The sequence below is a fragment of the Amycolatopsis sp. NPDC004169 genome, assembly GCF_040610315.1.
Classification (GTDB): domain Bacteria; phylum Actinomycetota; class Actinomycetes; order Mycobacteriales; family Pseudonocardiaceae; genus Amycolatopsis.
On the sequence record NZ_JBEXMD010000003.1, the window covers coordinates 279,897 to 377,407 of the forward strand.

The window sequence follows — 97,511 nt, forward strand, 5'->3', positions numbered from 1 at the left end:
ACCCGTGACCGGGCTGACCACCTTCTTGACGCAGCGACGCGCAGTCGACCTCTGCCGCGTCCGCAGCAGCCTGTGTCGCGTTCAGCCAGACCGGCGCTGAACCTTTCGATCCGGTCCCCACCAGCCCTGATGCCGCTGACGCGTGCCGTTCGCACGCACCCCTTGCTCCAGCTGGAGGCACCATGTCCGCCGGACCGGCCGTCGACCCGCGAGGCCCGCGGTTCGCCGCCATCCTGACCACGATCGTGCTCGCGGTCGTGCTGGTCACCCAGTGGTGGCCGCTGCTGGCGGTCCAGACCGTCGTCTTCGCCATCGGCGCCTTCGTCGGCCTCAAGCCGGCGCCGTACTCGATCCTCTACCGCGCGCTGGTCGCCCCGCGCCTCGGCCCGACCGACGAGCGCGAGGACGCGGCGCCGCTGCGGTTCGCCCAGGCCGTCGGGTTCGTGTTCGCACTGGCCGGCACGATCGGCTTCGCCGCCGGGATCACCCCGCTCGGCATCGTCGCGACGGCGTTCGCGCTGTTCGCCGCCTTCCTCAACGCGGCCTTCGACTTCTGCCTCGGCTGCGAAATGTTCTTGCTCATCAAACGCTTCACCCCCGCCCGCGCGTCCTAGAGAGTCAATCCCAGAAAGAGAGTTCTGTTCTCATGAGCCGTGAAGACGTCCTGGTCACCACCCAGTGGGCCGAGGAGAACCTGGACACCCCCGGCGTCGTGTTCGCCGAGGTCGACGAGGACACCACCGCCTACGACGCCGGCCACATCCGGGGCGCGGTGAAGTTCGACTGGCGGAAGGACCTGCAGGACGGGGTGCGCCGCGACTTCGTCTCCAAGGAGGGCTTCGAGAAGCTCCTCTCGGAGAAGGGCATCTCCAACGACGACCTGGTGATCCTCTACGGCGGCAACAACAACTGGTTCGCCGCGTACGCGTACTGGTACTTCAAGCTGTACGGCCACGACAAGGTCAAGCTGCTCGACGGCGGCCGCAAGAAGTGGGAGCTCGACGGCCGCGAGCTGAACTCCGACGAGGTCAAGCGGGACACGACGGAGTACAAGGCCCAGGACCAGGACCTCTCGCTGCGCGCGTTCCGCGACGAGGTCGTCCAGTCGATCGGGTCGAAGAACTTCGTGGACGTCCGCTCGCCGGACGAGTTCTCCGGCAAGCTGCTCGCCCCGGCGCACCTGCCGCAGGAGCAGTCCCAGGTCCCCGGCCACATCCCCGGCGCGCTCAACGTGCCGTGGGCGAAGGTCGCCAACGAGGACGGCACCTTCAAGACCGAGGACGAGATCCGGGAGCTCTACAAGGACGAGGGCATCGACGAGGGCAAGGGCACCATCGCCTACTGCCGCATCGGTGAGCGCTCCTCGATCGCCTGGTTCGCGCTGCACGAGCTGCTGGGCTACGAGGACGTCAAGAACTACGACGGTTCGTGGACGGAATACGGCTCGCTGGTCGGCGTGCCGGTCGAGTTGGGAGCCAAGTGATGGCGGTTGACGACAGCTGCGGCGCACCGGCCCAGGAGGCCACGCCTGCGGACTTCGACACGCGCGGCCAGGTCGTGCTCGCCGGCAAGGTGACCGGCGCGAACGGGCCGGTCGGCGGCGCGTTCGTCCGGCTGCTGGACGGCGGCGGCGACTTCACCGGCGAGGTCGTCTCCTCGGCCGACGGCGACTTCCGCTTCTACGCGGCGCCGGGCGAGTGGACGGTCCGCGCCCTGCACCGCACCGGCAACGGCGAAGCTTCCGTGACCGCGGAGGGCCCCGGCCTGCACCAGCTGGCCATCTCCGTCGGCTGAGTCCCCGCTGCACCGCGAAGGCCTTCCTGCTGCGGCAGGGAGGCCTTCGCGGCGTTTCCGGCCGGGTGACTGTGCTCACCGCGGCGACCCTGCGCAGGGCCGTTCCGCACGGGGGCGACTATTCTGCGGGGCGTGGAAGCCTTCTTTACGACTCTGCTGGTCCTCGCCGGCATCGCGATCACCTGGTTCGCCGTGTACGTCGTCTACCGGCTGTACGCGGACCAGCGCTGACCCATGACCGCCAGCGGCGACGAAGCCATCGTGGCAGCGGAGAAGCGCGCGGAGAGCACCCGTTCGCGCAACCTCCCGCTGTGGGACGACCTGCCCATCCCCAACGACACCGCGAACCTGCGCGAGGGGCCGAACCTCAACGACGCCTGCCTCGCGCTGCTGCCGCTCGTCGGTGTCTGGCGCGGTGAGGGCGAGGTCGACTACCCGACCATCGAGGGCCCGTACAAGTTCGCGCAGCAGCTGACGATCTCCCACGACGGGCGCCCGTTCCTGATCCACGAGTCCCGCGCGTGGCTGCTGGACGAGGACGGCAACGTCATCCGGCCCGCCGCCCGCGAGTCCGGGTTCTGGCGGCCGCAGGCGGACGACTCGATCGAGCTGCTGCTCACCCACAACACCGGCATCGTCGAGCTGTACTACGGCAAGCCGCGCAACCAGACGTCGTGGGAGCTCGGCACCGACGCGGTGATCCGCACGGCGACGGCCAAGGACGTCACCGCGGCCCAGCGCCTGTACGGCCTGATCGAAGGCTCCCTCGGCTACGTCGAGGAGCGGGCGATGGCGGGCCAGGAGATGCAGCCGCACACCTCGGCGCTGCTGCACCGCGTCGTCGGCTGAGGCCGGTGCGCTGGCGGCGGTGCGGCGAGGACGCGGCCCTGCTCGACTGCGACTCGCTGGAGCAGATGCGGGCCGCCCACGCCACCGTGCTGGCCGCGCGCCCGCCCGGGGTCGTCGACCTCGTGCCCGGCGCGCGCAGCCTGCTCGTCGTGGGCGGGGTCGCGGCCGTGCGGGCCCTGCTCGAAGCCGCCGATCTCACGCACCCGCCCGCGGACGAGCCCCGCGAAGTCACCCTCGACGTCCGCTACGACGGCGAGGACCTGGCCCTCATCGCCGCCGACGCCGGGATCTCGCCCGAAGCCGTCGTCGCGATGCACACCGAAGCCGGCTACACCGTGGCGTTCACCGGCTTCGCGCCCGGCTTCGGCTACCTGACCGGGCTTCCCGCGCCGCTCCGGCAGCCGCGCCTCGAGTCGCCGCGCACCCGCGTCCCGGCCGGCTCGGTCGGGATCGCCGGCGAGTTCACCGGCGTCTACCCGCGCGAGTCACCGGGCGGCTGGCGGCTGCTCGGGCACACGTCGGCGACGCTGTTCGACCCGCACGCCGACCCGCCCGCGTTGTTCGCACCGGGCGACCGCGTGCGCTTCCGGAGCGTCCGGTGAGGAGCGTGGAGGTGCTCGACCCCGGGCGGTACGCGCTGGTCGAGGACCTGGGCCGGCCCGGGTACGCCCACCTGGGTGTCGCGCCGTCGGGGGCGCTCGACCGGGCGTCGCTGCGGCTGGCGAACCGGCTCGCCGGCAACCCCGAAGACGCGGCCGGCGTCGAGGCCCTGCTCGGCGGGCTCTCCGTGCGTTTCACGGCCGCGGTGACGGCGGCGGTCACCGGCCCGGCGGTCGACGTCCGGATCGACGGGCGGCCGTCCGGCTCCCACGTGCCGCTGGCGGTGCGCGCCGGCCAGACGCTGACGCTGGGCACGCCTGCGACCGGCCTGCGCTGCTACCTGGCCGTCTCGGGCGGGATCGCGGTGGAGCCGGTGCTGGGCAGCCGGTCACGGGACGTCCTGTCCGGCATCGGCCCGCCGCCGCTGCGCGCCGGGGACGTCCTCCCGCTCGGTGAGCCGGGAATCCCCGCGGGTGCGGACGTCGTCGTGCCCGCCCGGGCACCCTCCGAGCTCGTCGTGCCCGTGACGCTCGGGCCGCGCGAGGACTGGTTCGCCGACCCGGCCGCCGGGCTCGCGGCGGGGTGGACGGTCACGGCCGAGTCGAACCGCGTCGGCCTGCGCCTCGACGGGACGCCGCTGCGGCGGGCCGTCGAAGGCGAGCTGCCCAGCGAGGGCGTCGTCACCGGGGCCGTCCAGGTGCCGCCCAGCGGGCTGCCGGTGGTGTTCCTCGCCGACCACCCGACCACCGGCGGCTACCCGGTCGCCGCCGTCGTGAAAACGGCCGCGCTGGGCGCCCTCGCGCAGGCTCGGCCGGGTACCCGCATCCGGTTCCGGCCGTCCTGAGCAAGACGTACCGCCGCGCGGGTGACACCGGGCTCACCCGGTGCACCCGTCCGGGTAGGGGTCGGAACCATGTCACGCCGTCGCCCGTCCTCATAAGCGTGGAACAGGTGACGATCAGCGGTGGCACGGGTTTCCTGGACGTGAACGCGCGGGCGCGGGCGGAGCTGCCGCAGTCCCTGCGGATCGCGCTGGCCACCGGACAGCTGCGCCGTCCGCTGGCCACCACGCTCGGCCCGGTCCTCGACCTGCTCGTCGACGGCGACTACCGGGTGAGCGGCCCGGAACGGCTGCCGGAGGACCAGCTGCTGACCCCGACCGACGCCTGGCCGCCGTCGGACGAGGCCCGCGTCGGCTACTACCGGACGGCCATCCGCAGCGGGCACCGGCCGGTCGCGGTGGTGCTGGCCGACGGCGAGCGCGAGCTGATCATCGACGGCCACCACAAGATCGCCGCCTACCGCGCCGAAGAGGTCGCCCCCGCCGTCGTCCGGATCACCCAGGGTCAGGCGTATTCGCCCTCGTAGGCCGCGACCAGCTCCGCGTACAGCGCAGTGGAGTCCGGCAGCCGCTCGCCGTCGAGCGTGTGCACCCGGGTCAGCTTCCGGACGCTGGAGGCCATGAACACGCCGTCGCCCTCGACGAGGTCACGCACGGTCAGCGGCTCCACCTTGACCGCCCAGCCCGCCTTCTCGGCCCCGCGGAACAGCGCGGCCTGGGTGGTGCCCGGCAGGATCCCGATGCTCGGCGGCGGTGTGTAGAGGGTCCGTCCCTTGGCGAGCACGACGGTCGACGTCGGCCCCTCGAAGACCGATCCGTCGGCCGCGGTGAAAATCACATCTTCGGCCCCACGACGGCCCGCCTCCCGCACGGCGGCCATGTTCATCGCGTACGACAACGGCTTCGCGCCGAGCAGCAGCCACGGCGCGCGCTCGGCGAGATCGGGCGGGAAACCGCGTTCGAGGGTGATCGCGGCGACGCCTTCGGCACGGGCCTTCAGGATCGACGGTGCGACCTCCGAGCCCAGTGCGAAGCCGGTCGGCACCGCGGCCGGATCGCCGTCGGATCCCCGCGTGTACACCAGTTTCAGCACCATTTCCGGCCCGCCTGCCCACCTTTCGAGCACCAGCGAAACGACCCGCTCCCAGGCCGCGAGGTCGGGCTCGGGGAGGTCGAGCATGGCCGCCGAGCGGGCCAGCCGCTCGAGGTGCGGACCCAGCTCCCGGGGCTTGCCGTCGACGACCAAGATCGTCTCGAAGACGCCGTCGCCGCGCATGAGCCCGAGGTCGTCGACCTTGATCTGGGCCACGTCGGGGTCGGCCGGGGTTCCGTCGAGGAAGACGAGCACGCGCATGCCGACACGGTACTCACCTAGGCTGGGAGGTATGCCGTACCGCTCGCCGCTGCTGGACGTGCCCGGATCGATCCCTCCGCCCGACAACCACCCCGAAGCCGGCGTCCCCTGGCATTGGGGAGACCCGTTCGCCGAGCAGCGCACGGCCTCGCGCAGCGTGGTCGTGATCGACCGCTCGCACCGCGAGTTCCTCGCCGTGACCGGCGAAGAGCGGCTGTCGTGGCTGCACCTGGTGATCTCGCAGCACGTGACCGGGCTGGCCGAGGGCTCCGGCACCGAGGCGCTGGTCCTCGACAGCCAGGGCCGCGTCGAGACGCACATGGTGGTCGCGCACCTCGACGGCACGGTGTACCTCGACACCGACCCGGGCCCCAGCGTCACCAGCGCGTTGCCCAAGGGCGGTCCCCAGACGCTGCGCGAGTACCTCGAAGCGATGAAGTTCTGGTCCAAGGTGGACATCCGGGACGCGACCGGCGAGCTCGCGCTGCTCACCGTGCTCGGCCCGGACGCCGAGCGCGTGCTGAGCGCGGTCGGCGCCGAGGTCGGCCCGGAGCCGTACGCGGTGACGGCCCTGCCGGGTGGCGGCTTCGCGCGGCGGATGCCGTGGCCGGGCCGCTCCAGCGTCGACCTCGCGGTGCCGCGCGCGGCCCTGCCGGACTGGTGGCAGCGGCTCACCGACGCGGGCGCGCGGGCGGCCGGCAGCTGGGTGTTCGACGCGCTGCGCGTCGAGTCGGTGCGGCCGCGGCTGGGCATCGACACCGACGACCGCACGATCCCACACGAGGTGGGCTGGGTCGGTTCGGCCGCGCACGTCGCGAAGGGCTGCTACCGCGGCCAGGAAACCGTCTCGAAGGTCCACAACGTGGGACGTCCGCCCCGGAACCTCCTCCTGCTGCACCTCGACGGTTCGCCGGAGATCACGCCGGAAACCGGTGACCCGGTGCTGCTCGACGGCCGCGCGGTCGGCCGGATCGGCAGTGTGATCCAGCACCACGAGCTGGGCCCGATCGCGTTGGCGCTGGTCAAGCGCTCGACACCGGTGAACGCGGAGCTGCTGGCGGGCTCGGAGGACAACCTCGTCCAGGCCGCCATCGACCCCGATTCGGTGCCCGCCGAACAGCCGGCGCCGGGCCGTGCGGCAGCCGCGCAACTCCGTGGCTGATCGAAAGGCCCTGACAGCGAGATCACGCTCAACCGGGATAAACTGCGCTGTGATCGAAGTGCGGCCCGGTGGCAGGCGGCGGATCGACCGCGTGCTCGGCCCGGGGTACCTCAGCGGCCTGGGTGAACTGCCGCTGAACGTGCTGCGCGAGCGGCGTGACGAAGCCGCGCAGGAAGAGACCGACCTGTCCTACCTGCGCCGGCTCCTGCACGCCCGGATCGACATCGTGCGCGCGGAGCAGGCCCGGCGCAGCTCGGGCGGCGAAGCGAGCATCGTCGACCAGCTGGCGACGATCCTCGCGGACAACGCACTCGGCCCGGCTGCCGGTTCGGGCCGGCACCAGCAGCTGGAGCCGTCCCGCGCGGGTGAGCACCGGCGTCACGCGGAGGCCCTGATCGGGGACACGGACCTGACCGACGTCGGGTCCCTCTCGGACGAGAAGCTCGCCTCCGCTTTGGACACGTACGCGCGCGAAGAGCTGTCGGTGTCGTCGTTCCGCCGTGAGGTCCAGGGCGTGATGGACACGTTGAACGCGGAGATCGCGCAGCGCTACCAGCAGGGATCGGCCACAGTGGACGAGCTGCTGGAGAACGAAGGCGGCCGCGGCGAGTGACCAACCCCGTGCTCGCCGAAGTGGTCCGGTCCGATTTCGTGGAAAGCGTCCACCGGGGAGCGCTGGTCATCACCGGCCCCGAAGGCGGCGTCCGGCTGGCGCTGGGCGACGTGGTCTCGCCGGTGTTCCCGAGGTCGTCGAACAAGCCGCTGCAGGCGGTCGGGATGCTGCGGGCGGGCCTGCGCTTCTCGGGCGAGGACCTGGCGCTGGCGTGTGCGTCCCATTCGGGCGAGCCCGGGCACGTCAAGCGGGTCCTGGAGCTGCTCTCGGCCGCCGGCCTGAGCGAAGACGACCTGGTGTGCCCCGAGGACTTCCCGCTGCACGTCCCGAGCATGCGCGACGCGGCCGAGCCCCGGCGCGTGATGATGAACTGCTCGGGCAAGCACGCGGCGATGCTGACGACGTGCGTCCGGGCGGACTGGCCGGTGGCGGAGTACGCCTCGCCGGACCACCCGCTGCAGCGGTCGCTCGCCGAGGCGGTGTCTTCGCTGACCGGAGAGCCGATCGCCCACACGGGCGTCGACGGGTGCGGGGCGCCGCTGTTCGCGTTCTCCCTGACCGGGCTGGCGCGGGCGTTCGGGCGGATCGCGGTGGCACCCGGCGGCCCCGAGGCCGAGGTGGCATCGGCGATGCGGGCGCACCCGTGGCTGGTGGCCGGGACGGGCCGCGAGGACACGGCGTTGATGTCCGCGGTGGAGGGTCTGGTCGCGAAGGGCGGGGCCGAGGGGGTCCAGGCGTTCGCGTTGCCGGACGGGTTCGCGGTCGCGATCAAGATGGACGACGGCGCGAAGCGGGCCTGCGCCCCGCTGGCGGTGGAGGCGTTGCGGTACCTGGGGGCGGACGTGTCGGGCCTCGAGGAGCTGCGACGGCCGGTGGTGCTCGGCGGCGGGCAGCCGGTGGGGGAAGTCCGGGTGCCGGAGCTGCGCTGAGCAGCCCCCGTTTCCACGCTAGCGGCAGGGACCGACAGTTTTGGCCGTTCAGCGGCGCCGGGGCACGGGGTTGTCCACTAGTTGGCGCGTTCCCTGGCGGCCACGTCACCCCAGAACTCGCGCAGGTCCGAGAACAGCTCGGCCAGCTCCTCGACGTTGCCCGAGCGCAGGGCGTCCAGGATGTCGTGGACCTCGTCGGCGGTGTTGTCGGCTTCCAGCACCGGGTCCGTGAACAGCTGGACCAGGCCGCCGTAGTCGAGTTCGACCACCGAATCCGCGTGGAAGTTGTCCAGCCAGCGCCGGGTCTCGTACAGCACCCGGCCCGGTCCGGAGTCGCCGAAGGTCTGCTCCAGCAGCTCGCCGGCTTCGCGGGCGCGGTGCTGCGCGTCGGCGAGGGTGGCGCGCCAGGACAGCTCGCGCGCGGGGTCCGTGCGGCCGTTGCCGAGCACCAGCTTGCGTTCCTCCGGCTCGATCAGCACGAACCACGGCAGCGGGACCGTCCAGGTCGTCGACAGCGTGTGCGCCGCCGACGTGCTCAGGTCCGCCATCGCGGCCTTCGTCCGGGAGCGGATCGTCTCCTGGGTGAAGCCGCCTTCGTCGAGGACGACGTTCTTCAGCGCCGGGTGCGCGTCGCCGAGGAACGTCACCAGCGCCGCCGCCGAGCGGGCGCGCAGCTCCAGCGGGCAGACCAGCGGGCCGTGCTCGGCCTTGCCGCCCGGGACTTCCGCGGGGTCGAGGACCAGGACGTCGGTCAGCAGGCTCGGCGCCGGACGGCCGTCGGCGAGCTCGGCCGGCAGCAGCCGCCGCGGGGCAGCCACCTGTGACTTGAGCCACATGGCCTGCTCGCGCGCACCCGCGTCCGTCCGCTGCAGCTTGGCCGCCGCGACGGCCGCGCGCAGCCGTTCGTCCGGCGGGTCGCCCAGGGCGAGCAGGGGTTCGTACACCCTCAGGTAAGCCACGAAGGGACGGAGCACGGGTAGATCGTGGCACGTCTACCTGCACCGATCGTCACCGACCGGCCGGTAACCGGTGTCCGGCTGACACTGTCGCGACCGGCACACCGTGCCACGTCGCATCCAACCCCCCGGACACGGTACGGTGTGAGCAGGAAAGAATTGTCGAGACGATGCGGGGCCGCCGATTCCCCCGGCCGCCCCGCCCCTGTGCGAGGGGGTCGAGCCATGGGGCGCGGCCGGGCTAAGGCCAAGCAGACGAAGGTGGCGCGTGAGCTCAAATACAGCTCGCACGAGACCGACTTCGATGCTTTGCAGCGCGAGCTGTCGAGTAACTCCTCCAGTGACAACCACCATGAGGACTCTGCCGACAGCCGGTATGAAGACCCGTACGACGACGGGTACGACGAGTACCGTCGTTGAGCACGCGTAGACGCGCGAGGGTGGAGCCGGGCGACATCCGGCAACCACCCTCGCGCGTCGTGTGCTGCCCAAATCGCGTCCACAGACGCGCCGGGCTGCGAACCGATGAAGGAGTGAGCCGGTGGTAAGTCGGGTTGGAGTCGTCGGGGCGGGCCTCATGGGGTCCGGCATCGCCGAGGTGCACGCACGGTCCGGGTTGGACGTCGTCGTCACCGAGGTGAACCAGCCGGCGCTCGACGCGGGCAGGGCACGCATCGAGAAGTCGCTGCAACGCGGCGTCAAGAGCGGCAAGCTGTCCGCCGAGGACGCCGAAGCAGCGCTCGCCAGGCTCCGGTTCACCACCGACATCGCCGAGTTCGCCGACCGCGAGCTGGTCATCGAGGCGATCCTCGAGCAGGAGCAGGCGAAGGTCGACGTCTTCCGCCAGCTGGACAAGATCGTCGAGGCCGAGGACGCGCTGTTCGCGTCCAACACGTCGTCGATCCCGATCATGAAGCTGGGCATGGCGACGAGCCGGCCGCAGCAGGTGGTCGGCATCCACTTCTTCAACCCGGTGCCGGTGCTGCCGCTGGTGGAGCTGGTGCCCTCGCTGCTGACCAGCGAGGAGACCGCCCGCCGCGCGGAGGAGCACGCGACGACGGCGCTGGGCAAGACCGTGATCCGCTCGCAGGACCGCGCCGGGTTCATCGTGAACTCGCTGCTGGTGCCGTACCTGCTCTCGGCGATCCGGATGATCGAGTCGGGCTTCGCCTCGGCCGAGGACATCGACCGCGGCATGGAGCTGGGCACCGCGCACCCGATGGGCCCGCTGCGCCTGTCCGACCTGATCGGGCTGGACACGATCAAGGCGATCGCGGACTCGATGTACGCGGAGTTCAAGGAGCCGCTGTACTCGTCCCCACCGCTGCTGCTGCGCATGGTGGACGCGGGCCTCCTCGGCAAGAAGACCGGCCGCGGCTTCTACTCCTACGGCTGACCTCGCTCGAAGGTCACGGGCGCATCGAAGGCGGCGCGCCTCGCGGCCCGCCGCAGCACGCCCAAAACGGCCGGCCCGAGCACGACGATCGCCACGGCGTTCGTGATCGCGCGCCCGGTGTCCCAGCCGAGCGTCGACGTCAGGACGGTGTAGACGGCGAACCGGTGCAGGTTTTCGGTCAGCGGCGCCCCGGGCACGTAGCTGAGCTGGGTGCCGGTACCGCCGAGGAACGGCCACGACCACAGGCTCATGAGCAGCCCGAAGAAGTAGGCCGCGAAGACGCCGTAGCCGACGAGCATGGCAATCTCGGCCTTGCCGCGCGGGGCGCGCGGAAGAAGCCCGGCCCCGAGCCCGATCAGCGACGACGCCAGCATCTGGAACGGCAGCCACGGCCCGACCCCGGCGGTCAGGAGCGCACTGGTGAACAGCGACGTCGACCCGAGCACGAACCCGAACCCGGGCCCGAAGACCCGCCCGGCGAGCACGAGCAGGAAGAAGACCAGCTCGATCCCCCCGGTCCCGGCCCCGAGCGGCCGCAGACCGGCATTGACGGCCGAGAGCACGCCGAGCAGGGCGAGGGCTTTGGCGTCGATGCCCCCGCGCGACAGCTCGCCGAGGACGACGAGGATGAGCACGGGCAGGGTCGCCATGAAGACGAAGGGCGCGTCGCCGGTGTGAGCGGCCGCGGTCGGTTGCGGGTGGGCGAAGAGGGGCCAGCAGAACATGGCCAGCCCGAGGAGGCTCGCGGTGGTGAGGACCAGCGCGGGCCGCGGGGTCAGGCGGACTGGGCGGGGTTGCGGGCCGAGGAAGTCGGTCATGCCGGGGTCACCGCCGGCTTGGCCCAACGGGCCGGCCGCTCGACGCGCGCGGGCGCCGGCGTGGCCGGCTTCAGGTGAGCGAACGGTTGGCAGTGCAGCATGGCCGGTCCGAGCAGGCTCGCCACGGCCAGGACCAACGCGGGACGGGGCCGCGCGCCGAAGAGGCTCGCGACGAGCCTGGCCAGCGCGGGCCGCGGACTCAGCCCGACCTGGCGGATTGGGCCGAGGCGACTCGCGACAGTGCGGCCCAGCGCAGGCGGCGGGGTCAGACGGAGGAGGCGGGGTTGTGGGCCGACGAAGTCGGTCATGCCGGGATCACCGCCCCCGGTCCGCGGCCGCAGTAGCCCGCCACCGTGGCCGGCCTCGCGCCAGCGGCAGGTTGCCGCTGGCGGGCGCCGGTGTGCGCGGCGACTTGCCGATCGAAGACCGGGACGCGCAAACCGCCACTGAAGCGATGCCGCAGCTCACCGGCCGAGACCCGCAGGTCGGCGCGGTTGCGGTGGGGGTCGGCCAGTGAGCTGCCTCCGGCGGCGATCTCTCCTGGCCCCCGCCCCCGCCCCCGCCCCCCTCCCACCCTCCCCGTCCTCACCCTCCCGCTCCTCACGCCAACGCCTCGGCGACCTCGTCCACCGTCAGCCACTGCTGCGGGGCCAGGATCTTCGCCACCTGGGGTGCGAACGCCGGTGAGGCGATGACCACCTCCTTCGTCGGGCCGTCCGCCACCACCTCGCCCTCGGCCATGACCACCACGCGGCTCGCCACCGTGGCCACGAACTCGACGTCGTGGGTGGCCAGCACTATCGCGTGGCCTTGCGAGGCCAGCTCTCGCAAGGCCGCCGCGAAGCGCCTCTTCGCGTGGTAATCCAGGCCGCGGGTCGGCTCGTCGAGCAGGATCAGCGGTGGGGCCGATGCCAGCTGGATCGCCAGCACCAACGCCAGTCGCTGCCCTTCCGAAAGGTCGCCGGGGTGCGCTTCACCGGCGATCTCCGGGGCGAGCCTGTCCAGCAGACCGCGGGCCGTTCCTGCTGGTACCTGCGATTCGGTGTCCGCCTGTGCGCACTCGGCCTCCACCGAATCGAGGTACAGCAGGTCCGCCGGGGTCTGCGGGACCAGGCCGACGCGCTGACGGGCCACTCGTGGCTTGAGCGATGCCGGGTCCACTCCACCGACGTCGACCTTCCCCGCCGACCTCGGGCCGCTGCCCTGCACCGCCCAGAGAAGCGACGACTTGCCGGAGCCGTTGCGTCCCATCAGCGCGACCACCTCTCCCGGTCCGACACGCAGGTCGACCCCGCGCACCGCCAGGACATCTCCGTATCGGACCACCACCCCTCTCACATCCAGTGCCGAACCGGTCACCGAGAGACTACGACCCACCACCGACAATTTCTGGAGCCGCGAGCGCAGGGGCCCCGCGACCCGCCGCGCGTCCCGGACCGACAGCGGCAGCGGTGACCAGCCCGCGAGCCGCCCGAGCTCGGCGATCGGGGGTGCGATCGAGGACGTCGCCAGGATCTCGGCCGGTGGTCCCGAGCGCACCGATCCGTCGCCCGGCAGGTACAGCAGCCGGTCGGCGTACTGGGCCACGCGCTCCATCCGGTGCTCCGCGACGATCACCGTCGTCCCCAGGTCGTGCACCAGTCGGGTGATCGCCGCCAGCACGTCCTCCGCGGCCGTCGGGTCGAGCGCCGACGTCGGCTCGTCCAGCACCACCACCGACGGGTGCGCCGTCAGCACCGAGCCGATCGCGACGCGCTGCTGCTGGCCACCCGACAGTGTCCGCAGTGGACGGTTGCGCAGCTCGGCGATCCCCAGCAGGTCCAGGGTTTCCTCGACGCGCTTGCGCATCACCTCCGGCGGCACCGCCAGCTGCTCCATCGCGTACGCGAGCTCCTCCTCGACGGTGTCCGTCACGAACCCGGAGAGCGGATCCTGCCCGACGACACCGACGACCGGCGCCAGCTCCCGCGGCGGGTGCCGCGACGTGTCCAACCCCCCGACCACGACCCGGCCGGCCAGCCGGCCGCCGGTGAAGTGCGGGACGAGCCCGTTGAGCGCGCCGAGCAACGTCGACTTCCCCGCCCCCGTCGGGCCCGCGACCAGGCACAACTCGCCCTCTTCGATCTGCAGGGACACGTCCGACAGCACCGGACGCGACGCGTCCGGGTAGGTCACCGTGACCCGCGAAAACTCGATCACCGAACGACCTCCGGAGCAGGGGGCGAGACGAACGCGGGCAGCACCGCGACCAGCAGGGACACCACGTGTACCCAGGAAACCTCCGGCCACCGCAGCGGGCTCAGCGACGGGAACAGCCGGCCCGCGTCGATCCGCGCGGTCGCGAACAGCAGCGCGCACGCCCCGACGCCGGCCGCGACGACCAGCGTCTCCGGCCACTGCCACGGGTCGGGCCGGTACGCCGTCCGCCGCACCCGGCGCCCGCCGAGGACGAAGCCCACCACGGCCACCGCCAGCCCGGCCGCCAGCAGCGGCAGGCCGAGCCAGGACGACGTCCCGTCGAGCACGCCGTAGACGCCGACGCACACGCCGACCAGCCCGGCCAGGACGCAGAACGCGATCAGCCCGCGCAGCCGCGTGCCGAGGTGGGCCCGGCGGCCGTAGCCGCGGGAGTCCATCGCGGCCGCCAGCCGCAGGGACCGGTCCATCGCGTCCGCCAGCACCGGCACCACGATGCCCTTGACCGCCCGCAGCCCGCGAGTCCGGCCCGCGCGCAGCCGCCGGGCCCGCCGCACGCGCTGGACGCTCTCGACGAGCTGCGGGGCGACCGTCAACGCCACCGTGACCGCCGTGCCCACCTCCGACAGCGCCCCCGGAACGGCCTTGAGCAGGCGTTTCGGGTTGGCCAGGGCGTTCGCCGCGCCGACGCAGACGACCATCGTCGCCAGCCGCAGGCCGTCGTAGAAGCCGCCGAGCAGCTCCTCCGCCGACGTCGGCCCGAACAGCGACAGCCCGGCGGCGAGCGGGATGCGCGGCAGCGTGAACAGCACGTGCCCGCCGTCGTCGCCGCCGATCAGCACCCGGAACAGCACGCGCGAGGCGACGATCAGCGCGCCGACGTAGACGTACAGCCGGAACGCCAGCGCCCAGGGCGCGTCACTGCGCCGGTTCGCGACCACGAACCCGGCGATGGCGATGATCAGGCCGAGCAGCAGCGGGTTCGTCGTCCGGCTGGCCGCGACGGCCAGCGCGAGCGCCCAGGCCCACCAGGCGCCGGGGTGCAGCGCCCTACTGCGCACGCCGGCGCCGGGCGACGACGATCCCGGCGCCGCCGACCAGCACGATCACGACCGCCCCGATCAACAGGCCCCACGGGAACGAGCCGTCGGCGGAGGCGGCGGGAGCGGGCGACGGCGAAGAAACCTGGCGCACCGGCGGCACCCGCGGCGGCGCCGGGAGGTCGTTCGCCGACTTCGGCCGCGCGAACGCCCAGCCCTCGAACCCGCCGGGAGCCGGCTTCGCGGTCTGCGCGCCTTCCTGGCTCGACGTCCAGCTGCCCCCGGCGGAGGCGTGCCAGTAGCTCCAGTACGCCGTCGCCGACGGCATGCCCGCGCAGGACTCGACGTCGGGGCCCGGCTTGCCGTTGATCCGGCAGGCGACGGCGAGGCCGTACTTCTGCGAGCCCGCCACCTCGATCCCGGCCTCCTGCAGGGCGGCGATGCCGTTCGCGGGGGTGCCCGCGGCGCAGCGGACCAGCGGCGCGGGGCCGAGATCGCCGAAGTCGACCACCACCGTCACGCCGCCGCCCTCCGGGCAGGACCCGTCGGTGCCCGCCGCCGAGGCGGGTGCGGCACCCACGAAGGCGGCGCCGAACAGGAGAGCGCAGACGACGGCGAAACGGGAGGCGATCATGCAGGCACCTTAACCACGGGGGCGCCCGCCGCAGGTGCGGTTCCGGAGCGACGCGGGACACACCTAGACTGCGGGCCGTGGGACAGCTCATCGCGGACGGACAGCTGCGCGTCGGCCTGATCGGCGCCGGCCCGTGGGCGACGACGATCCACGCACCCGGACTGGCGGATCACCCCGGCACCGCGCTGACCGCCGTCTGGGCCCGGCGGCCAGAGGCTGCGCAAACGCTTGCGGAGACGCACTGCGCGACCACCGCCGGCAGCGTCGAGGAGCTGTTCGAGCAGGTCGACGCGGTCGCGTTCGCCGTCCCGCCGTCGATCCAGGCCGAACTGGGGGTGCGCGCGGCCGAGGCCGGGAAGCACCTGATCCTGGAGAAGCCGATCGCCGCGGACCTGGCGGGGGCGCAGCGGCTGGTCGACGCCGTCGCCGCCGCGGACGTGGCCGCGCTCGTCATGCTGACCCTGCGCTACTCCGCGCAGACGCAGGAGTGGCTCGCCGACCTCGCCAAGGCGGGCGGCTGGGCCGGCGGCGGCGCGCGCTGGCTCTCCGGCGCGCTGCTCGGCGGCCAGTACGCCGCCTCGGAGTGGCGGCAGGACGACGGCGGTGCCCTGTTCGACATCGGCCCGCACGCGCTGGACCTGCTGGACGCCGCGCTCGGCCCGATCACCGAGGTCGTGGCGGCCCGGCAGAGCCCCGGCGACCTCTGGCACCTGATGCTGGCGCACGACGGCGGCGTGATCAGCACGGCCACGCTCTCGCTGCGGCTGCCGGTGCAGCCGACCGTCGTCGAGGTCGCCGTCTGGGGCGAGCACGGTTACCGGACGCTCGGGCGCAAGCCGGGCTCGGCGCAGGAGTCCTACACCGCCCTGCTGGACGACTTCGCGGCGATGATCGCGAGCGGCACCACGACGCACCCCTGCGACGTCCGGCGCGGTCTGCACCTCCAGGCCCTCCTCGAGCAGGCGCGCGAGCTCGCCGCGAAGTAGTGCACAGGGCGGCTCACCGCCCTTTCCCTGCACCACAACGCTTCCCGACTTGTCCCCAGAAATCATCCACAGGGTTGTCCACAATCTCCATTGTGGACAGTGTGCCCCCTGACCGAACCACGGCCGGACAACCGGCGCCACCGGAAAGATCACCGAATAGTGCGGTCCGCTCGGAATGCCGAGCCGATCTTGCGGTGCGAAGGTGATCTTGCACGGGGTCGATTGCAGTGCGCACCGAAGATCTTGAGGGGTTCGAGAAGGGAGGCGCATGGGAGCTCTGCTGCGCGCTTTCTGGGGGATGATTCCGATTTCGGCCATCGCGCTGCCGTACGCGCTGCTCGGCTGGCCACTGGTCGCGGCGAGGCGCCGCCGGAGAATGGCCGCCCGCCGCGCGAGCGCGACAGCTGCCGTCGACTGCGCTGTCCTCCTCGTCGCCTTCCTGGTGTTTTGCCTGGTCATCATGCCTGTCGGCGGGTCCGCTGACAGCACGCTGGACCTGGTGCCGGGTGCGGACATCACGGCCGCGCTCGCCAGCGACGGATCACTCTGGCAGGTGATCGGCAACGTCCTGCTGCTCTGCCCGCTCGGCACGCTGCTCCCGCTGCGGATCCGCCGCCTGCGTTCGCTGCCGCGGATCGCGCTGGCCGCGTTGATCGCGTCCGTGCTGGTGGAGGGTACGCAATATCTGATCCACACCGGCCGCGTGACGTCCGCCGACGACGTCCTGCTCAACACGGCGGGCGCGACGCTCGGGGCCGCCCTCAGCCGGCGCGGCTGGCGGGCGCTGGACGTGGCACCGCCGGTGCCGATCCCGCTGCCGCGCCGCACCATCTGCGAAGCCCCGACGCGCACCCTGCGGGTGCCGAGATCGGTGTGGGACACCCGCTACGCGGCCATCGCGCACCCGGAACGCCGGTAATCCGGTTGCCGCCCGTGCGACCATGGGCGGGAAGAGCCACTTCGACTTCGAGGAATGACCGCCTATGCCTGGCGCCGTCTCCGGCGTCGGCCCCCGCTAGGCCCGACGCCCAGCGACCTGCCCGCAGGCCCGGTCCGCGGGCCGCGGTTCCTCGACGTGCTCTTCGAAAGGCTCACATGATCCAGGCATACGTCCGCGCGACGGCACCGCGCGGCCGGGAGACCGAACGGGTCGGCCCGTTCCTCGCCACCTATTCGCCGGACGACCACCCGATGCTCAACTACGCGATCCCGGACGACGGCGCGCAGCCGACGCCGGCCGAGATCGACGCGCTGACCGCGGCCTACCGGCGGCGGGGCCGGCTCCCGCGGCTGGAGTACTTCACCGAAGTCGCTCCCGGCCTGGAGGAACTGCTGGTCGAGGCGGGGTACGCGCTCGAACGGCGGGTGCCGCTGATGACGTGCACGCCGGCCGGGTTCGCCGACCACCCCGCGCCGAGCGGTTACGCCATCCGCGAACCGGAGTCCGGCGAGGACTACCGGCGGATGCGCTCGGCGCAGAACCGCGCCTACGGCGAACCGGCCGACGTCACCGAAGAAGAAGCCGAACGGGCGGAAAAAAGCAAAGCGGCGGGGGTCACCTCGGCGCTCGCCGAGGACCTGGCCACCGGCGAGATCGTCGGCGGTGGCGTGGCTCTCGAAATCGTCGACGGCACGACGGAGATCGCCGGCATCGGCGTGCTCGACACCCACCGCCACCGCGGGCTCGCCACCGCGCTGACAGCGTTCCTGACCAGGGACGCGTACGCGAAGGGCGCGCACACCGCGTTCCTGACCCCGGGTGATGCCGGGATCGCGCGGCTGTACGCCCGCGTCGGCTACCGGCCGGCGGGCGAGTGCGTGCACCTCTCGCTGGGTTAATCGTCGAAGCGGCCGGAGCGGCCCTTCTTGACGTCGCTCCGGCGCTTCTTCGACGCCAGGCGGCGCTCCTTCGAACCGCGGGACGGCTTCGTGGGGCGCCGCTTGGCGGGCGGCGGGGCCGAGGCGTCGAGCAGGAGGTTCGCCAGCCGGCCGCGCGCGGCTTCCCGGTTCTGCAGCTGGGACCGGTGTTCGCTGGCGGCGATCGTCAGGACGCCGTCGACCAGCCGCGAGCCGAGCCCGGACAGGACCCGGTCGCGCAGGTGCTCGGGGATGGACGGCGACGCGGCGACGTCGAAGGACAGCTCCACCCGCGAATCCGTGGTGTTCACGCCCTGGCCGCCCGGGCCGGACGACCGCGAAAAGCGCTCGCTCAGCTCGGCTCCCGGGATCGTGAACCGGGAGCCGACCACCACGTCTTCGGCTGCCACGCCCTCAAGTGTGACAGCCGGGCCAACCGGATATCAGAACCGCGGGTGGTCACCCGAGAGCACGGCGCGCGGGCCGTCGACGTCGCCGGCCGGCTGGACGTCGCCCAGCACCCACGCCGGGACGTGCCGCGCGGTCAGCATGGCCAGCGCCCGGTCGACGTCGTCGGCGCCGACGATCGCGACCATGCCGACACCCATGTTGAACGTCTTCTCCAGCTCGGCCCGCTCGACCTTGCCGCGCTGGCCGATCAGCGCGAACACCGGCGCCGGGGTCCAGGTGCCGCGGTCGAGCCGGGCGACCAGGCCACGCGGCATGACCCGGGCGAGGTTGGCCTCGAGGCCGCCGCCGGTGATGTGCGCGAACGTCCGGACCTCGGTCTCGGCCGCGAGCGCCAGGCAGTCCTTCGCGTAAATCCGCGTCGGCTCCAGCATCTCCTCGCCGAGGGTGCGGCCGAACTCCTCGACGTGCCCGCCGAGCGGCATCCGCGCGATGTCCAGCAGCACGTGCCGGGCCAGCGAGTAGCCGTTGGAGTGCAGGCCGGACGAGCCGAGGGCCAGCACGACGTCACCCGGGCGGACCTTCTCCGGCGAGAGCAGCTGGGACGCCTCGACCACGCCGACGCCGGTGGCCGACATGTCGTAGTCGTGCTCGCCCATCAGGCCCGGGTGCTCGGCGGTCTCACCGCCCAGCAGCGCGCAACCGGCCTGGACGCAGCCCTCGGCGATGCCGCCGACCAGCGCGGCGATCTTCTCTGGGTGCACCTTGCCGACGGCGATGTAGTCCTGCAGGAACAGCGGCTCGGCGCCGGTCACGACCAGGTCGTCGACGACCATGGCGACCAGGTCGATGCCGACCGTGTCGTGTTTGTCCAGCGCCTGCGCGACCGCGATCTTGGTGCCGACGCCGTCGGTCGAGGACGCGAGCACCGGCTCCTTCCACTTGTCGAGCTTCAGGGAGAAGAGCCCCGCGAAGCCGCCGACGCCACCCAGGACCTCGGGGCGCGTGGCCCGCTGGGCGTGCGGCTTGAGCAGCTCGACGGCTTGGTCGCCGGCGTCGATGCTGACCCCGGCGGCGGCGTACGTGGCGCTCGTGGACTCGCTCACGGTGGACGGACTCCCTACTGGAAGGAACTCAGGGACGCCGGACGGCGTCCTCGGCACCGTACCCGGCGGGGCTGACGGGGGTCGCCGCGCCATTGACCGCGTCGAGGCTTTCAAGCAGGTGCTTTCCGATCAGCGCGTCCTCCGGCAGCGGGATCGGGTACTCGCCGGAGAAGCACGCAGTGCACAGCCGCGACTTCGGCTGCTCCGCCGCCGCGACCAGGCCGTCCAGGGAGATGTAGCCCAGCGAATCGGCCCCGATCGAGCGGCGGATGCCGTCGAGGTCGACGCCGTTCGCGACCAGCTCGGCCCGCGAGGCGAAGTCGATGCCGTAGAAGCACGGCCAGCGCACCGGCGGCGAAGCGATCCGGACGTGCACCTCGAGCGCGCCGGCCTCCCGCAGCATGCGGACGAGCGCGCGCTGGGTGTTGCCGCGGACGATCGAGTCGTCCACCACGACCAGGCGCTTGCCGCGGATGACGTCCCGCAGCGGGTTCAGCTTGAGCCGGATGCCCAGCTGGCGGATGGTCTGCGACGGCTGGATGAACGTGCGCCCGACGTAGGCGTTCTTCACCAGGCCGGTGCCGTACGGGATGCCCGAGCCCTGGGCGTACCCGATCGCGGCCGGGGTGCCCGACTCCGGCACCGGCATCACCAGGTCGGCTTCGACCGGCTGCTCGGCGGCGAGCCGGCGGCCGATCTCGACGCGGGTGGCGTGCACGCCGCGGCCGGCGATCGTGGTGTCCGGGCGGGCGAGGTAGACGTACTCGAAGACGCAGCCCTTGGGGTCCGGGTTCGCGAACCGCGAGGAGCGCAGGCCCGCGGCGTCGATCGCGATCAGCTCGCCGGGCTCGACCTCGCGGACGAAGGACGCGCCGACGATGTCGAGGCCGGCCGTCTCGCTGGAGACGACCCAGCCGCGCTCGAGCCGGCCGAGCACCAGCGGGTGCACGCCGTGCGGGTCACGCGCTGCGTACAGCGTGTTCTCGTCGGAGAACACCAGGCAGAAGGCACCCTTGAGGGTGGGCAGCAGCTCCATGGCCGCGGCCTCGATGCCCTTGTCGGCGGCGTTCGCGGCGAGCAGGCCGCAGATCAGGTCGGAGTCGCTGGACGAGCCGGTCAGGCCCGCGTGCGGCTTCAACCCCGCTTCGATGGTGCGTTCGCGCAGCTCGGCCGTGTTGACGAGGTTGCCGTTGTGCGCGAAGGAGAGGCCGCTGCCGGTCTCGGTGGTGCGGAAGATCGGCTGGGCGTTCTCCCAGATCGTCGCGCCGGTGGTCGAGTACCGGCAGTGCCCGACGGCGATGTGGCCCTGCAGCGACTGCAGGATCTGCTCGTCGAACACCTGGCTGACCAGGCCGAGGTCCTTGAAGACCACGATCTGCGAGCCGTCGGAGACGGAGATGCCGGCGGCCTCCTGGCCCCGGTGCTGCAGGGCGTAGAGGCCGTAGTAGGTCAGCTTCGCGACTTCTTCCCCGGGAGCCCAGACGCCGAAGACGCCACACTCCTCACGGGGTTCCGGTTCGGGCTGGTCGGACACGAGCTGCGGGTCGGAAACCACCGAGGAGCTCCTGGGAAGACGTGGTCAGGCCGATTTCAGTGTAAACGGTGCGGACATGCGTCAGGCCCCGGCCGACGTGGTTCTGACCACTTCGGACGGGGCCTGCAAGCCTGAACGTCTAGCACGCGTCCGGCAGCGAGAGGATCTCCGCCAGCACCTGCGCGCCTTCTCCGCGGCGGCGCCACAGCCACCGCTCCGGCTCGAAGATGTTCTCTTCGGAGCCGGGCATCCTGGTCGCCTCGACGTCGTCCTCGGCGTTGAGCCGGACCACGTCCACCACGTCGTCGTGCACCCGCACGCCGACGACGGCGAGGACCTCGCCGCGCTCGTCGGCGGGGTGGACGAACTGGTAGCCGCGGGCCACCAGTTCCTGGAGTCCGGTTTCGATGTCGAAGACGGGGGCGACGGCCTCAGCCGAGGACATCGTCGAATTCACCGTCCTTCGCGCCCGCCAGGAACGCCGCCATTTCGGCGCGCGTGTAGACGAGGGCGGGGCCGGTCGGGAACCGCGAGTTGCGCATCGCGATCTCCCCGCTGGTCAGCGGCGCGACCTCCACGCAGTTGCCGTACGCACCGCTGTAGCTCGCCTTGCGCCACTGGGCACCGGACAGCCGATCGGCCGGGATGCCGTTCTCGAATCGCTCAGCCATGTTCCCACCTCTCGATGCGGAAATCTCTGAGGGGCCAATGCAGATGCATGTGCATTTGCCCGCGTATCGGAGGCTAGCACGTGTGAGTGCAACGGTAAATGCACGTGCAGAATTTCTTGCAAAGTTCTCGGACGGTAAAGAACTGCACGGTCGCCGTTAACCTATTGGGTGACGGACAGGTCCTCGTTCGGCCTAACGACTACCGAACGTCACAGATCATCTGGTGCGTCGGCGCCCCGGTCCCGAGGTCAGAGGCGGGTTCTAGATCTCTTGGCGGCGCTTCCCGAGCATCGCCCGGCTGCGCTCGGGCGTCTCCGCGTCGACCGCCAGCATGTCCAGCGCGCGGCTGTACTTTTCGATCTCTTCGCGCTTTTCGATGTAGTGCGCGCCGGTCATGTACTCGACGTAGGCGATGTTCGGCAGTTCCGGTTCACCGAACCGCAGCAGCGAAAACGCGTGTTCCGCGGAAAGGCCGCTGCGGCTGAACGGCAGGATCTGGATCGACACGTGCGGCAGCGCGCTCATCTCGAGCAGGTATTCGATCTGCTGCTTGAGGACCTTCATCCCGCCGATCGGGCGGTGGAGCACCGACTCGTCGAGCACCATCCACACGCGCGGCGCGTCCGGCCTGCTGAACATCTTCTGCCGCCGCATCCGCAGCGCGACCAGCTGGTCGACCCGCTCGTCGGCCATTTCGGAGCGGCCGTGGCTGAAGATCGCCCGCGCGTACGGCTCGATCTGGAGCAGGCCCGACACGTAGAGCGGCTCCCAGATCTGGATTCGCGCGGCGGCTTCTTCGAGGCCGACGAGGTCGGTGAACCAGTTGGGCATCGTGTCGCCGAACCGCCGCCACCAGCCCGGCTCGTTCGACTGCTTGACCATGTCGAGGAACGCCTTGCGCTCCGTCGGGTCGTCGACGCCGTACATCGTGAGCAGGTCGGTGACGTCGCGTTCCTTGAACCCGACCCGGCCCAGTTCCAGCCGGCTGATCTTCGACTCGGACCCGCGGATGTTGTACCCGGCCTGCTGGCGGGTGATGCCGGCCTCTTCACGGAGGCGGCGCAGCTGCGAGCCGAGGATCATGCGGCGCGCCGTGGGACCGATGTTCTGTTCACCTGCGGACGCGTTCACCGCGTTCATTCCCGGCCCTTCCGCGCTCACGTCACCAGGGGGTCCTAGCCCGACTACCGAAAGTACACGTTGCGCCTTCTTGCGCAAAGGGGTGACCCGGTTTACCCCATGCGCGCGTCGTCCTACTGTACGTAGAGCACGAGACTTACAACACACAACTTGCGAGGTTCACCATGCCGGACGCCGCGACGACCGAACGAGTACCCGTCGGGGTCGATCCGACCCGGGCCAGCATCGCGCGCGTCTACGACGCCTTCCTGCTCGGGAAGGACAACTACGAGATCGACCGGCAAGTGCTGGCGCAGGTTCAGAAGGCCGCCCCGGAGGCGCAGGACCTCGCGTTCGAGAACCGCGGTTTCCTCATCCGCGTCTGCCGGTTCCTCGCCGGCCAGACCGGCATCACCCAGTTCCTCGACCTCGGCTCCGGCCTCCCGACGGCGGAGAACACCCACCAGGTCGTCCAGCGGATCAACCCCGAAACCAAGGTCGTCTACGTCGACAACGACCCGGTCGTCCTCGCGCACGGGCGGGCGCTGCTCGAAGAGAACGAGCACACGCACTTCGTCGCCGAAGACATCTTCGAGCCGCAGAAGATCCTCGAGAACGAGATCGTCCGCCAGCACATCGACTTCAGCCAGCCGCTGGTCCTCCTGCAGATGGGCACCCTGCACCACTACAACGGCGACCACGACCGGCCGGCCGAGATCATGCGGGAGTACGTCGACGCGCTGCCGTCCGGCTCGTTCGTCGGGCTCAGCCACTTCTTCGACCCGCAGGACGAGGACTCCGCCACCGCGCGCCGCATGGAGGACTTCTTCGTGCACAGCCCGATGGGTTCGGGCACGTTCCGGACGCAGAAGGAGATCGAAGACCTGTTCCCGGGCCTGGAAATGGTCCCGCCGGGCGTCGTCCGGTGCGCGGACTGGTGGCCGGACGGGCCGCGGCTCAAGGAGCTCAACGTCGCCCAGCGGACCATCGCCGGCGGCGTCGGCCGCAAGCCGTAGGGCAGTCGCCGGTCCCCACCGGCTGTCAGACGCGCAGCAGCGGCAACCAGTGCGAAAGATCGGCCCGGGTGCCCGAGGCGGACACCCGGCCGTCGGCCACCGCCGTGGTCCAGTCCAGTCGCCCGGTGGCCAGCTCGAGCCACGTCCGCGGGTCCGTTTCGATCACGTTCGGCGGCGTGCCGCGGGTGTGCCGCGGCCCCTCCACGCACTGCACCGCGGCGAAGGGCGGCACCCGGACCTCGACCGTCCGGCCCGGCGCGTCGGCCGCCAGCGCGCGCAGCGACAGCCGGACCGCCGCAGCCAGTTCCGGGCGTGCCGGATCGGGCGCATCCCCCTGCAGCCACGGCGAAATCGCCAGCACCGCGGCACGTAACTGTCCGGGGTCGACCGAACGCGAAGAGGCCATGGGCAAACAGTAGAGTGGCGCACCAAGACTTGGCAGGCACACCCGAGAACGTGGGGATGACGATGGCGCAGCGGGACGAGGCGGATCGGATGGTTTCGCAGCAGCCCACCGGAAGCGGAGCCGATCGCCCCGGCAGGCACGGCAAGCACAACCGGGCCGCGCGGCGCGAAGGGCAGCAGGCGCGGCGCACCGGCAAGCACGGCACGCCCGAGATCACCGCGGAGATGCGCGCGAACGCCCGCGCGAACCCCAACAGCTGGCTGTACGTCATCGACGAAGCCTTCGACCCGAACGGCCCGGTGCCGTCGTGGGCGGTCGTCGGCGCGTACCCGGTGAACGGCGCCGGTGACGTCGTCGCCGACTTCCACCCCAACGACCGCTACCGGCCCTCGCCGAAGGCGCTCGGCTTCCCGGACCCGGCCACCGACCTCGAGCACCTGCTGCAGCTGGTGCGCACCGAGCACCGGCCGCCGTCGGACCTGCCGAAGGCGGTCCTCGACGCGACGCTGTTCGTCTACGCGATGTCGCCGGTGCAGCGGACCGTCATCGGCTTCCACAACACCGACGGCCGGGTCATGGTGCCCGCCTACACCCGCAAGGCGCTGGTGCCGCGGGAGTGGCCGCACGCGCGGGCCGTGGTCGGCCGCGACATCGTCGACCTGCTCGGCGGGCACCCGGTCGCGATCAATCCGCACGACCTCGTCACCGCCGTCGTGCCGGCCGAGCACCTGCTGAAGGCCCTCGCCGACGAGCGGCGCTGACCTGCGGGTTCAACCCCATCGAGTGATCATCGACTCGCCGATTCGGCGACGCCGGTGCATCGTGAGGCTGAAGAAGTCTGACGAGATCGGTGGGGAGCAAGAGGGTGAAACGACGTTCGCTGCCCTTCGCCGCCGTCCTCGCGTCCGTCCTGCTCCTGGGCGGGCAGACGCCGGCGAAGGCCGCCGACCCCTACGCCGGCGCGGAGGACCACTACGCGGGTTCGCAGATCGCCGCGGTCGAGGGCGTCGGCGAGGTTCCCGACGTGCTGTACGGCGGGGACGACCAGCAGCTCGGGCACGACGTGAGCGGGCACCAGGGTCCGGTCGACTGGCCCGGCGCCGCCGGAGCGGGCGCGAAGTTCGTCTACGTCAAGGCGACCGAGGGCACCGGGTTCGTGAACCCGCAGTTCGCGCAGCAGTACAACGGCTCGTACCAGGTGGGCCTGATCCGCGGCGCCTACCACTTCGCGCGGCCCGACATCTCCGACGGCGCTTCGCAGGCCCGGTACTTCCTCGCCCACGGCGGCGGCTGGTCGGCCGACGGCAAGACCCTGCCCGGCGCACTCGACGCGGAGTACAACCCGTACGGCGAAACCTGTTACGGCAAGGACGCCGCCGGCATGGTCGCCTGGATCCGCGCGTTCTCCGACACCTACCGGGCGGCGACCGGCCGGTACCCGACGATCTACACGTCGACGAGCTGGTGGAAGCGCTGCACCGCGAACAACGGCGGTTTCGGCGCGAACCCGCTCTGGATCGCGCGCTACAACACCTTCATCGGCGAACTGCCCGCCGGCTGGAACAGCCACACGATCTGGCAGTTCGCCGACCGCGGCACGCTGCCCGGCGACCAGAACTGGTTCAACGGCCCGGCGGACCGGCTGCTGGCCCTGGCGCTGGGCTGAACGGCGCAACTGTCCAATAATAGGTGTTAACTCGTCACCCATTAACGATCTTCTTCCAGGGAAAATCACCCACACGTATACCCAATTTCACGGAAGTGAGTGACAAACGCCACTTCGTCCCTAACAATCGTGCTCGGGCGGCTACCTGCAAGTAAGCCGCCTGTCGCGAGGGTTTCCGTGAAGGGATTCAACGATGTCCACCTCCCGAAGAGGGCGGCTGTTCGCTGCCCTGGTCGTCCCGGCCACGCTGCTCCTGCTCGGCAGCACGGCGCAGGCGGCGACCATCTCCCCCGAAGTCGACCCCGTGGCCGCGATCAACGCGGACATCGCGCAGAACAACCACGAACTGGGGTCCCAGATCCGGCGCGTCGAAGGCGACAAGTCGACTCCGGACTCGCAGAAGGCGGCGCAGCAGCCGCAACCCGGCCAGGCCATCCCGGGCCAGGTGCTGGCCACCGTGGCCGGCATGGACGTCGCCAGCTACCAGGGCAACGTCGACTGGGCGAACTGGTGGAACCAGGGCAAGCGGTTCGTCTGGACCAAAGCCACGGAGAGCACCAGCTACACCAACCCGTACTTCGCCCAGCAGTACAACGGCTCCTACAACCAGGGCTTCATCCGCGGCGCCTACCACTTCGCCACGCCGAACACCGCGAGCGGCGCGGCGCAGGCCCGCTACTTCGTCGCCCACGGCGGTGGCTGGTCGAAGGACGGCAAGACCCTGCCCGGCGCGCTGGACATGGAGTACAACCCGTACGGCGCGACCTGCTACGGGCTGAGCAAGGCCGGGATGACGTCGTGGATCCTCGACTTCCACGACACCTACCACTCGCTGACCGGCCGCTACCCGGTGATCTACACGTCGCAGAGCTGGTGGAGCAGCTGCGTGAGCGGTGACTTCTCCAGCACCGCCCCGCTGTGGGTCGCCCGCTACGCGTCGTCGGTCGGCACGCTGCCCTACAACTGGGGCTACTACACCGTCTGGCAGTACACCTCGAGCCCGCTCGACCAGGACACCTTCAACGGTGCCTACGACCGGCTCCAGGCCCTCGCCAACGGCTGATCCACCCCCACGGCTCCCGGATCGTGACGGCTTCGCGTCATCACGATCCGGGAGCCGGTTTCATGCCGTACCGTCCGAGCTTGCAGAATGCTGCAGCAACGTCCTGGGGGAACCGCACGCCGCCACCGGACGTCGGAAGCGCACGAACAGCCAGCGCCCGGAAGGCATGAACAGATGACTTACCCGCCTCAGCCGGGCCAGCCCGGCCAGCCCGACCCCTACGGCCAGCCCAACCCGTACGGCCAGCCACCGTCCGGGGGCTTCCCGCAGCAGGGCGGGTGGGACCCGAACCAGCAGCAACAGCAGCAGCCGTACCCGACGCAGCAGTACCCGCAGGGCTGGGACCCGAGCCAGCAGCAGGGCTACCCGCCGCCGTCCGGTGGCTTCCCGGCCAACCCGCAGCCGGCCTGGGGCGACCCGTACGCCCAGCAGCAACAGCAGCAGTCGGCGTGGGCGGACCCGAACGCGCAGCAGTACGGCCAGCAGGCCTGGGACCCGAACGCGGGCGGCCAGGTGTCCGGCTGGGACCCGGCGACCGGCGGCTACTCGCAGGGCTTCGGCGGGCCGCCCGCGCCGCCGAAGAAGAGCAAGACCGGGATGTGGATCGCCATCGGCGCCGCCGTGGTGGTCGTGCTGGCCCTGGTGGGGGTCACCGGTTTCGTCGCACCCGGGTTCTTCCTCTCGAAGGACGACACGAACACGGCCGCGGCCCCGTCGTCGAGCACGTCGGCCAAGCCGTCCACGTCGAAGCCGACGTCCAAGAAGCCGACGACGTCGGCCTCGCAGCCGCCGTCCGACGGCGGGGGCGGCGCTTCGGACGCGAAGGCCGTGCTGCAGGGCTTCATCGACAAGCTGAACGCGGGCGACAACACCGGCGCCGTCGCGCTGGGCTGCGCCGACTCGAAGCAGCTGCTCAGCTCGTGGCTCGAGACGTTCCTCAAGCCGCCGCTGCAGTTGCAGCTCGGTGACGTGCCCGCCGACAAGTACCTGGTCGAGGGCGAGGTCACCGGGACGTCCGCCGGCAAGCCGGTCAAGGGCACGCTGAGCGCGACGAACTTCGACAAAAAGGGCTTCTGCGTCAGCACGATGCTGGTTTCGTGACGCGTTGAAGCTGTGGCGATCACCGCTGGCCTGGACGTTCCTGGCGTCGGTGGTGTTGCTGCTCGGGGTCGGCGGCTGGCTGCTGGCCGACCCCGCCACCAGCCGCAGTGAGGCGCTGAAGACGGGCGGCCTGGCGGGCGGCGCGGTCGTGGCGCTGTACGCGTTGTGGCTGAACGACCGCCGCCGCCGGGTCGAGGAGCGACGGCAGGACATCGAGCGGCGGCGGCACGAACTCGAGGCGCAGCGCGCGGAACAGGACCGCGAGCGGGTCGCCGACGAGCGGTTCGCCAAGTCGGTCGAGCTGCTCGGGCACGACGCCGACCAGGTGCGCGTGGGGGCGCTGCACGCGCTGGCGGGGCTGGCGAGGAGCAGGCCGGACTACACGCAGACGGTGCTGGACGTGCTGTGCTCGTACCTGCGGCGGCCGTTCGAGCATCCCGGATCCCCGTCGGACGATCCCGAACTGGACCGCGAACTGACGGTCCGGCTCACAGCGCAGCGGCTGGTGTCCGACCTGCTCCCGGCGCGCGACGCCGACGCCGTGGCCTACGACCTCGACCTGACCGGCGCCCACCTCGAGTACCTCAACCTGGCCGGCAAGCTGATCGGCGGCCTGCTGCTGCGGTACGCGTCGCTGCGCAGCACCACGAACCTCAGCGGCTGCCGCTTCACGGGCGGGGTCTACTTCACCGCCGCGGGCACCACAACCGGCCGCCAGGTGGGCTACTTCCGTTGCCGCGGCGCGGTTTTCGAGAGCCGCGCGTGGTTCAGCGGGACGAAGTTCGCCGAGAGCGTGGACTTCACCGGGACGACCTTCGCCGGCCCGGCGAACTTCAAGGACGCGAAGTTCGCCGAGGACGCCGATTTCACCGACGTGGTCGTCACCGAGTCGCTCGACCTGCGGCGCACGTCCTTCCTCGGGCACGCCGACCTGCGGTTCGCTTCGCTGCCGGAGTCGGTCTCGCTCTACAACACGCTGGTGCGGACGGAGAAGGACGTGCGGCTGCCGGAAGCGTGGGCGCAGGAAGTGCTGCCCGACGGGAAAGCGCGGGTCGTCGCCAAGGCGGGCTGAGCAGCCCCCGGTTTCCACGCTACCGGAGGGGACCGACGGTTCCCGGGGGTGCGGGCCGGGTGTCCGGCTTCTGACAGATGTCACGACGAAGCTGTGGACAACGTCGCTACCAGCGGAAACGCCGGTCGATCAGGATTCTGGGCATGACGAAGCAGACCAGCCCGACCGTGACCGTGACCGACTCCGATGCCCGCGAGAAGTTGCACATCGCCAAGACCCTGCTCGGCGGTTACGCGGCCGTGAGCCTCCTGACCTTCCTGGCGATCGTGGTGTTCAGCGGCAATCCCGACGTCGTCACCGACGCCGTGTGGATCCGCGGCTCGATCCTCGCCGTCGCCGCGCCGGTCACCTTCGCGCTCGGCGTCTCCATGGCCAGGGGTTCGCGGGGCAACTACCGCCGGGTGCGGATCATCACGACGGCCCAGGTGGTGGCCATCCTCGTCATCGAGGCCATCCCCGGCTCCTTCCCGGTCTGGTTCAAGATCGCGAACGGGGTGTGCCTGGCGCTGCTGATCATCGTCGTCCTGCTGACCTTCGCGCGGGCCGTGCGCGCCACCTTCGCGGCCCAGTGAGCGGTACCGTCACCGGCGTGGACGACCTGCGGGGCCTGGACGAACGGCGCCGGCTGCTGCTCTCCCTCGGCATGCTCTGCTACCCGTTCCTGGCGGCGGCGGGCCTCACCCAGTACGCGCGCGGCGCCGGCCTCGTCGCCGGGTACCTGCTGCTGGCCGCCGTCTCCGGCTGCTACCTGGCCATCGTGGTCGCCTCGATGCGCTCCGCGTGGCGGGTCTACTGGGGACTGCTGGCGGCGATGACGGTGCTGGCCGTGCTGGTCGCGCCCCTGGCCCACGAGTACGTGCTGATCCTGGTCGCGGTGATCGTGCCGTCGGCAGCGACGCGCGTCGGCGTCCGGGCGGCGGTGGCGCTCGTGGCGCTGGGCGCCGCGGCTTGCGTGCTGGTGCCGCTGGCGGTGCCCGGCTGGAGCACCGGCCCGAGCTGGTACTACGCCGTGGCCGTCGTGTTCACGACGCTGCTGGTGCACGCCTTCAGCCGCACCGCGACGGCCAACCAGGAGCTGCGCGAAGCCAGGGCCGAGGTGGCCCGGCTGGCCTCCGAAGCCGAGCGCAACCGGATCGCCCGCGACCTGCACGACCTGCTCGGCCACTCGCTCACCGCGATCACCGTGAAGAGCACCCTGGCCCGTCGGCTCGCCGTCGGCGCCCCGCCCGCGGCACTGGCCGAAATGGAATCCGTGGAGCAGCTGTCCCGGCAGGCGCTGGCCGACGTGCGGGCGGCGGTGTCCGGGTACCGCGAGGTCACGCTGGCCGGCGAGCTCGCGCGCGGCCGGGAGCTGCTGCGCGCGGCGGGGGTGGTCGCCGACCTGCCCACCGCCCACGACGGCGTGCCGCAGGAGCGGCAGGAACTGTTCGGCTGGGTGGTCCGGGAAGGGTTGACGAACGTGGTGCGACACGCACGCGCCGGCCGGTGCACGGTGGAGCTGACCGCGTCCTCGGTGGAGGTGCGCGACGACGGGACCGGCGGTCCGGCCGGCCCGGGGTCCGGGCTGGACGGCCTGCGCGCCCGGGTGGCCGCGGCCGGTGGCGTGCTGACCGCCGGGCCCACGCAGCCGCACGGCTGGTCCCTGCGGGTGGAGGCGCCGGCATGACGATCAGGCTGCTGCTCGCCGACGACCAGGAGCTGATCCGGCAGGCCCTGCGCGCTTTGCTCGACCTCGAACCGGACTTCGAGGTGGTGGCCTCGGTCGGCCGCGGCGACGAGGTGACGGCCGCGGCGCTGGCGCACCGCCCGGACGTGGCGCTGCTGGACATCGACATGCCCGGGTTGGACGGTCTCGCGGCCGCCGCCGTGCTCACCGCCCAGGTGCCCGGGTGCCGGGTGGTCATCCTGACCACCTTCGGCCGCACCGGTTACCTGCGCCGGGCCATGGAGGCGGGTGCCGTCGGGTTCGTCGTGAAGGACGCCCCGGCCGACACGCTCGCCGACGCCATCCGGCGGGTGGCGGCCGGCGACCGGGTGGTGGACCCGGCTCTCGCCGCCGCGACGCTGGCGGCGGGCGAGTCGCCGCTCACCGCCCGCGAACGCGACGTGCTCATCGCGGCCCGCTCCGGCGCGACCGTGGCCGAGATCGCGGCCCGGCTGTACCTCGCCGAGGGCACCGTGCGGAACTACCTGTCCGGGGCGACGACGAAGACCGGCACCCGCAACCGGATGGAGGCGCTGCGGGTGGCCGACGAGCGCGGCTGGCTGTGACCCCGGCCCGGTCGTGGCCCGGGCCGGGATCCGCCGTCAGTCGAACAGGGCCGGGAGGGTGCTCTCCCAGGCTCCGCGCAGCTCGTCGAGGGTGAACTCGGTGATGCCCTGCAGCTCCAGCGTGCCGGACTCCGGGTCGACCACGCCGGTCTTGCGCCACGGGAGGCCGCGCGCGGTGCACATCTCGGTGAAGCGGAGCTCTTCGGTGCGCGGGACGGCCACCAGCACGCGGCCCGCGGACTCGGAGAACAGCTGCACGAACGGGTCCTGGCCGTCGTCGAGGAACACCCGGGCGCCGCACTGTCCGATGAGGACAGTCTCGACCAGTGTCTGGATCAGGCCGCCGTCCGACAGGTCGTGCGCCGCCGAGATCATGCCGTCGCGGGAGCCCGCCACCATGATCTCGCCCAGCAGCTTCTCGCGGGCCAGGTCGACCTTCGGCGGGACGCCGCCGAGGTGGCCGTGCAGCTCGCGGGCCCACGCCGAGCCGTCCAGCTCGTCGTGCGTTTCGCCCAGCAGCAGCAGGGTTTCGCCGGCCTCCGCGCCGATGCCGGTCGGGATGCGGCGGGTGACGTCGTCGATCACGCCGAGGACGCCGATCACCGGCGTCGGCAGGATCGCCGTGTCACCGGTCTGGTTGAAGAAGCTGACGTTGCCGCCGGTGACCGGGATGCCGAGCTCGACGCAGCCGTCCGCGAGGCCGTGCACGGCCTGCTCGAACTGCCACATCACGCCCGGGTCGGTGGGGGCGCCGAAGTTCAGGCAGTCCGACACCGCGACCGGCGTCGCGCCGCCGGTGGCCACGTTGCGGTACGCCTCCGCCAGCGCGAGCTGCGCGCCGCGGTACGGGTCGAGGTAGACGAACTTGCTGTTGCAGTCGGTCGCCACCGAGACGCCGCGGCCGGTCGACTCGTCGATCCGGATCATGCCCGAGTCCGACGGCTGCGCCAGCACGGAGTTCCCGCGCACGTACCGGTCGTACTGCGACGTCACCCATTCCTTCGACGCCTGGTTCGGCGCGGAGATGAGCTTGAGGACGTCGGCGCGCAGTTCGTCCGGAGTGGACGGACGCGGCAGCTTCGCCGAGGTGTCCGCGATCAGCGCGTCCTGAGTGGACGGTCGTTCGATCGGCCGGTCGTACACCGGGCCCTGGTGGGCGACCGTGTGCGCCGGGACGTCGACGACGACCTCGTCGTGCCAGGTGATGACCAGGTGCTCGCCGTCGGTGACCTCGCCGATGTCGGTGGCGATGACGTCCCACTTGCGGCAGACGGCCATGAACGCCTCGACGTTCTCCGGCGAGACGACCGCGCACATGCGCTCCTGCGACTCGCTGGAGAGCACCTCGGCGGGCGTCATCCCCGTGGCGCGCAAGGGAACGCGGTCGAGGTAGATGTGCATGCCGCCGTCGCCGGCCGCGGCCAGCTCCGACGTCGCGCAGGACAGCCCGGCGCCGCCGAGGTCCTGGATGCCGACGACGAGCTTCTGGGCGAACAGTTCGAGGCAGCACTCGATGAGCACCTTCTCGGTGAACGGGTCGCCGACCTGCACGCTCGGCAGCTTCTTGCGGCCGGACGCCGACTCGTCACCCGAAAAGGTGTCACTCGCCAGGACGGAAACACCGCCGATGCCGTCGAGGCCGGTGCGCGCGCCGAACAGGATGATCTTGTTGCCGGTGCCGGACGCGAAGGCGAGGTGCAGGTCCTCGACGCGCATCGCGCCGACGCAGAGGGCGTTGACCAGCGGGTTGCCCGAGTAGGACGGGTCGAAGACCAGCTCGCCGCCGATGTTCGGCAGGCCGAGGCAGTTGCCGTACCCGCCGACGCCGGCGACCACACCGGGCAGCACGCGCTTGGTGTCGGGCGCGTCGGCCGGGCCGAAGCGCAGCGCGTCGGCGACCGCGAGCGGCCGGGCACCCATGGCCATGATGTCCCGCACGATGCCGCCGACCCCGGTCGCGGCGCCCTGGTACGGCTCCACATAGGACGGGTGGTTGTGGCTCTCGACCTTGAAGGTGACGGCCCAGCCCTCGCCGATGTCGACGACGCCGGCGTTCTCCCCGATGCCGGCCAGCATCTTGGCCTTCATCTCGTCGGTGGCGGTCTCCCCGAAGTAGCGGAGGTGCTTCTTGGAGGACTTGTACGAGCAGTGCTCGCTCCACATGACCGAGTACATGGCCAGCTCCGCATCGGTGGGCCGGCGGCCGAGGATCGCCCGGATCCGGGCGTACTCGTCGTCGGCGAGGCCCAGTTCGCGGTAGGGCTGGCTGTGGTCCGGGGTCGCCCCGGCGCGCTCGGTGGTGTCAACGGTGCTGGTCACGGTGTCCGTGTCAGGGTTCGCCACGGCCGCCAGGATACGTGCCGCCCGGTGGTGCCCCGGACGGTGGGCCGCCCGAACCGGGCTGCCCCGTCGACGGTGTGACCGAGGCGACATCCGGGCCGCCGGAGCGACTCCGGAAGGTGGGGACAACTCCGGTGCGGCTTGGGTGCGCGGGCCGGAATTGTCGGTGGCCGCGAGTAACGTTGAAATCGGGGGTCCCCCGAGGGCCTGAGGCGTTCCGGCGCACACTCGCGGGTGGCCCGGGAAATCCTCCCGGCCCCACACCTCCGCGCGGGCGGAAGGTCGCCCGACCGGCGCGGTCGCCGGAAAATCGGTCGCCTTCCTCCCGGGCTCGGCTTACCGTCGGAAATCGTGCTTTCCGCCACGTATCCCTTTCCGCCGCTGCGGCTGCCCTCGCGGCCGACCGCGAGCCGGTTCCTGCTCGCCGTGTTCCGGGCTCGGCTCGGCACGGTGCTCGGTGCCGCCGCGATCGGTGTCGTCTGGGCGCTGCCCGGTGCGCTGCTGCCGCTGGTCGTCGGCCAGGGCATCGGCGCCATCGGCGCGCACGACGGTGCCGCCGTCGTGCGGTGGGCGCTGGTCGCGGCCGGGCTGGGGCTCGTGCAAACCGTCTTCGGGACCTGGCTGCACTTCCTCAACTACGGCCTGTGGCTGCACGGCGCGGGCTCGACCCAGCGGCTCGTCTCGGCCCACACCACGCGCGTCGGCGCCGGCCTGCGCGAGCAGACCACCACCGGCAACCTCGTCGCGATCTCCACGACCGACATCAACCACATCGGCAACACCGTCGAGATGACCGGCCGCGCGTTCGGCTCGCTGCTGGCGTTCGTCGTGGTGGCCGTGTGGCTGATCTCGACGTCGCCGCTGCTCGGCGTGGTCGCGCTGGTCGGCGTGCCGGTTGCGGTGCTCGGCATCGGGCCGCTGCTCGCCCCGCTGCAGAAGCGCAAGGCCAAGCAGCGCGAGAAGCGCGGCGACGTCAACGCGCTCGGCGCCGACATCGTGTCCGGCCTGCGGATCCTGCGCGGCATCGGCGGCGAGCGGCGGTTCTTCGCCCGCTTCCGCGAAACGAGCCAGCGGGTGCGGCGGGCCGGCGTCGAGGTCGGCAAGGCCGAGGCGTGGCTGGCCGCGGCGGAGATCGCGCTGCCCGGCCTGGTCACCGTGGTGATCACCTGGCTCGGCGCGCGGCTGGCCGTGGCCGGCTCGATCGACGTCGGGCAGCTGGTGGCCTTCTACGGCGTTTCGGCCTTCCTGATCTGGCCGGTGAACGCAGCGACGGAGGCCGTCGGGTCCATCACGTCCGGACTGGTCGCGTCGCGGAAGGTGGTGGCGCTGCTGGCGATCCGCCCGAAGCTGGCGGATCCGGAGACGCCGGTGCCGCTGCCCGGCGGCCCCCTGGAGCTGGTCGACACCGAGTCCGGCGTGCGCGTCGCGCCCGGCCGCCTGACGGTCGTCGACTTCGGGGCGGCCGGCGAGGCGGTGGCCGACCGGCTGGCGCGGTTCGCCGATCCGGCCGATGGCGAAGAGGTGCTGGTCGGCGGCGTCCGGGCGGACCACGTCGCGCTCGCGGAGCTGCGGCGGCGGATCGTCTACGCGCACAACCAGGACATCTGGTTCTCGGGTGTGCTGCGCGAGCAGCTCGCGCCGGCGCGGCCGGGCGGCGTCAGCATCGCCGAAGCGCTGTCCGCGGCCGACGCCGAAGACATCGTCGAGGCGCTGCCCGACGGCGTCGACGAGGTGATCGGCGAGCGCGGCCGCGAGGTGTCCGGCGGCCAGCGGCAGCGGCTGAACCTGGCCCGCGCGCTGGCGACCGACGCCGACGTCCTGGTGCTCGACGAGCCGACGTCGGCGGTGGACGCGCACACGGAGGCCCGCATCACCGAGCGCGTCGCCGAACTGCGGCGCGGCAAGACGACGGTGGTGTTCAGCCAGAGTCCTTTGTGGACGCATGTAGCGGACGAGGTTTTCACGGCGAAGGGGGTGACAGTGTGAAACGGCTTCCCACGGCGGACCGGCGGGACGTCCGGCGCTGGACCCTGACGACGGCGCGGACCCACAAGCGCGAGTTCGGCCTCTTGCTGGGCTCGCTGGCGGTGGCCACGCTGATCGGACTGGCCGGGCCGCAGCTGCTCGGCTCGCTCGTCGACGACGTCGCGGCCGGCACCACGACCGCGCACGTCGACGTGCTGGCGGCGGCGTTCGTCGGCATCCTGCTGCTGCAGGCGGTCGCGCGGAAGATCGCGCGGATGCGCGGCGCGGTGTTCGGCGAGCTGGTGCTGGCCGAGACGCGCGAGGAGTTCGTCGGGACGGCGCTGCAGCTGCCGCTCGGCACGGTCGAGGCGGCGGGCACCGGCGACCTGCTCAGCCGGGCCACCACCGACCTCGGCCGGATCGACCACGCGGCGCGGTTCGCGGCGCCGGAGATCCTGGTCGCGGCGGTGACCGTGGTGTTCACGATCGTGGCGATGGTGGTGACGTCGCCGCTGCTGTCGCTGGGCCTGCTGGTCGCGCTGCCGCTGCTGGTGCCGGTGAACGTGTGGTACCAGCGGCGGATCCCGTCGATCATGCAGTGGATGCTCGACCGCTGGGCCGACCTGACCACCAGCGTCCACGAGACCGCGGAGGGCGCGCGCACGACCGAGGCGCTCGGGCTGACCGAGCGGCGGATCGGCGCCGCGTACGACGCGCTGGACCAGAGCATCTACGGCGAACGCCGGATGCGGGAGCTGCAGCTGCGGTGGCTGCCGTCGCTGGAGATCAGCTACGTGCTGCCGCTGGCGGTGATGCTGCTGCTCGGCCTGCTCGCGTACGCGCAGGGCTGGGCCGGGCTCGGCGAGATCACCACCGTGCTGCTGTACGTGCAGGGGATGGCGGCGCCGCTGAACGAGGCGCTGTTCTGGCTGGAGGACCTGCAGGTGGCGGCGGCCGCGGCGCGCCGGATCCTCGGGGTCCGCTCGGTCGCGGTCGAGGACGGCGAGAAGGTGGCGGAGGTGCCGCGCGGGCGTGACATCGACGTCCACGGCGTCCGGTTCAGCTACACGGCCGACCGCGAGGTGCTGCACGGCATCGACCTGCGGGTCCCGCGCGGCGAGCGGCTGGCGATCGTCGGGCCGTCGGGCGCGGGCAAGTCGACGCTCGGCCGGCTGCTGGCGGGCATCGCGGCGCCGTCGTCGGGTTCGGTGCGCATCGGCGGCCAGGACGTCTCGTCGCTGGCCGACGACGTGCTGCGCGGCGAGGTACTGCTGCTGACCCAGGAGCACCACGTGTTCTCCGGGACGCTCCGCGAGAACCTGGCCCTGCCGGCCCGCCGCGCGGGCGGCGACTGGACGGACGAGGAGCTGACGGCGGCCCTCGCGTCGGCGGGCGCGTCGGACTGGGTGGCGACCCTGCCATCCGGGCTGGACACGAAGCTGGGGCCGGGCGAGCACCCGGTCCCGGCGGCGATCGCGCAGCAGCTGGCGCTGGCCCGGGTGGTGCTGGCGGACCCGCACACGCTGGTGCTGGACGAGGCGACGTCGCTGCTGGACACGGGCTCGGCCCGCGACCTGGAGCGATCGCTGAACAGCGTGCTGGAGGGCCGGACGGTGATCGCCATCGCCCACCGCCTGCACACGGCCGCGGCGGCGGACCGGGTCGCGGTGGTCGAGGGCGGCCGCATCACGGAGCTGGGCCCGCACGAGGAGCTGCTGTCGGCGGGCGGTTCGTACGCCCGCCTGGTGGCGGCGGCGAGCTAAGCCTGGCGCAGGCAGGTCCGGTCGGCGGGACTGCGGCCGACCGGGCAGCGGCGCCCGGCATCTTTCGGCGATGCGGCTCGCCGCGGCCGAACCGCGGCAGCGAGCCGGGCGCCGGGGGTCTGCTACGGGCGCGGCTCGGTCGGCCGAGACCGGGCCGGCGGGGCCTGCTTCCTCGGCGACGCGGCTCGCCGCAGCCGAACCGCGGCGGCAAGCGGCCGCGGCCGGCTTCGAGCCCTGCCACTAACCCGGCCGCGGGCGTCAGTTGGTCCGGAATGTCCGGAGCGAGCGGCGTGTTGCTCCCCGGTGGATGACCATCTACCTGGGGAGTGACATGTCGTCGTTCGTGATGAGCGCTGCCGAGCGGGAAGAGTTCCTGAGCGGGGTGCACGTGGGCGTGCTCGCGGTGGAGCGCGCCGGCCGGGCGCCGCTGGCCGTGCCGGTCTGGTACGACTACGAACCCGGCGGTGAGCTGCTGATCTGGATGGAACGCGACACCGTCAAGGACCGCTCGATCCGCGCGGCCGGCCGGCTGAGCCTGGTGGCCCAGGACGAGAACCCGCCGTACAAGTACGTCACGGCCGAGGGCCCGGTGGTGGCCAACGACGAGCCGCCGACGCGCGAGCAGGCCCTCCGGATCGCGAAGCGGTACTGGCCCGAAGACCAGGCGACGGCCTACGTCGACTCGGCGCTCGGAGAGCGGTCGATCCTCGTCCGGGTGCGCCCGGAGAAGTGGCTCTCGAACGACCAGAGCAAGAGCTGAAACGAGGTCCGGGGCTGTGGACAACTCACGTCCGCAGCCCCGGAACTGTCGGTGTCCCCCGGTAGCATGGTTACCGGGGGGCGCGGCCCGCCCTCAGGCCTTGACCAGCGCGTCCACCGCGCTGAAGAACATCCCCAGCCCGTCGTCCGACGGCCCGGTCAGCGCGTCGATCGCGTGCTCCGGGTGCGGCATCAGCCCGACGACCCGGCCGTTCTCGCTGCGGATCCCGGCGATGTCGTTGCGCGACCCGTTCGGGTTGCCGCCGACGTACCGGAACACCACGCGGCCCTCGCCCTCCAGTTCGTCCAAAGTGGACTGCTCGGCCATGTAGCAGCCGTCGATGTTCTTCATCGGGATGAGGATTTCCGCGCCCTCGTCGTACCGCGTGGTCCACGCGGTGGACGTGTTCTCCACCCGCAGCCACTGGTCGCGGCAGATGAAGTGCAGGCCCTGGTTGCGGATCATCGCGCCGGGCAGCAGGCCGGCCTCGCACAGGATCTGGAACCCGTTGCAGATGCCGAGCACCGGCATGCCCGCGCGCGCCGCCTCGATCACCGGGGTCATGACCGGCGCGAACCGGGCGATCACGCCCGCGCGCAGGTAGTCGCCGTAGGAAAAGCCGCCCGGGACGATGACCGCGTCGACGTCGTGCAGGTCCTCGTCCGCGTGCCACAGCGACACCGCCTCGCCGCCGGCGTAGCGGACCGCGCGGGCCGCGTCGCCGTCGTCCAGCGTGCCCGGGAAGGTGATGACGCCGATGCGCGCGCTCACGCGTCCACCCGCTTGATCGTCCACTGCTCGATGACCGGGTTCGCGAGGAAGCCCTCGGCGATCTTCTCGAGCGTCGCGTCGTCGACCGTGTCGTCGACCTCGATCTCGAAGTGCTTGCCCTGGCGGATCTCCTTGATCCCGGTGAACCCCAGGCGGCCGGCGGCGCCGAGCGCGGCCTGTCCCTGCGGGTCGAGGATTTCGGGCTTCGGCATGACGTCGACGACGACTCGGGCCACGGCAGGCTGCTCCTTATTTCTGCAGGTCGTGGGTACCTCGTCAGCATAGTTCACCCGCTCGCCCACCCTGCGGGGCCCGTCGGGAAACCTAGACTGGCCGACGGCGCCGGGCTGCGCCATGATGAGTCGTTGACATCTCGCCAACAGGAGGCACCGTGGCCGTCCAGGAGTCCTACGACTACGTCATCGTCGGTGCCGGCAGCGCGGGGTGCGTCCTCGCCAACCGCCTGACCGAGGACCCGTCCGCCCAGGTCCTGCTCCTCGAAGCGGGCGCGGAGGACACCGCGGACGAGATCCACATCCCGGCCGCGTTCGCGTCGCTGTTCAAGACCAGGTGGGACTGGAACTACGAGACCGTCGAGCAGAAGCACACGGGCAAGACGTCGTACTGGCCGCGCGGGAAGATGCTCGGCGGCTGCTCGTCGATCAACGCGATGATCTACATCCGTGGCAACCGCGTCGACTACGACGGTTGGCGCGATTCCCACGGCGCCACGGGGTGGGGTTGGGACGACGTCCTGCCCTACTTCAAGCGCGCCGAGGGCAACCAGCGGCTCGGCGGGCCGCTGCACGGCACCGACGGCCCGCTGCACGTCGAGGACCGCCGGTTCACCCACGAGCTGTCGCACGCCTGGGTCGACTCGGCCGTCGCGTGGGGCCTCAAGCGCACCGACGACTTCAACGGCGAGAGCCAGGAAGGCGCCGGCGTCTACCAGGTGACGTGCAAGAAGGGCCGCCGGTGGTCCACGGCCGACGCCTACCTGCGCCCGGCGCTCTCGCGGCCGAACCTCACGGTGAAGACGAGCACGCCGGCCACCCGGATCGTCTTCGAGGGCACGCGCGCGGTCGGCGTGTCCTATTTGGACAACGGAGTCGAGCAGACGGCGCGCGCTTCGACGGAAGTCATTCTTTCGGGTGGCGCGGTGAACTCGCCGCAGCTACTGATGGTGTCGGGAGTGGGTCCGGCCGAGCACCTGCGCGAGCACGGCGTCAACGTCGTCGCCGCGCTGCCCGGCGTCGGCGAAAACCTGCACGACCACCCGGCGTGCGGAATCATCTGGTCCACTCGGGACACCACCGATCTGGCCGATGCGGCGTCGCTTTTCGGTTTGGCCCGGTACCAGCTGACGCGACGCGGGCCGTTGACGTCGAACATCGGCGAGGCTGGCGCGTTCTACCCGACCACGGACGGGTTGCCGGCGCCGGACATGCAGATCCACGTGGTGCCGTCGTTGTTCTACGACAACGGGTTGCACGAGCCGACGATGCCCGGCTTCACCTCGGCGGCGACACTGGTGGACGTCGCGAGCCGCGGACGGCTGCGGCTGAAGTCGGCGAATCCGTTGTGGAAACCGGAAATCGACCCGGCATATTACGCTGAGCCGCGCGATATGGAGACGATGATCGCGGGATTGCGGGCGTTGATCGAAATCGGGCAGACGGGGCCGTTGCGACGGTTCCTGGACAAGCCGTTCCTGCCACTGCGGCACGATTTGAGTGATTCGGAAATGGCTGATCACATTCGGGAGAACACGCAGACGCTCTATCACCCGGTCGGGACTTGCTCGATCGGGTCGGTGGTTGACCCGGAGTTGCGGGTTCAGGGGGTGGAGGGGCTGCGGGTGGTGGACGCGTCCGTGATGCCGGTGGTGCCGCGGGGGAACACGAACGCGCCGACGATCATGGTGGCGGAAAAGGCGGCGGATTTGATCCGGGGGCGGTCGGCGTAGTCGCGGTTCGGCTGTGGACAACTCGGGTCCGCGGCCGCGGAATTGTCGGTGTCAGCCGGTAAACTGGATACCGGGGGGCGGGGCCCGACCTCTCGTTGTTGCCGCGCGAGCCCGGGTTGATCCTTCCCGCTGCTTCGAGGTCGACAGGCGAGGCTTGTCACGCCTACCCGAGGCCGTAGATGCAGATCGCGGTAACACCAAGTGCTGGGCTGGGTTTCGTCGACCGCAGCACGCCGAGGTCTTCGCGGTCGAGAGAGCTTGCGGCCGCGCCGTCGACCGCCGGGCATGCCGCTGCGCCGGGTCTGAGTTGCGGCAAGCGGCCGCAAAGCTGTTGCGCCGCCGCGAAAGGGCGGGCCTCGGCCCCCCGGTATCCAGTTTACCGGCGAGCACCGACAATTTCGGGGGCTGTCCGGGGTTGCGGACCCGAGTTGTCCACAACCCCGGAGTAGCTCAACGCTTGCCGTGGAGAATCGTCACCAGCTTGGCGACCAGCGCGTCCGTTGATTCCTTGCGGTTGAACGATGTCAACGTCAGCGGGGCCGTGAACCGCTGTCGTGCGATGGCCTTCGTGCGGGCGAACTCGCGCAGGCCCTCCGGGCCGTGGATGCGGCCGAAGCCCGAGTCGCCCACGCCGCCGAACGGCAAGGATGCTATTCCCGCGAACGACAGCGGTGCGTTGATCGCCGTCATGCCCGTGCGCAGCTTCTCCGCCAGCTCCACTCCTCGTGACTTCGAGAACACGGTCGAGCCCAGGCCGTACTTCGTGTTGTTCGCGCGCTCGACCGCTTCGTCCATGTCGCGGACCTTCGCGATCGTCACCGTCGGGCCGAACGTCTCCTCCTTCACCGCCTCGGAATCCTCCGGGACGTCGACCAGGACCGTCGGCTGGGCGTAGCGGTCGCCCACCGCGTCCTCTCCTCCGAGGACCGCCTTGCCTCCGCGGGCCAGCGCGTCGTGGATGTGCCTCTTGATCACGCCCAGCTGGGACGGCATCGTCACCGGGCCGTACTGGGCGGCCTCGTCCGAACCCGCGCGGACGTCCTTCGACTTCTCGACCACCTTGGCCACGAACTCGTCGTGGACCTTCTCGTGCACGTACACCCGCTCGACGCCGATGCACGTCTGGCCCGAGTTCGAGAACGCGCCCCAGACCGTCGCGTCGGCTGCCGCGTCCAGGTCCGCGTCCGCGTCGACCAGGACCGGGTCCTTGCCGCCCGCCTCGATCACCACCGGGGTCAGCGTCTCGGCCGCCGCCGCCATGATGCGCTTGCCCGTTGCCGTCGAGCCGGTGAAGGCGATCTTGTCGACACCCGCGCCGACCAGCGCCGCGCCCGTCTCGCCGAAGCCGGTGACCAGCTGCAGCACCGGCTGCTCCGGGACGATCTCGGCGAACGCGTCGACCAGCCACTTGCCGACGCCCGGCGTGTACTCGCTCGGCTTGAACACCACCGCGTTGCCCGCCGCGAGCGCGTAAGCGATCGAGCCCAGCGGGGTGAACACCGGGTAGTTCCACGGGCCGATCACGCCGACCACGCCCAGCGGCTGGTACTCGACCGTCGCCGCCTGGTTCGACATCAGCAACCCCGCGGACCGCTTCTGCTTGCCGAGCACCTTCTTCGCGTGCTTGCCCGCCCACGCGATGTGCTCGATGGCCAGGACGCTCTCCAGCTGCGCGTCGGCGATCGGCTTGCCGGTCTCGTCGCGGACCACCTGGCACAGCTGCGGCAGCCGCCGCGTCAGCACGCCCTTCCAGCCCCGGAGCCGCTCGGCGCGCCCGGCGAACCCGAGACCCGCCCACCACTCCGCCGCGACGCGCGCCCGCTCGACGGCCGCCTTGACGTCCTCCGCGGTGTGGATCGGGTGGGTTCCGACCACCTCGTCGGTCGCCGGGCTGAGCGAGTCGAAGGTCTCGCCGACCGTCGTCGGCTTCGGCTGGACGGCAGTCATCGGCGTCTCCCGTGGGTCGAGGGTCAGCCCAGGTTACGAGGTTACTGACACGTGCCAATAGCTCGCGCGGGCTTCCGCACCAGCATTCCACCGGCGATCGCCGCGGCAAAGACACCGAACAACGGCGTCACCCACAGCGGCAGGACGCCCACCGCGAGCGACCCGAGCCCGAAGCCGGCGGCCTGCACGGTGAAACTCAGCGAGAACCCCGCTGACCTGTGGTTCTTCGGCAGCACGCGCTGCAGGTTGACGGAGGTGGTGGCCACCAGCGGCCCGGTGCAGGCGCCGATCACGGCCACCGACGCGAGCAATCCCGGCCAGCCGAAATCCGCCGCGAGGGTGAGCCCGCCGGCGACGAACCCGGCGAGGAACAGCCGTGGGTCACCGGTCTTGCCCCGCCACGCGTAGAGCGCGCTGCCTGCGATGCTCGCTCCGCTCAGCACGGCGATCACCACGGGCGCGGTGGCCGCGGGCGCCCCGAGCCGCTGGACCAGCGGCAGCGGCGCCACTTCGATGGTCGAAAGCAGCAGCCCGACGGTGAACGCGCAGCACAGCCACGGCAGGTAGGTGCGCAGGCGGGGTGCCGGGACGTCGTCGCCGGATTCCGCCCGACCGGGCTCACCCGGGCGGCGCGGGACGAGCAACGCCGCCGCCAGGCACGCGGCGGCCATGACGGCGAGCGGGACGAGCGTGCCGGCCAGGTCGAGCAGCGCGACCAGCGCCGGACCGCCGATGAGCACCCCTTCCATGAGCATCGCGTCCACCGAGATCGCGCGCGGCAGGAGCTCGTCGTCGACCGTGTCGGCCAGGAGCGTCCGGAAGCCGCCCGACAACGCCCCGCCCGCGATGCCGGGCAGCAGGACGAGCGCGACGAGGACAGGGGCGGGAGCGTCGGCGGCCAGCGCCAGCACGGCGTACCCGACGGCGGTCAGGAGCAGCAGCGCGGTCAAGCCCCGTGCAGGGCCGACGCGGTCGAGCAGCCGCCCGACCGGCACCGCGCACACCATCTCGGTGGCGACGTAGACCGACATCAGCACGCCGCCCAGCCGGTACGAACCGGTCGTGGCGGTGGTCAGCAGGGTGAACGCGAGCGGCGCCATGGTCCCCGGGAGCCGGGCCGCCTGGACGCCGGCCGACCAGCGCCAGTACGCGCGATGGGTGAACAACGACATGCCGTCACGCTCTCCCGGAGCGCGTCCGCGGCATACTGATTCGGGTGAGAGCGAATCAGTCGTGATCGAGCTGGCCCTGACCGCGGCCGGGAGCCAGCGCGTCCGCTTCGCGATTTCGCCGTTGGAGGAGGTACTGGGCGCGGTCCAGACGCTGCTCGGCATCCGGCGGCACCCGGCGCCCCCGCCGTGGCTCGCCGGCCTGCCCGACGTGCCCGAGCTGACGGCGGTGCTGAGCGCGCGGCACTACATCACCGAGTTCCTGAGCCCGCCGCCCGACGGCCCCGAGACGACCGCCGAGGCGCAGCTCGAGGTGGTCCGCGCGACGCCGCCGGCGCAGGTGGCGCTGGAGCTGGGGATGGTCGACGCGGACCTGTCCGGCCTGCCGGCCGACCCGGCGGCGGCGCGCGACCTGCTCGCCGGGCAGCTCGCGACGGTGTGGGAGACGTTGCTGGCCCCGGAGTGGCCGCGCCTGCGCGAGCTGCTCGCGGCGGACATCGCGCACCGGGCGCGCCGGCTGGGCTCGGGCGGGCTGGCGGCGATGCTGGCCGAACTGCACCCCCGCGTCCGCCTCTCGGGGACGTCGGTGCTGGTCGACGTCCGGGCTCGCGAGCGGCTTTCGATCGACTCGCGCGGGCTGCTGCTGATCCCGGCGGTGTTCGCGTGGCCGAACGTCGGGGTCGTGACGGTGCCGCCGTGGCAGGTTTCGCTGCTCTACCCGGCTCGCGGGGTGGCTTCGCTGTGGGCCTCGCCGGCCACGCCGCCGGAGCCGCTGGCCGAGGTGCTCGGCCGGACGCGGGCGTTGCTGCTGACAACCCTCGACCGCCCGGCGGCGACGACCGAACTGGCCCGGCGCCACGGCCTGGCGGCGGCGACGGTTTCGGCGCACCTCACGGCGTTGCGCGGGGCGGGGTTGCTGGCTTCGGAGCGGCGTGGGCACCGGGTGCTCTACCGCCGCACGGAACTCGGTGACGCGCTCCTCGCCGGAAAACCGTGAACGGGACTAGGCTGGAAAACGACCACCCGTGAAGGAGAACCACCGATGCGTATCGTCCATTTCGGACACGCCTGCCTGTTGCTGGAGACCGGTTCCGAGCGGATCCTGATCGATCCCGGCACCTTCTCCACCGGCTTCGAGGGTGAGCGGGAGCTGTCCGCCGTGCTGGTCACGCACCAGCACTTCGACCACCTCGACGTCGAACGGCTGCCGAAGGTCCTCGAGGCCAACCCCGGCGCGAAGCTGATCGTCGATCCCGGGTCCGCCCCCGAAGTGCAGAAGCTCGGGCTGGAGTTCGACATCGCCGACGTCGGGGACGCCTTCGCCGTCGGGGACACCTCGATCAAGGCCGTCGGCGGGGAGCACGCCGTCATCCACTCCGACATCCCCGTCATCCCGAACATCGGGTACGTCTTCGACGACGGCGCCTTCTTCCACCCCGGCGACTCGTTCTTCGTGCCCGAGCAGCAGATCGACGTCCTCGGGCTGCCCACCGGCGCCCCGTGGCTGAAGGCCGGGGAGGCCGTCGACTACCTGCGGGCCGTGGCGCCGCGGGTGGCCGTGCCGATCCACGAAGCCGTGCTCGCCAACCCCGCCATGCACTACGGCCTGTTCGGGAACCTCGCTCCCGAAGGCACCGAGGTCAAGGTGCTCGACCGGGGCGAGCCGGCGAAGTTCTAGCCGGGTCAGGCCGGGACCGCGCGCAGCGAACCGTAGGTGGCGCCGAACGCCCGGTTCTCCAGTGCGACGTCCACCGCGTCGAGCAGCGCCTGGCGGAGGCCGGGGCGGGTCAGGTCCGGGGCTTCCACCCCCAGCCGGACCAGGCCGCCCCGGCGGGCCGAACGCGCCGCCGCCAGCACCAGTGCGAAGCAGCGCACCGTCTCCGTGCGGTGCGACTGGCTGGTGAATTCTTGGACCCGCGCGCGGCGCACCTCGCCGGTCACCAGGTCGCGGACCGCGCCGAGGTCCGCGCACAGCCGGAAACCGTGCTCGGCCAGCGCCTGCAGCGTGCCCTGTGACGCGATCCAGCGCGGCGGCGCGAAGCCGTCGACCGTCAGCCCGGCACTGTCCAGCGCGGCCCGCGCGGCGATCAGCCGCAGGCGTGCCTCGTGGGCCGGCAACGTCGCGAACTCCGCGCGCTTGCCCAGGTACACCGTGCGGTGCGTGGGCGTGACGGTGTGGTCGTAACCGTGCAGCAGCACGGAATCACCGCGGCGGGCGCGGGTGCGCACCCACTCCGTCACCGGGCCTTCGCCGGTGCGGGCGGCGTACAGCAGGGACAGGGGCACCTTGCGGCGGTCGAGCTCGGCCGCGAGGTCGGCGCAGCGGTGCAGCGTGCGCGGGGTGATTCCCGACAGCGAAACCAGCAAGCGAGCGTCCACGACCACCATTGGCCCGCACGCGTCTGAAACTCCCGTGAACTGCGCAGAACGGGCGGGCGACCGTTGCCGGAAGGGTCAGACACCCTCACGCAGGCGCTGCACGGCCACCGCGATCCGGCCCCGCAGATCGGGGTCGGCGACCTGGCCGTCGGCGACGTCGGCCCGCGACACCGGGATCCGCGCGCAGGCCTCGTCGACGATCTTCGCGCCCGCGTACGTCAGGACCTTCCGCAGCGAGTCGTGGGCGTCCCGGCCGCCGGTCGGCGCCGCGATCGAGGACGCGTTGATCCACGCCACCGGCTTGCCGTACAGCTCGCCGCCGCCGACCGTCCAGTCGAGGAGGTTCTTGAACGAGCCCGGCAGCCCGCCGGCGTACTCCGGCGTGCAGATCAGGACCGCGTCAGCCTCCTCGATCGCCGCCCGCAGCGCCGCGACCTCGGGGTGCAGCGGGTCCCGGTCGTCATCGGGGTTGAAGTGCGGCAGGTCGGCGAGGCCGGTGTACGTCCGGCTCGCGGTGAGGGTCGCGGCGGTCCCCAGGACCGCCGCATTGCCCGAGCCGGCTCGCAGGCTGCCGCAGATCAGCAGGATCACGAGGCCAGTCTGCCAGCGAAAGCCCGGTGATGCGGTGGTACGCCTCGACGTAGCGGTCGCGCGTGGCCGTCACCACCTCGGGCGGCAACGGCGGCAGCGGGGACACGCAGTCCCAGCCGGAGGCCGGGTCGACCAGCCAGTCGCGCACGTGCTGCTTGTCGAACGACGGCTGCGGGACGCCGGGCTGGTGCCCGTCGGCGAGCCAGTAGCGCGCCGAATCCGGCGTCAGCAGCTCGTCCGCGAGCACTAGGCGGCCGTCACGGCCGATGCCGAACTCGAACTTCGTGTCGGCCAGCAGCAGGCCCTGATCCGCGGCGCGGGCCGCGCCCCGGCGGTACAGCTCCAGCGACGCCTCCCGGACCTCCTCGGCGAGCGCGCGGCCGAGCGTCGCGACGCACGTGTCGAAGTCGATATTTTCGTCCTTCTCCCCGCGACGCGCCTTGGTCGACGGCGTGAAGATCGGCTCGGGCAGCCGCGCCGACTCGGCGAGACCGGGCGGCAGCGTCAGCCCGCACACCCGTCCTGACCTGCGGTAATCGGAGTACCCACGGCCGGTGAGGTAACCGCGGACGACCGCCTCCACCGGCAGCATGTCGAGCTTCTCGACCAGCAGCGCGCGGCCGCGGACGGCCTCGGGGATGCGGGGGTCTTCGCAGGCCACGAGGTGGTTCGGGAGGACGTCAGCGAGCTCGCGGAACCAGAACACGCTCATCGCGGTGAGCACACGGCCCTTGCCGGGGACCGAGGTGGGGAAGACGTGTTCGAAGGCGGAGATGCGGTCGGAGGCGACGACCAGCAGGTGGTCGTCGCCCACGGCGTAGAGGTCACGGACCTTGCCCGTGGCGAGCCGTGGCAGGGTGGGGAGGGGTGTCACGCGCTGAACCCTAACGGGCACCCTCCGCCACCATGGATGATGCTCGCATGGCGTACGACTGGATCTCGGTGACCACCGATTACGGCCTGCGCGACGGCTTCGTGGCGGCCTGCCACGGCGTGATCGCGCGGCTGGCGCCCGCGGTGCGGGTGATCGACGTGACCCACGAAGTACCACCTCAGGACATCCGCCACGGGGCGATGGCCCTCGCCCAGACCGTCCCCTACCTGCCGCAATCGGTGCACGTCGCGGTGGTCGACCCCGGCGTCGGCACCGATCGGCTCGGCGTGGTCGTGGTCGCGGAGGACGGCCTGCTGGTCGGGCCGGACAACGGCCTGCTGCTGCCGGCCGCGCAGGCGCTGGGCGGGGTCCGGGCGGCCTACGAGCTCGCCGAGCCGTCGCTGCGGCTACCGGCGACGTCAGCGACCTTCCACGGCCGGGACGTCTTCGCGCCCGCGGCCGCGCACCTCGCCCTCGGCGTCGCCCCGGCGGACTTCGGCGACCCGGTGGCGGACCTGGTCGCGATGCCGGAGCCGTTCGTGGCCGCGTTCCCCGGCAAGCTGGTCTCGGAGGTGCTGACGGTCGACCACTTCGGCAACGTCCAGCTGGCCGCGACCCCGGCGGACCTGGAGCTCTCGGGCCTCTCGGGCGCGGTTTCCGTGCACAGCGAGCGCGTGGCGGTGACGACGGTGCTCGGGCGGACCTTCGCCGACGTGCCCGCCGGCGCTTCGGTGCTCTACACGGACTCGGCGGGCCGGCTCGCCGTCGCCGTGAACGGCGGCTCGGCGGCGGCCGTGCTCGGGCTCGGGCCGGCCCAGGAGTGCACGATCACCTCGTCACCGACGGCGACCTGACCCGGCCGCAGCACCGCGGCTTTCATGCCGAAGACGACGCCGCCCTGCGGGTCACGCCGGTAGGTCGCGAGGGTGCGGATCGGCTCGGGACCGTCCTTCACGCCGGTTTCCTGGTCGACCATGGGGACCGCGCACCGGACGCACCTCTCGGCGTAACCGATCCGCGCGGTGCCGGCGGTCAGTTCACGGGCCTCGTCTTCGCGGTGGGGTTCGGTCCAGCCGGCGAGCACGATGTTGGGCCGGAAGCGGTCCATCGGCACCGGTTCGCCCTGCCCGGCGGCGATCCGCTCGTTGAGGTTGTCCAAAGAGGACTCCGAGGCGAGCAGCAGGGCGTGCGCGTCGCCGAAGGCGGCCAGGCCGGGGAACACCCCGCCGCTGACCCGGTGGTGGTCCGGCGTCACGCCGATCAGCTCGGCCGGGCGGCCGAGCAGGTCCGACAACCACTCGGCGGCCCGGGGATCCTGCCGGACGCCTTCGCCGTGCCAGCTGAGCATCGACACGGGGCGCCGCGGGCCGTCGCGCCGGATGTCGAAGACGATCTCTTCGCGGCCGGGCGCCGACAGCGCCAGCCGGTCACCGAGCACCCGCGGCCGGACGACCGCCATGACCGGGTGCGGCCGCTGGGTGAGGACGTCCCCGTCCGGGGAGATGACCTGGAAGACCCGGTCGCCCGCGAGCCCGGTGCCGGTCACCTCGGCGGACGGCACGTCGATGCCCGCGCAGGACTTGACCGGGTAGTACGTCAGCCGAGCGATTCTCGCCATCTCCGCAGGCTACCCGGGCGGCCGCCGCCGAAGCGTCTCCTTTCAGAGGACCTGGGAGAGGAACCGCTGCAGGCGCGGGCTCTGCGGCTCGTCGAAGATCTCCGCCGGCGGGCCCTGCTCGACGATGCGGCCCGCGTCCATGAACGCCACCTCGTCGGCGACACTGCGGGCGAACCCCATCTCGTGCGTCACCACGATCAAGGTCAGCCCGCGGGAGGCGAGCCCCGCCATCAGGTTCAGCACGCCCTTGACCAGCTCCGGGTCCAGTGCGCTCGTCGCCTCGTCGAAGAGCATCACCTCGGGGTCCATCGCCAGGGCCCTGGCGATCGCCACGCGCTGCTGCTGGCCGCCCGACAACGCGCTCGGGCGGTACGGTGCCTTGTCCGCCAGGCCGACGTCCGCCAAGCGAGCCCGGGCGATCGCCGAGGCCTCCTCCTTGCTCAGCTTCTTCACGCTGCGTAGCGGCAGCACGATGTTGTCCAGCACGCTCCGGTGGCCGAAGAGGTTGAAGTGCTGGAACACCATGCCGACGCGCTGGCGCAGCACGTCCGGGTCGGCCTTGATCACCGATTCGCCGTCGAGCAGCAGATCGCCGGAATCGGGCTCCTGCAAGCGGTTCACGCAGCGCAGGAGCGTCGACTTGCCGGAGCCGGACGGCCCGATGATGCACGTCGTCTTGCCGCTCTCCACGCGGAGGTCGACCCCGCGCAGGACTTCGAGCGTGCCGAAGCTGACGTGGATGTCCTTCAGTTCCACACTGGACGAACGCACCGCCGTCGTCACGAGGGGACCTTTCCGCTGGCGACCAGGTCCAGCTCGTCGCCGTCGCCCGGCTCGTCGACGCGCACCTTGCGGCCGGTCCGGAGCTTCTTGTCGATGTAGTTGACCAGGTGCGTCAGCGGCACGGTGATCACCAGGAAGAACACGCCCGCGGCGACCAGCGGCGACAGGTTCCCCGTGTTCGCCGCGAGGTCCTGGCCGATCCGGAACAGCTCGCGCTGCCCGGACAGCAGGCCGAGCACGTAGACCAGGCTGGAGTCCTTGACCAGCGCGATGAACTGGTTCACCAGCGCCGGCAGCACCCGCCGGACGCCCTGCGGGATGATCACCAGCAGCATCGACTTGGTGTAGCTCATCCCGAGCGCCCGGCTGGCCTCCATCTGCCCCTTGTCGACGCTCTGGATGCCGGACCGGAAGATCTCGCCGATGTAGGCGGCGGCGATCAGCGACAGCGCGAGGATGCCCATCGGGTACGGGTTCGTGCCGACGACGTCCCGCGCGAGCGTGCCGAGACCCTGGCCGATCAGCAGGATCGTCAGGATCGCCGGCAGCCCGCGGAAGATGTCGGTGTACACCCGCGCCGGCCAGCGCAGCCACCACTTGGTGGACAGCCCCATCACGGCCAGGACCATGCCGACCACGGTGCCGATCAGCGCCGACGACACCGACAGGATCAGCGTGTTCAGCAGACCGGTCTTCAGCAGGTCCGGCAGGACCTGCGAAATGTAGTCCCAGTTCAGGAAAGTATTGACAAAGTCGTCCATTGTGGACTACTGCCCCGCCTTGAACTCGGCGGGCACCGGCGCGGTGGGCTCGAACTGGTCGTGCACCTTGACCCAGGTGCCGTCGGCGATGACCTTCTTCAGGCCGTCGTTGATCTTGTTGATCAGGTCGGTGTTGCCCTTCTTGAAGGCGAACCCGTGCGGGATAGTCGTGGTGATCGCCTTGGTCACCTTGAGCTTCGCGTCCGGGTTGTTCTTCGCGTAGTCCTCGGCGGTCGCCTGGTCGAACACCGCGCCGTCGATCGCGCCGGTCTTGAGCGCGTTGAGGGCGGCGGCGTCGTTCGGGAACCGGACGGCCTGCGCGGTCGGGGCGTTCGTGCCGAGCCAGGTGTCCGACACCGTGCCCTGGACGACGCCGACCCGCTTGCCCGCCAGGGAGTTCTCGTCGGTGATGCCGGCGGTCTCCTTGGCCTCGATGCCGAGGGCCTGGTAGTTGTACGGCGCCGAGAAGTCGACGGTCTTCTTGCGGGCGTCGGTCTGGGAAATCGCCGAGCTGCCGATGTCGAACGTGCCGTTCGCGACCTGGCCGAGCAGCGCCGAGAACTCGGTCGCGGCGAACTCCAGCTTCAGCCCTTCCTTGGCCGCGATGGCCTTGAGCAGCTCGTTGTCGAAGCCGGTGTAGTTGCCGTTCTCCTGGTAGGCGTTCGGCTTCGAGTCGCTCAACGTGCCGACGCGCAGCGTCTTCTCGCCGCCGCTGTCCGAGCCGCCGCCGCACGCCGTGAGCGCGGCCAGCAGGGTCGCGGTCAGCGCCGTGACCAGTGTCTTCCTCATGCTTCTCCTAACCCTGGAACCCGGCCGGCACCGGAGCGGTCGGCAGGAACTGCTGGTGCAGCTTAAGCCAGGTCCCGTCGGAGATCACCTGCTTGAGCCCGTCGTTGATCTTGCCGAGCAGCTCGGCGTTGCCCTTCTTCACCGCGAACCCGTGCGGGACGTCCGTGACGAAGCTCTTGACGACGACCAGCTTGGCGTCCGGGTTGTCGGTGACGTTCTTCTCGGCAATGGACTGGTCCAGGATGTAGGCATCCACCGCGCCGCTCTTCAGCGCGGTCAGCGCGGCGGCGTAGTCGGGGAAGCGCACGGCCTGGGCGTCCGGCACCGTGCTGCCCAGCCAGTGGTCGCCGACGGTCGCCTGGATGACGGCGACGCGCTTGCCGGCCAGGCCCTTCTCGTCGGTGACCGGCGTGCCCTGCTTGGCCTGGATGCTCATCGTCTCGAAGTCGTAGGCCGCGGAGAAGTCGACCGTCTTCTTGCGCTCGTCGGTCTGCGCGATCGCCGAGCTGGCGATGTCGTAGCGGCCCGACGCGACCTGCCCGAGCAGCGCGGAGAAGTCGGTCGCGGCGAACTCCAGCTTCAGGTTCTGCTTGGCCGCGATGGCCTTGAGCAGCTCGTTGTCGAAGCCGGTGTAGTTGCCGCCGGAGAGGTAGATGTTCGGCGGCGCGTCGCTGAGCGTGCCCACGCGCAGCGTCGAGGAAGCGCTGTCCGAGCCGCCGCACGCGGTCAGCGTGAGAGCCGCGGCCAGCACGGTGACGATCAGCTTCTTCATGTCACGCCCCCAGGTTCTTGACGGGCAGGCCGGGGCCGCCCTGCTGCAGTTCCTTCGACAACGGGGTGTTCTTGTAGAACTGCCCGTAGATCCGCGCGACCGTGCCGTCCGCGACCGCCTTCGCCAGGCCGTCGTTCAGCTTGTTCAGCAGGTCGGTGTTCTTCTTGGCCACCGCGAACGCCGACGGGGTGTCCTTGTCCTCGACGGTGTACCCCAGTTCCAGCGGGACACCCGGGTTCTGGTCCAGGTACTTCTGCCCGATGTCCTGCGGGACGACCCAGCCGTCCAGCGTGCCGTTCTTCAGCTGCGCGAAGCCGGCGTTGTAGTCCGGGAAGCGGACGACCTGGGCGCCGGCGACCTTGCCCGCGAACTCGTCCTGCACCGAGCCCTGGACCACGCCGAGCCGCTTGCCGCCCAGTGCGGCGACCTCCTTGAGGTTCGCTCCCTTGGCCGTGACGATCGTGGTGAAGCCGGTGTTGTAGCCGTTGGAGAAGGCGACCGTCTTCTTGCGGGCCTCGGTGCTGGAGATCGTCGAGCTGCCGATGTCGAACTTGCCGCCCGCGACCCCGGCGAGCAGGCTGGAGAACTCGGTGCCGACGAACTCCACCTCGAAGCCCTCACGCTTCGCGATGTCCCGCAGCAGCTCGTTGTCGTAGCCGGTGAACCGGCCGTTTTCCAGGTAGATCGACGGCGGGGCGTCGCTCAGCGTCCCGACGCGCAGGGTGGTCGCCCCCGCGTCGGAACCTCCGCAGGCGGCCAAGGTCAACGTCAGCGCGCCCGCGGACACGGCCGCGGCGATCTTCGACAGCGTGGATCTCATCGCTTCTTCCAGAGGTTGGCGCGCCCAGGGCGCGAGGAAAGCACGTCAGGTCACTGGGTAAACGTCCTGACGCTCCGGTTTCGTGCGATCGAGATTAGGGATTTCGCCCGTTCGTGTGGATTCGTTCCAGTCCGTGGACTCGTGCGTCAGCTCACAGGATCGGCTGCGGCACGTACCCCGCGGCCTCGGGGAACCGCTCGAGGACCTCGGCGACGCGCTCGGCCACCTGCGTGACCTGCCGCCCGGCCGTTCCGGTGAACGAGATCCGGTCGGCGAGGAGTTTGTCCAGCTCACCGCGGTCGAGCGGGATGCGCTCGTCGGCGGCGAACCGGTCGAGGAGGTCGTTGTCGGCGCGGCCTTCGCGCATCTCGAGCGCGACGGCGACGGCGTGCTCCTTGATCGCTTCGTGCGCCGTCTCACGTCCGACGCCGGCGCGGACGGAGGCCATGAGCACCTTCGTCGTGGTCAGGAACGGCAGATAGCGGTCCAGCTCACGCTCGATCACCGCCGGGAAGGCGCCGAACTCGGCGAGCACCGTGAGGAAGGTCTCCAGCAGGCCGTCGAGCGCGAAGAAGGCGTCCGGCAGCGCGACCCGGCGGACGACGGAGTCGGAGACGTCACCCTCGTTCCACTGGTCGCCGGCCAGCTCGCCGATCATCGACAGGTAGCCGCGCAGCACGACGGCGAGGCCGTTGACGCGCTCGCACGAGCGGGTGTTCATCTTGTGCGGCATGGCGGACGAGCCGACCTGGCCGGGCTTGAAGCCCTCGGTGACCAGCTCGTGGCCCGCCATCAGCCGGATCGTCTTGGCCAGGCTGGACGGCGCCGCGGCGAGCTGGACCACAGTGGACAGCACGTCGAAGTCGAGCGAGCGCGGGTACACCTGGCCGACGCTGACGAACCGCCGGTTGAAGCCGAGGTGCTGCGTCACGCGGTCTTCCAGCTGGTCCAAAGTGGACTCGTCGCCGAGCAGGTCGAGCATGTCCTGCGCGGTGCCGACCGGGCCCTTGATGCCGCGCAGCGGGTAGCGCTCGATGAGGTTGTCGAGCCGCTCGAAGGCGACCAGCAGCTCGTCGGCCGCCGTGGCGAACCGCTTGCCGAGGGTGGTGGCCTGCGCGGCGACGTTGTGCGAGCGCCCGGCCATGACGGTGTCGGCGTGCTCGACGGCGAGGGCGGCCAGCCGGGCGAGCACGGTGGCGACGCGCGTGCGGACCAGCTCCAGCGACCGGAGCAGCTGCAGCTGCTCGACGTTCTCCGTGAGGTCGCGCGAGGTCATGCCCTTGTGGATGTGTTCGTGGCCGGCGAGGTCGCTGAACTCCTCGATCCGCGCCTTCACGTCGTGGCGGGTGACGCGCTCGCGGGCCGCGATCGAGTCCAGCCGCACGTCTTCCAGCACGCGCTCGTACGCCTCGACGACGCCGTCCGGCACCTCGACGCCGAGGTCCTTCTGCGCCTTGAGCACGGCGAGCCACAGCTGCCGTTCCAGGACGACCTTCTGCTCCGGCGACCAGAGCGAGACCAGCTCCGCCGAGGCGTAGCGGGCGGCGAGCACGTTCGGAATGCGGGGCTTGTCCGTCACGCCTTCACCCTACCTGCGCAGGTCAGCGCGGTAGTGGTCCGGGGTTTCACCACTCGGCGAAGCTCCCGTCGTCGTGCCGCCACACCGGTGAGCGCCAGGTGTGCCCGAGCTCGTCGGCGCGGCGCACGGCGGCTTCGTCGACCTCGATGCCGAGGCCGGGCCCGAGCGGGCGGGCCGCGTAGCCGTCCCGGAAGGCGAAGACCGACGGGTCGGCGAGGTACTCGTGCTCGCGACCCTCGTGGTAGTGCATGCCCAGGCTTTGTTCCTGGATCAGGAAGTTCGGCGTCGCGAAGGCGACCTGCAGCGACGCCGCCAGCGAAATCGGGCCGAGCGGGCAGTGCGGCGCCAGCGAAGCGCCGTAGACCTCGGCCAGCGCCCCGATCCGCCGCAGCTCCGAGATGCCACCGGCGTGCGACGGGTCGGGCTGGACCACCGCGACGCCGGCGTCGAGCACCGGCTTGAACTCCCAGCGCGAGTAGAGCCGCTCGCCGAGCGCGATCGGCACAGTGGACGCTTCGACGACCGAGCGCAGCGCGTCACCCTGGAGCTCCGGCAGCACCGGCTCCTCGACGAACATCGGCTGCACGTCCTCCAGCAGCCGCACGAGCCGGCGCGCCATCGCGGGCGAGACGCGGCCGTGGAAGTCGATGGCGAGGTCGCGGTGCGGGCCCAGCGCCTCCCGCGCTTCCCACGCACGGGCCACCGCCGCGTCGGCCTCGGCCGGGGACGCGATCGCCGTCAGCGGCCCGGCGACGTTCATCTTCACCGCGGTGAACCCGGCCTCGACCTGCGCGGCCACCGCTTCGCGGATGCCGGCCGGGCGGTCGCCGCCGACCCAGCTGTAGACCCGGACGCGGTCGCGGACCGGCCCGCCGAGCAGCTCGTGCACGGGCGCGTCGCGGACCTTGCCCGCGATGTCCCACAGCGCCTGGTCGTAGCCGGCGAGCGCGCTGGAGAGCACCGGGCCACCGCGGTAGAAACCGCCGCGCCGCAACACCTGCCAGTGGTCCTCGATGCGCAGCGGGTCCTGGCCGACGAGCAGCTCGGAGAGCTCGTGCACGGCCGCGCGGACGGTCTCCGCGCGGCCCTCGACCACCGGCTCGCCCCAGCCGCTGATCCCCTCGTCCGTGCTGACCTTGACGAACAGCCAGCGCGGGGCGACCAGGAACGTCTCGACGGCGGTGATCTTCACGCGGGTGCCCCGTTTCTACGCGGAATCCTTGGCGGCGGACCAGCCGCCGTCGACGGTCAGCTCGGCCCCGGTGACGAACGACGCGGCGGCCGAGAGCAGGAACGCGATCACGTCCGCGACCTCCTCCGGCCGGCCGAGCCGGCCGGCAGGCGTCGCCCGCGCGCTGCGTTCGCGGTCTTCGGGCGGGATGCGGTCCCATGCCTGGGTGAGCACGGGCCCCGGCAGCACGGAGTTCACCCGCACCTCGGGGGCGTACTCGACGGCCAGCTGCCGGGCGAGCGCGACGAGCGCGCCCTTGCTGGCTGCGTAGGCCGGGTGACCCGGCAGGCCGAAGTGCGCGTGCACCGAAGAGACGAGGACGATCGCGCCCCGCCGTTCCCGCAGCGACGGCAGGCACGCCTTCACCGCGAGGTAGGTGCCGGTCAGGTTGACGTCGAGCTGGCGCTGCCACTCGGCGAGGCCGAGCTCGTGCAGCGGCCCGGTGCTGGGGGTGTAGGCGTTGCTGACCAGGGCGTCCACTTCGCCGATGCCGGCCCAGGTCGCTTCGTCGCTCACCGAACCGCGGATCGGCGTGACCCCTTCGGGCAGTTCGGCGACATCGACGCCCAGCACGCGGTAGCCGTCGTCGACGAGCTTCCGCGCGGTCGCCGCCCCGATCCCGGACGCCGCTCCGGTCACCACCGCTGTCGGCATCGCCGCTCCCTTCCCGAAGCCAGAATAAATCCTAATTTAAGAACTGCCAAGGTAACCTGGGGTTATGAGCTACCGGTGGGAGATCATGGCCGAGGCGGTGCGCCAGGGAGTCGTCGGAATCGTGCGCACGCACGACGCGGAGTCCGCGGTGGAGGCCGCCCGCGCGGCCCTCGAAGCCGGGTTGCGCTCGATCGAGCTACCGCTGACGAACCCCGGTGCGCTCGACGCGATCTCCGGGCTCGCGGCCGCGTACCCGGAGGCGACGATCGGGGCGGGCACGGTGCTCGACGAGACGTCCGCGGTGCTGGCGATCCGCGCGGGCGCCCGGTTCCTGGTGTCGCCTTCGGTGGACGCCGCGGTGATCCGGACCGCGCACCGGTACGGCGCGGCGGCCCTGCCGGGCGCCGGTTCGGTGACCGAAATCGTGCGCGCGCTGGAGGAAGGCGCCGACGCGGTGAAGGTGTTCCCGGCGGCGGCGCTGGGCCCGTCGTGGGTGGCGGACGTGCGGGCCGCGCTGCCGCAGGCGCCCTTGGTACCCACCGGCGGCATCGGCCCCGAGGACGTGCCAGGCTGGCTCTCGGCGGGTGCGGTCGCCTGCGGGATCGGCTCGGCGCTGACCCGCGGCACCGCCGCGGAGATCGCCGCCCGGGTCGAGACGCTGTTGAGGAGCGCGCATGGCTGAGCTGGTCTTCGTCGGGTGCTACACCGGCGACGCGGGGAACGGCACCGGGATCACCACGCTCTCGCGGTCCCCGTCCGGCTCACTGCGCGAAGTGGCTTCGCTGCCGCTGGAATCGCCGTCGTGGCTGGTGCGCCACCCGGCGTTGCCGGTGCTGTACGCGGCCAACGAGACCGCGGACGGCGGCGTGACGGCGCTGGCCATCGAGCCGTCGGGCCGGCTTTCGGTGCTGGGCACGGCGGAGACGGGCGGCGCGCACCCGTGCCACCTGGCGGTGACGCCGGACGGCCGGTTCCTGTTGTGCGCCAACTACACCGGCGGCAGCGTGGCGGTGTTCTCGCTGTCCGAGTCCGGCGCGCTGGTGTCGCGGACGGCGCTGGTGCAGCACAGCGGCAGCGGCCCGGTCACCGACCGCCAGGAGGCCGCGCACGTCCACATGGCCGTCCCCTCCGAGGACGGATCCGTGGTGAGCGCGGTCGACCTCGGCACCGACGAAATCCGCAGCTACACGCTGACGCCGTCGGGTTCCCTCGAACCGCTCGCGGTGTCGTCGCTGCCGCCGGGGACGGGACCGCGCCAGCTGGTGCGCCGTCCGGGCACGGACCTGGCGTACGTGGTCGGCGAGCTGGCCGGGACGCTGGTGACGGTCCGCGAGAAGGCCCCGGGCGCGTTCGAGGTGGTCGCGTCGACGCCGTCGACGCTGTCGCCGGTGCAGCCGAACCTGGTGGCCCACCTGGAACTGGCCGACTCGCGGATGTACGTGTCGAACCGGGGCCCGGACTGCGTCACGGAGTTCGCCCTGGACGAGGCGGCGGCGGTGGCGGACCAGCCGTGCGGCAAGAACCCGCGGCACTTCGCGCTGGTGGACGGGACCTGTTACGTGGCGGCGCAGTCCGAGGACGCGATCACCGCGTTCACCCTGACCGCGTCCGGCGAGGCGGAACTGCGGTACTACCCGACGGGGTCGCCGACGTTCGTGCTGCCGGTTTCCCTGCCGTGATCCGGCATCCATAATGCGGTCAACACCCGCCGGCTGAGAGGGCCCTCCATTGACCGAACACCGGCCACGCGGGTTGCACGGCCAGACCGTCGAGGCGCTGGCCAGCCGGATCCTCTCCGACGAGTGGGGCGAGGGCACCGTCTTGGACCTGCCCGCGCTGCGCGAAGAGCTCGACATCAGCCTCACCGCGCTGCGCGAAGCCCTGAAGGTCCTGGCCGCCAAGGGCATGATCGACGCCCGGCAGAAGCGGGGCACCTTCGTCCAGCCGCGCGAGAAGTGGAACATGCTCGACGCCGACGTCATGCGCTGGCAGACCGCGGCCGCCGACGATCCCGGGTTGCTCGACGAGCTCACCGAGGTGCGGGCGGTCGTCGAGCCCGCCGCCGCCCGGATCGCGGCCGGGCGGGCGACCGAGGAAGACGTCGAGGCGCTGCGGGAGGCGCTCGACGACATGGCCGTCGCCGGGGCCGATCCGGAGGCCAGCGTCCAGGCCGACCTCGCCTTCCACCGGCGGCTGATGGCGGCCACGCACAACAACTTCCTGGTGCGGATGGAACGGATCATCGCGATCGGGCTCGCCGAGCGCGACAAGGTCGTGCACGGCGCCTCGACCGCGGAGGACCCGGTGCCGAGTCACCGGAAGGTGGTCGACGCGATCGTCGCGGGCGACCCGGCCGCCGCCGAGCAGGCCATGCTCGCCCTGGTCACCAAGGCCCAGGACGACCTGGAGAAGGCTCAGCGCACGCGGTCCTGACCGGCCGGCTCCAGCGCCGCCTGCAGCATCCGGGCCGCCGCCGCGCGGGGCTCCGGGTCGATCGCGATCAGCGCGTTGACGACCGCGCCGTCGACCAGCGCGACCAGCCGCTCCAGCTCGGTCGCGGAGACCGGCGTGCCCGAGCGGGCGAAGATCTCCGTCAGCAGCTCGTTGAGCTGGGCCGACAGCGTCCGCATCAACGGCCGCAGGTACGGGCGGCGGCCGGTCGCGACCAGCCGCTCGTACCGCAGGAGGACGGCTTCGGCGTCGGCCGCCGGGTCACCGCTCTCCGGGCCGAGCAGCATGTCCAGCACCAGGTCGACGGTCGCCTGCACGCCGCGGTTGCGGGTGGCGAGCTCCTCCAGCCGGGCACGGCCGGTGGCCAGCTCGGCGTTCGAGTGGTGCTCGACGGCCGCCGTGACCAGGTCTTCCAGCGAGTCGAAGTAGTACGTCGTCGACGCGAGCGGCAGGCCGGCCCGCTCGGCGACGGCCCGGTGCCGCACGGCGTCGAACCCGCCCTCGACGAGCAGTTTCGCGGCGGCCTCGACGAGCGCGGCGCGCCGTCGCTCCCCCTTCGGGGTGGTCGCAGCGGTCATGGCCGGTCATTCTGCCAACCGGGCGGCCCGGGGCTCAGAAGCGGGGCGCGAGAGCGCGCGCGAACCGGTCCACCTCGCCCGCGTAGGGTGCCGCCGTTCCCGCCGAAGGCACGCTGACCAGCACCAGCACCCCGCCGGACGCGGTGGCGGCCCGGGCCGTGACCGCACCGGCCGGCTGGGACTTGAAGACCTCCGGGATGCCCTTCGGGTACACCGCCGCGGCGACTTCGCCGCCCGGGACCGGGAACCCGGCGGACCGGGCCACCGTCGAACAGGCGCCGCCCGGGACGGCCTGGGTGTCGGAGACGTGGCCAGGGAGCTCGCCAGCGAGGGCGATGGCGAGCTCCCTGTCCACCTGTTCGCACCCGGAGGCGCCTTCGGCCAGCTGGCCGGTCTTCCCGTCCCCGGCACCCCCCTGCTGAGGTGGCTGGGACGAGAAGTTCGGTGACTCCCCACCGACTTCAGGACGCATCGGGCCGTCCCCTGGTTGCACGACGCCGGGCCCGGAGTGCACGGGCACGGCGTTGTCGGCCGCGGTCAGCGACTTCGGCAGGCTCCCGGACAGCTGGCCGTACACGCCGAACCCGGCGACGACCAGCACCGCGGCACTCACCCCGCCCGCGATCCGGTTGCGGCGCCGGGCGGTCTGGCGGCGGGATTCGCGGACGACGTCACCCTGGCTGAACGACGGTTCGGGGGTGTCCCCGGGCGCGGCGGAGAACAACGAGCGCAGCTCCTGCTCATCCATTGGTCTCCACCTCCCGTTCGAGGACCTGCCTCAGGTTCGCCAGCCCGCGGGCGGTCTGGCTCTTGACGTTGCCTTCGCTGCAGCCCAGCGCCTGCGCCGCGCCGGTCACGTCGAGCCCTTCGAAGAACCGCATGACCAGCACCGCCCGCTGCTTGGGCGGCACTTCCTTCAGCGCCGCGAGCAGGTCTTCCCTGGTCGCGACCAGGTCGTCGAGACCCGGTGTGTCGTCGGCGGGCTCCGGCAGCGTCTCGGTCTGCCACTCGCGCCGCCACGGGCGCCGTGACTCGTCGATCGACGCCCGGACGAGCGTCTTGCGGACGTACGCGTCGGTCGCCGCGCGATCCCTGATCTTCTTCCACCTCCGGTGCAGTGCCACGAACGCCGTCTGCGCGAGGTCGTCCGCGCGGTGCCAGTCGCCGCAGAGCATGTACGCGGTCCGGCGCACGGCGTCCCGCCTGGCGGCGAAGTACTCCGCGAACTCCTGCTCGTCGCGCTGGTCCACGCGCAGTCGTGCTCCGCTCTGTCGTCGTCCGGCCGGTAGGACGGAATCAGGGGCGTCCACGGTTGCACGGACCGGGTGGGTTCGACCACTCAAGGGCGCATTGATCCCCTTCCGGTCGGTGTGATGTGATCGCAACGTGACCTTCGCCCCGCCTGTCCTGGACTTCCGTTCCGACACCGTCACCCGGCCGGATGACACGATGCGGGCGGCGATGGCCTCCGCCGAGGTCGGGGACAACGTCCTCGAACGCGACCCGACGGTCGCCGTGCTGGAGGAGCGGGCCGCGCACGTCCTGGGCATGCAGGCCGCGCTCTGGGTGCCGAGCGGAACGATGGCCAACCTGATCGCGCTGAGCCTGCACCTGCAGCGCGGCGACCGGTTCCTCGCCACCCGCGGCGCGCACGTGCTGGCCAACGAGCTGGGCTCGGCCGCGTGGCTGGCCGGCGGCATGCCGGACATCCTCGAGCACGACGGCGGCCCGGGCCGTCCCTCGCCCGACGCCCTCGCAGCCGCGATCGGACAACCCGGGCCGTACTTCACATTACGGACATCGCTGCTCTGCCTGGAGAACACCCACAACGCGGCCGGCGGCGCGGTGACGCCGCCCGACGAGCACGCCCAGCTGCTGTCGGTCGCCAAGGAAGCGGGCCTGACCGTGCACCTCGACGGCGCCCGGCTGTGGCAGGCCGCGGTCGCGCTCGAAGTGCCGCCCGCCGCGCTGACCGTCGGCGTCGACACCGTGTCGGCCTGCTTCAGCAAGGGCCTCGGCGCGCCGGTGGGTTCGGTCGTCGCGGGCAGCGCGGCGTTCGTCGAGCGGGCCCGCCGGATGCGGCAGATGCTCGGCGGCGGCGTCCGGCAGGGCGGCGTACTGGCCGCGGCCTGCCTGGTCGCCCTCGACCGCGTCCCCGAGCTGGCCGAGTCGCACGAGAACGCCCAGCGGCTCGCCGACGGCCTGCGCGAATACGGCTGGCCCACCAACGCGCCGGACACCAACATCGTGCTCGCCCAGGTCCCCGACATCCCGACCGCACTGGCCTGGCTGGACTCGCTCGGCGTCCGCGCGGTGCCGATGGCGGGCAAGGTCCGGTTCGTCACCCACCGGGACCTGAGCGCGACCGACGTCGAAGAAGCCCTGCGCCGGATCAAGACCGGCGCCTGAGAACCCGGGGGACCGATGAACTGGATCGTGTTCGACTACGGCGACGTGCTGAGCAAGCCGAGCGCCGCCCTGCCCGACCTGGCCGCGGCGATGGGCGCGCCGCTGCCGGAGTTCCTCGAGGCGTACTGGGAGTACCGCATCCCGTACGACGCCGGCAGCACTCCGCTCGAGTACTGGCAGGCGGTCGGGAACGCCGTCGGCGCACCGGTCGACGAAGCGCTGTCGGCCGAGCTGACCCGCATCGACGTCGAGGGCTGGGGCCACCTGGAGCCGTCGTCGGCCGCGCTGCTCGAAGCCCTCTCCGAGGCGGGCGCGAACCTGGCGCTGCTCTCGAACGCGCCGGTCGCCTTCGGCGAGTGGGTCCGCGCGCAGGACTGGGCGCGGCACTTCCGCGTCACGCTGTTCTCGGGCGACGTCCGCTGCGTCAAGCCGGACGCGAAGATCTTCCGCCTGCTGCTGGACGAACTCGGCGCCGAGCCCGCCGACTGCCTGTTCTTCGACGACCGCGAGTCCAATGTGGACGGCGCGCGGGCGGTCGGCATCCGTGCCCACGTGTGGAACGGCGCCGACGCGGCCCGTGCGTGGCTCGACTGACACTCACCCGCACCGCACGGTCGCCTACCGGCCGTGATCCCGATGACCTAGGCTGGGCGTCCCCACACTCCCCGGTAGGTGTCCATGGCGCTGAGCGAACGACCGTCGGCCAACGTCGACTTCGAGCGGCCGAGCCTCGCGCGGGTCACCGACGCGCTGCTGGGCGGGCAGAACCACTACGAGCCCGACCGGGCCGTCCTGCGGCAGCTGCTGGCGATCGCGCCGGAAGCCCCGGCCATGGCGCGGGAAGTGCGGCAGTGGCAGGTGCGCGCCGTCCGCTACCTGACCGAGCGGCTGGGCGTCGACCAGTTCCTCGACCTCGGCTCCGGCTTCCCGGCCGCGGAGAACACCCACCAGGTCGCGCAGAAGTACAACCCGGAGGCGCACGTCGTCTACGTCGGCGACGACCCGGTGGTCGAGGCGCACAGCCGCGCCTTGCTCGTCGACAACGACTTCACGCACGTCTGCGGCACCGACCCGCTGAACCCCGGCGAGACGATCGCCGGGGTCACGCGGTTCATCGACTTCGACCGGCCCGCCGGGCTCGTGCTCAGCGGGGTCGTCGACCACATCGCCGACCTCCAGCAGGCGCAGCAGGTCGTCAAGTCCTACGTCGGCGCATTGGCGCCGGGCTCGTACCTGCTCCTGCTGCACCAGCACAACCCGGGCGACGGCTCCGACGCGGCCGACGTCGCGAACGCCATGCAGGACCGCTTCGGCCGCATCGGGCTCGACACGCTCTACCGGCCGCGCGAGGAGATCACGTCGTTCTTCGACGGCCTCGACCTGCTCGAGCCCGGGCTGACCGCACCGCACCTGTGGTGGCCGGACGGGCCGCGCCTCGCGCCGCTGACGCCGGTCAACTGGACGGCGCTGGGCGGCGTGGCGCGGATCCCCTAGCGCCTCAGTAGCGGTTGATCCGCCGCGGGTCCTTCTTGCCACCGGTGATCGCCTTGTAGCCGGCCGCGCCGAGGAAGGCGATGCCGCCGATGATGGCGATCCACAGGACTGCCTTGAACACGAAGCCGATCACGGCGCCCAGCACCATGAACGCCACCCAGGCGACGATCAGGCCGCCGACGATCTTCCAGAACATGGCTCCTCCGACTCTTCCCCGTGGCCCCACCGGCCCGATGACTCCACAGTGCCACCTGACGCGGTGAAACTCCCCTCGGCGAGCCAACGTTCGGGGTTTATTCAGGGTTCCCCCTGGCCAGCCAGTCCCCGAGGCGCCGGACCCCTTCGTCGATGTCCTCGGCGCTGCCGGCGAAGGAGAACCGCACGTACTTCCCGCCGTCGACCGGGTCGAAGTCGACGCCGGGGGTGATGGCGAGCCCGGTGTCGGCGAGCAGCCGCTGGCACCAGCTCAGGCTGTCGTGCGTGTACGCGCTGACGTCGGCGTACGCGTAGAAGGCCCCGTCGGCCGGGGCGAGCTTGCCGAGCCCGATCCGCTGCAGGCCGGCGAAGAGGCGATCGCGGTTGGCGCGGTACCGCTCGACGTGCGCGTCGGCTTCCGCGTACGCCTCGGGCGTGAACGCGGCGAGGGCGGCGTACTGCGAGACCGCGGGCGGGCAGATGGTGAAGTTGCCGGTCAGGACGTCGATCGCGCGGTGCAGCCGCTGCGGGGCGAGCATCCAGCCGAGCCGCCAGCCGGTCATCGCGAAGTACTTCGAGAAGCTGCCCAGCACGATCGGCTCGCGGCCGTACTGCCACGCGCAGTCGAGCTCGGCACCGTAGGAGATGCCGTGGTAGATCTCGTCGCTGATCAGCTGGACGCCGTGGGAGGAGCACCAGCCGGTGATGGCGGCGAGCTCACCCGGCGGCAGCACGGTCCCGGTGGGGTTGCTCGGGCTGGCGACGATCAGGCCGTCGATCGGGCCGAGCTCGTCGAGCAGCTTTGTGGTCGGCTGGAAGTTGGTTTCCGCGGTGGTGGCGAACTCGACGACCTCGCAGCCGAGGACGGAGAGCAGGTTGCGGTAGGCCGGGTAGCCGGGCCGCGCCATGGCGACCTTGGCACCGGGGTCGAAGGCGCTGAGGAAGGCGAGCAGGAACCCGCCGGACGACCCGGTGGTCAGGACGACGTCGTGCGCTTGGACATCGACGTCGTACCGCTTCCGGTAGTGCCCGGCGACGGCCTCGCGCAGCTCGGGGATGCCGAGCTGTTCGGTGTACCCGAGGGTGCTCTTCTGCAGCGCTTCCTGGGCGGCGTCGAGCACGGGCTGCGGCGCCGGAGCGGACGGCTGCCCGGCCGCGAGCGACACGAGATCACCGTGACTGCGCTGCCGGGCACCGGCCGCGGAGAGGACGTCCATGACGTGGAAGGGCGGCACGCCGGCCCGCAGCGCGGGACCGGCGAAAGCTCCGAGGTCGGCCATGGGGCCAGGCTAGTAGCCGCGGTAGGCACCACCGTGGGCCATGGCCTTGATGCCGGGCACGTTGTCGAGGCTGCCGTACCGGTCGAAGGAGTACCGGACCCCGGCGATGATGTTGTCGACCGGGTTGTAGATGTTGTCGTGGCCGGGCAGCTTGTGGGCGTTGAACGTGGAGTCGATGCACTGCATGAGCCCCTTGGACGGGTGCCCGGCGGCCGCATTGGAGTTGCCGGTCAGGAAGAGGTGATCACCTTCCTGGGCCGTCCACGTGCCCAGCTCCGTGGTCACGCACCAGACGTCACCCCGCCCGGCGGCTTCCTTATTCAGGAAGGCGCCGGTGACGATCGGGTTGTTCAGGTGCACGGCGAATTCCGGCTGCCAGGTCTCCGGCTGGTCCTTCCGCGCCACGGGAAGCACCCGGGGCCGGGCTCCGGACAGGTAACCGGCCAGCGCGATGGCGTCGAGGACGGCACCGGGTGCCTGGTAGATGACGACCTGCGGCTGCGAATAACCCGGCCGCAGGTACCGCGTGCCCTCGGCGTCGGTGATGGCTTCGAGCCACGCCTCGCGCTGTTCGCCGGACATGGCCAGCACCTGAGCGACCGCGTCGGAGCGGGGATGCCCGGCGCGCGCCAGCAGGTCCTGGGCGTAGTCGTGGTCCAGCCGGAACTGGTGCCGGGGCCCGCAGCCTCCCCGGTCGTCGACGTACAGCGCGTGCGGCACGCCGTCGAGGAGCTTCCGGAGCTTCGCCACCATCTCGGGCTTCGACTGCGCGATGGACATGGTCGGGCGGTGCCGGCGCGAATCGACGTCACCGTCCCCGGCGATCCACCCGAGGATGGCCGCTTCGGCAACGCTGATGTCCAGCGACGATTCGGTCGCGGCCGGCGCGGCGAGGAGGATCCGATCGCGCGACCGGACCTCCTCGGTGGTGACGAAACGGGCCTCGGTCGCGTAGTGGTGCTCCTGCTTCGGCGAAGTGAAGCCGTGCTTCTTGCGCCGGTGCACCGCGACGCCGTTGGCCGGCTGCCGCGCCGCCCGCGGCTCCCACCCGCACTCCGGGCAGACCACCGGCAGATCGGTGCGGCCGGCACTGACCCGCGGGAGGTTGAGCCAGCGGTGGTTGGGGGTGGTGGTCGCCTGCCACCGCGAGTTGCGCATCCGGACCAGCTCGGCGTCTTCGTGGTGGACGACCCGCGTGATCCGCGTCCACTCGCTGCACCCGGTCGCCGGGTTGTAGCCGATCGTCTCGTCGCCGACCTCGACCGCGTCGTGCTTCAGCAGGCCGCGCCTGGTCAGGATCTGCGTGTCCAGCGGCACGCAGTCCCAGTTGTTGATGGCGTTCGGATTTCCGCCCGACTCGTGCTGGATGATCGCCCAGATCTTCGGGATGTCCGCGTCCGTCACCGGGATTCCCGCGGCCTGCAGGGCCTTCATCGCCTCCTGGATCCACTGCTGGACGTTCCCCGGCGGCGGTGAAGAAGGCGGGCCGCCGCTCGGGCCGAGGCCGCCGCCACCGCCACCGCCTCCGCCGCCGCCCCCACCGCCGCCTCCGCCGCCGTGGTGGGAGGCGCCGTTGCTGTGGATGCCGCCCGTGCTCCTCGGGACCGCTGCCGAGCTGCTCGGCAGCGGGACCTGGTCGTAGCCGCCCTCGATCTGCTGGGACATCAGCTTCTGGGAGGCCTTGATCGCCGTGTCCGCCTGGGTTTGCAGGCCCGTCACGTCGCCGTCGAAACCCGCCGTGATGTTGTGGATGTCCGTCTTCGCCGTGGCCAGGATCTGCTCGGCGCTCGGGCTCGGGCCCGGCTTTCCTTCGTCGTGGGCCTTCTTCGCCGCGGCCAGCGCGTTGTTGATCTGGGTCTCGGCCGTCGCGTTGCGCTCGTTGACCGCCTTTTCCGCGGCCAGCTGCTTGTCCCCGACGTTCTTCTTGATCTGTTCGAGGGACTTCGCGAGATCGTCGAGGTCCTTGGCGACGTCTTCGAGGTGGGTCTGCACCTTGGTGCCGGCGTCGCGGACCTGGCGGACGTACTGGAAGAACTGGTCCGCCGCCGGGCCGGCCCACACCTGCGCGTCCAGGGCGTCGGTGGAGCTTTTCAGGGAAGCGTTGTGGTCACCGGCGTTCTTGCCCGCCTCGCGGAACTGCGCGGCCGCCGCGGTGATTTTGCCCAGATCGACCTTTTCGACCTGGTCGACCTTCTTCATGAAGGCTTCCCAGTTGTCCGGCGTTCCGGCGCCGCCCCCGTTCAAACCCACTGTGGTGCCCCCTGCTCACTTACTTGTCGACGTGCAGTTGCAGATCGCTGGCGCCGACCTGGTCGGTTTCCGCGATGAGGCCGGCGGCCCTGCGCATGGCGAACCCCAGCGCCTCCATGTGCTTGCCCGCGGCGTCGAACTGGTTGTGCACGCCGTCCTTGAACTTGCCGACCGCGCCGTGCGCGTCGCCCGTTTCGTCCATTCCGCCGAAGGGGCTTTCCTTCTCGTGGTCCAGGCCGGTGACCTTCTGCTTGGACTTTTCGAACTCGTCCTTCAGCTTCTCCACCTGGCGGGCCGCGATGGCCATCGACTCCGGGTCGTAGACAGGCACGGTTCGTCATCCCCTTCGGAAAACTCGTCTCCGTCCGATCGGACGTCGTCACGACCGGGACGGTTCCCGCGCATACTTTATGACTTCGCCGGAGACGCGGGTACGGATCTCCGCCAACTTCCACCCCAGCGGGGTTCAGGCCTCCGCCGCCAGCTCGCGGATCCGGGTGGCCAGCAGCGCGTTGTCGGCCGGGGTGACGGTGGCCCACTCGCGACCGTCGCCGTCGCGGGCCACCTGGAACAGGTAGCGGCCCGCGTCCGTGTCGAAGAACGCCACCACCCGGCCCGCCCGGTGCACGACGCCGTCGCGCGAGGTGCGTTCCACGCCGAACTGGCCGCGGGCCTCCTGGCCCAGCAGCATGCCGGAGAGCTCCTGGGCCTGGAACAGCGGCACCTTGCGATCCTCCAGCGCCGTGACCAGCGCTTTCGCGTCGCCCTTCGCCGCCGCGTCGGCGGACTTCACGACGTCGTAGGGCAGGCTGACCGTCTGGCCGATGCCCGGGCCGAGGTCGCCGGCCACCGAGACCGCCGCCTCGGCGAGGCCGTCCTCGGTGGCCGGGATCAGCCAGACCTCGCCGTGGTCCACGACCGCCAGCACCGCCTGGCCGCGCAGGCTGACCGCGCGGCCGCGGATCTCGCGTTCGGCCCACACCCACACGTCGATGCCGAACTGCGGGCGCGCCAGCAGGTGCAGCAGGTCGGCCAGCTCGCCGGACGGCCGCCGGTTGCGGGCCAGGCGCCGCTCGGCCAGCGACGCCCACGCCGACTCGATCAGCTCGAGCCGCTCGGCGCGGGTGGTTCCTTCGCTCGGCACGTCCAGCGCGACGTGCCGCCGGGGCAGGTCGAACGATTCCCAGAGCACGTCGAACTCCAGGGCCGACAGGACAAGCGACACGTCAGCGCCCGTCCCGGCCGTGGTCGCCGAGCACGTCGGGGGAAACCATCCGCTGGTCGGCGAACAGGTCCTGGTCGTCGACGCCGTAGCGGCGGACGTGTTCGGCGTCCTCCTCCTGCGGGGCCGCCTCGGACAGGAACCGCGGCTCGCCGGGCTTCTGCTTCGGGCTGATCTGCTCGGACTTGCGCAGCGCGACGGCTTCTTCCTCGGGCAGCTCGCCGACCGGCAACGGCCGCACCGGGCCGGTCGGACCGCTCTTCTCCCGCCGCAGGCGCTCCTTGTCACCGCTCAGGGCGCCGCCGGCCACGCCCGCGCCGATCGCCGCCGCCCCGGCGCCGACGTCGCCCGGGGTCGCACCGGGCTTGACCGGCAGGCTGCGTTCGCCGGTGTACTGGCCGGGCTGGAGCGGGGCCTGCGGCATCGCGCCGACCGTGCGGCCCTTGCCGAGCAGGCCGTCCGGGCTGCGGCCGGTGGAGCCTTCGATGCCGGTCCAGCCACCGGACGTGCCGCCACCACCACCGCCACCACCACCGCCGCTGCCGCCGAGCGACTTGATCGGCGTGGTGGCCGGGGCCGAGCCGGGCGGCTGGGCGCCGGGCGCGCCCGGCGGGACGAACGGGTCGCCCTGGCCGCCGGCGCCCGGACCGGGGGTGAAGTGGCCGCCGGGGTCGCTGCCGGACGTGCCGCGGCCGGGGACGTGGCTCCAGCCCGGGCCGGGCTGGGTGACCGGGGGTTTCGCGCCAGACGGCGTCGTCGACGAGCTCGGCGTGGTGTGCTGGGCGGGCGGCGCGCCGGCGGAACCGGCTGAGCCGGCCGAGCCGGTCTGGCGCGGCGGCTGCGGCGCGGACCGGGCCGGCTGCTGGGCGGCGACGCCGTAGGCCGGGGTCGGCGGGTCGGCGTGCACGGTGTGGGACACCGGCTGCACCACCGGCGGGTCGACGTGCACCGACCGGACCCGGTCCGAAGCGGGCCGCACGCCGCCGTCCGGCGTCACCGCGACCGCGGCGCCGGCGACGTCCAGCACGCCCGGCGCGATGCCCGGGGCGGCCAGCTTCAGCGACTCGGGGTCGGACAGCGCCTGCGTCGAGAGCAGGTTCGTGCCGCTCTGCTGCGCGTACTCGTTCAGCGCCTGCTGCGCCTGCGCTTTGGCGTCGTTCGCGGCTTGGACCTGCTGGGCGTGGTCGGTCTCGAAGCCGATGAGGCTCAGCAGGCCGTCGGTGAGGGTGAAGCCGCCCGCGCCCTTCCGGACCGTCTCGGCGTCCGGCAGCTTGTACTTGGTCCGGTTGAAGGCCTCGCCCTGCTCGAACACCATTTCCGCGGCGTGCGCGACCTTCGTGGTGGCGTCCTGGGAGAACCCGGCTTGCTCGGTGAACACCTGGCTGGCCGCGCCACCGGCCTGGCTCTGCCATTCGACGCCGAGCTCGAGCAGCTGCGCGCGCAGCGTCTGGTCGGTGTGGGCGAGCGCGGTCGCGACGGCCTTCAGCGCGTCGACGGCGGTGCCGATGCTGCCGGTGCCGTCGCCGTTGATCATCCGGGTGATCTGGTCGGCGATCGCGGTGTTGGTCCAGCCGTCGAACCGGTGGTTCTGGATCCCGGCCGCGAGCTCGGAGAATTCCACGCGCCCTCCCTAGTTGCGTGCTTTCAGGGTCTGCAACGCCAGGTCGGCGGCGTGCGCCGACATGTCGCACAGCTGCGGCTGGGTGAGCTTGCCGCGGGTGATGGCGAAGGTCTGGACGGCCAGCGTCTGGCCCTTCGCGACGCCGACGAGCGTCTCGCAGTCGGCCGGGTCGCCGTCCGCGCGGTAGTTCGTCAGCGCCGGGTAGCCACCGATGGTCTTCGGCTCGGTGGTCATGCTGTTCTTCTTGCGGGTGCCGGTGATCCACTGGTCGAGGTCCGCCGGGACCGCCCGCACGTGGTAGGAGTGCATCGGCTCGGCGCCGTCGGCGTCGAACACGCAGGTCGGACCGTCCTGGCCGGCGGTGGAGCGCGGCACGCTGTTGATCTTCAGCGCGTCGAGCTGCACCTGGGGGAAGATCTCGCACAGGGCGACGCCCTGCAGCGGAAGGTCGGCCGGCCGCTGCGGCAGCTGGGCGGCCTTGGCGCTCTGCGACGCGGCCGTGGCGGCCGTCTCGACCGGGTACGGCGTGCCTTCGGTGCCCGCGGAGCAGCCGGCGAGCGCCGCTGTCGCGAGTACGCCTCCGGCGATCCGGTTACGCACCGTGCTTGCCGCGATCACCGAACGCCGCCGCCTTCTCCTCTTCGCCCGCCTTGTAGTCCTTCGCGGCTTCGCGCAGCTGCGAGACCAGGCGTTTGAGGCCGGCGACGTACTCGCGCACCTGCCCGGCGTAGGAGCGGTCGCCGTCGGCGATCAGGGTGTTCCAGGCCTGGACCGACTGCGTGCTGATGACGTCGGCCGAGGGCGCGTCGATCCGCAGCTGGCCGAGCTTGGTCAGCAGCTGGTCTTCGAGGGCGTTCGCCTGCTCTTCGACGATCCGGGCGACGTCGAGGAGCTTGTCCGGGTGGACCAGGACGTCCGCGGCCGCCGGCGCCACCGGGACCGCCGAGCTGAGGTCGTACGAGGGTCCTGACATGCTCTCCCCTGACGTCATACGGACAGTGACCGGCCGGCTCCCCGTCGAGGCTACCAACGCGGGTGTGGCGGCAGCCTGAGTTTGGACGAAGAGTGGGCCCGGCCGGTTCCCCCGATCCGTGTAATCAGGCGCGCTGTTTCGCGGGCGGGGCGCCGACCTCGCCGTTCGCCGCCTTCAGCGCGATGTCCGTGCGGTGGTGGGAGCCCGCGAGGTGGACCTTCTCGACGGTCTCGTAGGCGTGCTTGCGCGCCGACTTGAGGGTCTTGCCGGTGCCGACGACCGACAGCACGCGGCCGCCGGAGGAGACGACGGCGCCGTCGTCGCGCCGGCGGGTGCCGGCGTGCAGGACGCCTTCCAGCTCGGCCCCGGTGATGACGTCACCGGTGCGCGGCTTGCCCGGGTAGCCGTCGGCGGCGATCACGACGGTGACCGCGGCGCCGCCGGACCACTCCAGCGGCGGGTGCTCGGCGAGCTTGCCGGTGGCGGTGGCGTGCATCAGCCCGGCGATCGGGGTGCGCAGCAGGGCCAGCACGACCTGCGTCTCCGGGTCGCCGAAGCGGCAGTTGAACTCGATGACCTGCGGGCCTTCCGAGGTCAGCGCGAGGCCGGCGTAGAGCAGGCCGGAGAAGGGGGCACCGCGGTCGACCAGCTCGTCGGCGACCGGCTGGACGACCCGCTCGACCAGCTCGTCGACCAGGTTTTCCGGGGCCCACGGCAGCGGGGCGTATGCGCCCATGCCGCCGGTGTTCGGGCCGGCGTCGCCGTCGCCGACGCGCTTGAAGTCCTGCGCGGGCAGCAGCGGGACGACGGTGCTGCCGTCGACGAAGCAGAACAGCGAGGCCTCCGGTCCGTCCAAAAAGGACTCCAGGAGGACCGGGTGGCCGCCGTCGAGCAGCATGATGGCGTGCTTGCGCGCGACGTCGATGTCCGGCGTGACGACGACGCCCTTGCCGGCGGCCAGCCCGTCGTCCTTGACGACCCAGGTGGGGCCGAACCGGGCGAGCGCGGCATCGAGCCGGGCGGGGTTGTCGACGACCTCGCTGCGCGCGGTGGGCACGTTCGCGGCGGCCATGACGTCCTTCGCGAAGGCCTTCGAGCCCTCGATGCGGGCGGCCGCGGCCGACGGGCCGAAGCAGGCGATGCCGGCCTTGCGAACGGCATCGGCAACCCCGGCGACGAGCGGCACCTCGGGCCCGACGACGACGAGATCGGCCTGCCAGCTCTTCGCGAGCCCGGCAACGGCATCGGGATCGGCGGCATCAACACCGAGCTGTTCGGCAACGGCGGCCGTCCCGGCATTGCCGGGCGCACAGGCCAGGGCGGTGACGGCGGGGTCGCCGGACGCCGCGAGGACGAGTGCATGCTCCCGGGCGCCGGAGCCGATTACCAGTACGCGCACGCCGCACAGCGTATCCGGCCGGGTTGGCGGGGGACATCGCGCCGTCGGTGGGGGGTGGGGGTGAGGTGGGGTGGGCGGTGAGGGTTCAGGTGGTCGGTGAGGTCATTCGCCGGTTTTCGGGCGGGGCGGTGGGCTGGTGGCGCGCGGGCCGGGTCGCGCGATGCGGGTTCCCGACGCGCGGTCGAATCGCTGCCTGGCGATGGCTCCGGTCGCCGCGATCCGGAGGCCTCCGGAGGCGGCGATCCACAAGTCGCCGGGGGTGTGGACAGCTCGGCCTTCGGGGTTGGCGAGCCGGAGTTTTTGTCCGCCCTCGCCGATACGCTGGAAGCGGGGGCAACCCCCAGGGAGGGCGGGTCGCGCGCGCGGCGGGTTCGCAGGCAGCCCCGGCCCACCCGCCTTCTGTCTGGACCACCAGGTTCGGCCCACTGCCCGCCATGGCCTGCCACCAGTTGGGTCGCCGCCCTGGCCTCTACCGGCCTTGGGGCGCCACCGCGCCGGGAGCCTGGTGTGCCGCAGGTCGCGACCCGGCGAACAGGAGTCCATGCGGCGTTTACCGGCCCGACCGTTCAGGTACGTACTTCGGATGCTTGCGGCATCGAGGGTGGCGCGAGTAGTCAGGGCACACCCTGTGTGAAAAGAGGTCACCAGATGAAGCGCAAACGTGTCGGTCTGCTCGCTCTGGCCGGGTTGGTGTTGCTGAGCGTCACCGGTGTTGCGGCCGGCTCCGCGACCGCCGCGGCGGTGTCCGGTACCAGCGGGGGGTCCGCCGATGCCGCCGCGCGGGGGCGGGGCCACCATGACCCCGTGATCATCGGACACCGCGGCGCGCCCGGGTATCGGCCGGAGCACACGCTTGCCTCCTATGAGCTCGCCTTCCGGATGGGCGTCGACTGGGTCGATGTCGATCTCGTGCCCACCAAGGACGGCCAGCTCGTCGCGCGGCACGAACCCGAGATCGGCGGCACCACCGATGTTGCGAAGCACCCCGAGTTCGCCAATCGGAAGAAGACCGTCGTGCTCGATGGGGTCTCCACCACCGGTTGGTTCACGCAGGACTTCACGCTCGCCGAGCTGAAGACGCTGCGTGCGGTCGAACGCATTCCGCAGAACCGGCCGCACAACACGCTGTACAACGGCCGCTACCAGATCGCCTCCTACCAGGAGGTGCTCGACCTGACCCGGCGGCTCGGCCGCGAGCTGCACCGGACGCTCGGCACCTACCCCGAGGTCAAGCACTCGACCTTCTTCCAGTCCATCGGCAACCCGACCGAGCCGAAGCTGGTGGCGATCCTCAAGCGCAACGGCCTCGACCGGCCGGACGCGCCCGCGATCATCCAGTCGTTCGAGGTGTCGAACCTGATCGCGCTGCACAAGCAGCTCCGGACGCCGCTGCTGCAGCTGACCTCGGCCTCCGGTGCCCCGGCGGACTTCGTCGCGAACGGCGACAAGCGGACCTACGCCGACCTCGTCACGCCGCAGGGGCTGCGCGAAGTCGCGAAGTACGCGAAGTACCTCGGGCCGGACAAGGCGCAGATCATCCCGCGGGACAAGAACGACAACCTCGGCACGCCGACCGCTCTCGTCGCGGACGCGCACAAGGCGGGCCTGAAGGTGCAGCCGTACACCTTCCGGAACGAGAACCCGTTCCTGCCCGCGAACCTGCGGTCGTCGGCCGCGCCGGACGCCTTCGGTGACGTCTTCACCGAGGAGGCCGCGTTCCTCAACGCCGGTGTCGACGGCTTCTTCGCCGACCAGCCGGACACCGCACTGGAGTCGCTGCACGCGTTCCTGGGCCGTTAATCGCTGGCCGCCGGGGGCGCTTCCGGGGACGCTGAGTCCGTGGAAGCGCCCTTTTCCGGTGTCGTGCTGGTCACCCGCGGCGACGAGACGCTGCTCGCCGAGGCGGCCGGGTACGCGCACCGCGCCCACCGCATCGAGAACACGGTCGACACGCGGTTCGCGATCGCCAGCGGTACCAAGGGTTTCACCGCGCTGGTCGTCATCGGCCTGATCGCCGAGGGACGCCTCGAGCTGTCGACGAGAGCGCGGGACTTCCTGGGCCAGGACCTGCCGCTGATCGACGACCGCGTGACGGTCGAGCACCTGCTGACGCACACCTCCGGCATCGGCGACTACTGCGACGACGACAACCCGCCCGCGCACCCGCCGTGGCTGGTCACGTCGGCGGACTACCTCGCCGCGCTCGGCGGGTTCCCGCAGCGGTTCCCGCCCGGGGAACGCTTCCACTACAACAACGGTGCCTTCGTCGTCCTCGGCTTGATCGCCGAACGGATCGCGGGCATACCTTTCGCCGACCTCGTGCGGACCCGCGTCACCGAGCCGGCCGGGATGACCGACACGGAGTTCCTCCGCTCGGACGCCCTGCCCGCCCGGACGGCGACCGGGTACCTCGAAGACGGCCGCACCAACGTGTTCGGCCTGCCGGTGGTCGGCCACGGCGACGGCGGCATCTACAGCACCGCGCCGGACTTCCGGAAGTTCTGGGCCGCCCTGTTCGACGGCCGGATCGTGCCCCGGAGGTGGGTCGAACGGCTGCAGCGCGGGGAGCGCTACGGCCTCGGCTTCTGGCTGCCCCGGCCCGGCGTGGTCCGGCTGGCGGGCGGTGACCACGGCGTCTCGTTCCGGAGCACGCATGAGCCGTCATCGGGCGTCACCGCAACCTTGATCTCGAACGATCACCGAGGTGGCGGGCCCCTGCTGCGACGGCTGGACGAGTTCTTGACGAAGGCTTGACACCCTCCGGCACCGGGGCTACCTTCGGCGAATTCAATGGTCTGGCCGCATACCTTTCAAGAGGTGCCCGATGGATGTTTCCGACCAGCAGACCACTCCCGACCACGCCGACGAAGACAGCGCCCGCCTGCACCAGCTCGGGTACGCGCAAGAGCTCAAACGGACGATGTCGGCGTTCTCGAACTTCGCCGTCTCCTTCACGATCATCTCGATCCTCTCCGGCTGCCTCACGCTCTACGGCTTCGGCATGAAGACCGGCGGCCCGGCCGCGATGATCTGGGGCTGGCCGCTGGTCGGGGTGTTCGTCATCCTGGTCGGGCTCGGCATGGCCGAGGTCTGCTCCAGCTACCCGACCGCCGGCGGGCTGTACTACTGGGCCGCCAAGCTCGCGCCCGGGCGGTCCGGGCCCGCGTGGTCGTGGTTCACCGGCTGGTTCAACCTGATCGGGCAGATCGCGGTCACCGCGGGCATCGACTTCGGCGCGGCCCTGTTCCTCAACGCGTTCCTCGACCTGCAGTGGGGTTACGCCGCGACGCCGGGGCACACGATCCTGCTGCTCGCGATCATCCTCGTGGTGCACGGCCTGCTGAACACCTTCGGCGTCCGGATCGTGGCGATCCTCAACAACGTCAGCGTGTGGTGGCACCTGATCGGCGTGCTGGTGATCGTCGGCGTGCTGGTCTTCGTGCCGGCCAAGCACCAGGACGCGTCGTTCGTCTTCGGCAGCTTCGTCAACCAGACCGGCTGGGGCTCGGCGTTCTACGTCTTCGCGCTCGGACTGCTGGTCGCGCAGTACACCTTGACCGGTTACGACGCTTCCGCGCACATGACCGAGGAGACGAAGAGCGCGGCGACGGCCGGACCGCGCGGCATCGTCATGTCGATCGTCGTCTCGCTCGTCGCAGGCTGGATCCTGCTGATCGGCCTGACGTTCGCGATCCAGGACTACGACGGCGCGGTCGGCTCGGCGACCGGCGTCCCGCCCGCGCAGATCTTCATCGACGCGACCGGCGCGGTGACCGGCAAGTTCCTCCTGCTGATCTGCATCGGCGCCCAGCTGTTCTGCGGCATGGCGTCGGTGACGGCGAACTCCCGGATGATCTACGCCTTCGCCCGCGACGGCGCGATCCCGGGCTCGGGCTTCTGGCACCGGATCAACAAGCGCACGCAGACGCCGACCAACGCCGTGTGGCTCGCCGCGGGCGGCGCGCTGGTGCTGGCCCTGCCGTACCTGTGGAGCGCCACGGCCTACGCCGCGGTGACGTCGATCGCCGTGGTCGGGCTGTACGTGGCGTACGTGATCCCGGTGTTCCTGCGGGTCCGCCGCGGCGACTCGTTCGAGCCCGGCCCGTGGTCGCTCGGCAAGTGGGGCAAGCCGGTCGGCATCGTCGCGACGATCTGGGTGGTGCTGATCTTCTTCCTGTTCATGCTGCCGCAGGTCTCGCCGGTGACGGTGGATTCGTTCAACTACACGCCGATCGCCTTCCTCGTGGTGCTGGGCGGGGCCGCCCTGTGGTGGGTGGCTTCGGCCCGGAAGTGGTTCACCGGGCCGAAGGTCCAGGGGTCCGCGGAGGAACTGGCCGCGGTGGAGCAGGAACTGAAGGAACTCGGCTGACGCCGGGGGTGGGAGCCTTCCCCGCGCGGAAGACTCCCACTCCGGCGCTCAAGTGGTCGCGGGCCGGGATTCGACGGCCGGCGAAGGCGTTTCCGCTGGGCTGCGGTGGCCGGGGCGGACCACCGTCACGGCCGCCGCTCCCAGTGCGCCCACCGCCGCGAACGCGTAGAAGCCCCACGGGTACGCGATGCCCGCCGTCAGGAGCGCGCCGCCGAGGATCGGGCCGGAGATCGCGCCGATGCGGCCGATGCCCGCCGACCAGCCGAGGCCGGTTGCGCGGATCGCGTCCGGGTAGATGCGGCCGATGTACGCGTACACCAGCACCTGGGCGCTGAACACGAAACAGCCGGTCAGGAACACCGCCGCGTACAGCCCGACCGCCGGCAGCTTCACGCTCAGCAGGGCGAGGAACACCGCGCCCGCGCAGAACCACACGATCGCCGACGGGCGGATGCCGACGCGGTCGGCGACCCGGCCCGCGACCAGCAGGCCCACGATGCCCCCGACGTTCAGCGTCAGCAGCAGGCTGAGCGCCGCACCCAGCGGGTACCCGGCCTGGCGCATGATCTCCGGCAGCCACGTGTTCAGGCCGTAGACCAGCAGCAGGCCCATGAACGAGGTGACCCAGAAGGCGATCGTCGCGCGCAGCAGGCCGCCGCGGAACAGGCCGGCCACCGCGTGCCCCGCCGACCGCTCCGTCTCGCGAACCCGCTGGAACGTCTCGGATTCCGGCAGGTACTTCAGCATCAGCGGGACCAGCACCAGCGCGGGCAGCGCGCCGGCGACGAACATCGCGCGCCAGCCCAGCGGGGTGATCAGCACGATGCCCAGCAGCGCGGTCAGCACCGCGCCGACGTGGTAGCCGGTCATCACCGTGGTGGTCGCGCTGCCCGACTTCCCCCGCCGCGCGTACTCGGTGACCAGTGTGATCGCCGTCGGCAGGCAGCCGCCGAGGCCCAGGCCGGCGACGAACCGCAGCAGCCCGAAGACGAACGTCGACGGCGCGAACGCGCACAGCAGCGTGCACAGCGAGAACAGCGTCACCGAGATGATCAGGGACTTGCGGCGGCCGATGACGTCGGTGACCGTGCCGATCGCCAGCCCGCCCAGCATCATCCCGGCGAGCCCGACGGTCGACACGACCGACGCCGTCGCCGGGGTCAGGCCCCAGACGTGGCCGCGGAGCAGCACCGGCAGCACGGTGCCGAGGACGACCAGGTCGAACCCGTCGAGCAGGACGGCCGTCCAGGCCAGGGGCACGACCCAGGAGCGGGTGCCAGTGGACATCGGAAACCTCCGGAGGTGCGTCGGTGCACGTCCTCCGCACACGTGTGCGGATTGCGAACGAGTATGCACAGCACCCCCGACAGTTTCCATCGCACTTCCACTCCCCGGAAGCCGAGCAGGGCCGCACGACCTGCGGAAAGATCCCCAGCGTGGAAATCCTGACGCTGATGGGCGTGCTCGCGGGCTCGCTGGCGCTGACCGCGGTCGCCCGGCGCTACAACCTGTCCGCGCCGTTGCTGGTCGTGGTCGTCGCGCTCGGCGTCGCGCTGATCCCCGGCGTGCCGCGGTTCGAGCTGGAGCCCGAGCTGGTGCTCACCGTCGTGCTGCCGCCGCTGCTCTACTCGACGTCGCTCGAAAGCTCGCTGACGCACTTCAAGCGGGCCCTGCGGCCGATCGTCGCGCTCGGCGTGGTGCTGGTCGCGGTGACCGCCGTGGTCGTCGCCCTGCTCGTGCACCTCTTGCTGCCGGACGTGCCGTTCGCGTCGGCGCTGGTCCTCGGCGCGGTCGTGGCGCCACCGGACGCGGTGACGGCGGTGGCGATCGGCCGCAAGCTCGGCCTGCCCCGGCGGGTGATGACCGTGCTGACCGGGGAAAGCCTGGTCAACGACGCCGCGGCGCTGACGCTGTACAAGGTCGCGCTGGCCGCCGTGGCGGGCACCGCGGGCTCGGCAGGCCACGGCTTCGCGGTGTTCGGCGTCGCGACCGTGCTCGGCATCGGCGTCGGCCTGGCCATCGGCGCGCTCGTGGTGCTGATCCGGCGGCAGCTCGACGACCCGCTGGTGGAGTCGGCGTTCGGGATCATCGTGCCGTTCGCCGCGTACGTCACCGCCGAGCACCTGCACCCCTTCAGCGACGACTTCAGCGGCTCCGGCGTGCTCGCCGTCGTCGCGGCGGGCCTGCTGCTGGGCCACCGCGCGCTGTACGCGTCCCCGGCGACCCGCATGCAGGACAGATCGGTGTGGGCGTCGATCGACGTCCTGCTGGAGGCGCTGGTGTTCGCGCTGATGGGGCTGCAGCTGCCGTTCGTGCTCGAAGGGGCGCAGCACGCGGCCCGCGACAACGGCACGCTGGTCCTGGTCGCCGTGGCTGTGCTGGCGGTGACGATGCTGGTCCGGATCCCGGCGGTGTTCGTCTCCGCCTACCTGCCGCAGACGGTCCGGCTGTTCGGCCGCGACCGCGAAGCACCGTCGTGGCGGACGCTGGCGGTGGTGTCGTGGACCGGCATGCGCGGGGTGGTGACCCTCGCCGCCGCGGCCGGCGTCCCGGCGGGCACCCCGGGCCGCGAGGAGATCCAGCTCTTCGCCTTCACCGTGGCCATCGGCACGGTCCTCGTCCAGGGGCTGACGCTGCCCCTGCTGATCCGGGCGCTCAAGGTGGAAGACCCCGAGGAAGCCTCGCGGGACGAAGCGGAAGAGCTCGCCGCGCGCGAAGTCGCGAAGAAGGCGGCGCAGGAACGGCTGCGCGAGATCGGCCACGAGCGGCTGGCTTCGCTGGACCTGCCGCAGGAGAAGGTGGACCGGCTCAAGGAGCGGCTCCAGCGGCTGATCGACACGCGTTACCGCTTCGCCAAGGCCGCGATCACGCTGTCCGGTGAAGACCGCGCCGGCAGCCCGCAGACCCAGTTCGCGAAGGCCCGCCGGGAACTGCTGATCACCCAGCGCAAGGCGATGATCGAGGAGAACCGCGCGGGCCGGCTCGACGACGAGGTGCTGCGGAAGGTGCTGCGCGAGCTGGACCTGGAGGAGATGTCGGTGACCGCGATGCTCACGAACCGGATGAGCTGAGCGCCGCCCAGGTCCGGAGCCGCTCTTCGGAGGAGCGGATCCCGGTCTGGGTCAGCACGACGTCGGTGGCGCCGGCGTCGTAGTAACGCCGGATCCCCTGCGCCACGGTCTTTTCGTCGCCGATCAGGGCAAGCTCCACGGGGTGGTCGGCGCCTTCCGCGTCCAGGATCTTCCGGTACGACGGGATCTGCCCGTAGAAGGCCATCTGCTCGGCGGCGAGCGCGCGGACGGCGTCGGGATCGTCGGTGACGACGGCGGGAACCGCGGCGATGATCCGCTTGCCGGCGGGCAGGGCCGGGACGATCCGCTCGGAAAGCGCTCTCGGGCCGGCGAGGTACGGGAGGGTGCCGTCGGCCAGTTCCCCGGTGACGGCCAGCGCCTGCGGCCCCATCGCGGCGACGACGACCGGGACGTCGTTCCCACCGGCCACTGTGGACGGTCCGGGCGAGTGGGCCCGCACGGTCTCCCCGTCGAAGTCGACGGCTTCCCCGGCGAAGGCCTGCCGGAGCACGGCCAGGTACTCGCGCAGGTGGCGGATCGGCGGCGGGTAGTCGAGCCCGTAGACCGGGCCGAGGAAGCCCTGGGAGCCCAGGCCGATCCCGAGCGTGAACCGGCCACCGGTGGCGGCCTGGGCGGTCAGCGCGGCGCTCGCGACCAGCAGCGGGTGGCGCGGGTAGGTGGGCACGACGGAGGTGCCGACCTCGATCCCCGGCACTTCCCGCCCGGCCAGCGCGGCGATCGCGATGGCGTCCTGGCCCAGCGGCAGCTGGGAGAACCAGACCGACTTCAGCCCGGCCTCGGCGGCCTGGCGGGTCTGGGCGACGAGCTCGTCGACGAGGTTCGGCGCCGAGTCCGTGTCCCCGGCAGGCAGCGCGGCTCCGATGGTCATGATCCCAAGCTAGCGAGGGCCGCCACCGGTTTCCGGCTTCCCAGTGGCTGGGACCGGCGGCGCGCACGGCGACCCCCTCGCCCCGCCGTACGCGCCTCCCGGCCCTACCGACAGTCGCAGGGACGCTGTACAGGATCGGCACATCCGGCGAACATCGGAGGGAGACGCCGCGCTCACGGGAGGGATGCCGTGGAGTTCCTGCTCCTCGGCCCGGTCGAGGTCCGGTCGGGCACCGGGTACCTGCAGCTGGCCTCGCAACGGCAGCGCGCGCTGCTCGCCGCCCTCCTGCTCGCGCCCGGCGTGGTGGTGGCCCCGCACCGGCTGGTCGAGGTGATCTGGGGGGGAAACGGCTCCGCCGTCGGCGGCCGCGAACTTGCGTACCCACGTCGCCCAGCTGCGCCGGCAGCTCGCCACGCTGGACGGCGGTGCCCGGCGCATCCACGCCAGGGCCGGTGGCTACCTGCTCGAAGTCCGGCCGGGCGAACTCGACGCCGAGCGGTTCGAGCGCCTCGCCGCGGCCGGGCACCGGGCGCTGCTGGCCGGCGACGACGAGGCCGCCGCGGAGACGCTCGGGCGCGCACTGGCGCTGTGGCGGGGACATCCGCTGGGCAACCTCGCTCCGACCACCGCGGTCGAGGCCGAGGCGCAGCGGCTGCTCGAAGCCCGGCTCGCCGCCGTCGAACACCACTGCCGCGCGCGGCTCAACCTGGGTGCGTGCGCGGTCGTGGCCGCCGAACTGCGCGTGCTCGTGGCCGGCCACCCGCTGCACGAACGGCTCTGGGCCCTGCTGGTGCTCGCGCTGGCCGCCGCCGGCCAGCCCGCCGCCGCGCTCGACGCCTACGACACGATCACCAGCAGGCTGGCAGGCGAACTGGGGGCCGAACCGGGTCCTGACCTGCGCGAGGCCCAGCTGGCCGTGTTGCGGCACCAGGCCGTCTCCGCCCCTTCGCCGCTGCGTCCCGCACAGCTTCCCCGCGCCGCAGCGGGTTTTCGCGGGCGGCGCACCGAACTGCTGGCCCTCGACCGGCTGCTGCCCGGGGGCGACGGCCCGCGCCTCGGTGTCGTCACGGGTACCGCCGGGGTCGGCAAATCGGACCTCGCGACGCAGTGGGCGCACCGCGTCCGCGACCGCTTCCCCGACGGGCAGCTGTACGCCGACCTCCGCCGCTCGGCCTCGCCGGGCCCGGTGCTCGGGCGGTTCCTGCGGGCTCTGGGCGTCCCGGCGCGGCAGATCCCCGACGACGTCGACGAAGCCGCGGCGCTGTACCGGTCCGTGCTGGCGGACCGGGTGGTGCTCTGCGTGCTCGACGACGCGCTCGATCCCGCCCAGGTCCGGCCGCTGCTGCCCGCGGCACCGCACTGCGTGGTCCTGGTGACCAGCCGCAACCGGCTCGACGGCCTGGTCGCCCTCGACGGCGCCTGGCGCGTCACGCTGGACGTCCTCGACGCGGCCGACGCGGTGGCCGTGCTCGCGGCCGCGATCGGCCCCGGCCGCGCGGACGGCGAACCGGCGGCCACCGCCGAACTGGCCGAGACGTGCGCGCGGCTGCCCATCGCCCTGCGCATCACCGGCGCCCAGCTCCGGCACCGGGCCGGCCGCCGGGTGGCCGACCACCTCGCCGACTTGCGCGCCCAAGGGGTGCTCGACGGCCTGACGACCGACGGCGAGACCAGCGCGGTCCGGGGCGCCTACGACCTCTCCTACGCCGCGCTCGACCCCGCCGCGCGCCGGACGTTCCGGCTGCTCGGCCTGGTGCCCGGTCCGGACGCGACCCCGGCCGCGGTCACCGCGCTGACCGGCGACCCGGACGCGACGGCGGGCCGCCACCTCGAACGGCTCGCGCTGGCCCACCTCGTCCAGGAGCACGCGCCGGGCCGCTACCGCCTGCACGAGCTCCTCCGCCGGTACGCCGCCGAACGCGCGGACGTCGAGTGCTCCGGCGAAGAGCGCGACACGGCGATGCGCGCCCTGCTCGGCCACTACCTCGCCCACACCGGCGCGGCCGCCGAACTGCTGTACCCGGACGTCCTGCGGCAGTCCGCACCGCAGCCGGGGTGCGGGTTCGACAGCGAGGAAGCCGCGCGGACGTGGCTCGACGACGAAGTCCCCAACCTCGTCGCCGCGATCCGGCACGCCCACGCGCACGGCTTCCACAGCCAGGCCTGGCAGCTCGTCGACACGCTGCGCGGGCACTGCATGACGACGTGGCTCGTGGAAGGCCCGGAACTGGCCCGGATCGGCCTCGCCGCGGCGGACGCCACCGGCGAAGCCGACGTGCGGGCGGCCGCGCACAACAACCTCGCCGTCACCTGCGCACTGCGCTACGACTTCGAGCCCGCCGTCACCCACTTCCGCGCCGCTCTGGCCCGTTACCGCGAATTCGGGTTCCGGCAGGGCGTGGTCAGCGTGCTGGAGAACCTGGCCACCCTCCACCTCTTCACCGGCGACCTCGACCGGGCGAGCCTGCTGTTCGCCGAGGCGGCCGCGTTCGGTCCGACGCGGAACGCGGTCTGCCGCCGGAACATCGCGGTGCTCCACGAACACCGCGGCAGGCTGGCCGAGGCGACCGCGGTCCACACCTCGCTCGCCGCCGACGCGCGGTGCGCGGACGACCTGGTCCTGCTCGCCGGCGTGCGGGCCCGCGCCGCCGACTACGAAACGGCGTTGCCCGTCGCCGAAGAAGCCGCGGAACTGGCCGGGCGCGCGAACGACCGGTGGACCGAGGCCTGCGCGTTCGCGGTGCTCAGCAGGATCCACGCCGGCACCGGCGACGCGGAGCGGGCCGCCCGCTTCGCGGAGGAAGCCCTCGAGACCGGGCGCGGCCTCGGCGACCCCGGTGTCGAGATCGCCGGGCACGCCGCACTCGCGCTGAGCAGGCTCGCCGGCGGGCACCATGAGCGCGCCCTGCTCAGCGGCCACCACGCCCTGCGCCTGGCTCGCCGGACGGGCCTCCGGTTCGACGAGTGCGAAGCGCTCATCACCATCGGGCGCGCCCACCGGGCGGCCGGTGCGCACGAGCAGGCGGGCCACTACCTCGGAGCCGCCCTGCAGCTGGCGAAAGCCCACGGCTACCACGGACTTGCCGCCGTCGCCGCGGAAGCGTGACCCGGCTATCGCCTGCCGCGCCGCCGGGCAAGCGCTTCCGCATCGCGGGACAGCGGTGCTCCCAGGACCTGGGAACCCGAGCGGACGGCGGGAAAATCCCCCACCCTGAAACGAAAATCGCGATCTTCAGGAGAGCCCCATGTCGCTGACCGAAGTCATCGAAGGCACCCGCAAGGCCGTCGACGCCGATCCGCACAACGCCGCCGTCTCCTTCAGCGTGGCCAACACCCTCAAGCCGGGCACCCGGACCGAAGTCGAAGTCAAGGTGCGCGACCACGCCTTCACCGTCGACGAGCCGGCCGCGCTCGGCGGGACCGACCAGGCCGCCAACCCCGTCGAGTACGCGCTGGCCGCCCTCGGGTCGTGCCAGGTGATCACGTACCAGTTCTGGGCGGCGAAGCGCGGGATCCCGATCGACTCGATCAAGGTCACCGTCGACGGCGACCTCGATCTGCACGGCTTCTTCGGCTTTTCCTTCAACACCCGCCCCGGCTTCGGGGACGTGCGCGTGTCCGTGGAACTCGAGGGCCCGGCGAGCCGGGAGCGCTACGAAGACCTCAAGCGCGAGGTCGACGAGCACTGCCCGGTGCTCGACCTGTTCCGGAACGAAACGCCCGTCAGCACCAAGCTGACTTAGACGAACTGATGGCGGACGATCGTCTGCTCGCGGCCCGGGCCCACGCCGATCGCCGAGATCCGGGCGCCTGACAGCTCTTCCAGGCGCTCGACGTACGCGCGGGCGTTCGCCGGGAGCTCCTCGAACGTGCGGCACGCCGAGATGTCCTCGAACCAGCCCGGGTGCTCTTCGTAGATCGGGATCGCGTGGTGCACGTCGGTCTGCGTCATCGGCATGTCCGGCGTGCGGAATCCGTCGACTTCGTAGCCGACGCACACGGGAACCTTCTCCAGGCCGGACAGCACGTCCAGCTTCGTGAGGAAGTAGTCGGTGATGCCGTTGACGCGCACCGCGTACCGCGCGATCACCGCGTCGAACCAGCCGGTGCGCCGCGAGCGGCCGGTCGTCACTCCGAACTCGCCGCCCTGCTTGCGCAGGTACTCGCCGGACTCGTCGTGCAGCTCGGTCGGGAACGGGCCGGAGCCGACGCGCGTGGTGTAGGCCTTGAGGATGCCGAGCACCGTCGTGATGCGGCCCGGCCCGATGCCCGAGCCGGCGCTCGCGCCACCGGACGTCGGGTTCGAGGACGTCACGAACGGGTAGGTGCCGTGGTCGACGTCGAGCAGGGTGCCCTGCGACCCCTCCAGCAGCACGGTTTCGCCGCGCTCGAGGGCCTGGTTCAGCTGCAGCCGCGTGTCGGCGATGCGGTGCGCGAACTTCTCGCCCGCGGCCAGCACCTCGTCGGCGACCTGGTCGGCTTCGAGCGCCTTGCGGTTGTAGACCTTCACCAGCACCTGGTTCTTGAACTCCAGCGCGGCTTCGACCTTCTGGCGGAAGATCTTCTCGTCGAGCAGGTCCTGCACGCGGACGCCGACGCGGGCGATCTTGTCCTGGTAGCACGGTCCGATGCCGCGGCCGGTGGTGCCGATCTTGCGGCTGCCGAGGTACCGCTCGGTGACTTTGTCGATGGCCACGTGGTACGGCATGATCAGGTGCGCGTCGGCCGAGATCAGCAGCTTGGACGTGTCGACGTCCCGCGCTTCGAGGCCGGACAGCTCTTCCAGCAGCACACCCGGGTCGACCACGACGCCGTTGCCGATGACGTTCGTCACGCCCGGCGTCAGGATGCCCGAAGGGATGAGGTGCAGGGCGAAGTTCTCGCCGTTCGGCAGGACGACCGTGTGACCGGCGTTGTTGCCACCCTGGTAGCGGACGACCCACTGGACGCGGTCACCCATCAGGTCGGTGGCCTTGCCCTTGCCTTCGTCTCCCCATTGGGCACCGATGAGCACGATGGCCGGCATGTGACACTCCAGGTGTTCGACGACTGAGGTTTAGTGTCCCGGACGGACACCGGTGGCGCTGAGGAAATGCCGGTGCATGACTGTAACGGAGGACGTGCGGGTGCGCGGAATCGTGGTGGCTTGTGGCGAGGACGCCGCCGGCTTCGAAGAGGTCGACGACGTCGAGTCGATCCGCGTGCCGAGCCGTCCCGGCAAGGCGGAAATCGACCCCTTGCTGGGCGAACACGATCACCTGGTGGTGTCGGGGACGGACGCCGACCTCGCCGCGGTGGTGCTGCGGCTGCTCCGGAAGGACGCGATCTCCGGCGTGTCGGTCGGGTTCGTGCCGTCGTCGCCGGACTCGGTGGTCGGCGCCCTGTGGGACCTGCCGAAAACGCCGCTGCGGGCGCTCGCGCTGGCCCTGCGCGGCGAGGTCGACCCGGTGCCGCTGATCCGCGACGACGTCGGCGGCGTGCTCGTCGGGCGCGGGCAGCTGCGGATGGTCCGCGGAGTGGCCTACGCCGACGAGCAGGTGGCGTTGCGCGGGCCGGCCACCTCGATCGAGGTGACGCCGGACCCAGGCGGGCCCGGCCTGGCCGTCCGCGTGGTGAAGGGCACGATCTTCAAGCGGCCGTCGACGCTGTACTCGCGGGCGTTCCAGATCGGCTGCATCCCGACCCGGCCGGTGCGCGACGACGTCGTCTTCGAGCGCGCGGTGAACAAGTGGACCTGGTACCGGCACACCGAGGACCTGCGGCTGGTCCGGGGCGCCGTCTGACGGACAGCAACACGTCACCTATACGTGTTGTACCCGCTACTCCCGTGTCGCAGGGTGAGCTGTCCCCACTCCTGACGCGGAGGCCAGCAAGATGCCAACCAGGCGTGCTGTTCGTCACTCGTTCACCATCCTCGCGGTCACCGCGGTGCTGTCCGGCACCCTGGCCGGCGTCGCGGACGCGACGCCGCCGGGCATCCCGTCGGCCACCACGGCCAAGTCGGAGCTCGCGGCACTGACCGTCAAGGCCGACGGCTCGCAGACCGGCTACAGCCGCGACAAGTTCCCGCACTGGATCGACCAGGGCAACAGCTGCAACACGCGTGAAGTGGTGCTCAAGCGCGACGGCACGAACGTGGTGACCGACTCCAGCTGCGCCGCGACCTCCGGCAAGTGGTTCAGCCCGTACGACGGCGCGACCTGGACCGCGGCGTCCGATGTGGACATCGACCACGTCGTGCCGCTGGCGGACGCGTGGCGCACCGGCGCGTCGTCGTGGACGACCGCGCAGCGCCAGGCGTACGCGAACGACCTCACCGACCCGCAGCTGATCGCCGTGACGGACAACGTGAACCAGGAGAAGGGCGACAAGTCGCCCGACGCGTGGAAGCCGCCGCTGGTCAGCTACTGGTGCACCTACGCGAAGATGTGGGTCGCGGTGAAGTACAAGTTCAAGCTGACGATCAACTCCGCCGAGAAGTCCGCCCTCACGGACATGCTCAACCGCTGCTGACACCGGTACGCTCGGGCGGTGCGGATCCTCTTCACGTGCCGCCCGGCGTACGGCCACCTCTTTCCCCTGCTCCCACTGGCGAACGCGGCCCGCGCGGCGGGGCACGAGGTCGTCTTCGGCACCGGCGAGGCATTTGTGCCGAAGGTGCGCGAGCTCGGTTTCGAAGTCCACCGCGTCGGCATCTCCATCCGCGACGCGGAGGCCGAGGCCCAGCGGCGTCACGGCGCGGACGCCGGTTTCCTCGACGTCGGCATCACGATGTTCGCCGAACTGCTGCCGCGGGCGACGATCGCAGACCTGCGCCCGCTGCTGCCCGGACTGCGGCCGGATCTGGTGGTCTACGAGCAGAGTGACGTCGGCACCGGTGCACTGGCGCAGCAGGCGGGCATCCCGGCGGTCTCGCAGGTGATCGGCCGGTCGGTGTCGCCGGAGGTCCTGTCCGTCGCGGCCGAGCGGCTGGCCCCGCTTTGGGACACGCTGCCCGCCGACGCGATGCTCGGCGACGCCTGCGTCGACGTCTGGCCCGACAGCGTCCGCGACCCGGGAACGGCGGCCGTGCCGAAGGTCTTCCGGATGCGCCCGACGCAATACAACGCTGCGGTCCCGCTGCCCCCGCTCCCGGAAGACGGCTTCGCGTACCTGACCCTGGGCACGGTCGTCTTCGGCGCGACCCAGGTGCTGCGCGGAGCGATCGCCGCCCTGTCGCGGCTGCCGGTGGACGTGCTGGTGGCGGTCGGCCCGGGCGATCCCGCGGCGCTGGGCCCGGTGCCGGAGAACGTGCGGGTCGCCGGGTTCGTGCCGCAGGCGTCGGTGCTGGAACACGCGGGACTGGTGGTGCACCACGGCGGCACCGGGACGGTGCTCGGCGCGCTCGCCGCCGGCCTGCCGCAGCTCATCCTGCCCCAGGGCGCGGACCAGTTCGCCAACGCGGACACGCTGTCGGCGCTCGGCGCGGCGAAGGCACTGGCCGGCGACGCCGTCCGGATCCCCGCGATCGAGGCGGCGGCCCGCGAGCTGCTCGACGACCCGGCCGCGCGGCAGATCGCCCGGGGCATCGCGGCCGAGATCGCCGGCCTGCCCGCGCCCGAGGTCGTCCTCGGCGAGCTCGTCAGCTGGGCGGGCTGACCAGCGCCAGGATTTCGCGGGCCACGGCGTCGTTCTGGCGGAAGGACAGGGCGTTCGTCCGCGGCCGGGTGAACGCCGCCGCCGAGCGGGCGCTCGTGTGGGGGCCCACCGCGAAGCGGTGCGGGTGCGCGCTTCCGGTGCCGTCGAGCAGCCGGGAGTCCGAAACGCGCGTGTGGATGCGGCCCGACGGCAGGGAACCACCCGTCACCGGGTCCACCACCGACTCCTCCGCGAGCTCGCCGGCGTCGCGCAGCTGCCGGAGCAGGCCGTCGGCCGCGCGGGTCACGCTCGGGCCCGGCAGCCGCGCCTCGATCAGCGTGCGGGCCTCGACCGTCTCCGGGTGGCTCGCCGAGGACGCGACGAAGACGCCGCGCTCCGCCGTCACCCGCATTTCCGCGCCCGCGAAGGAAACGATCCCCGCTTCGTGCAGGGCCAGCAGCTCCTCCAGGCGCCGCGGCGGCGGACCGCTGGCGTAGTAGGAGAAGAACCCGTGGAACCAGCCGTCCATATCGGACACCTGCGAGCCGGCCCCCAATCGTCCTTTTTGGACCAGCAGGGGCAGCTGGCCGTACACCGACAGCAGCGCCATGAAGGCACCCAGGTCGGCGCTGAACTCCTGGTCCGCCCGGCGCGCCAGGTCGGCCTCGACGTACTTGCGCAGTTCCTTGCCGAACTCCTCCGCGGTGCCGAAGGTGCGGTCCGCCATCGGCCGGTCCAGCCGGTCGAGGTCGAGCCGGTCGGCCTCGGCGGGCACCGCCCGCGCGATGAGCTCCCGCATGGCTGGCGCATCCCAGGCCAGGTCGGCGAAGGCGTCGGCGAACACCGCGAAGTCCATCCGCACGCGGCCGGGGTGCGCGGTGAACAGCTCGCTGTAGTAGCCCCAGGCCAGTTCCTTCGCGATCAGCGGCCAGACGTCGGCCCGGAAGTCGAGCACGTCCCCGGGCAGCGCGTCGATGGCGTAGGCGTCGAAGAACCTGGGCAGCCGCAACGGTTTCCCGCGCAGCCGGTAGCCGATCTTCGCGTGGTAGGGCACCCCGCGCCGGGAGCCGACGTGCAGCACCGGCTCGGCGCCGCTCGGGTGGTAGCGGAGGCCGCCGCACGGGAGGCCCTCGAACCGGCCGCCGCGGCCCTCGGTCAGCAGCAGCATCAGGTCGACGAACGCCAGCCCGAACCCGCGCACCAGCACGGTTTCGCCCGGTTCGACGCCCGCGTAGTCGACGTCGGCGGTGTAGCCGGCCGGGTAGTAGGCCAGCCCGTGCCGCGCGGCGAACGCCACCAGCTCGCGCTCCCGCTCGTCGGGTTCGGCGTCGAGGTGACCGACGGTGAAGACGACGGCGTCCGCCACGACCGCCGAGCCGTCCGACAGGTGGACGGTCCGGCCGTCGACGCCGGTCGCGCGGGCCGCGTGCTCGACGACGTCGACGCCTTCGGGCAGGTCCGCGACGACCTTCCGGTACACCCAGGTCAGGTAGGCGCTCTGCAGCCGCCGGGTGGGGAAGTCGAAGGCGTCGAGCGCGGTCAGCTCGGCGACGACGTCGGGCGGCACCTCGGCGTCGAGCCCGCCGCCGCGCACCTGCCGCGCCCATTCCAGCAGCGACGGCCCCGGCCGCACCGGGCCTGCCATCTTCACCGAGTCGTCGGTGAACATCGTGACGTCCTCGGGCATGGAGTTCATCCGCAGCAGCGGCGACTGGTCGTACCGCCACACCCGGCCGGGCCCCGGCGGGAACGGGTCGATCAGGTGCACCTCGACCCGGCGGCCACCGGCCAGCTCGCCCGCGTTCGCGCCCAGCCGTTCGAGAACGCCGACCCCGCGGGGTCCGGCGCCCACGACGGCCAAGGTGAACGGCGGGAGGTCGGTCACCCTTCCGAAGCTACGCCGGGGTCCCGGCGCCGGAGCCGCTTCCCACAGAGCGGAACCCATCCACCCCGCGCGCGGCTCCGAAGTCCTGGGGCACTCCGGTGAAAGGAGCTCACTTGACCTTCGTCCACCCAGGCGCCCGGGCCTCGATCCACCGCTTCCACCAGCGAATACTTGGCCGATGAGCTCGGCTCGCCGCACCGCGTCCCCACCGCGCAGGACGTGGTCGGCACCCTCTTGCAGGGGAACTGGGCGATCTTCGCCCACGAGTGGGCCGATCCGGACGGGATCGACCCCGGACACTGGCGGGACGTCGTCGAGGCCGCCGCGGAGGCGGCCGGGGTCGACGTCGAGTTCGTGGTCATCCCGCGCCGGTCCCTGACCGTGGTGTTCAACCGGGCGGCGCCACCGACGTTCGAGCAGGTACGCGCGTCGATCGAGGTGATCGAGGCGCACCGGCGCTGATTCCACCCTGCGGACGTCGTTGCCGCCCCCTCGAGACAGGCGTAGCCGTGGGGGGTACCGAGGCGAAAGAAGGTGGGCGGCATGCCGGTGGAGTTCCTGGGCATCGGGGGCACGCACGACGGGTCGGAGACGCACGCGCGCTCCGGCGGGGTGTTCGACAAGGAGTACACGCTGCGCCTGGCCCGCGCGCACGAGGACTTCGGGTGGGACCGGGTGCTGTTCGCCTACGGCTCGGGCTCGCCCGACCCCGCGCAGGCGGCCGCGTACGTCGCCACGAAGCTCGACAAGCTGCAGATCCTGCTCGCCCACCGCGCGAACGTCTCGTACCCGACGTTCGCCGCGAAGACGTTCGCCACGCTGGACCAGATCTCCGACGGCCGGCTGACCGTGCACTTCATCACCGGGGGCAACGACCACGAGCAGCAGCGCGAAGGCGACTACCTGACGAAGGACCAGCGCTACGGGCGTACCCGGGAGGCCATCCAGATCATCAAGAAGGCCTGGACCTCGGACGAGCCCTTCGACTTCGAAGGCGAGTACTACCGCTTCGCCGACTACGTCAGCGACGTCAAGCCCGTGCAGCAGCCGCGGCCGAACGTCTCCTTCGGCGGCTCGTCGCCCGCCGCGTACGCCGCCGGGGGCGCCGAAGCGGACATCTACTGCCTCTGGGGTGAGCCGCTGGCGCAGACCGCCGAGCAGATCGAGTCGGTCAAGGCCGCCGCGGCGGCCGCCGGCCGCACCGACGTGCCGCGGATCCAGGTCGCCTTCCGGCCCATCATCGCGCCGACCGAGGAGCTGGCCTGGGAGAAGGCGTACGCCACGGTCGGGGCGATCAAGGACCGCACCAAGGGCGGGCAGCCGCTGACCCGGCGGCACAAGCTCACCGAACCCGAGAACACCGGCTCGCAGCGGCTGCTGGAGATCGCGGCGAGCGGCGAGCGGTTCGACCGCGCGCTGTGGACGCCGACCGCGGCCGCGACCGGCGGCGCCGGCAACTCGAACGCGCTGGTCGGGACGCCGGAGACGGTCGCGCAGGCCCTGCTCGACTACTACGACCTCGGCGTGGAGATCCTCTCCTCCCGCGGTTACGACATGCTCGGCGACACGATCGACTTCGGCCGGTACGTCATCCCGATCGTCCGCGAAGAGGTCGCCAAGCGCGACGCCCGCCGTGCCGCGGAGGCCGTCCGGGCGCCCGCGGAGGACGCCTTGGCCGTCGACGGCTGACCTCGCGTTTCCCCGGTAGCCACCTCGCGCACGCGAGGTGGCTACTTTTGCCTCTGGCGACCGACCAACGGGTACGGAATGATCCTTTGGTGACTCCTGAGCCATCGGTCAGACACTGCGGGCTATCGTCTGACCCGTTCGGGAAAGCTCCGTGACACCTTCGATACCGGCGAAAGAACCTAGAGATTTACCAACAGTCACGGGACACTGGCTGAGGTAACTCACGTACCGTGACTGCCTCATGACCGGCTGGTCGTGTCGTCACCAGTGGTCATGGTGCCGGGCACGGTATGCACAAGAGGTCGGGAGAAAACGCATGGCAGCACCGCCGGATCGCGTCACGTTCCGCGAGGTGTTCGGGATCGCCGAGTTCCGGGCGCTGTGGTTCGGCGAACTGCTCTCGATCGCCGGCGACCAGCTGGCCAGGGTCGCGCTGTCCATCCTCGTGTTCACCGGGACGAACTCCGCGACGCTCACCGGCCTCACCTACGCGCTGACGTACGCGCCGTCGCTGCTCGGCGGCATCTTCCTGACCGGCTTCGCCGACCGCTTCCCGCGCCGCAGCGTGATGGTGCTCGTCGACCTGCTGCGGGCCGCCCTGATCCTGCTGGTCGCCCTGCCCGGCATGCCGTTCTGGCTGATGTGCGTGCTGGTCGGCGGCGTCTCCCTGGTCAACCCGCCGTTCAAGGCGTCCCAGCTGGCCCTGCTGCCGCAGGTGCTCGAGGGCGACCGGTTCGTCGTCGGGATGGGCATCCGGAGCATGACCGTGCAGAGCGCCCAGCTGCTCGGCTTCGCCGGCGGCGGGGCCCTGCTGATCGCCCTCGACCCGCACGTCGCGCTGATCATCGACGCGGCCACCTTCGTGCTGTCGGCCGTCTTCGTGCGCTTCGGCGTCCGCGCCCGGCCGGCCGCGGCCAGCGGCGAGCAGCGCAAGTCCTTCTTCGCGACCCTCGGCGGCGGTGGCCGGACGGCGTTCGCCAGCGGGCCGCTGCGGACGCTGGTGCTGTTCACCTGGCTGATGGGCCTGCTGCCGGTCTACGAGGGCATCGCCGCGCCGTACGTCTCGGCGGCGGGCGGCGGCCCCGAAGCGATCGGCCTGCTGCTCGCGGCCGACCCGATCGGCAGCGTCATCGCGACCTTCGTCTACACGCGCTGGGTGCCCGCCCGGCTGCGGCCGAAGCTGATCGGCCCGTTGTCGGCGCTGTGCGCGGTGCCGCTGGTGCTGTGCTTCCTGAACCCCGGCCCGATCTCGTCGATCGTGTTGTTCATCGTCTCGGGCGGCCTGGGGACGGTCTGCCTGCTGCAGGCGACCGCGTCACTGACCCTGGCCGTGCCCGACGAGCAGCGGGCGCAGGTGATGGGCCTGTCCAACACCGGCCTGACCACGATGATGGGCATCAGCCCGCTCATCGGCGGGGTGCTCGCGGATCAGCTGACCCCGCACGGGACGGTCGGGATCTTCGGCCTGGCCGGGATCGTCCTCACCCTGCCGCTGGCGGTGCTGTGGGCCCGGGCGCTGTCGGGCGAGCCGGATCGATGGATCGACAAAGAAGCCGCACGCGCCGAACATGCATGACATGCCCCGCGCGTGGGCTCGACCTGCGCGACCTTGCGGTGCGCTGTGCGGTCACTGTTCTTTGCCGCGCATCGCTGGCCACCTCTCGTTCCGGTGTCAAAGAAAAAGTACACACCGAAAGCCCTTGTGGACAGCAGGCGAACGGTCTGAAACTGTCCGTGAGTACTTTGTCACCGTACAACCACGCAAGGGTCTGGGGGAAAAATGGTCACATCGGGGGAACAGCGCGGCCAAGACTTGATTTCTCGCGTACAGGGGTGGGCACTGTGGACCCGCCCCCGCGACTGGATCATCGCGACGCTGACCGCCATCACGGTCATGCTGAGCTGGACGGCCGTTTCGCTGTTGACCGTGCCGGTCACCGTCGCCCAACTGGGCACGTTTCTGCTGCTCACAGCCCTGGCGGTGGCGCAGACGGAGGTCAGCAGGCGGCTCGAGCGACAGCGCCGAATCCTCAGCAACGGGCCCTACATCTCGATGACTTCGGTGTGGCTGCTGCCCGCCGGCCTGCTGCTTCCGGCCCAGCTGATCGCCGCGCTCGGCGTCGTCCTGTACGTCTACTTGGCGTTCCGTAGTTGGTCCGGCACCCGTCCGGGTGAATTTCACCGCGTGGCCGCGAACGCGACCACGATGATCTTGTCGGCCTTCTCCGCGGGTGTCGTCGGTCACATGACGATCGGCAGCGGGGTCGCGACGGTGACGCTCGCGGCGCTGGCCTTCTTCACGGTCAACACCGCGCTCACCGGCCTCGGCCTCTACCTGGCCGACCCGAAGAACGCCACGCCGGTGTCCTGCCTCGGCAACATGGACGACAACCTGCTCGAGCTGTCCACGTTGTGCGTCGGCGCCCTGCTGGTGATGGTGCTCAACGAAGAGCCGCTGCTGTCTGTGCTGGTCATCCTGCCGCTGTACGTGCTGCAGCGGTCCGTGCTGATCAAGCGGCTGGAGGAGCTGGCCACCACGGACCAGAAGACGCAGCTGCTCAACGCCACCACCTGGCAGGACGGCGCCCAGCGCGAGATTTCGCGCGCGGAGCGGGAGAACGGCAGCTTCGGCGCCATGATGATCGACCTCGACCACTTCAAGCGGATCAACGACACCTACGGGCACCTCGCGGGGGACGACGTGCTCAAGGCGGTCGCCGCCGTGGTCAAGCAGGAGACGAGGGCGCACGACCTGGTCGGCCGGTTCGGCGGCGAGGAGTTCGTCGCGCTGCTGCCGTCGACGTCCAAAGAGGACGCGATCGTGACCGCGGAACGGATCCGGCAACGAGTCAGTGAACTGATCATCAGCACCACGACCAACGAGGGCGCGGCCGTCGACATCCAACGGCAGACGGCGTCCATCGGCGTCGCCGCCTACCCGCTCGACGGCTCGTCCATCGAGGAGGTGATGGCGTCCGCCGACGCGGCCGTGTACGCGGCCAAACACGGCGGACGCAACCGGGTGGTGGGGTCGGCCGCGGCAGCGTTGGCGGCGGCTTAGCTACCGCAACCGGTCGATGACGTCGCTCGCCTTGGTCTGCAGGCGGGCGACGCCGCCCACGGTGAATTCGGTGAGCAGGTCGATCAGGGCGTCCTGGTCCGGCGGCTCGCCGTCCCAAGTGGCCTGGACCAGTGACTCGGTCATCGCGAAGAAGAGCGTGACCAGCGCGCGGTCCGCGCGGCCGGAGTCGATGCCGTGCGCGGCCCACCGCTTGCGGCTGGCTTCGGCGTAGACGACGGCCAGCCTCTCCCTCAACCGGGTGAGAGCGGGGTCGCCCGCGCGCTCGGCCGCACGGAGCACGCCGTAGCCCTCGGGGTGGTCGGCGACGTAGGTGACCATGTTCGCGTAGTTGGCCCGCGCCCAGGCCCGCAGGCCGGGCTGGGTGTCGGCCACCGACGGCCCCGCGATGGCCGTGAAAGCCTTCTCTTCGGTTTCCGCCACGACCTCGGCGAACAGGGTCGCGCGGTCGCCGAACTGCTCGTAGACGGCCTGGCGCGAGACGCCGGCTTCCCGCGCGATCTGCTCGATGGTCGCGCCCTGCATCCCGTGCTGCGCGACGACCCGGGCGGTCGCCTGCACGACCCGGGCGCGCTGCTCCGAAAGCGGGAGCTTGCGCGGTCGCCCGCGCGGGGCCGGGCTTGACATGTGGTCCACCTCACGTGACTCTTTTTCCGACACCTCTGTCTGAAAAGGTGTTCCCCGCGCACTCGACCTGCTCAACGAGGAGCAAGCATGCGTATCTTCCCCCGCCGCGCCCTGTCCGCGGCCGTCGCCACGGTTTCCGCACTGGCTCTGGCGACGCTCGGCCCGCCCCAGGCCTCCGCCGCGTCCTTCTACGACCCGCCGTCACCCCTGCCGGCGGGCCGCAACGGCGATGTCATCCGGCACGAGGCCTCGACGTTCTACATCGATCCGATCCAGCTGATCAAGGCCGACGCGAACGTGCAGCGGATCATGTACCGCAGCACCGACACGCACGGCTCGCCGATCGCCGTCACCGGCACGGTGCTGACGCCGAGGTCGGCGTGGCACGGCGCCGGGGTCCGCCCGATCGTCTCCTACGCCGTCGGCACCCAGGGCGAGGGCGACGACTGCGCGCCCTCGAAAGCGCTTGCTGCCGGGTTCGAGTACGAGGGCCCGTTCATCGCCGGGCTGCTGACCAGGGGTTACGGCGTCGTCGTCACCGACTACGAGGGGCTCGGCACGCCCGGGGACCACACGTACGTCAACCGGGCGTCGGAGGGCCACGCGGTGCTCGACGCCATCCGCGCGGCGCAGCGGCTGCCGGAGGCGGGCCTCCCGGACGACGGCCCGGTCGCGATCGCGGGCTACTCCCAGGGCGGCGGCGCCTCGGCCGCGGCGGCGGAGCTGCAGCCGAGCTACGCACCCGAACTCGACCTGAAGGGTGCGTACGCGGGCGCGGTGCCGGCGAACCTCGCCGAAGTGGCCAAGAACCTCGACGGGCACTACGCGTTCGGGTTCCTGGCGTTCGCGATGGTGAGCATGAACTACGCCTACCCGGAGCTGAACATCCCGGGCCTGCTCAACGCCCGCGGAAAGCAGCTGTTCGAGCAGGTCCGGACGGAGTGCACGGTGGAGGCGGTCGCCGCGCACGCGTTCACGCACTCGGAGACGCTGACCGCCGACGGGCGGCCGGTGACCGGGTTCCTCGGCGAGGAGCCGTACGCGTCGCGGGTGGCCGAGCAGCGGATCGGGTCGCTGAAGCCGACGGCGCCGGTGCTGATCGTGCACAGCGCGCTCGACGACATCGTGCCCTACGCGCAGGACCGCGACCTGGGCCGGACGTGGTGCGGCAAGGGCGTGAAGGTGCAGTTCAGCACGACGCTGATCCCGACGCACGTGCTCGCCGCGGTGCGGGCGTTCCCGGAGGCGTTCGCCTGGCTCGAAGGCCGGTTCGCCGGTCTCCCCGCGCCGGTCAACTGCGGCTGGTTCTGACCGGCGGGGCCCGGGCCCCCGCGTGCCCGGGGCACGGGGGGGCAAGTTGGCGGGGGGGGTGCCGGCGGGGGGGGGGGTGTGGGGGCGGGAAGTGCGGGCACGCTCGGGCACC

At 71.6% G+C, this 97,511-nt stretch carries 98 protein-coding genes and 2 pseudogenes; 51 read left to right on the plus strand and 49 right to left on the minus strand.

Translation table 11 applies throughout. From position 1 onward, the window contains the following. Positions 1-182 precede the first annotated feature (182 nt). The 7 genes from ABZX11_RS05965 (at position 183) to ABZX11_RS05995 (ending at position 4,611) form a co-directional block, all read left to right on the plus strand. On the plus strand, positions 183-614 hold the full coding sequence (locus ABZX11_RS05965; protein ID WP_354910308.1) for a DUF4395 domain-containing protein: 432 nt from the start codon (positions 183-185) through the stop codon (positions 612-614). Between the two features lie 32 nt (positions 615-646). Then, positions 647-1,483: a sulfurtransferase gene (locus tag ABZX11_RS05970; RefSeq protein ID WP_176174153.1), complete on the plus strand. Its 837-nt coding sequence runs from the start codon at positions 647-649 to the stop codon at positions 1,481-1,483. After that, positions 1,483-1,794, plus strand: a complete 312-nt coding sequence (locus tag ABZX11_RS05975) for a DUF1416 domain-containing protein (RefSeq protein ID WP_176174152.1) — start codon at positions 1,483-1,485, stop codon at positions 1,792-1,794. Before ABZX11_RS05970 ends, ABZX11_RS05975 begins: the two co-directional genes overlap by 1 nt. A gap of 234 nt (positions 1,795-2,028) precedes the next feature. Further along, positions 2,029-2,643 (plus strand): FABP family protein, encoded by a 615-nt coding sequence (locus ABZX11_RS05980; RefSeq protein WP_354910311.1) that lies wholly within the window; start codon positions 2,029-2,031, stop codon positions 2,641-2,643. Between the two features lie 5 nt (positions 2,644-2,648). Further along, the gene (pxpB, locus tag ABZX11_RS05985; RefSeq protein WP_354910314.1) at positions 2,649-3,245 is read left to right on the plus strand and encodes a 5-oxoprolinase subunit PxpB; all 597 of its coding nucleotides are present in this window, start codon (positions 2,649-2,651) and stop codon (positions 3,243-3,245) included. Positions 3,246-3,256: 11 nt separating this feature from the next. Beyond that, the gene (locus tag ABZX11_RS05990) at positions 3,257-4,087 is read left to right on the plus strand and encodes a biotin-dependent carboxyltransferase family protein (protein WP_176178074.1); all 831 of its coding nucleotides are present in this window, start codon (positions 3,257-3,259) and stop codon (positions 4,085-4,087) included. A 98-nt stretch (positions 4,088-4,185) separates the two neighbouring features. After that, a complete protein-coding gene (locus ABZX11_RS05995; RefSeq protein WP_176174149.1) occupies positions 4,186-4,611 on the plus strand; it encodes a hypothetical protein in 426 nt (141 codons plus the stop codon). Here ABZX11_RS05995 and ABZX11_RS06000 read toward each other — a convergent pair. Further along, positions 4,590-5,438: an aminodeoxychorismate lyase gene (locus ABZX11_RS06000; protein ID WP_354910316.1), complete on the minus strand. Its 849-nt coding sequence runs from the start codon at positions 5,436-5,438 to the stop codon at positions 4,590-4,592. The genes ABZX11_RS05995 and ABZX11_RS06000 overlap by 22 nt on opposite strands. 31 nt (positions 5,439-5,469) lie before the next feature. Between ABZX11_RS06000 and ABZX11_RS06005 the strand changes: the two genes are divergently transcribed. Genes ABZX11_RS06005 through ABZX11_RS06015 form a run of 3 tightly spaced genes read left to right on the plus strand, consistent with a single transcriptional unit; the run spans position 5,470 to position 8,142 of the window. Continuing rightward, positions 5,470-6,600 (plus strand): folate-binding protein, encoded by a 1,131-nt coding sequence (locus ABZX11_RS06005; RefSeq protein ID WP_354910318.1) that lies wholly within the window; start codon positions 5,470-5,472, stop codon positions 6,598-6,600. Between the two features lie 49 nt (positions 6,601-6,649). Beyond that, positions 6,650-7,213 (plus strand): aerial mycelium formation protein, encoded by a 564-nt coding sequence (locus ABZX11_RS06010; protein WP_176174146.1) that lies wholly within the window; start codon positions 6,650-6,652, stop codon positions 7,211-7,213. Beyond that, entirely contained in the window at positions 7,210-8,142 is a 933-nt protein-coding gene (locus ABZX11_RS06015; RefSeq protein ID WP_354910321.1) for an asparaginase, read from the plus strand. The genes ABZX11_RS06010 and ABZX11_RS06015 overlap by 4 nt, the downstream gene beginning before the upstream one ends. Before the next feature lie 77 nt (positions 8,143-8,219). Here the strand turns inward: ABZX11_RS06015 and ABZX11_RS06020 are convergent, their stop codons facing one another. Continuing rightward, positions 8,220-9,116 (minus strand): hypothetical protein, encoded by an 897-nt coding sequence (locus ABZX11_RS06020; RefSeq protein WP_176174144.1) that lies wholly within the window; start codon positions 9,114-9,116, stop codon positions 8,220-8,222. Positions 9,117-9,323: 207 nt separating this feature from the next. On the opposite strand from ABZX11_RS06020, the gene ABZX11_RS06025 reads away from it, so the two are divergent. Next, positions 9,324-9,518, plus strand: a complete 195-nt coding sequence (locus tag ABZX11_RS06025) for a DUF3073 domain-containing protein (protein ID WP_091319261.1) — start codon at positions 9,324-9,326, stop codon at positions 9,516-9,518. Between the two features lie 121 nt (positions 9,519-9,639). Continuing rightward, on the plus strand, positions 9,640-10,494 hold the full coding sequence (locus tag ABZX11_RS06030) for a 3-hydroxybutyryl-CoA dehydrogenase (RefSeq protein WP_303246984.1): 855 nt from the start codon (positions 9,640-9,642) through the stop codon (positions 10,492-10,494). Here ABZX11_RS06030 and ABZX11_RS06035 read toward each other — a convergent pair. The 5 genes from ABZX11_RS06035 to ABZX11_RS06055 all read right to left on the minus strand — a co-directional run bounded on the left by ABZX11_RS06035 (position 10,485) and on the right by ABZX11_RS06055 (position 15,182). After that, positions 10,485-11,312 carry an ECF transporter S component gene (locus ABZX11_RS06035; protein WP_354910324.1) on the minus strand — a complete coding sequence of 276 codons (828 nt, stop codon included), beginning with the start codon at positions 11,310-11,312 and terminating at the stop codon, positions 10,485-10,487. The two genes, ABZX11_RS06030 and ABZX11_RS06035, sit on opposite strands and share 10 nt — an antisense overlap. Further along, the gene (locus tag ABZX11_RS06040) at positions 11,309-11,620 is read right to left on the minus strand and encodes a hypothetical protein (RefSeq protein ID WP_354910327.1); all 312 of its coding nucleotides are present in this window, start codon (positions 11,618-11,620) and stop codon (positions 11,309-11,311) included. Before ABZX11_RS06040 ends, ABZX11_RS06035 begins: the two co-directional genes overlap by 4 nt. A 292-nt stretch (positions 11,621-11,912) precedes the next feature. Next, the gene (locus tag ABZX11_RS06045) at positions 11,913-13,511 is read right to left on the minus strand and encodes an ATP-binding cassette domain-containing protein (RefSeq protein ID WP_354910330.1); all 1,599 of its coding nucleotides are present in this window, start codon (positions 13,509-13,511) and stop codon (positions 11,913-11,915) included. After that, on the minus strand, positions 13,508-14,569 hold the full coding sequence (locus ABZX11_RS06050) for a CbiQ family ECF transporter T component (protein WP_354910332.1): 1,062 nt from the start codon (positions 14,567-14,569) through the stop codon (positions 13,508-13,510). The genes ABZX11_RS06045 and ABZX11_RS06050 overlap by 4 nt, the downstream gene beginning before the upstream one ends. Next, on the minus strand, positions 14,559-15,182 hold the full coding sequence (locus ABZX11_RS06055; RefSeq protein WP_354910335.1) for a hypothetical protein: 624 nt from the start codon (positions 15,180-15,182) through the stop codon (positions 14,559-14,561). The genes ABZX11_RS06050 and ABZX11_RS06055 overlap by 11 nt, the downstream gene beginning before the upstream one ends. A gap of 77 nt (positions 15,183-15,259) precedes the next feature. On the opposite strand from ABZX11_RS06055, the gene ABZX11_RS06060 reads away from it, so the two are divergent. The 3 genes from ABZX11_RS06060 to ABZX11_RS06070 all read left to right on the plus strand — a co-directional run bounded on the left by ABZX11_RS06060 (position 15,260) and on the right by ABZX11_RS06070 (position 18,007). Continuing rightward, positions 15,260-16,168: a Gfo/Idh/MocA family oxidoreductase gene (locus ABZX11_RS06060; RefSeq protein WP_354910337.1), complete on the plus strand. Its 909-nt coding sequence runs from the start codon at positions 15,260-15,262 to the stop codon at positions 16,166-16,168. A gap of 268 nt (positions 16,169-16,436) precedes the next feature. Further along, positions 16,437-17,087 (plus strand): VanZ family protein, encoded by a 651-nt coding sequence (locus ABZX11_RS06065; RefSeq protein ID WP_354910340.1) that lies wholly within the window; start codon positions 16,437-16,439, stop codon positions 17,085-17,087. Positions 17,088-17,263: 176 nt separating this feature from the next. Next, complete coding sequence (locus ABZX11_RS06070; protein ID WP_354910342.1) at positions 17,264-18,007, plus strand: GNAT family N-acetyltransferase; 744 nt, start codon at positions 17,264-17,266, stop codon at positions 18,005-18,007. Here ABZX11_RS06070 and arfB read toward each other — a convergent pair. From arfB to ABZX11_RS06100, 6 genes are all read right to left on the minus strand, one after another. Beyond that, positions 18,004-18,420: an alternative ribosome rescue aminoacyl-tRNA hydrolase ArfB gene (gene arfB / locus ABZX11_RS06075; protein ID WP_176178072.1), complete on the minus strand. Its 417-nt coding sequence runs from the start codon at positions 18,418-18,420 to the stop codon at positions 18,004-18,006. The two genes, ABZX11_RS06070 and arfB, sit on opposite strands and share 4 nt — an antisense overlap. A 48-nt stretch (positions 18,421-18,468) precedes the next feature. Further along, complete coding sequence (gene purM / locus ABZX11_RS06080) at positions 18,469-19,539, minus strand: phosphoribosylformylglycinamidine cyclo-ligase (protein ID WP_176174136.1); 1,071 nt, start codon at positions 19,537-19,539, stop codon at positions 18,469-18,471. A gap of 28 nt (positions 19,540-19,567) precedes the next feature. Beyond that, positions 19,568-21,094, minus strand: a complete 1,527-nt coding sequence (gene purF / locus ABZX11_RS06085; protein ID WP_176174135.1) for an amidophosphoribosyltransferase — start codon at positions 21,092-21,094, stop codon at positions 19,568-19,570. A gap of 118 nt (positions 21,095-21,212) precedes the next feature. Continuing rightward, positions 21,213-21,518, minus strand: coding sequence for a hypothetical protein (locus ABZX11_RS06090; RefSeq protein WP_176174134.1), 306 nt, complete (start codon positions 21,516-21,518; stop codon positions 21,213-21,215). Further along, the gene (locus tag ABZX11_RS06095; protein ID WP_354910346.1) at positions 21,505-21,744 is read right to left on the minus strand and encodes a DUF397 domain-containing protein; all 240 of its coding nucleotides are present in this window, start codon (positions 21,742-21,744) and stop codon (positions 21,505-21,507) included. Before ABZX11_RS06095 ends, ABZX11_RS06090 begins: the two co-directional genes overlap by 14 nt. A gap of 261 nt (positions 21,745-22,005) precedes the next feature. After that, the gene (locus ABZX11_RS06100; RefSeq protein ID WP_354910348.1) at positions 22,006-22,884 is read right to left on the minus strand and encodes a helix-turn-helix transcriptional regulator; all 879 of its coding nucleotides are present in this window, start codon (positions 22,882-22,884) and stop codon (positions 22,006-22,008) included. 164 nt (positions 22,885-23,048) lie between these two features. On the opposite strand from ABZX11_RS06100, the gene ABZX11_RS06105 reads away from it, so the two are divergent. Then, on the plus strand, positions 23,049-23,879 hold the full coding sequence (locus ABZX11_RS06105; protein WP_176174131.1) for an SAM-dependent methyltransferase: 831 nt from the start codon (positions 23,049-23,051) through the stop codon (positions 23,877-23,879). 25 nt (positions 23,880-23,904) lie between these two features. On the opposite strand, the gene ABZX11_RS06110 is transcribed toward ABZX11_RS06105, so the two are convergent. Beyond that, positions 23,905-24,285, minus strand: coding sequence for a sterol carrier family protein (locus ABZX11_RS06110; RefSeq protein ID WP_176174130.1), 381 nt, complete (start codon positions 24,283-24,285; stop codon positions 23,905-23,907). Positions 24,286-24,341: 56 nt separating this feature from the next. Between ABZX11_RS06110 and ABZX11_RS06115 the strand changes: the two genes are divergently transcribed. The 8 genes from ABZX11_RS06115 to ABZX11_RS06150 all read left to right on the plus strand — a co-directional run bounded on the left by ABZX11_RS06115 (position 24,342) and on the right by ABZX11_RS06150 (position 31,458). Continuing rightward, entirely contained in the window at positions 24,342-25,046 is a 705-nt protein-coding gene (locus tag ABZX11_RS06115; RefSeq protein WP_176178071.1) for a type VII secretion system-associated protein, read from the plus strand. 104 nt (positions 25,047-25,150) lie between these two features. After that, complete coding sequence (locus ABZX11_RS06120; RefSeq protein ID WP_176174129.1) at positions 25,151-25,951, plus strand: lysozyme; 801 nt, start codon at positions 25,151-25,153, stop codon at positions 25,949-25,951. A gap of 193 nt (positions 25,952-26,144) precedes the next feature. Further along, entirely contained in the window at positions 26,145-27,014 is an 870-nt protein-coding gene (locus ABZX11_RS06125; RefSeq protein ID WP_176174128.1) for a lysozyme, read from the plus strand. Between the two features lie 174 nt (positions 27,015-27,188). Continuing rightward, positions 27,189-28,115, plus strand: coding sequence for a hypothetical protein (locus ABZX11_RS06130; RefSeq protein WP_176174127.1), 927 nt, complete (start codon positions 27,189-27,191; stop codon positions 28,113-28,115). A gap of 4 nt (positions 28,116-28,119) precedes the next feature. Further along, entirely contained in the window at positions 28,120-29,187 is a 1,068-nt protein-coding gene (locus tag ABZX11_RS06135; protein ID WP_354910352.1) for a pentapeptide repeat-containing protein, read from the plus strand. A 143-nt stretch (positions 29,188-29,330) separates the two neighbouring features. Further along, positions 29,331-29,759 (plus strand): hypothetical protein, encoded by a 429-nt coding sequence (locus ABZX11_RS06140; RefSeq protein WP_354910354.1) that lies wholly within the window; start codon positions 29,331-29,333, stop codon positions 29,757-29,759. Between the two features lie 17 nt (positions 29,760-29,776). Then, positions 29,777-30,853, plus strand: coding sequence for a sensor histidine kinase (locus tag ABZX11_RS06145; protein WP_354910357.1), 1,077 nt, complete (start codon positions 29,777-29,779; stop codon positions 30,851-30,853). After that, positions 30,850-31,458 (plus strand): response regulator transcription factor, encoded by a 609-nt coding sequence (locus ABZX11_RS06150; protein ID WP_176174124.1) that lies wholly within the window; start codon positions 30,850-30,852, stop codon positions 31,456-31,458. The genes ABZX11_RS06145 and ABZX11_RS06150 overlap by 4 nt, the downstream gene beginning before the upstream one ends. A 36-nt stretch (positions 31,459-31,494) precedes the next feature. Here ABZX11_RS06150 and purL read toward each other — a convergent pair whose 3' ends face one another. Next, the gene (gene purL, locus ABZX11_RS06155; RefSeq protein ID WP_354910473.1) at positions 31,495-33,777 is read right to left on the minus strand and encodes a phosphoribosylformylglycinamidine synthase subunit PurL; all 2,283 of its coding nucleotides are present in this window, start codon (positions 33,775-33,777) and stop codon (positions 31,495-31,497) included. A 372-nt stretch (positions 33,778-34,149) separates the two neighbouring features. Between purL and ABZX11_RS06160 the strand changes: the two genes are divergently transcribed. From ABZX11_RS06160 to ABZX11_RS06170, 3 genes are all read left to right on the plus strand, one after another. Further along, the gene (locus ABZX11_RS06160; protein ID WP_354910360.1) at positions 34,150-35,784 is read left to right on the plus strand and encodes an ABC transporter ATP-binding protein; all 1,635 of its coding nucleotides are present in this window, start codon (positions 34,150-34,152) and stop codon (positions 35,782-35,784) included. Then, a complete protein-coding gene (locus ABZX11_RS06165; protein WP_354910363.1) occupies positions 35,781-37,526 on the plus strand; it encodes an ABC transporter ATP-binding protein in 1,746 nt (581 codons plus the stop codon). The genes ABZX11_RS06160 and ABZX11_RS06165 overlap by 4 nt, the downstream gene beginning before the upstream one ends. Positions 37,527-37,857: 331 nt before the next feature. Then, the gene (locus ABZX11_RS06170; protein ID WP_176178069.1) at positions 37,858-38,286 is read left to right on the plus strand and encodes a pyridoxamine 5'-phosphate oxidase family protein; all 429 of its coding nucleotides are present in this window, start codon (positions 37,858-37,860) and stop codon (positions 38,284-38,286) included. 93 nt (positions 38,287-38,379) lie between these two features. Here ABZX11_RS06170 and purQ read toward each other — a convergent pair whose 3' ends face one another. Together purQ and purS are read right to left on the minus strand one after the other, a co-directional pair. Further along, positions 38,380-39,057: a phosphoribosylformylglycinamidine synthase subunit PurQ gene (gene purQ / locus ABZX11_RS06175; protein WP_176174120.1), complete on the minus strand. Its 678-nt coding sequence runs from the start codon at positions 39,055-39,057 to the stop codon at positions 38,380-38,382. Continuing rightward, positions 39,054-39,293 (minus strand): phosphoribosylformylglycinamidine synthase subunit PurS, encoded by a 240-nt coding sequence (gene purS, locus ABZX11_RS06180; RefSeq protein ID WP_125308766.1) that lies wholly within the window; start codon positions 39,291-39,293, stop codon positions 39,054-39,056. Before purS ends, purQ begins: the two co-directional genes overlap by 4 nt. Before the next feature lie 155 nt (positions 39,294-39,448). Between purS and ABZX11_RS06185 the strand changes: the two genes are divergently transcribed. Continuing rightward, positions 39,449-41,023: a GMC family oxidoreductase N-terminal domain-containing protein gene (locus ABZX11_RS06185; protein ID WP_354910367.1), complete on the plus strand. Its 1,575-nt coding sequence runs from the start codon at positions 39,449-39,451 to the stop codon at positions 41,021-41,023. A 450-nt stretch (positions 41,024-41,473) separates the two neighbouring features. On the opposite strand, the gene ABZX11_RS06190 is transcribed toward ABZX11_RS06185, so the two are convergent. Then, on the minus strand, positions 41,474-42,970 hold the full coding sequence (locus ABZX11_RS06190) for an aldehyde dehydrogenase family protein (protein WP_354910369.1): 1,497 nt from the start codon (positions 42,968-42,970) through the stop codon (positions 41,474-41,476). Positions 42,971-43,011: 41 nt separating this feature from the next. Beyond that, the gene (locus ABZX11_RS06195; protein ID WP_354910372.1) at positions 43,012-44,142 is read right to left on the minus strand and encodes an MFS transporter; all 1,131 of its coding nucleotides are present in this window, start codon (positions 44,140-44,142) and stop codon (positions 43,012-43,014) included. A gap of 61 nt (positions 44,143-44,203) precedes the next feature. Between ABZX11_RS06195 and ABZX11_RS06200 the strand changes: the two genes are divergently transcribed. Continuing rightward, positions 44,204-45,136 carry a DUF5937 family protein gene (locus ABZX11_RS06200; RefSeq protein ID WP_354910374.1) on the plus strand — a complete coding sequence of 311 codons (933 nt, stop codon included), beginning with the start codon at positions 44,204-44,206 and terminating at the stop codon, positions 45,134-45,136. A gap of 45 nt (positions 45,137-45,181) precedes the next feature. Then, on the plus strand, positions 45,182-45,817 hold the full coding sequence (locus ABZX11_RS06205; protein ID WP_354910376.1) for an MBL fold metallo-hydrolase: 636 nt from the start codon (positions 45,182-45,184) through the stop codon (positions 45,815-45,817). A 5-nt stretch (positions 45,818-45,822) separates the two neighbouring features. Here the strand turns inward: ABZX11_RS06205 and ABZX11_RS06210 are convergent, their stop codons facing one another. The 3 genes from ABZX11_RS06210 to ABZX11_RS06220 all read right to left on the minus strand — a co-directional run bounded on the left by ABZX11_RS06210 (position 45,823) and on the right by ABZX11_RS06220 (position 47,983). Next, complete coding sequence (locus ABZX11_RS06210; protein WP_176174112.1) at positions 45,823-46,527, minus strand: DUF2334 domain-containing protein; 705 nt, start codon at positions 46,525-46,527, stop codon at positions 45,823-45,825. Between the two features lie 66 nt (positions 46,528-46,593). Next, on the minus strand, positions 46,594-47,085 hold the full coding sequence (locus ABZX11_RS06215; protein WP_354910475.1) for an NADPH-dependent FMN reductase: 492 nt from the start codon (positions 47,083-47,085) through the stop codon (positions 46,594-46,596). Then, complete coding sequence (locus ABZX11_RS06220; RefSeq protein ID WP_354910379.1) at positions 46,979-47,983, minus strand: phosphoribosylaminoimidazolesuccinocarboxamide synthase; 1,005 nt, start codon at positions 47,981-47,983, stop codon at positions 46,979-46,981. The genes ABZX11_RS06215 and ABZX11_RS06220 overlap by 107 nt, the downstream gene beginning before the upstream one ends. Positions 47,984-48,030: 47 nt before the next feature. Here ABZX11_RS06220 and ABZX11_RS06225 point away from each other — a divergent pair, with 47 nt between their 5' ends. Then, the gene (locus ABZX11_RS06225) at positions 48,031-48,837 is read left to right on the plus strand and encodes an SAM-dependent chlorinase/fluorinase (protein WP_354910477.1); all 807 of its coding nucleotides are present in this window, start codon (positions 48,031-48,033) and stop codon (positions 48,835-48,837) included. Here the strand turns inward: ABZX11_RS06225 and ABZX11_RS06230 are convergent. The 9 genes from ABZX11_RS06230 to ABZX11_RS06270 all read right to left on the minus strand — a co-directional run bounded on the left by ABZX11_RS06230 (position 48,720) and on the right by ABZX11_RS06270 (position 56,990). Continuing rightward, positions 48,720-49,601 carry an MOSC N-terminal beta barrel domain-containing protein gene (locus ABZX11_RS06230; protein WP_354910382.1) on the minus strand — a complete coding sequence of 294 codons (882 nt, stop codon included), beginning with the start codon at positions 49,599-49,601 and terminating at the stop codon, positions 48,720-48,722. The two genes, ABZX11_RS06225 and ABZX11_RS06230, sit on opposite strands and share 118 nt — an antisense overlap. 42 nt (positions 49,602-49,643) lie before the next feature. After that, on the minus strand, positions 49,644-50,384 hold the full coding sequence (locus ABZX11_RS06235; RefSeq protein ID WP_176174109.1) for an amino acid ABC transporter ATP-binding protein: 741 nt from the start codon (positions 50,382-50,384) through the stop codon (positions 49,644-49,646). Further along, positions 50,381-51,145: an amino acid ABC transporter permease gene (locus ABZX11_RS06240; RefSeq protein ID WP_176174108.1), complete on the minus strand. Its 765-nt coding sequence runs from the start codon at positions 51,143-51,145 to the stop codon at positions 50,381-50,383. Before ABZX11_RS06240 ends, ABZX11_RS06235 begins: the two co-directional genes overlap by 4 nt. Positions 51,146-51,151: 6 nt before the next feature. Then, positions 51,152-51,934 (minus strand): ABC transporter substrate-binding protein, encoded by a 783-nt coding sequence (locus tag ABZX11_RS06245; protein ID WP_176174107.1) that lies wholly within the window; start codon positions 51,932-51,934, stop codon positions 51,152-51,154. A gap of 7 nt (positions 51,935-51,941) precedes the next feature. Next, the gene (locus ABZX11_RS06250) at positions 51,942-52,706 is read right to left on the minus strand and encodes an ABC transporter substrate-binding protein (RefSeq protein WP_354910386.1); all 765 of its coding nucleotides are present in this window, start codon (positions 52,704-52,706) and stop codon (positions 51,942-51,944) included. 1 nt (position 52,707) lies between these two features. Further along, on the minus strand, positions 52,708-53,526 hold the full coding sequence (locus ABZX11_RS06255; RefSeq protein ID WP_354910389.1) for an ABC transporter substrate-binding protein: 819 nt from the start codon (positions 53,524-53,526) through the stop codon (positions 52,708-52,710). 151 nt (positions 53,527-53,677) lie between these two features. After that, entirely contained in the window at positions 53,678-55,105 is a 1,428-nt protein-coding gene (purB, locus tag ABZX11_RS06260; protein ID WP_176174104.1) for an adenylosuccinate lyase, read from the minus strand. Positions 55,106-55,151: 46 nt separating this feature from the next. Then, complete coding sequence (gene dgoD, locus ABZX11_RS06265; RefSeq protein ID WP_354910391.1) at positions 55,152-56,297, minus strand: galactonate dehydratase; 1,146 nt, start codon at positions 56,295-56,297, stop codon at positions 55,152-55,154. Positions 56,298-56,312: 15 nt separating this feature from the next. Further along, entirely contained in the window at positions 56,313-56,990 is a 678-nt protein-coding gene (locus ABZX11_RS06270) for an SDR family oxidoreductase (protein WP_176174102.1), read from the minus strand. Between the two features lie 64 nt (positions 56,991-57,054). On the opposite strand from ABZX11_RS06270, the gene ABZX11_RS06275 reads away from it, so the two are divergent. Genes ABZX11_RS06275 through ABZX11_RS06285 form a run of 3 tightly spaced genes read left to right on the plus strand, consistent with a single transcriptional unit; the run spans position 57,055 to position 59,423 of the window. Continuing rightward, complete coding sequence (locus tag ABZX11_RS06275) at positions 57,055-57,672, plus strand: bifunctional 4-hydroxy-2-oxoglutarate aldolase/2-dehydro-3-deoxy-phosphogluconate aldolase (RefSeq protein WP_354910394.1); 618 nt, start codon at positions 57,055-57,057, stop codon at positions 57,670-57,672. Then, positions 57,665-58,669: a beta-propeller fold lactonase family protein gene (locus tag ABZX11_RS06280; RefSeq protein ID WP_176174100.1), complete on the plus strand. Its 1,005-nt coding sequence runs from the start codon at positions 57,665-57,667 to the stop codon at positions 58,667-58,669. Before ABZX11_RS06275 ends, ABZX11_RS06280 begins: the two co-directional genes overlap by 8 nt. Positions 58,670-58,718: 49 nt before the next feature. Continuing rightward, positions 58,719-59,423 carry a FadR/GntR family transcriptional regulator gene (locus tag ABZX11_RS06285; protein ID WP_354910397.1) on the plus strand — a complete coding sequence of 235 codons (705 nt, stop codon included), beginning with the start codon at positions 58,719-58,721 and terminating at the stop codon, positions 59,421-59,423. Here ABZX11_RS06285 and ABZX11_RS06290 read toward each other — a convergent pair. The 3 genes from ABZX11_RS06290 to ABZX11_RS06300 are packed head-to-tail and all read right to left on the minus strand — an operon-like array spanning position 59,405 to position 61,269. Then, on the minus strand, positions 59,405-60,019 hold the full coding sequence (locus ABZX11_RS06290; protein ID WP_176174098.1) for a TetR family transcriptional regulator: 615 nt from the start codon (positions 60,017-60,019) through the stop codon (positions 59,405-59,407). The genes ABZX11_RS06285 and ABZX11_RS06290 overlap by 19 nt on opposite strands. A 34-nt stretch (positions 60,020-60,053) precedes the next feature. Next, positions 60,054-60,767 carry a hypothetical protein gene (locus ABZX11_RS06295; protein ID WP_176174097.1) on the minus strand — a complete coding sequence of 238 codons (714 nt, stop codon included), beginning with the start codon at positions 60,765-60,767 and terminating at the stop codon, positions 60,054-60,056. Next, the gene (locus ABZX11_RS06300; RefSeq protein ID WP_176174096.1) at positions 60,760-61,269 is read right to left on the minus strand and encodes a SigE family RNA polymerase sigma factor; all 510 of its coding nucleotides are present in this window, start codon (positions 61,267-61,269) and stop codon (positions 60,760-60,762) included. The genes ABZX11_RS06295 and ABZX11_RS06300 overlap by 8 nt, the downstream gene beginning before the upstream one ends. Before the next feature lie 136 nt (positions 61,270-61,405). On the opposite strand from ABZX11_RS06300, the gene ABZX11_RS06305 reads away from it, so the two are divergent. The 3 genes from ABZX11_RS06305 (at position 61,406) to ABZX11_RS06315 (ending at position 63,922) form a co-directional block, all read left to right on the plus strand. Next, the gene (locus ABZX11_RS06305; protein WP_176174095.1) at positions 61,406-62,428 is read left to right on the plus strand and encodes a GntG family PLP-dependent aldolase; all 1,023 of its coding nucleotides are present in this window, start codon (positions 61,406-61,408) and stop codon (positions 62,426-62,428) included. A gap of 15 nt (positions 62,429-62,443) precedes the next feature. Beyond that, entirely contained in the window at positions 62,444-63,022 is a 579-nt protein-coding gene (locus ABZX11_RS06310) for an HAD family phosphatase (RefSeq protein WP_354910401.1), read from the plus strand. An 84-nt stretch (positions 63,023-63,106) separates the two neighbouring features. Then, positions 63,107-63,922: an SAM-dependent methyltransferase gene (locus ABZX11_RS06315; protein ID WP_176178066.1), complete on the plus strand. Its 816-nt coding sequence runs from the start codon at positions 63,107-63,109 to the stop codon at positions 63,920-63,922. 4 nt (positions 63,923-63,926) lie between these two features. Here the strand turns inward: ABZX11_RS06315 and ABZX11_RS06320 are convergent, their stop codons facing one another. The 10 genes and pseudogenes from ABZX11_RS06320 to purD form a co-directional block, all read right to left on the minus strand. Beyond that, positions 63,927-64,118, minus strand: a complete 192-nt coding sequence (locus tag ABZX11_RS06320; RefSeq protein ID WP_003096028.1) for a hypothetical protein — start codon at positions 64,116-64,118, stop codon at positions 63,927-63,929. Between the two features lie 97 nt (positions 64,119-64,215). After that, positions 64,216-65,397, minus strand: coding sequence for a pyridoxal phosphate-dependent aminotransferase (locus ABZX11_RS06325; RefSeq protein WP_354910404.1), 1,182 nt, complete (start codon positions 65,395-65,397; stop codon positions 64,216-64,218). Positions 65,398-65,406: 9 nt separating this feature from the next. Further along, a pseudogene (locus ABZX11_RS06330) lies at positions 65,407-65,622 on the minus strand (transglycosylase SLT domain-containing protein); the annotation flags it as partial. Positions 65,623-67,338: 1,716 nt separating this feature from the next. Next, positions 67,339-67,596, minus strand: a pseudogene (locus ABZX11_RS06335) (WXG100 family type VII secretion target); the annotation flags it as partial. 70 nt (positions 67,597-67,666) lie between these two features. After that, positions 67,667-67,978, minus strand: a complete 312-nt coding sequence (locus ABZX11_RS06340) for a hypothetical protein (protein ID WP_176174092.1) — start codon at positions 67,976-67,978, stop codon at positions 67,667-67,669. Positions 67,979-68,113: 135 nt separating this feature from the next. Next, complete coding sequence (locus ABZX11_RS06345) at positions 68,114-68,872, minus strand: ESX secretion-associated protein EspG (RefSeq protein ID WP_176174091.1); 759 nt, start codon at positions 68,870-68,872, stop codon at positions 68,114-68,116. A 1-nt stretch (position 68,873) separates the two neighbouring features. Continuing rightward, entirely contained in the window at positions 68,874-70,490 is a 1,617-nt protein-coding gene (locus tag ABZX11_RS06350; protein WP_354910407.1) for a hypothetical protein, read from the minus strand. A gap of 9 nt (positions 70,491-70,499) precedes the next feature. Further along, positions 70,500-71,090: a DUF3558 domain-containing protein gene (locus tag ABZX11_RS06355; protein WP_354910409.1), complete on the minus strand. Its 591-nt coding sequence runs from the start codon at positions 71,088-71,090 to the stop codon at positions 70,500-70,502. Next, the gene (locus ABZX11_RS06360; RefSeq protein WP_176174088.1) at positions 71,083-71,463 is read right to left on the minus strand and encodes a hypothetical protein; all 381 of its coding nucleotides are present in this window, start codon (positions 71,461-71,463) and stop codon (positions 71,083-71,085) included. Before ABZX11_RS06360 ends, ABZX11_RS06355 begins: the two co-directional genes overlap by 8 nt. A 124-nt stretch (positions 71,464-71,587) precedes the next feature. Continuing rightward, positions 71,588-72,862: a phosphoribosylamine--glycine ligase gene (gene purD, locus ABZX11_RS06365; protein WP_176174087.1), complete on the minus strand. Its 1,275-nt coding sequence runs from the start codon at positions 72,860-72,862 to the stop codon at positions 71,588-71,590. A gap of 648 nt (positions 72,863-73,510) precedes the next feature. Here purD and ABZX11_RS06370 point away from each other — a divergent pair. The 3 genes from ABZX11_RS06370 (at position 73,511) to ABZX11_RS06380 (ending at position 77,231) form a co-directional block, all read left to right on the plus strand. After that, positions 73,511-74,662 (plus strand): glycerophosphodiester phosphodiesterase, encoded by a 1,152-nt coding sequence (locus ABZX11_RS06370; RefSeq protein ID WP_354910412.1) that lies wholly within the window; start codon positions 73,511-73,513, stop codon positions 74,660-74,662. A gap of 39 nt (positions 74,663-74,701) precedes the next feature. Beyond that, complete coding sequence (locus ABZX11_RS06375) at positions 74,702-75,616, plus strand: serine hydrolase domain-containing protein (RefSeq protein ID WP_354910414.1); 915 nt, start codon at positions 74,702-74,704, stop codon at positions 75,614-75,616. 70 nt (positions 75,617-75,686) lie between these two features. Next, on the plus strand, positions 75,687-77,231 hold the full coding sequence (locus ABZX11_RS06380; RefSeq protein WP_354910417.1) for an amino acid permease: 1,545 nt from the start codon (positions 75,687-75,689) through the stop codon (positions 77,229-77,231). A gap of 48 nt (positions 77,232-77,279) precedes the next feature. Here ABZX11_RS06380 and ABZX11_RS06385 read toward each other — a convergent pair whose 3' ends face one another. After that, positions 77,280-78,518 (minus strand): aromatic acid/H+ symport family MFS transporter, encoded by a 1,239-nt coding sequence (locus ABZX11_RS06385; RefSeq protein ID WP_354910419.1) that lies wholly within the window; start codon positions 78,516-78,518, stop codon positions 77,280-77,282. A 149-nt stretch (positions 78,519-78,667) separates the two neighbouring features. Here ABZX11_RS06385 and ABZX11_RS06390 point away from each other — a divergent pair, with 149 nt between their 5' ends. Beyond that, positions 78,668-80,302 (plus strand): Na+/H+ antiporter, encoded by a 1,635-nt coding sequence (locus tag ABZX11_RS06390; protein ID WP_176174083.1) that lies wholly within the window; start codon positions 78,668-78,670, stop codon positions 80,300-80,302. Here the strand turns inward: ABZX11_RS06390 and ABZX11_RS06395 are convergent. Next, positions 80,283-81,191 carry a TIGR03564 family F420-dependent LLM class oxidoreductase gene (locus ABZX11_RS06395; protein ID WP_354910422.1) on the minus strand — a complete coding sequence of 303 codons (909 nt, stop codon included), beginning with the start codon at positions 81,189-81,191 and terminating at the stop codon, positions 80,283-80,285. The two genes, ABZX11_RS06390 and ABZX11_RS06395, sit on opposite strands and share 20 nt — an antisense overlap. 373 nt (positions 81,192-81,564) lie before the next feature. Here ABZX11_RS06395 and ABZX11_RS06400 point away from each other — a divergent pair, with 373 nt between their 5' ends. Both ABZX11_RS06400 and ABZX11_RS06405 read left to right on the plus strand, forming a co-directional pair. Continuing rightward, on the plus strand, positions 81,565-84,297 hold the full coding sequence (locus ABZX11_RS06400) for a BTAD domain-containing putative transcriptional regulator (RefSeq protein WP_354910425.1): 2,733 nt from the start codon (positions 81,565-81,567) through the stop codon (positions 84,295-84,297). Between the two features lie 139 nt (positions 84,298-84,436). Further along, positions 84,437-84,934 carry an OsmC family protein gene (locus ABZX11_RS06405; RefSeq protein WP_176174080.1) on the plus strand — a complete coding sequence of 166 codons (498 nt, stop codon included), beginning with the start codon at positions 84,437-84,439 and terminating at the stop codon, positions 84,932-84,934. Here the strand turns inward: ABZX11_RS06405 and ABZX11_RS06410 are convergent. Continuing rightward, positions 84,931-86,217: an adenylosuccinate synthase gene (locus tag ABZX11_RS06410; protein ID WP_354910428.1), complete on the minus strand. Its 1,287-nt coding sequence runs from the start codon at positions 86,215-86,217 to the stop codon at positions 84,931-84,933. The genes ABZX11_RS06405 and ABZX11_RS06410 overlap by 4 nt on opposite strands. Positions 86,218-86,329: 112 nt before the next feature. Here ABZX11_RS06410 and ABZX11_RS06415 point away from each other — a divergent pair, with 112 nt between their 5' ends. From ABZX11_RS06415 to ABZX11_RS06425, 3 genes are all read left to right on the plus strand, one after another. Continuing rightward, positions 86,330-86,974: a hypothetical protein gene (locus tag ABZX11_RS06415; RefSeq protein WP_176178064.1), complete on the plus strand. Its 645-nt coding sequence runs from the start codon at positions 86,330-86,332 to the stop codon at positions 86,972-86,974. Between the two features lie 91 nt (positions 86,975-87,065). After that, positions 87,066-87,704, plus strand: a complete 639-nt coding sequence (locus ABZX11_RS06420) for an HNH endonuclease family protein (RefSeq protein ID WP_176174078.1) — start codon at positions 87,066-87,068, stop codon at positions 87,702-87,704. 18 nt (positions 87,705-87,722) lie between these two features. Next, positions 87,723-88,829, plus strand: a complete 1,107-nt coding sequence (locus tag ABZX11_RS06425; RefSeq protein ID WP_354910432.1) for a glycosyltransferase — start codon at positions 87,723-87,725, stop codon at positions 88,827-88,829. Here the strand turns inward: ABZX11_RS06425 and ABZX11_RS06430 are convergent. Beyond that, positions 88,813-90,693: an FAD/NAD(P)-binding protein gene (locus tag ABZX11_RS06430; protein WP_354910434.1), complete on the minus strand. Its 1,881-nt coding sequence runs from the start codon at positions 90,691-90,693 to the stop codon at positions 88,813-88,815. The genes ABZX11_RS06425 and ABZX11_RS06430 overlap by 17 nt on opposite strands. Before the next feature lie 171 nt (positions 90,694-90,864). Between ABZX11_RS06430 and ABZX11_RS06435 the strand changes: the two genes are divergently transcribed. From ABZX11_RS06435 to ABZX11_RS06450, 4 genes are all read left to right on the plus strand, one after another. Further along, entirely contained in the window at positions 90,865-91,155 is a 291-nt protein-coding gene (locus ABZX11_RS06435; RefSeq protein ID WP_176174075.1) for a hypothetical protein, read from the plus strand. Between the two features lie 81 nt (positions 91,156-91,236). Next, positions 91,237-92,382 carry an LLM class flavin-dependent oxidoreductase gene (locus ABZX11_RS06440; RefSeq protein WP_354910436.1) on the plus strand — a complete coding sequence of 382 codons (1,146 nt, stop codon included), beginning with the start codon at positions 91,237-91,239 and terminating at the stop codon, positions 92,380-92,382. 316 nt (positions 92,383-92,698) lie between these two features. Further along, the gene (locus ABZX11_RS06445; RefSeq protein WP_176174073.1) at positions 92,699-93,958 is read left to right on the plus strand and encodes an MFS transporter; all 1,260 of its coding nucleotides are present in this window, start codon (positions 92,699-92,701) and stop codon (positions 93,956-93,958) included. A gap of 321 nt (positions 93,959-94,279) precedes the next feature. Next, positions 94,280-95,443, plus strand: a complete 1,164-nt coding sequence (locus tag ABZX11_RS06450) for a GGDEF domain-containing protein (protein WP_354910481.1) — start codon at positions 94,280-94,282, stop codon at positions 95,441-95,443. Here the strand turns inward: ABZX11_RS06450 and ABZX11_RS06455 are convergent, their stop codons facing one another. Continuing rightward, positions 95,444-96,088 carry a TetR/AcrR family transcriptional regulator gene (locus tag ABZX11_RS06455; protein WP_354910438.1) on the minus strand — a complete coding sequence of 215 codons (645 nt, stop codon included), beginning with the start codon at positions 96,086-96,088 and terminating at the stop codon, positions 95,444-95,446. It abuts the gene before it with no gap. 87 nt (positions 96,089-96,175) lie between these two features. On the opposite strand from ABZX11_RS06455, the gene ABZX11_RS06460 reads away from it, so the two are divergent. Continuing rightward, positions 96,176-97,399, plus strand: a complete 1,224-nt coding sequence (locus ABZX11_RS06460) for a lipase family protein (protein ID WP_354910440.1) — start codon at positions 96,176-96,178, stop codon at positions 97,397-97,399. The last annotated feature ends 112 nt before the right edge of the window (positions 97,400-97,511 follow it).

What these genes read in the sequence shown, in the direction of transcription:
- ABZX11_RS06295 (WP_176174097.1), bottom strand. Translation starts at nt 60,767, where the DNA reads ATGGATGAGCAGGAGCTGCGCTCGTTGTTCTCCGCCGCGCCCGGGGAC.
- ABZX11_RS06195 (WP_354910372.1), bottom strand. Translation starts at nt 44,142, where the DNA reads ATGTCGTTGTTCACCCATCGCGCGTACTGGCGCTGGTCGGCCGGCGTC.
- ABZX11_RS06065 (WP_354910340.1), top strand. Translation starts at nt 16,437, where the DNA reads ATGGGAGCTCTGCTGCGCGCTTTCTGGGGGATGATTCCGATTTCGGCC.
- ABZX11_RS06005 (WP_354910318.1), top strand. Translation starts at nt 5,470, where the DNA reads ATGCCGTACCGCTCGCCGCTGCTGGACGTGCCCGGATCGATCCCTCCG.
- ABZX11_RS06040 (WP_354910327.1), bottom strand. Translation starts at nt 11,620, where the DNA reads ATGACCGACTTCGTCGGCCCACAACCCCGCCTCCTCCGTCTGACCCCG.
- ABZX11_RS06325 (WP_354910404.1), bottom strand. Translation starts at nt 65,397, where the DNA reads ATGGCCGACCTCGGAGCTTTCGCCGGTCCCGCGCTGCGGGCCGGCGTG.
- ABZX11_RS06100 (WP_354910348.1), bottom strand. Translation starts at nt 22,884, where the DNA reads ATGAACGCGGTGAACGCGTCCGCAGGTGAACAGAACATCGGTCCCACG.
- ABZX11_RS06440 (WP_354910436.1), top strand. Translation starts at nt 91,237, where the DNA reads ATGCCGGTGGAGTTCCTGGGCATCGGGGGCACGCACGACGGGTCGGAG.
- ABZX11_RS06025 (WP_091319261.1), top strand. Translation starts at nt 9,324, where the DNA reads ATGGGGCGCGGCCGGGCTAAGGCCAAGCAGACGAAGGTGGCGCGTGAG.
- ABZX11_RS06230 (WP_354910382.1), bottom strand. Translation starts at nt 49,601, where the DNA reads ATGGCGAGAATCGCTCGGCTGACGTACTACCCGGTCAAGTCCTGCGCG.
- ABZX11_RS06410 (WP_354910428.1), bottom strand. Translation starts at nt 86,217, where the DNA reads ATGCCGGCCATCGTGCTCATCGGTGCCCAATGGGGAGACGAAGGCAAG.
- ABZX11_RS06090 (WP_176174134.1), bottom strand. Translation starts at nt 21,518, where the DNA reads ATGTCCTCGGCTGAGGCCGTCGCCCCCGTCTTCGACATCGAAACCGGA.
- ABZX11_RS06370 (WP_354910412.1), top strand. Translation starts at nt 73,511, where the DNA reads ATGAAGCGCAAACGTGTCGGTCTGCTCGCTCTGGCCGGGTTGGTGTTG.
- ABZX11_RS06405 (WP_176174080.1), top strand. Translation starts at nt 84,437, where the DNA reads ATGTCGCTGACCGAAGTCATCGAAGGCACCCGCAAGGCCGTCGACGCC.
- ABZX11_RS06385 (WP_354910419.1), bottom strand. Translation starts at nt 78,518, where the DNA reads ATGTCCACTGGCACCCGCTCCTGGGTCGTGCCCCTGGCCTGGACGGCC.
- ABZX11_RS06360 (WP_176174088.1), bottom strand. Translation starts at nt 71,463, where the DNA reads ATGTCAGGACCCTCGTACGACCTCAGCTCGGCGGTCCCGGTGGCGCCG.
- ABZX11_RS05980 (WP_354910311.1), top strand. Translation starts at nt 2,029, where the DNA reads ATGACCGCCAGCGGCGACGAAGCCATCGTGGCAGCGGAGAAGCGCGCG.
- ABZX11_RS06130 (WP_176174127.1), top strand. Translation starts at nt 27,189, where the DNA reads ATGACTTACCCGCCTCAGCCGGGCCAGCCCGGCCAGCCCGACCCCTAC.
- ABZX11_RS06115 (WP_176178071.1), top strand. Translation starts at nt 24,342, where the DNA reads ATGACGATGGCGCAGCGGGACGAGGCGGATCGGATGGTTTCGCAGCAG.
- ABZX11_RS05975 (WP_176174152.1), top strand. Translation starts at nt 1,483, where the DNA reads ATGGCGGTTGACGACAGCTGCGGCGCACCGGCCCAGGAGGCCACGCCT.
- ABZX11_RS06070 (WP_354910342.1), top strand. Translation starts at nt 17,264, where the DNA reads ATGATCCAGGCATACGTCCGCGCGACGGCACCGCGCGGCCGGGAGACC.
- ABZX11_RS06250 (WP_354910386.1), bottom strand. Translation starts at nt 52,706, where the DNA reads ATGAAGAAGCTGATCGTCACCGTGCTGGCCGCGGCTCTCACGCTGACC.
- ABZX11_RS06270 (WP_176174102.1), bottom strand. Translation starts at nt 56,990, where the DNA reads ATGCCGACAGCGGTGGTGACCGGAGCGGCGTCCGGGATCGGGGCGGCG.
- ABZX11_RS06395 (WP_354910422.1), bottom strand. Translation starts at nt 81,191, where the DNA reads ATGACCATCGGAGCCGCGCTGCCTGCCGGGGACACGGACTCGGCGCCG.
- ABZX11_RS06445 (WP_176174073.1), top strand. Translation starts at nt 92,699, where the DNA reads ATGGCAGCACCGCCGGATCGCGTCACGTTCCGCGAGGTGTTCGGGATC.
- ABZX11_RS06225 (WP_354910477.1), top strand. Translation starts at nt 48,031, where the DNA reads ATGGCGTACGACTGGATCTCGGTGACCACCGATTACGGCCTGCGCGAC.
- ABZX11_RS06110 (WP_176174130.1), bottom strand. Translation starts at nt 24,285, where the DNA reads ATGGCCTCTTCGCGTTCGGTCGACCCCGGACAGTTACGTGCCGCGGTG.
- ABZX11_RS06140 (WP_354910354.1), top strand. Translation starts at nt 29,331, where the DNA reads ATGACGAAGCAGACCAGCCCGACCGTGACCGTGACCGACTCCGATGCC.
- ABZX11_RS06420 (WP_176174078.1), top strand. Translation starts at nt 87,066, where the DNA reads ATGCCAACCAGGCGTGCTGTTCGTCACTCGTTCACCATCCTCGCGGTC.
- ABZX11_RS06315 (WP_176178066.1), top strand. Translation starts at nt 63,107, where the DNA reads ATGGCGCTGAGCGAACGACCGTCGGCCAACGTCGACTTCGAGCGGCCG.
- ABZX11_RS06275 (WP_354910394.1), top strand. Translation starts at nt 57,055, where the DNA reads ATGAGCTACCGGTGGGAGATCATGGCCGAGGCGGTGCGCCAGGGAGTC.
- ABZX11_RS06035 (WP_354910324.1), bottom strand. Translation starts at nt 11,312, where the DNA reads ATGACCGACTTCCTCGGCCCGCAACCCCGCCCAGTCCGCCTGACCCCG.
- ABZX11_RS05965 (WP_354910308.1), top strand. Translation starts at nt 183, where the DNA reads ATGTCCGCCGGACCGGCCGTCGACCCGCGAGGCCCGCGGTTCGCCGCC.
- ABZX11_RS06280 (WP_176174100.1), top strand. Translation starts at nt 57,665, where the DNA reads ATGGCTGAGCTGGTCTTCGTCGGGTGCTACACCGGCGACGCGGGGAAC.
- ABZX11_RS06380 (WP_354910417.1), top strand. Translation starts at nt 75,687, where the DNA reads ATGGATGTTTCCGACCAGCAGACCACTCCCGACCACGCCGACGAAGAC.
- ABZX11_RS06255 (WP_354910389.1), bottom strand. Translation starts at nt 53,526, where the DNA reads ATGAGATCCACGCTGTCGAAGATCGCCGCGGCCGTGTCCGCGGGCGCG.
- ABZX11_RS06245 (WP_176174107.1), bottom strand. Translation starts at nt 51,934, where the DNA reads ATGAGGAAGACACTGGTCACGGCGCTGACCGCGACCCTGCTGGCCGCG.
- ABZX11_RS06310 (WP_354910401.1), top strand. Translation starts at nt 62,444, where the DNA reads ATGAACTGGATCGTGTTCGACTACGGCGACGTGCTGAGCAAGCCGAGC.
- ABZX11_RS06240 (WP_176174108.1), bottom strand. Translation starts at nt 51,145, where the DNA reads ATGGACGACTTTGTCAATACTTTCCTGAACTGGGACTACATTTCGCAG.
- ABZX11_RS06290 (WP_176174098.1), bottom strand. Translation starts at nt 60,019, where the DNA reads ATGACCGCTGCGACCACCCCGAAGGGGGAGCGACGGCGCGCCGCGCTC.
- ABZX11_RS06210 (WP_176174112.1), bottom strand. Translation starts at nt 46,527, where the DNA reads ATGGTGGTCGTGGACGCTCGCTTGCTGGTTTCGCTGTCGGGAATCACC.
- ABZX11_RS06190 (WP_354910369.1), bottom strand. Translation starts at nt 42,970, where the DNA reads ATGACTGCCGTCCAGCCGAAGCCGACGACGGTCGGCGAGACCTTCGAC.
- ABZX11_RS06460 (WP_354910440.1), top strand. Translation starts at nt 96,176, where the DNA reads ATGCGTATCTTCCCCCGCCGCGCCCTGTCCGCGGCCGTCGCCACGGTT.
- ABZX11_RS06055 (WP_354910335.1), bottom strand. Translation starts at nt 15,182, where the DNA reads ATGATCGCCTCCCGTTTCGCCGTCGTCTGCGCTCTCCTGTTCGGCGCC.
- ABZX11_RS06125 (WP_176174128.1), top strand. Translation starts at nt 26,145, where the DNA reads ATGTCCACCTCCCGAAGAGGGCGGCTGTTCGCTGCCCTGGTCGTCCCG.
- ABZX11_RS05970 (WP_176174153.1), top strand. Translation starts at nt 647, where the DNA reads ATGAGCCGTGAAGACGTCCTGGTCACCACCCAGTGGGCCGAGGAGAAC.
- ABZX11_RS06095 (WP_354910346.1), bottom strand. Translation starts at nt 21,744, where the DNA reads ATGGCTGAGCGATTCGAGAACGGCATCCCGGCCGATCGGCTGTCCGGT.
- ABZX11_RS06455 (WP_354910438.1), bottom strand. Translation starts at nt 96,088, where the DNA reads ATGTCAAGCCCGGCCCCGCGCGGGCGACCGCGCAAGCTCCCGCTTTCG.
- ABZX11_RS06320 (WP_003096028.1), bottom strand. Translation starts at nt 64,118, where the DNA reads ATGTTCTGGAAGATCGTCGGCGGCCTGATCGTCGCCTGGGTGGCGTTC.
- ABZX11_RS06000 (WP_354910316.1), bottom strand. Translation starts at nt 5,438, where the DNA reads ATGCGCGTGCTCGTCTTCCTCGACGGAACCCCGGCCGACCCCGACGTG.
- ABZX11_RS06205 (WP_354910376.1), top strand. Translation starts at nt 45,182, where the DNA reads ATGCGTATCGTCCATTTCGGACACGCCTGCCTGTTGCTGGAGACCGGT.
- ABZX11_RS06150 (WP_176174124.1), top strand. Translation starts at nt 30,850, where the DNA reads ATGACGATCAGGCTGCTGCTCGCCGACGACCAGGAGCTGATCCGGCAG.
- ABZX11_RS06105 (WP_176174131.1), top strand. Translation starts at nt 23,049, where the DNA reads ATGCCGGACGCCGCGACGACCGAACGAGTACCCGTCGGGGTCGATCCG.
- ABZX11_RS06170 (WP_176178069.1), top strand. Translation starts at nt 37,858, where the DNA reads ATGTCGTCGTTCGTGATGAGCGCTGCCGAGCGGGAAGAGTTCCTGAGC.